Origin of the sequence: Aeromonas bivalvium (genome assembly GCF_046078285.1) — a bacterium.
Classification (GTDB): Bacteria; Pseudomonadota; Gammaproteobacteria; order Enterobacterales; family Aeromonadaceae; genus Aeromonas; species Aeromonas bivalvium.
Map to the genome: position 1 here is coordinate 53,512 of NZ_JBGXBV010000009.1, position 100,784 is coordinate 154,295.

Annotated in this window: 91 protein-coding genes; 47 read left to right on the plus strand and 44 right to left on the minus strand. The window is 63.0% G+C overall.

Annotated features, from left to right (window positions below):
- The first annotated feature begins 1 nt into the window (after position 1).
- Positions 2-1,003, plus strand: a complete 1,002-nt coding sequence (gene add / locus ACEUCR_RS17100) for an adenosine deaminase (RefSeq protein WP_408791562.1) — start codon at positions 2-4, stop codon at positions 1,001-1,003.
- Between the two features lie 78 nt (positions 1,004-1,081).
- Here the strand turns inward: add and hemN are convergent, their stop codons facing one another.
- The 4 genes from hemN to ACEUCR_RS17120 all read right to left on the minus strand — a co-directional run bounded on the left by hemN (position 1,082) and on the right by ACEUCR_RS17120 (position 4,919).
- Positions 1,082-2,455 (minus strand): oxygen-independent coproporphyrinogen III oxidase, encoded by a 1,374-nt coding sequence (gene hemN / locus ACEUCR_RS17105; RefSeq protein WP_111874172.1) that lies wholly within the window; start codon positions 2,453-2,455, stop codon positions 1,082-1,084.
- Between the two features lie 27 nt (positions 2,456-2,482).
- Positions 2,483-2,923: a DUF2489 domain-containing protein gene (locus ACEUCR_RS17110; RefSeq protein WP_041999285.1), complete on the minus strand. Its 441-nt coding sequence runs from the start codon at positions 2,921-2,923 to the stop codon at positions 2,483-2,485.
- Positions 2,924-2,934: 11 nt separating this feature from the next.
- Entirely contained in the window at positions 2,935-3,507 is a 573-nt protein-coding gene (yihI, locus tag ACEUCR_RS17115) for a Der GTPase-activating protein YihI (RefSeq protein WP_408791564.1), read from the minus strand.
- A 794-nt stretch (positions 3,508-4,301) separates the two neighbouring features.
- Entirely contained in the window at positions 4,302-4,919 is a 618-nt protein-coding gene (locus tag ACEUCR_RS17120; protein ID WP_041999116.1) for a c-type cytochrome, read from the minus strand.
- Positions 4,920-5,061: 142 nt separating this feature from the next.
- Here ACEUCR_RS17120 and yihA point away from each other — a divergent pair, with 142 nt between their 5' ends.
- A complete protein-coding gene (yihA, locus tag ACEUCR_RS17125; RefSeq protein WP_041999114.1) occupies positions 5,062-5,712 on the plus strand; it encodes a ribosome biogenesis GTP-binding protein YihA/YsxC in 651 nt (216 codons plus the stop codon).
- Between the two features lie 759 nt (positions 5,713-6,471).
- Here yihA and ACEUCR_RS17130 read toward each other — a convergent pair.
- From ACEUCR_RS17130 to ACEUCR_RS17165, 8 genes are all read right to left on the minus strand, one after another.
- Positions 6,472-6,732: a DUF1488 family protein gene (locus ACEUCR_RS17130; RefSeq protein WP_408791566.1), complete on the minus strand. Its 261-nt coding sequence runs from the start codon at positions 6,730-6,732 to the stop codon at positions 6,472-6,474.
- Entirely contained in the window at positions 6,729-7,550 is an 822-nt protein-coding gene (aroE, locus tag ACEUCR_RS17135) for a shikimate dehydrogenase (protein WP_408791568.1), read from the minus strand. The genes ACEUCR_RS17130 and aroE overlap by 4 nt, the downstream gene beginning before the upstream one ends.
- 103 nt (positions 7,551-7,653) lie before the next feature.
- Complete coding sequence (gene hemF / locus ACEUCR_RS17140) at positions 7,654-8,562, minus strand: oxygen-dependent coproporphyrinogen oxidase (RefSeq protein WP_408791570.1); 909 nt, start codon at positions 8,560-8,562, stop codon at positions 7,654-7,656.
- A gap of 69 nt (positions 8,563-8,631) precedes the next feature.
- The gene (locus tag ACEUCR_RS17145; RefSeq protein ID WP_041999101.1) at positions 8,632-9,192 is read right to left on the minus strand and encodes an L-threonylcarbamoyladenylate synthase; all 561 of its coding nucleotides are present in this window, start codon (positions 9,190-9,192) and stop codon (positions 8,632-8,634) included.
- A gap of 373 nt (positions 9,193-9,565) precedes the next feature.
- Complete coding sequence (locus ACEUCR_RS17150; protein WP_408791573.1) at positions 9,566-10,123, minus strand: DNA topoisomerase family protein; 558 nt, start codon at positions 10,121-10,123, stop codon at positions 9,566-9,568.
- Between the two features lie 54 nt (positions 10,124-10,177).
- Positions 10,178-10,651, minus strand: coding sequence for a DUF494 family protein (locus ACEUCR_RS17155; protein WP_111874166.1), 474 nt, complete (start codon positions 10,649-10,651; stop codon positions 10,178-10,180).
- Positions 10,644-11,792: a DNA-processing protein DprA gene (dprA, locus tag ACEUCR_RS17160; protein ID WP_408791575.1), complete on the minus strand. Its 1,149-nt coding sequence runs from the start codon at positions 11,790-11,792 to the stop codon at positions 10,644-10,646. Before dprA ends, ACEUCR_RS17155 begins: the two co-directional genes overlap by 8 nt.
- Before the next feature lies 1 nt (position 11,793).
- Positions 11,794-12,882, minus strand: a complete 1,089-nt coding sequence (locus tag ACEUCR_RS17165; protein WP_408791577.1) for a LysM peptidoglycan-binding domain-containing protein — start codon at positions 12,880-12,882, stop codon at positions 11,794-11,796.
- 109 nt (positions 12,883-12,991) lie between these two features.
- On the opposite strand from ACEUCR_RS17165, the gene def reads away from it, so the two are divergent.
- From def to ACEUCR_RS17190, 5 genes are all read left to right on the plus strand, one after another.
- Entirely contained in the window at positions 12,992-13,504 is a 513-nt protein-coding gene (gene def / locus ACEUCR_RS17170) for a peptide deformylase (RefSeq protein ID WP_111874163.1), read from the plus strand.
- A 12-nt stretch (positions 13,505-13,516) separates the two neighbouring features.
- A complete protein-coding gene (fmt, locus tag ACEUCR_RS17175) occupies positions 13,517-14,461 on the plus strand; it encodes a methionyl-tRNA formyltransferase (RefSeq protein ID WP_408775776.1) in 945 nt (314 codons plus the stop codon).
- A gap of 60 nt (positions 14,462-14,521) precedes the next feature.
- Complete coding sequence (gene rsmB, locus ACEUCR_RS17180) at positions 14,522-15,820, plus strand: 16S rRNA (cytosine(967)-C(5))-methyltransferase RsmB (protein WP_408791579.1); 1,299 nt, start codon at positions 14,522-14,524, stop codon at positions 15,818-15,820.
- 61 nt (positions 15,821-15,881) lie between these two features.
- Complete coding sequence (gene trkA, locus ACEUCR_RS17185; protein ID WP_041999080.1) at positions 15,882-17,258, plus strand: Trk system potassium transporter TrkA; 1,377 nt, start codon at positions 15,882-15,884, stop codon at positions 17,256-17,258.
- Positions 17,259-17,351: 93 nt separating this feature from the next.
- Entirely contained in the window at positions 17,352-18,794 is a 1,443-nt protein-coding gene (locus tag ACEUCR_RS17190) for a TrkH family potassium uptake protein (RefSeq protein ID WP_041999077.1), read from the plus strand.
- A gap of 67 nt (positions 18,795-18,861) precedes the next feature.
- Here the strand turns inward: ACEUCR_RS17190 and rmuC are convergent, their stop codons facing one another.
- Positions 18,862-20,202 carry a DNA recombination protein RmuC gene (gene rmuC / locus ACEUCR_RS17195; RefSeq protein ID WP_408791581.1) on the minus strand — a complete coding sequence of 447 codons (1,341 nt, stop codon included), beginning with the start codon at positions 20,200-20,202 and terminating at the stop codon, positions 18,862-18,864.
- Positions 20,199-20,414, minus strand: a complete 216-nt coding sequence (locus tag ACEUCR_RS17200) for a hypothetical protein (RefSeq protein ID WP_041999074.1) — start codon at positions 20,412-20,414, stop codon at positions 20,199-20,201. The genes rmuC and ACEUCR_RS17200 overlap by 4 nt, the downstream gene beginning before the upstream one ends.
- 136 nt (positions 20,415-20,550) lie before the next feature.
- Here ACEUCR_RS17200 and ACEUCR_RS17205 point away from each other — a divergent pair, with 136 nt between their 5' ends.
- Positions 20,551-21,063 (plus strand): 4Fe-4S dicluster domain-containing protein, encoded by a 513-nt coding sequence (locus ACEUCR_RS17205; RefSeq protein ID WP_111874159.1) that lies wholly within the window; start codon positions 20,551-20,553, stop codon positions 21,061-21,063.
- Positions 21,064-21,130: 67 nt separating this feature from the next.
- On the opposite strand, the gene ACEUCR_RS17210 is transcribed toward ACEUCR_RS17205, so the two are convergent.
- From ACEUCR_RS17210 to ACEUCR_RS17235, 6 genes are all read right to left on the minus strand, one after another.
- Complete coding sequence (locus tag ACEUCR_RS17210; RefSeq protein WP_041999068.1) at positions 21,131-21,583, minus strand: Rrf2 family transcriptional regulator; 453 nt, start codon at positions 21,581-21,583, stop codon at positions 21,131-21,133.
- Between the two features lie 274 nt (positions 21,584-21,857).
- The gene (locus ACEUCR_RS17215) at positions 21,858-22,697 is read right to left on the minus strand and encodes a PfkB family carbohydrate kinase (protein ID WP_041999065.1); all 840 of its coding nucleotides are present in this window, start codon (positions 22,695-22,697) and stop codon (positions 21,858-21,860) included.
- A 109-nt stretch (positions 22,698-22,806) separates the two neighbouring features.
- On the minus strand, positions 22,807-23,922 hold the full coding sequence (ald, locus tag ACEUCR_RS17220) for an alanine dehydrogenase (RefSeq protein WP_408791583.1): 1,116 nt from the start codon (positions 23,920-23,922) through the stop codon (positions 22,807-22,809).
- A 41-nt stretch (positions 23,923-23,963) separates the two neighbouring features.
- Positions 23,964-24,683 carry a glutamine amidotransferase-related protein gene (locus ACEUCR_RS17225; protein WP_392441856.1) on the minus strand — a complete coding sequence of 240 codons (720 nt, stop codon included), beginning with the start codon at positions 24,681-24,683 and terminating at the stop codon, positions 23,964-23,966.
- A 54-nt stretch (positions 24,684-24,737) separates the two neighbouring features.
- Entirely contained in the window at positions 24,738-26,234 is a 1,497-nt protein-coding gene (locus ACEUCR_RS17230) for a CoA-acylating methylmalonate-semialdehyde dehydrogenase (RefSeq protein WP_408791585.1), read from the minus strand.
- A 97-nt stretch (positions 26,235-26,331) separates the two neighbouring features.
- Entirely contained in the window at positions 26,332-27,663 is a 1,332-nt protein-coding gene (locus ACEUCR_RS17235) for an aspartate aminotransferase family protein (protein WP_408791587.1), read from the minus strand.
- Positions 27,664-27,837: 174 nt separating this feature from the next.
- Between ACEUCR_RS17235 and ACEUCR_RS17240 the strand changes: the two genes are divergently transcribed.
- The 6 genes from ACEUCR_RS17240 to ACEUCR_RS17265 all read left to right on the plus strand — a co-directional run bounded on the left by ACEUCR_RS17240 (position 27,838) and on the right by ACEUCR_RS17265 (position 32,924).
- Positions 27,838-28,380, plus strand: coding sequence for a cupin domain-containing protein (locus ACEUCR_RS17240; RefSeq protein ID WP_041999052.1), 543 nt, complete (start codon positions 27,838-27,840; stop codon positions 28,378-28,380).
- Positions 28,381-28,502: 122 nt separating this feature from the next.
- Positions 28,503-30,002 carry an aldehyde dehydrogenase gene (locus tag ACEUCR_RS17245; RefSeq protein ID WP_041999048.1) on the plus strand — a complete coding sequence of 500 codons (1,500 nt, stop codon included), beginning with the start codon at positions 28,503-28,505 and terminating at the stop codon, positions 30,000-30,002.
- A gap of 121 nt (positions 30,003-30,123) precedes the next feature.
- Complete coding sequence (locus tag ACEUCR_RS17250) at positions 30,124-30,288, plus strand: hypothetical protein (RefSeq protein WP_167335479.1); 165 nt, start codon at positions 30,124-30,126, stop codon at positions 30,286-30,288.
- Positions 30,289-30,420: 132 nt separating this feature from the next.
- Positions 30,421-31,323, plus strand: coding sequence for an EamA family transporter RarD (rarD, locus tag ACEUCR_RS17255; protein ID WP_408791589.1), 903 nt, complete (start codon positions 30,421-30,423; stop codon positions 31,321-31,323).
- Positions 31,324-31,428: 105 nt separating this feature from the next.
- Positions 31,429-32,244: a helix-turn-helix transcriptional regulator gene (locus tag ACEUCR_RS17260; RefSeq protein WP_408791591.1), complete on the plus strand. Its 816-nt coding sequence runs from the start codon at positions 31,429-31,431 to the stop codon at positions 32,242-32,244.
- Positions 32,245-32,294: 50 nt separating this feature from the next.
- Entirely contained in the window at positions 32,295-32,924 is a 630-nt protein-coding gene (locus tag ACEUCR_RS17265) for a LysE family translocator (RefSeq protein ID WP_111874153.1), read from the plus strand.
- 49 nt (positions 32,925-32,973) lie between these two features.
- On the opposite strand, the gene ACEUCR_RS17270 is transcribed toward ACEUCR_RS17265, so the two are convergent.
- Positions 32,974-34,386 carry an aminotransferase-like domain-containing protein gene (locus tag ACEUCR_RS17270; RefSeq protein ID WP_408791594.1) on the minus strand — a complete coding sequence of 471 codons (1,413 nt, stop codon included), beginning with the start codon at positions 34,384-34,386 and terminating at the stop codon, positions 32,974-32,976.
- Positions 34,387-34,542: 156 nt separating this feature from the next.
- Here ACEUCR_RS17270 and ACEUCR_RS17275 point away from each other — a divergent pair, with 156 nt between their 5' ends.
- From ACEUCR_RS17275 to ACEUCR_RS17300, 6 genes are read left to right on the plus strand one after another with little or no spacing between them, the layout of a single operon-like run.
- Positions 34,543-34,806, plus strand: coding sequence for a 2Fe-2S iron-sulfur cluster-binding protein (locus ACEUCR_RS17275; protein ID WP_041999034.1), 264 nt, complete (start codon positions 34,543-34,545; stop codon positions 34,804-34,806).
- 20 nt (positions 34,807-34,826) lie between these two features.
- Positions 34,827-35,582 carry an iron-containing redox enzyme family protein gene (locus ACEUCR_RS17280; RefSeq protein ID WP_041999031.1) on the plus strand — a complete coding sequence of 252 codons (756 nt, stop codon included), beginning with the start codon at positions 34,827-34,829 and terminating at the stop codon, positions 35,580-35,582.
- A gap of 44 nt (positions 35,583-35,626) precedes the next feature.
- Positions 35,627-36,883 carry an ATP-grasp domain-containing protein gene (locus ACEUCR_RS17285; protein WP_408791595.1) on the plus strand — a complete coding sequence of 419 codons (1,257 nt, stop codon included), beginning with the start codon at positions 35,627-35,629 and terminating at the stop codon, positions 36,881-36,883.
- Positions 36,880-38,070, plus strand: a complete 1,191-nt coding sequence (locus ACEUCR_RS17290; protein ID WP_408760745.1) for an ATP-grasp domain-containing protein — start codon at positions 36,880-36,882, stop codon at positions 38,068-38,070. Before ACEUCR_RS17285 ends, ACEUCR_RS17290 begins: the two co-directional genes overlap by 4 nt.
- Positions 38,067-39,320 (plus strand): ATP-grasp domain-containing protein, encoded by a 1,254-nt coding sequence (locus tag ACEUCR_RS17295; protein WP_408791597.1) that lies wholly within the window; start codon positions 38,067-38,069, stop codon positions 39,318-39,320. Before ACEUCR_RS17290 ends, ACEUCR_RS17295 begins: the two co-directional genes overlap by 4 nt.
- A gap of 11 nt (positions 39,321-39,331) precedes the next feature.
- Complete coding sequence (locus tag ACEUCR_RS17300) at positions 39,332-40,573, plus strand: MFS transporter (RefSeq protein ID WP_408791599.1); 1,242 nt, start codon at positions 39,332-39,334, stop codon at positions 40,571-40,573.
- Here the strand turns inward: ACEUCR_RS17300 and ACEUCR_RS17305 are convergent.
- Entirely contained in the window at positions 40,546-41,208 is a 663-nt protein-coding gene (locus ACEUCR_RS17305) for a chromophore lyase CpcT/CpeT (protein ID WP_408791652.1), read from the minus strand. The two genes, ACEUCR_RS17300 and ACEUCR_RS17305, sit on opposite strands and share 28 nt — an antisense overlap.
- 442 nt (positions 41,209-41,650) lie before the next feature.
- On the opposite strand from ACEUCR_RS17305, the gene ACEUCR_RS17310 reads away from it, so the two are divergent.
- The 7 genes from ACEUCR_RS17310 to ACEUCR_RS17340 all read left to right on the plus strand — a co-directional run bounded on the left by ACEUCR_RS17310 (position 41,651) and on the right by ACEUCR_RS17340 (position 48,313).
- Complete coding sequence (locus tag ACEUCR_RS17310) at positions 41,651-42,178, plus strand: winged helix-turn-helix transcriptional regulator (RefSeq protein ID WP_408748061.1); 528 nt, start codon at positions 41,651-41,653, stop codon at positions 42,176-42,178.
- On the plus strand, positions 42,175-43,452 hold the full coding sequence (fabF, locus tag ACEUCR_RS17315; RefSeq protein ID WP_408791601.1) for a beta-ketoacyl-ACP synthase II: 1,278 nt from the start codon (positions 42,175-42,177) through the stop codon (positions 43,450-43,452). Before ACEUCR_RS17310 ends, fabF begins: the two co-directional genes overlap by 4 nt.
- A 248-nt stretch (positions 43,453-43,700) precedes the next feature.
- Entirely contained in the window at positions 43,701-44,486 is a 786-nt protein-coding gene (locus tag ACEUCR_RS17320; RefSeq protein ID WP_408791603.1) for a hypothetical protein, read from the plus strand.
- A 167-nt stretch (positions 44,487-44,653) separates the two neighbouring features.
- On the plus strand, positions 44,654-45,547 hold the full coding sequence (locus tag ACEUCR_RS17325; protein ID WP_408791605.1) for a LysR family transcriptional regulator: 894 nt from the start codon (positions 44,654-44,656) through the stop codon (positions 45,545-45,547).
- A gap of 187 nt (positions 45,548-45,734) precedes the next feature.
- Entirely contained in the window at positions 45,735-46,172 is a 438-nt protein-coding gene (locus ACEUCR_RS17330; RefSeq protein ID WP_408791607.1) for a DUF2846 domain-containing protein, read from the plus strand.
- A gap of 187 nt (positions 46,173-46,359) precedes the next feature.
- Complete coding sequence (locus tag ACEUCR_RS17335) at positions 46,360-47,370, plus strand: DUF262 domain-containing protein (RefSeq protein WP_408791609.1); 1,011 nt, start codon at positions 46,360-46,362, stop codon at positions 47,368-47,370.
- Positions 47,357-48,313 carry a nucleotidyltransferase family protein gene (locus tag ACEUCR_RS17340; protein ID WP_408791611.1) on the plus strand — a complete coding sequence of 319 codons (957 nt, stop codon included), beginning with the start codon at positions 47,357-47,359 and terminating at the stop codon, positions 48,311-48,313. Before ACEUCR_RS17335 ends, ACEUCR_RS17340 begins: the two co-directional genes overlap by 14 nt.
- 3 nt (positions 48,314-48,316) lie before the next feature.
- Here the strand turns inward: ACEUCR_RS17340 and ACEUCR_RS17345 are convergent, their stop codons facing one another.
- Both ACEUCR_RS17345 and uvrD read right to left on the minus strand, forming a co-directional pair.
- Complete coding sequence (locus ACEUCR_RS17345) at positions 48,317-49,597, minus strand: N-6 DNA methylase (RefSeq protein WP_408791613.1); 1,281 nt, start codon at positions 49,595-49,597, stop codon at positions 48,317-48,319.
- A 154-nt stretch (positions 49,598-49,751) separates the two neighbouring features.
- The gene (gene uvrD / locus ACEUCR_RS17350) at positions 49,752-51,926 is read right to left on the minus strand and encodes a DNA helicase II (RefSeq protein WP_408791614.1); all 2,175 of its coding nucleotides are present in this window, start codon (positions 51,924-51,926) and stop codon (positions 49,752-49,754) included.
- Between the two features lie 454 nt (positions 51,927-52,380).
- Between uvrD and ACEUCR_RS17355 the strand changes: the two genes are divergently transcribed.
- The 4 genes from ACEUCR_RS17355 (at position 52,381) to ACEUCR_RS17370 (ending at position 57,277) form a co-directional block, all read left to right on the plus strand.
- Positions 52,381-53,379, plus strand: a complete 999-nt coding sequence (locus tag ACEUCR_RS17355) for a BMP family lipoprotein (RefSeq protein WP_041999007.1) — start codon at positions 52,381-52,383, stop codon at positions 53,377-53,379.
- A gap of 119 nt (positions 53,380-53,498) precedes the next feature.
- Positions 53,499-55,094, plus strand: coding sequence for an ABC transporter ATP-binding protein (locus ACEUCR_RS17360; protein ID WP_111874200.1), 1,596 nt, complete (start codon positions 53,499-53,501; stop codon positions 55,092-55,094).
- Positions 55,091-56,209: an ABC transporter permease gene (locus ACEUCR_RS17365; RefSeq protein ID WP_392441829.1), complete on the plus strand. Its 1,119-nt coding sequence runs from the start codon at positions 55,091-55,093 to the stop codon at positions 56,207-56,209. Before ACEUCR_RS17360 ends, ACEUCR_RS17365 begins: the two co-directional genes overlap by 4 nt.
- Before the next feature lie 102 nt (positions 56,210-56,311).
- Positions 56,312-57,277: an ABC transporter permease gene (locus ACEUCR_RS17370; protein ID WP_111874143.1), complete on the plus strand. Its 966-nt coding sequence runs from the start codon at positions 56,312-56,314 to the stop codon at positions 57,275-57,277.
- A 77-nt stretch (positions 57,278-57,354) separates the two neighbouring features.
- On the opposite strand, the gene ACEUCR_RS17375 is transcribed toward ACEUCR_RS17370, so the two are convergent.
- The gene (locus ACEUCR_RS17375) at positions 57,355-58,536 is read right to left on the minus strand and encodes a M28 family metallopeptidase (protein WP_408791616.1); all 1,182 of its coding nucleotides are present in this window, start codon (positions 58,534-58,536) and stop codon (positions 57,355-57,357) included.
- A 432-nt stretch (positions 58,537-58,968) separates the two neighbouring features.
- Positions 58,969-59,874, minus strand: a complete 906-nt coding sequence (locus tag ACEUCR_RS17380; protein WP_408791618.1) for a LysR substrate-binding domain-containing protein — start codon at positions 59,872-59,874, stop codon at positions 58,969-58,971.
- A 127-nt stretch (positions 59,875-60,001) separates the two neighbouring features.
- On the opposite strand from ACEUCR_RS17380, the gene ACEUCR_RS17385 reads away from it, so the two are divergent.
- The 4 genes from ACEUCR_RS17385 to ACEUCR_RS17400 all read left to right on the plus strand — a co-directional run bounded on the left by ACEUCR_RS17385 (position 60,002) and on the right by ACEUCR_RS17400 (position 64,455).
- Positions 60,002-61,129: an S-(hydroxymethyl)glutathione dehydrogenase/class III alcohol dehydrogenase gene (locus tag ACEUCR_RS17385; RefSeq protein ID WP_041998992.1), complete on the plus strand. Its 1,128-nt coding sequence runs from the start codon at positions 60,002-60,004 to the stop codon at positions 61,127-61,129.
- Between the two features lie 69 nt (positions 61,130-61,198).
- On the plus strand, positions 61,199-62,047 hold the full coding sequence (gene fghA, locus ACEUCR_RS17390) for an S-formylglutathione hydrolase (protein ID WP_041998990.1): 849 nt from the start codon (positions 61,199-61,201) through the stop codon (positions 62,045-62,047).
- A 466-nt stretch (positions 62,048-62,513) separates the two neighbouring features.
- Positions 62,514-63,947 (plus strand): L-lactate permease, encoded by a 1,434-nt coding sequence (locus ACEUCR_RS17395; RefSeq protein WP_408791619.1) that lies wholly within the window; start codon positions 62,514-62,516, stop codon positions 63,945-63,947.
- A 1-nt stretch (position 63,948) separates the two neighbouring features.
- A complete protein-coding gene (locus ACEUCR_RS17400) occupies positions 63,949-64,455 on the plus strand; it encodes a DinB family protein (RefSeq protein WP_408791620.1) in 507 nt (168 codons plus the stop codon).
- Positions 64,456-64,577: 122 nt separating this feature from the next.
- Here the strand turns inward: ACEUCR_RS17400 and ACEUCR_RS17405 are convergent, their stop codons facing one another.
- The 8 genes from ACEUCR_RS17405 to ilvG form a co-directional block, all read right to left on the minus strand.
- On the minus strand, positions 64,578-65,303 hold the full coding sequence (locus tag ACEUCR_RS17405) for a head GIN domain-containing protein (protein WP_408791621.1): 726 nt from the start codon (positions 65,301-65,303) through the stop codon (positions 64,578-64,580).
- A 183-nt stretch (positions 65,304-65,486) separates the two neighbouring features.
- Positions 65,487-66,233 carry an SDR family oxidoreductase gene (locus ACEUCR_RS17410; protein WP_408748080.1) on the minus strand — a complete coding sequence of 249 codons (747 nt, stop codon included), beginning with the start codon at positions 66,231-66,233 and terminating at the stop codon, positions 65,487-65,489.
- A 168-nt stretch (positions 66,234-66,401) separates the two neighbouring features.
- The gene (ompA, locus tag ACEUCR_RS17415) at positions 66,402-67,532 is read right to left on the minus strand and encodes a porin OmpA (RefSeq protein ID WP_408791655.1); all 1,131 of its coding nucleotides are present in this window, start codon (positions 67,530-67,532) and stop codon (positions 66,402-66,404) included.
- Positions 67,533-67,746: 214 nt separating this feature from the next.
- Positions 67,747-69,267, minus strand: coding sequence for a threonine ammonia-lyase, biosynthetic (gene ilvA, locus ACEUCR_RS17420; protein ID WP_041998976.1), 1,521 nt, complete (start codon positions 69,265-69,267; stop codon positions 67,747-67,749).
- A 101-nt stretch (positions 69,268-69,368) separates the two neighbouring features.
- Complete coding sequence (gene ilvD / locus ACEUCR_RS17425; RefSeq protein ID WP_392441812.1) at positions 69,369-71,210, minus strand: dihydroxy-acid dehydratase; 1,842 nt, start codon at positions 71,208-71,210, stop codon at positions 69,369-69,371.
- 247 nt (positions 71,211-71,457) lie between these two features.
- Positions 71,458-72,390, minus strand: coding sequence for a branched-chain amino acid transaminase (locus ACEUCR_RS17430; RefSeq protein WP_408791624.1), 933 nt, complete (start codon positions 72,388-72,390; stop codon positions 71,458-71,460).
- 12 nt (positions 72,391-72,402) lie between these two features.
- Positions 72,403-72,666 (minus strand): acetolactate synthase 2 small subunit, encoded by a 264-nt coding sequence (ilvM, locus tag ACEUCR_RS17435; protein WP_041998968.1) that lies wholly within the window; start codon positions 72,664-72,666, stop codon positions 72,403-72,405.
- Positions 72,663-74,324, minus strand: coding sequence for an acetolactate synthase 2 catalytic subunit (ilvG, locus tag ACEUCR_RS17440; RefSeq protein ID WP_408791626.1), 1,662 nt, complete (start codon positions 74,322-74,324; stop codon positions 72,663-72,665). Before ilvG ends, ilvM begins: the two co-directional genes overlap by 4 nt.
- A 383-nt stretch (positions 74,325-74,707) precedes the next feature.
- Here ilvG and ACEUCR_RS17445 point away from each other — a divergent pair, with 383 nt between their 5' ends.
- The 3 genes from ACEUCR_RS17445 (at position 74,708) to ACEUCR_RS17455 (ending at position 78,199) form a co-directional block, all read left to right on the plus strand.
- A complete protein-coding gene (locus ACEUCR_RS17445) occupies positions 74,708-76,222 on the plus strand; it encodes a YifB family Mg chelatase-like AAA ATPase (protein WP_408791628.1) in 1,515 nt (504 codons plus the stop codon).
- Between the two features lie 120 nt (positions 76,223-76,342).
- Positions 76,343-77,242, plus strand: coding sequence for an acyltransferase (locus ACEUCR_RS17450; protein WP_408791630.1), 900 nt, complete (start codon positions 76,343-76,345; stop codon positions 77,240-77,242).
- Positions 77,243-77,251: 9 nt separating this feature from the next.
- The gene (locus tag ACEUCR_RS17455) at positions 77,252-78,199 is read left to right on the plus strand and encodes an acyltransferase (RefSeq protein ID WP_408791632.1); all 948 of its coding nucleotides are present in this window, start codon (positions 77,252-77,254) and stop codon (positions 78,197-78,199) included.
- On the opposite strand, the gene ACEUCR_RS17460 is transcribed toward ACEUCR_RS17455, so the two are convergent.
- Positions 78,142-78,636, minus strand: coding sequence for a DUF523 domain-containing protein (locus ACEUCR_RS17460; protein ID WP_408791634.1), 495 nt, complete (start codon positions 78,634-78,636; stop codon positions 78,142-78,144). The two genes, ACEUCR_RS17455 and ACEUCR_RS17460, sit on opposite strands and share 58 nt — an antisense overlap.
- Positions 78,637-78,711: 75 nt before the next feature.
- Positions 78,712-79,362, minus strand: coding sequence for an NUDIX hydrolase (locus ACEUCR_RS17465; protein ID WP_041998953.1), 651 nt, complete (start codon positions 79,360-79,362; stop codon positions 78,712-78,714).
- Positions 79,363-79,436: 74 nt separating this feature from the next.
- Here ACEUCR_RS17465 and ACEUCR_RS17470 point away from each other — a divergent pair, with 74 nt between their 5' ends.
- The 5 genes from ACEUCR_RS17470 to phnE all read left to right on the plus strand — a co-directional run bounded on the left by ACEUCR_RS17470 (position 79,437) and on the right by phnE (position 84,644).
- The gene (locus ACEUCR_RS17470) at positions 79,437-80,063 is read left to right on the plus strand and encodes an isochorismatase family protein (protein ID WP_041998951.1); all 627 of its coding nucleotides are present in this window, start codon (positions 79,437-79,439) and stop codon (positions 80,061-80,063) included.
- 101 nt (positions 80,064-80,164) lie between these two features.
- Positions 80,165-81,343: a nicotinate phosphoribosyltransferase gene (pncB, locus tag ACEUCR_RS17475; RefSeq protein ID WP_408791636.1), complete on the plus strand. Its 1,179-nt coding sequence runs from the start codon at positions 80,165-80,167 to the stop codon at positions 81,341-81,343.
- A 126-nt stretch (positions 81,344-81,469) separates the two neighbouring features.
- Positions 81,470-82,315 carry a putative selenate ABC transporter substrate-binding protein gene (locus tag ACEUCR_RS17480; protein WP_041998944.1) on the plus strand — a complete coding sequence of 282 codons (846 nt, stop codon included), beginning with the start codon at positions 81,470-81,472 and terminating at the stop codon, positions 82,313-82,315.
- Complete coding sequence (locus tag ACEUCR_RS17485; protein ID WP_408791638.1) at positions 82,312-83,091, plus strand: phosphonate ABC transporter ATP-binding protein; 780 nt, start codon at positions 82,312-82,314, stop codon at positions 83,089-83,091. The genes ACEUCR_RS17480 and ACEUCR_RS17485 overlap by 4 nt, the downstream gene beginning before the upstream one ends.
- Positions 83,085-84,644, plus strand: coding sequence for a phosphonate ABC transporter, permease protein PhnE (gene phnE, locus ACEUCR_RS17490; protein WP_408791640.1), 1,560 nt, complete (start codon positions 83,085-83,087; stop codon positions 84,642-84,644). Before ACEUCR_RS17485 ends, phnE begins: the two co-directional genes overlap by 7 nt.
- A 93-nt stretch (positions 84,645-84,737) precedes the next feature.
- Here the strand turns inward: phnE and ACEUCR_RS17495 are convergent, their stop codons facing one another.
- The 7 genes from ACEUCR_RS17495 to ACEUCR_RS17525 all read right to left on the minus strand — a co-directional run bounded on the left by ACEUCR_RS17495 (position 84,738) and on the right by ACEUCR_RS17525 (position 92,690).
- Complete coding sequence (locus ACEUCR_RS17495; protein ID WP_408775698.1) at positions 84,738-85,346, minus strand: thiol:disulfide interchange protein DsbA/DsbL; 609 nt, start codon at positions 85,344-85,346, stop codon at positions 84,738-84,740.
- Positions 85,347-85,469: 123 nt separating this feature from the next.
- On the minus strand, positions 85,470-86,459 hold the full coding sequence (locus ACEUCR_RS17500) for a serine/threonine protein kinase (RefSeq protein ID WP_392441769.1): 990 nt from the start codon (positions 86,457-86,459) through the stop codon (positions 85,470-85,472).
- Positions 86,460-86,556: 97 nt separating this feature from the next.
- Positions 86,557-88,008 carry a cytochrome c oxidase accessory protein CcoG gene (gene ccoG, locus ACEUCR_RS17505; RefSeq protein ID WP_111874126.1) on the minus strand — a complete coding sequence of 484 codons (1,452 nt, stop codon included), beginning with the start codon at positions 88,006-88,008 and terminating at the stop codon, positions 86,557-86,559.
- A 196-nt stretch (positions 88,009-88,204) separates the two neighbouring features.
- A complete protein-coding gene (locus ACEUCR_RS17510) occupies positions 88,205-88,468 on the minus strand; it encodes a YihD family protein (protein WP_041998932.1) in 264 nt (87 codons plus the stop codon).
- Between the two features lie 31 nt (positions 88,469-88,499).
- The gene (locus tag ACEUCR_RS17515; RefSeq protein ID WP_041998929.1) at positions 88,500-89,654 is read right to left on the minus strand and encodes a GGDEF domain-containing protein; all 1,155 of its coding nucleotides are present in this window, start codon (positions 89,652-89,654) and stop codon (positions 88,500-88,502) included.
- Positions 89,655-89,779: 125 nt separating this feature from the next.
- Complete coding sequence (cueR, locus tag ACEUCR_RS17520) at positions 89,780-90,169, minus strand: Cu(I)-responsive transcriptional regulator (protein ID WP_041998926.1); 390 nt, start codon at positions 90,167-90,169, stop codon at positions 89,780-89,782.
- A 148-nt stretch (positions 90,170-90,317) separates the two neighbouring features.
- Positions 90,318-92,690: a heavy metal translocating P-type ATPase gene (locus tag ACEUCR_RS17525; protein ID WP_408791643.1), complete on the minus strand. Its 2,373-nt coding sequence runs from the start codon at positions 92,688-92,690 to the stop codon at positions 90,318-90,320.
- 366 nt (positions 92,691-93,056) lie between these two features.
- On the opposite strand from ACEUCR_RS17525, the gene pgi reads away from it, so the two are divergent.
- On the plus strand, positions 93,057-94,706 hold the full coding sequence (gene pgi, locus ACEUCR_RS17530) for a glucose-6-phosphate isomerase (RefSeq protein ID WP_408791645.1): 1,650 nt from the start codon (positions 93,057-93,059) through the stop codon (positions 94,704-94,706).
- 356 nt (positions 94,707-95,062) lie between these two features.
- On the opposite strand, the gene ilvC is transcribed toward pgi, so the two are convergent.
- On the minus strand, positions 95,063-96,544 hold the full coding sequence (gene ilvC / locus ACEUCR_RS17535) for a ketol-acid reductoisomerase (protein WP_408791646.1): 1,482 nt from the start codon (positions 96,542-96,544) through the stop codon (positions 95,063-95,065).
- Between the two features lie 225 nt (positions 96,545-96,769).
- Between ilvC and ilvY the strand changes: the two genes are divergently transcribed.
- The 3 genes from ilvY (at position 96,770) to ACEUCR_RS17550 (ending at position 100,609) form a co-directional block, all read left to right on the plus strand.
- A complete protein-coding gene (gene ilvY, locus ACEUCR_RS17540; protein ID WP_408791648.1) occupies positions 96,770-97,663 on the plus strand; it encodes an HTH-type transcriptional activator IlvY in 894 nt (297 codons plus the stop codon).
- A gap of 101 nt (positions 97,664-97,764) precedes the next feature.
- Positions 97,765-97,956 carry a hypothetical protein gene (locus ACEUCR_RS17545; RefSeq protein WP_041998914.1) on the plus strand — a complete coding sequence of 64 codons (192 nt, stop codon included), beginning with the start codon at positions 97,765-97,767 and terminating at the stop codon, positions 97,954-97,956.
- Positions 97,957-98,032: 76 nt separating this feature from the next.
- Positions 98,033-100,609, plus strand: a complete 2,577-nt coding sequence (locus ACEUCR_RS17550) for a bifunctional acetate--CoA ligase family protein/GNAT family N-acetyltransferase (protein WP_408791650.1) — start codon at positions 98,033-98,035, stop codon at positions 100,607-100,609.
- Positions 100,610-100,784 lie beyond the last annotated feature (175 nt).

Here is a 100,784-nt window from a genome sequence, read left to right on the forward strand (position 1 = left end):
CATGATTGACAGATCCCTCCCCCTGACCGACCTCCATCGTCACCTGGACGGCAACATCCGGGCCCAGACCATCCTCGAGCTCGGCCGTCAGCACAACATAGCCCTGCCCGCGCTCGAGCTGGAGGCGCTGCGCCCCCATGTGCAGATCGTCGAGAAGGAGCCGAGCCTGGTTGCCTTCCTCAAGAAGCTGGACTGGGGCGTGGCCGTGCTGGCGGATTATGACGCCTGCCGCCGGGTCGCCTACGAGAATGCCGAAGACCTGCTGCACGCCGGCATCGACTATGCCGAGCTGCGCTTCAGCCCGGCCTACATGGCGATGGCCCACAAGCTGGATCCCCAAGGGGTGGTGGAGGCGGTGATCGACGGCGTCCAGGCCGGCTGCCGCGACTTCGGCGTCAAGGCCAAGCTCATCGGCATCATGAGCCGCACCTTCGGCACCGAGCAGTGCCGCCGCGAGCTGGAGGCCTGCCTGGCCCACTGCAACCAGCTGGTCGCCATCGATCTCGCCGGTGACGAACTGGGCTTTCCCGGCGAGCTGTTCACCGAGCATTTTCGCCGGGTGCGCGATGCCGGTCTCCATGTCACCGTCCATGCCGGTGAGGCCGCCGGCCCCGAAAGCATGTGGCAGGCCATTCGCGATCTGGGGGCGACTCGCATCGGCCACGGGGTCAAGGCGGTGCAGGATCCGCGCCTGATGGATTATCTGGCCGAGCACGGCATCGGCATCGAGTCCTGCCTCACCTCCAACCTGCAGACCAGCACAGTGGAGAGCCTGCAACGCCACCCGATCCGCCAGTTCCTGGACCATGGCGTGCTCGCCTGCCTCAATACCGACGATCCTGCGGTGGAAGGCATAGAGCTGCGCCACGAATACGAGGTAGCCGCCCCGGCCGCCGGTCTCAGCGCCAGCCAGATACGCAGCGCCCAGGAGAATGGCCTCAAGCTGGCCTTCCTGAGCAAGCAGGAGAAGGCCGAGCTGGCCGCCAGCGCCGTCGCCCGCTAAGAGCCCATCAGGGCGGCCCTGACAGCAATAAAAAAACCGCCGAGGCGGTTTTTTTATTGCGTGCATAAGGGCTCTGGTTCAGATCACCCGGGAGAACTGCTGGGCCCGCGCCGCGTTGCGCAGATAGACATCGAAGCACATGCAGATGTTGCGAATGAGCAGCTGGCCCGTGCCGACCACCGTCAGGCCTGTGTCGGTCAGGCGCACCAGACCATCGTCGACAAAGGTCTGCAACAGCTTGAGATCGTCGGCAAAATACTGGGCGAACACCAGGTCATGGGCCTGCTCGACTGCGGTGAAATCCAGGGAGAAGTCGCAGATGAGGCGTTTTATCACCTCCCGACGGATCAGGTCGTCCCGGTTGAGGGAGCACCCCTTCCACTGGGCATGGCCCAGCGTTTCCACCTGGGCGTAGTAGGCCTTGAGATCCTTCTGATTCTGGGAGTAGGCATCCCCCATCATGCTGATGGAGGAGACCCCCAGCCCCAGCAGGTCGCAATCCCCCTGGGTGGTGTAGCCCTGGAAATTGCGATGCAGGGTGCCGTTGCGCTGGGCGACGGCCAGCTCGTCATCGGGCTTGGCGAAGTGATCCATGCCGATGAACTGGTAGCCCTGGCCGGTGAGGAAGGCGATGGTGTCCTGCAGCATGGCCAGCTTCTCCCGAGGGGCCGGCATATCCGCCTCTTTCAGCTTGTGCTGGGCGGCAAAGCGGCTCGGCAGGTGGGCATAGTTGAAGATGGAGAGCCGGGCCGGATCCGTTTTGAGCACCTCCTCCAGGGTGTGGTGGAAGCTGTCACGGTTCTGGTGCGGCAGGCCGTAGATGAGATCCAGGTTGGTGGATCTGAACCCCAGCTCCCGCGCCCGCTCCAGCATGGCACGAATGAAGTCGTTGTCCTGCTCCCGGTTGACCGCCGCCTGTACCTGCTTGTTGAAGTCCTGCACGCCAAGACTGATCCGGTTGAAACCAAGCTCCCGCAGCACGTCCAGCATGGAGAGTGCGATCTCCCGCGGATCCACCTCTATGCTGATCTCCCCCTCCTCGGCGAAGTGGAAGTGTTGCCGCAGCATGGCCATCAGCCGTCGGGTCTGGGCTTCATCCAGATAGGTGGGTGTGCCGCCCCCCCAGTGCAGCTGCGTCACGGTGCGATTGGCAAACAGGGGGGCCTGGGCGGCAATCTCCCGCTCCAGATAGTCGAGATACTGATCGGCCTTGTGCTGATGGCGCGTGATCACCTTGTTGCAGCCACAGTAGTAGCAGAGCTTGTGGCAGAAGGGGATGTGCACATAGAGCGAGAGATTGCGCTGGGGATACTGGCCGGCGGCGCGGACGAAATCCGGATAACCGAACGCCTCGTTGAATTCCAGCGCGGTGGGATAGGAGGTATAACGGGGGCCGCTGTGGTTGTACTTCTCGATCAGCGCCTGATCCCACACTATCGGTTCGACTCGCACACTTGCTTCCTCATGGGTTGGCCGGGATCACTTGCCCAGCTGAAAATCCTTCAACAGGGCCACATCCTTGAGGATCTGCGCCTCCAGTTCGACCTCGTAGCCGCTGCGCTCCAGATCCATCTTCATGATCTCGTTGCGCTTGAGCGCCTTGCGCGCCTCATGGGTCGGCATCTCCTTCACCTTCTCATACAAGCCGTACAGACCGGGGAACTCCTCGGCAAAGGCGCGCCCCTCCTTGATCTGCAAGGCATTGAGCAGGTTGGTCAGGCGGATGGCCCCTTCCGAGTAGTCGCACTGACCATCGCGCACCGCATGGGCGATGACGCGTACGCTGTCGAGGATGCGCTCGTTGCGTGCCTGGATGGCCTGCTCCTGTTGCTCCGTCTGGCGTCGTACCCTGGCCAGCAGCATGCCGGCATAGACGGCCAGACCGAGCAAGACAAGGCTACCCGCCAGGGTAGCCAGCATCAGGGCGCCGCTCACTTTTTCTTGGGCTCTGCTTGTTGCGGTTGGTAATCCGCCTTGGTGAAGCGATCCCACAGATCCTCTTCGCTCGCGGGAGCCTGCGTCTGCTCGGCATCCTCCGCCAGGAAGGTGGACTCGTCTTCGTCCTCGTCATCTATGATGCCGAGTTCATCCATCAGCTCCTGATAGCGATCGACCCGCTGGTCGACCCAGGCCTGATCGGCGGCGCTCAGGGTCTCGCCCTCATCCAGACGGTCGAGGAAGTCATTGAGACGGTCATCGTTTTCGATGGCGGCCAGCTCCTGCTCCGGGGTCAGCTTGAGGATCTTCTCTCTGGCGACCTGGGCGAGCTGCGGCTTGCTCTGTTTATCGTCAACGATCAGCACCACCGGCTTGCGCGATCCCAGGCGGGGATCCTGTGCCTGCTTGTTGCCCTTGTTGCGCTTGGGCTCGGCGACCTGCTGGCGCGTCCCCGCCTTCAGACCTTTGCGCCGGGCGGCACGCTTGCGCTCACGGCCTTCCTGGGCACTGGCATCTGATTCTTTACGCTTACCCGTGGGTTTGCGACTGGGTTGTTTGGCCGACATGAATGACTCCGGGACATTGCTGGATATAAAAACCGCCACGAGGCGCCATGGCGCCCGGGGGATAAGATGCTGACAATGAATGATCGAGGCGGCACAGGATCCGGCATCATGGCTGCCCCGCAGGGCAACTGAACAGCGCAGGATCGGTACCCTCTGGGCATGTTGCTGGTATTTTGACACAAAATGCCGGCCCGGGTTAATCATCCAATAGAAAAAAGGCAGCCGAAGCTGCCTCTATATGCTGTGCGAGTCCCATCCTTATCGATGCCGCCCTTCCCTGGCGCCTCGCCTCATATCTTTATATGGGTCGTCCTGACCTTAGTGGATCATTCCTGAATATGCGTGTGCTTGCTTGTCTCGACGCGCTACCTCCCTGTGGTACGTCGACCCGATTGCATCCCGCGCCCCTCCCGTCCCAAGAGGTCATCATCCTGATGCTTCACTCCCTTGCCAGGCATCCCAGCCTGTCCCGGCATCCTTGCTCTCGCCCGCTCCCGGGCGAACCCTTGACCCGATCCCGAGTCATTCCCTGGCCGACACTCTATCAAGCTCGGGAGGTGACTCAATCCGATCGCGCTCTCGTGAGGGGGAAATGGTGACAAAAGAAATGAATAACCAATTAATAAATAATAACTTTATTTGATAAGACGTGATTTTTTCAGCCGAGGCCAACGCTCGAAATGGGAAATATCGCACAGGGAGAGGGGCAAAGCGGCAACCCATAAAACAAAGGAGCCCTTAGGCTCCCTGTTTCGCTATGCAGCTTGGCGACGCAAGCGGCCGCCATACCGTCATCAGTGCAATCCGGCCACGTACTTGGACAACACTTCGATATCGTGGTCCGTCAGCTTCTTGGCCACATCACGCATCATGCCATTGGGATCATTGTCGCGGGTCGCAGCCCGGAAACCTTCCAGCTGCGCCTTGATGTAGGCGGGATGCTGACCGGACAGGCTGGGATACTTGGCCTGTTCAACACCCACACCACGGGGACCATGGCAGGCGGCGCACGCAGGCAGGCCCCGGCTCATGTCACCCCCCATGTAGAGCGCCTTGCCTTCGGCAACGACCTCATCGGGCACCGCCACCGGCGTGATCTGCTGGCCGGAGAAATAGGCCGCCAGGTCATCCATGTCCTGATCGGACAAGGGCAGTGCCATGGGTCCCATGATGGGAGAAGCACGCCCCGTGGCGCCAGAAGCGGCAGCCTTCAGTTCCACTAACTGTTTTTTGATATATGATGCGTGCTGACCAGCAAGCTTGGGGTAAATATCAGCAGGACCATTGCCGTCCGGTCCATGACAGGCAGCGCACACCGCCGACTTGGTTTGTCCCGCAGCGGCATCGCCCTTGGCTTGTGCCATCCCCGTTACGCCAACCATCAGAGCAAGAGTAATGACTAGGTTCTTCATGGCGTTCCAACTTCTCGTTATTAGGCTTCCAGATCCCATGCCGCTGAAGGCATGTTAAAATAAACGCGTTTAAGCGACGCCATTTTACACGATTTCACAAAAAAGTAACTCTATAACCCTCTCTCTCCATGGGGAATTTACGTTGGATACACAAACTCTGAATTTCAATAAGGTGCATTTTGTGACCAGCGCACCCGACATCCGTCACCTGCCAAATGATGGGGGTGTCGAGATTGCGTTTGCCGGGCGTTCCAATGCCGGCAAGTCATCAGCCTTGAACACCTTGACCAAACACAAGAACCTGGCCCGCACCAGTAAAACGCCAGGCCGGACCCAGCTGATCAACCTGTTCGAGCTGGAACCGGGCAAGCGTCTGGTCGATCTGCCAGGTTACGGTTATGCCCAGGTTCCACTGGAAATGAAGCTAAAGTGGCAAAAGTCGCTGGCTGAATATCTGCAACGTCGTGAGTCTTTGAAAGGCTTGGTGATCCTGATGGACATCCGTCATCCGCTCAAAGAAACCGACATGAACATGCTGGAGTGGAGTTCCCACCGCGAACTGCCTGTCATGCTGCTGCTGACCAAGGCCGACAAGCTGAGTCCGGGGCCACGCAACAATCAGGTGATCAAGGTTCGCCAGGCGGTAGCCAATCTGGGCCCCCAGATCCAGGTTGAAGCCTTCTCCTCCCTCACTCAGATCGGGGTAGAGAAGTTGGCGCAGACCCTCAGTGGCTGGTACCTCTCTGGTGCGGCGGCCGAAGACGCCATCGATGCCGAATCCGACATCGAATAATCCTGCCACTTTTCAATTGGCGGAGCAGGCTCCGCCAATTGAAACCCCTCCCCAAACCACCTCATCTCCTCGCCCCCCTTCCGAAATCAAACCCCATCCCGCACGGGATAACTGACTGTTTTCAGTAAGCAACCACTTAATTCTCATCAAGAACAAACAAAACCATCAAATGATAACGTTTTCAACCTGGAGCTGTGTCAGCCAGCTAAAAATCGGCGATAAATACCAAACTGTAAGTTAATTACATTTAACGGCCGACATGGGATAAAAATGAGGCCAGTTCCCTGGGTAAGGAACCGGCCCGAAGATACTGTTCAAAATTGGGAAGAAATCCGTCTTGAGAAGAAATGACCACTGGGTTTACTCAAGAAACCCCATCATTTTATCAAAGGATAGCGGTTTTTAAAGTCTTTACTCTAAACTGGATCCATAAAAAAACGCCCCGACGATGACTCATCGGGGCTGCTATTCAGCCACATTCAATTACGTGAAATAAAAGGTCTGAAAGATAGAACATCTTACCTCTGTACCCTACGAGAACAACTGTACATCAAACCAACAAAAAAGTGAAAGTAATTTATGTAACAAAGTTTCACTCAAAGATAATGATATTTTTTCTTTTATTTTCATATAGATAAAAAAATCCCCAGTACGAATACCGGGGGTTATAAAGGTGACTAACTAGCACTTCCTCAACTATCTAGTTAGTCAGCCTGATCTTTGGAAAGTTCCAATCCTCAGCAAAAAAACTTTGCCTGCTTAGAGATAGATGGCACCATCTTCTCCAAACTCTTGTTCTTCAATGAGTTTTTCAACCATCTCCTCGATATCGAACCTCAAGCTATCGAAGGCTCGCAGGATATCGTCTTCCCGCACCAGGGAGAGTCCGGCCAACCGCTCCAGACGGTGGCGACTGATATAGCAAGGGATCAGCCCCCCCATCAACTGAGCCGGGAAGTGAACCCGCTGTTGCTCGGCCTGCCATTCGGCCGAGTCCGGGAACTGGATGCTCTGGTTCATGCCACCCCCAGATTGCGTTTCAATTCGCGCAGCACCTGGGTCGTTCCCGGACGAATGCCGCGCCAGATGGTAAATGCCTCGGCAGCCTGCTGCACCAGCATGCCGAGCCCATCCATGATCTTGCGCGCCCCCTGCGCCCGAGCCCAGGCGTTGAACGGCGTCTCTTCGGCGCCATACATCATGTCGTAGACGGCGATATCACTGTGTATGACCGAAGAGGGTATGGGGGGGAGCGAGCCTTGCAGGCTGGCCGAGGTGGAGTTGATCACCAGGTCGAACGGACCGAGGAGATCCTCGTATCGTACGGCCTCGACGGGACCCAAGGAGGCGAATTCCCGGGCCAGCTGGGCCGCCTTGTCATGGGTGCGGTTGGCAATGACCAGGCGACCCGGCCCCTCGGCCAACAGGGGGGCCAGGGCACCACGGGCCGCGCCTCCAGCACCGAGCAGCAGGATCCGGCACCCCGCCAGGCTGACCCCCTGGGAGGTCAGATCGGCCACCAGGCCGGCACCGTCGGTATTGTCCCCCAGCAGGAGGCCGTCATCGGTCAGCTTGATGGTATTGATCGCCCCCGCCAGCCTGGCACGCGGGCTCAGGCTATCGACCAGCGCAAACGCCTGCTCCTTGAACGGGACAGTGATGTTGCAGCCCTTGCCGCCCTCGGCGAAGAAATTGCGCAGCGCCTCGGCAAAGCCATCGGGTGCGGGCTCCGCCAGGGTATATTCCATCAACTGCTGGGTCTGCCGGGCAAAGAGGGTGTGAATAAAGGGGGATTTACTGTGTCGTACCGGATAACCGAATACCGCATACCTGTCCATCGCAAGGGTCCGTCTGGAGGAGAATGATCCGATTTAACGGTTTTTACCCCGGCGGGACAAGTGCCATTCCCATGAAAAAGGGTCGCCTCGGCGACCCTTGTCATCAGAGCCACTGCCGTGGCTTGAGATAATCCTGATAGAGCAGCGCCTCAGCCGACCCCGGCTCGGCATGCCAGTCGTACTCCCAGCGCGCCAGAGGTGGCATGGACATCAGTATGGATTCTGTCCGACCACCGGTCTGCAGGCCAAACAAGGTGCCCCTGTCGTAGACCAGATTGAACTCGACGTAGCGACCGCGGCGATAAAGCTGGAACTGGCGCTCTCTCTCGCCATAGGGGGTATCCTGGCGGCGGACCAGAATGGGCAGGTATGCCGCGAGATAACCTTCCCCCACAGCCCGCATGAAGGCAAATGACTGCTCGAAGGGCCAACGATTGAGATCATCGAAGAAGAGACCGCCAACCCCGCGGGTTTCGTCCCTGTGCTTCAGATAGAAATAACGGTCGCACCAGGCTTTGAATTCGGGATAGATGTCATCGCCAAACGGCTGGCACAGCTCATGAGCCACGCTGTGCCAGTGCCGCACATCCTGCTCGAACGGGTAGAAAGGGGTCAAATCGAAGCCACCACCAAACCACCAGATGGGATCTTCGCCCTCCTTCTCGGCGATGAAGAAGCGCACATTGGCGTGACTGGTCGGCACATAGGGGTTATGAGGATGGATGACCAGCGAGACCCCCATGGCCTCGAAGCGACGTCCGGCCAGCTCGGGTCTGTGGGCGGTGGCCGAGGCGGGCATGGCATCGCCATAGACATGGGAGAAGTTCACCCCCCCCTGCTCGATCACCTTGCCGGCCCGCATCACCCGGGTTCGACCACCGCCGCCGCCCTCCCGCGTCCAGGCATCCTCGACGAAGCGGCCCAGGCCGTCGGCCCGCTCCAGCCCCTGACAGATGGTGTCTTGCAGTGCCAGCAGGAAGATCTTGACTGCGGCCACATCCGGTTTGCTCATTGCTTCTCCAGCCGGCGGGATCTTGGCGCCCCGCCTCATTATTGTCTTGTCAGGGGTCCTGCCGTCACGTCAGGAGGGACGGATCACGGCGCCGCTGCGAGCGTCTTTTATCTCGGACGGATTGCTGAGCCCGCCCACCTCGCCAACCTGTATATGTGCCAACTGCGCGGCCAAGGCCTGGCCAATCTGGGCGACGCTGCGAGCAGGCTCCTCACCGGTGAGATTGGCACTGGTTGACACCAGCGGCTTGCCAAAGGCACGACACAGTGCCTGCACCTGGGGATGGCCACTGACACGCACCGCCAGGGTATCGAAACGGCCGGTCAACCATGCCGGGGTGCTCGCCCGGGCCGGCATGACCCAGGTGAATGGGCCGGGCCAGCTCGCGTCGACCCTGGCCATCTGCTCGCTGTTCAGTTGGCTCAAGTCGATGTAATGCTCCAACTGGCTCACGTCGGCGGCAATCAGGATCAATCCCTTCTCCACCGGCCGCTGCTTGATGGCGAGCAGGCGCTGCACCGCGGCCTGGTTATCGGGATCACAACCAAGACCAAAGACGGCCTCGGTGGCATAAGCAATGACACCGCCCGCCCGCAGAGCGGCGACGGCTTGTTCAAATTCGTTCGACATACGCATTCTGTATCAGGGCAAACGCGCCAGCTCGAGCTGTCGCGTCTGGCTCACGTCAATGATAGGCCTCAAGGGCGGCAGCATTCGCCATGGCCCCTTCGGCGTTCTTCCCTCGCCGGTGCACATGCACCAGGGTGTGGCAGCACAGAGGATTCTCTTGCCATCACAGCCGCCGATGCCAAGCCGCGAGGCGGTATTCGAAGGCCTGCGTCCTTGCCTGCCTGACCGCCAGGATCTTGCTGCCCGAAATCGACGCTATCACGGAAAGAGCGGCACACATCCCGGCGATACAGGCTTGCGCAATACAAGCCCGTTTTTGCGCCAAAGTTGAGCCAAATGGCGACACCGATTGACCCATCCGGCGGCGGCGCGATTATACCTGCTCGTCTTGGTGGCCGCATTTCTTTTGCGGGCAGCACCATTTCAGCGTCCCCCGGACTCGCTTCTCCACCATGATGCCCCAACCACACTTGGCACAGGGCATGGCCACAGGCTTGTCGTTGACCACATATTTGCAGTGAGGGTAGTCATCGCAGCTATAGAAGCACTTGCCAAAACGGGAGGTTCGGCTGACCAGATGGCCCTTGCCGCAGGCGGGACAGGGTATCTGGGTATCGTCTCTCTCCTGCAGGGAAGCCATGTGCTGACAGGCGGGGTACTGGGTGCAGCCGACGAAGAGTCCGTAGCGCCCTTTCTTGATGGCCAGCGGCTGGCCGCATGACGGACAGACTGAACCCTCCATCACCTTTTCGATGTCGCGGCCGGAGGGCGTCAGCGAGCGGATATAGTCACAGGCAGGATAGCTGGCACAACCGAGGAAGGGGCCATGCTTGCCCTGACGGATCACCAGCTCGGAGCCGCATTGGGGACAAGGCTCTCGCTCGAGCGCATGCTCGTGGGCGGAAAACAGGTGATTGTCGATCTTGGACATGGGCCGCGCCTCGAATTCAGAAGATCCAAATTCTACCAGCGCGGCACCGGGCTGTCAGTGCAGTATGCCGTCCGACTCGTCGAACACCAGCTCTTCCATCTGGTGGTAGGCGTTCTCGCTGCCGGGCACGTTGAACAACACCATCATCACGACCCATTTCAGGTCATCGAGTTCGATGTCGGGCTTGTCGAGTTCGAGCAGCCGCTCGATACAGATTTCGCGGGTCTCGGCGTTGAGAACCTGAGCCTGTTCCAGGAACAGCAGGAAGCCGCGACACTCGGTGCTTAGCCGTGCCAACTCTTGCGGCGCATAGACCCGCATCGAGCCCTGGGCGCTGGCAGTGACATAGACTTCCCGTTCACTGTCATGCAGGTTGGCCAGCCGTTCCAGCCAGTTGAGGGCCTTGTTGATCTCGTCCTGGTCGAAACCGGCACGGGTCAACTCGTCGGTGAGTTCATCTTGCTGGACCGTTACATCGGCATCACTGTGGATGTAGGTCTCGAAAAGGTACATCAATACATCAAACATGATTCGCCCTCCTCGTTCTGACGTATCCACCGGCTACCGCTATCACAGCGCCCGCCAGCTCAAGCTCGACTAACCTGCCCAAAACCACCTCGACAGGGAGCTCGGCCCGCTCGGCAACGGTATCCACGCTCGTGGTCTCATAACCTACGTTATCCAACAAATCGGCATAAGGCAATGCACTATTAGTACCGGTAATGGCTGCCATCTCGTCGACTTCAGCCCCCGAGACGGCCCGGATCTGTGCCCAATTGAGCTCGACCAACACATCGTCTGGCTCCATCACCAACTTGGCCCCTTGCTGGATCAGTCGGTTGCAACCGAGGGCTTGTCCATTCTGGGGAGCCCCCGGCACGGCAAACACCTCGCGCCCCTGCTCCAGCGCATAGCGGGCCGTGATGAGGGAGCCGCTCTGCTCGGCCGCCTCCACCACCAGGGTTCCGAGGGAGAGACCGCTGATGATGCGATTGCGGCGGGGAAAGTGCTCCGCCAACGGCCCCTTGTTCGGAGCCAGCTCTGAGACAATGAGGCCGCCACTGGCCACTATCTGATCGGCAAGACCCTGATGCCGCCTGGGGTAGACGCTATCCAGCCCGGAGCCAAGCACGGCGAGGGTTATTCCCCCGGCGGCAAGCGCCTGCTGATGGCAGATGCCATCGATACCGAGCGCCAGTCCAGAGGTGATGGCCAGTCCGCGCTCGGCCAGTGCTCGGCTGAGGCGAGTGGCATTGTCCCGACCGGCATAACTGGGATGACGGCTGCCCACCATGGCCAGTTGGACAGCGCTCAGTGCATCGAGATCGCCGCGGCAGTAGAGCAGCAGAGGGGCGGCCGGAATTTCACGCAGCAGGGGGGGATATTCGGGGCTGTCGCGGCAGATAAGGCGGTTGTCTGGACGCTCGGCCCACTCCAGCGCCTGCACCACACCGACCTCCGGATGGCGCAATGCCTGAATCTGCGCCCAGCTGAGACCAATTTCATGGAGCTTGCTGTCGTCCCAAAGGAAAAGGGTGTCGATGGCGCTTGGCGCCCCGCTGCCAGAGTCTGACACGGCCGCCAGCAGGCGAGTCGCGGTCACCGGGCCTATCCCGGGGACGGCCTCCAGGGTCAGCCAGGCGGTCAGTCTCTCCTGGGTGGATCCCATCTCAGAAATGACTGACCTTGTAACCCGTGCTGACCATGTCCTGGCTCTGCAAGATCATGCCGTAGCTCAGCTTGTCATAAACCTTGAACAACATGATGCGGGCGATAGACTCATCCGGAAGTGGTGTACGCCCCGCCGAGTGAAATCCCTTGTCATAGAGGGAAGAGAGTTCCCGATAGGAGACCTTGCCATACTTGTCCGTCAGGCGCACCCCGGGCCGCAGCACATCCAGCACATCTCCGGGCGCCATCTGCTCCCTGGCCCCCTTGTTGATCAAGACGATATCGAACTTGCCCCCACCCCGAGCCTTGCTTGGCAGCTCGACCACATAGCCAGGGGTGGTCACGGGCGCCGCACGAGGGACAAACAGGGCTGACAGCATCTCCTGCGCCGGCAGGGGCATCAATCTGTCCCCCTGATAGACCTCGCGCTGGCTGCGGGTGAGGAGAATGCGGCTGCGATCCTTTGGCAGCGACGCCTGGGCGCGGGCCGTGCCCACGAAGATGGCCTCCTGGCCCAGCAGTTCGCGGGTCTGCTTGTCCCGGTAGACTGTGCCCGGCCGATAGATGCCATAATCCTGCCCCGGGATCAGTGCCCCCTGCACATAGAGGGTGGCCCCCTCCAACATGCCGATGTGACCCGCATTTTCACCCAGGATATAGGGCAGGCCCTGGCTCTCCTGTTGCGTCGTGAAGATGTGATCCGTCTGCATGAAGGGACCTATCTCGCTCAGGGGCAGGGTGGGGATCGGATTGGCCTTGCTCTCGTAGTGATTCTTGGGGGAGAGCCGGAGCACCCGCTTGCCCCCCTGCACCATCTTGCCGAGGCGGGGCTCGCCATTGACCCAGCTCAGTTGCAGCACATCCCCCGGGTATATCCAGTGCGGATTGGCGATCTGCGGATTGATGTTCCAGAGCCTGGGCCATAGCCAGGGTTGCTCCAGATACTTGCCGGAGATGTCCCAGAGGGTATCCCCCTTCCGGACCTGATATTGGCTGGGATAGTCGCTCTTGAGGGTCAGCGCCTGGGCCAGCACGCCCTGGCTCGTCAGGGCGAACAGGCAGGCTAACGTCGTTTGCTTCAGATACATAACGCTCCCTGTTATTTTCTGCACGCAAAGTGTTGCTGTTTTTTGTCGGCGTAAATGACTAGAATTACGTCAATATTGACTGCATTGATACGAAGCTAAAGACAAGACTATGGCCATTCTAGATGTATTGCGTTTCCCCGATGAACGTCTGCGCACCGTCGCAGCCCCTGTCGAGACCATTACACCCGAGTTACAACAGATTGTAGATGATATGTTCGACACCATGTATGCGGAGGAAGGCATAGGCCTGGCCGCGACCCAGGTCGACATCCATCAGCGCATCATAGTTATCGACGTCTCGGACGATCGGGAAGATCCCCTGGTGCTGATCAACCCGGAAGTCATTGCCCAATCCGGCAGCACCGGCATCGAAGAGGGCTGCCTCTCTGTCCCCGGCAGCCGTGCCCTGGTGCCCCGCGCCGAGTGGATCAAGATCCGCGCCCTGGATCGCAACGGCCAGCCGTTCGAGCTGGAAGCGGACGATCTGCTGGCCATCTGCATCCAACATGAAATGGATCACCTGGTGGGCAAGCTGTTTGTGGATTACTTGTCCCCGCTCAAGCGCCAGCGCATCCGTCAGAAGCTGGAAAAAATGGCGCGCGAAGACCGTAAAGCCGGTTAAGGACCTGCCCCCTTGAAGAAATTGAAACTGATTTTTGCCGGTACACCCGACTTCGCCGCCCGTCATCTGGCGGCGTTGTTGTCTTCCGGCCATGAGGTTGTCGCCGTCTATACCCAACCCGACAAGCCTGCCGGTCGTGGTCAGAAGCTGAGCGCCAGCCCGGTCAAGGAGCTGGCCCTGGCCCACGACCTGCCCGTCCATCAACCCGCTTCCCTGCGCAATGAAGCGGCCCAGGCCGAGCTCAACGCCCTGGGGGCCGATCTCATGGTGGTGGTCGCCTATGGCCTGATCCTGCCCAAAGCGGTGCTCGACACCCCGCCCCTTGGCTGCATCAACGTCCACGGCTCCCTGCTGCCCCGCTGGCGCGGCGCGGCCCCGATCCAGCGGGCCATCTGGGCAGGCGATGGCGAAACCGGCGTCACCATCATGCAGATGGACGTCGGCCTCGACACGGGCGCCATGATCCGCAAGGCCCATTGCCCCATCGCCGCCGACGAGACCTCCGCCAGCCTGTATGACAAGCTGGCCGAGCTGGGCCCCCAGGCATTGGTCGACACCGTCAACGCCATGGCGGCCGGTGACACCACCGCCGAGCCCCAGGACGATGCCCTGGCCAACTACGCCGAGAAGCTCTCCAAGGAGGAGGCGCGCATCGACTGGTCGATGGACGCAGCCGCCATCGAGCGCTGCGTTCGTGCCTTCAATCCCTGGCCCATCAGCTGGTTCGAGGTCGCGGGACAGACCATCAAGCTGTGGCAGGCGCAAGTCATCGACAGCGACCATGGCCAGAGCGCCGGCACTCTGCTCAAGGCCGACAGGCAAGGGATAGAGGTGGCCACCGGCAAGGGGGTGTTGCGCCTGCTGACCCTGCAACCCCCCGGCAAGAAGGCCATGGCGGCGCTGGACCTGCTCAACTCTCGCCGCGACTGGTTTGTACCCGGCACCCAACTGAATTGAGCTGGATTGAATCGAAACAAGCGGGGCCAGGGCCCCGACTTGCGCATCTAAGGTAAGACTATGAAAACACGTGCACAGGCCGCTCTCGTCATCCAGCAGGTGCTGGATCAGGGGCTCTCCCTTTCCGCCGTTCTGCCTGCTGCCCAGGAGAAGGTGGCGCCTCGCGATCGCCCCCTCCTGCAAGAACTCTGCTATGGCACCCTGCGCTGGATGCCGCGCCTGGACGCCGCCGTGGGCGAGATGATGGACAAGCCGCTCAAGAACAAGAGCCGCATCTTCCACTATCTGATCCTGGTCGGCCTCTACCAGCTCATCTACACCCGCATTCCGGCCCACGCTGCCGTGGCCGAGACCGTCAACGCGGTCAAGCTGCTCAAGGGCAGCTCGCTGCGCGGCCTGATCAACGGGGTGCTGCGCAACTTCCAGCGTAGCGCCGAGGTGATACTGGCCCGCATCGACCGAGTGCCCAGCACCCGTCTCGGTCACCCGGAGTGGCTCACCAAGCGCCTGCGCCAGGCCTATCCCGACGATTGGGAATTCATCATGGAGGCCAACAACCAGCGCCCCCCCATGTGGATCCGCAACAACGGCCAGCGCCAGAGCCGCGAGCAGATGCTGGCCCGCATGGCCGAGGCCGGCATCCATGCCGCCGCCGGTGAAGAAGGGGCTGACTGCATCCTGCTCGAGCGCCCCTGCGACGTGACCAAGCTGCCCGGCTTCGAGACCGGCGACTGCTCGGTGCAGGATGGTGCCGCCCAGCTGGCCGCCCAGCTGCTCGACCCCCAGCCGGGGGAGTGGATACTGGACGCCTGCGCCGCCCCGGGCGGCAAGACGGCGCACCTGCTCGAGCGCCAGCCCGATCTGGCCGGCGTGGTGGCCGTCGATGCCGACCAGCAGCGCCTCACCCGGGTGCAGGAGAACCTGGATCGCATCGGCCTCAAGGCCAGGCTCATCCATGGGGATGCCAGCGCCCCCGAGCAGTGGTGGCCAGAAGGGCAGTTCGATCGCATCCTGCTCGATGCCCCCTGCTCCGCCACTGGCGTCATCCGCCGTCACCCCGACATCAAGTGGCTGCGCCGGGATCAGGACATTCGCGAGCTGGCCGAGTTGCAGGGCCGTATCCTGGCCGCGCTCTGGCCCCGGCTCAAGGCCGGTGGCACCCTGCTCTACGCCACCTGCTCCGTGCTGCCCGAGGAGAACCGCGACCAGGTGCGCGCCTTCCTGGCGGCAACCCCGGACGCCCGCCTGATCCCGCTGCACCCGCAGGATACCCCGGCCTGTCCGGGCCGCCAGTTCCTCCCTGGCGAGGCGAGCATGGATGGCTTCTACTACGCCAAGCTGGTAAAAGTTCAGCCATGACGGGCATCATTGGCCAGGCCGATGGCCTCCTCTTCTCTCTGCATGTGAGCAAGCGTTCCCTATGAAAATCATCATCTTGGGAGCCGGCCAGGTGGGCGGCACCCTGGCCGAGAACCTGGCCGGGGAAAACAACGACATCACCCTGGTCGACACCGACAGCGACCGCCTGCGGGAGTTGCAGGACAAGTTCGATCTGCGGGTGGTCAATGGTCACGGCGCCCACCCCAAGGTGCTGCGCGAAGCGGGGGCCCAGGATGCGGACATGCTGGTGGCCGTCACCAACAGCGACGAAACCAACATGATCGCCTGCCAGATCGCCTACTCCCTGTTCAACACCCCGAACAAGGTGGCGCGCATTCGCTCCCCCGCCTATCTGATGGAGCGGGATCGCCTGTTCCTGCCGGAATCCGTGCCGGTGGATCACCTGATCGCCCCCGAGCAGCTGGTGACCGACTATGTGCGCCGCCTCATCGAGTATCCCGGCGCCCTGCAGGTGGTGGACTTCGCCGGTGGCAAGGTGGGTCTGGTGGCGGTCAAGGCCTACTACGGCGGCCCCCTGGTGGGCAACGCCCTCTCCAGCCTGCGCGAGCACATGCCCAACATCGAGACCCGGGTGGCCGCCATCTTCCGCCAGGGCCGTTCCATCCGCCCCCAGGGCACCACCATCATAGAGGCCGATGACGAGGTGTTCTTCGTCGCCGCCGCCGGTCATATCCGCGCCGTGATGTCGGAACTGCAACGGCTCGAGAGCCCCTATCGCCGCATCATGATCGTCGGCGGCGGCAACATAGGCGCCGGCCTCGCCCGCCAGCTGGAGAAGCGTTACAGCGTCAAGCTGATCGAGCGCAACCAGAAGCGGGCGGAGCAGCTCTCCGAGCTGCTGGAGAACACCATCGTCTTCTGCGGCGATGCCGCGGATCAGGAGCTGCTGGCCGAGGAGCACATCGACCAGATCGACGTCTTCATCTCGGTCACCAACGAGGACGAGGCCAACATCATGTCGGCCCTGCTCGCCAAGAAGATGGGCGCCAAGAAGACCATGGTGCTGATCCAGCGCGGCGCCTACGTGGATCTGGTGCAGGGCGGTTCCATCGATATCGCCATCTCGCCCCAGCAGGCCACCATCTCGGCCCTGTTGACTCATGTGCGCCGGGCCGACATCGCCAACGTCTACAGCCTGCGCCGCGGGGCGGCCGAGGCCATCGAGGCCATCGCCCATGGTGACGAGAACACCTCCAAGGTGGTGGGCAAGACGGTGGGCGAGCTCAAGCTGCCGCCCGGTACCACCATAGGCGCCATCGTTCGCGGTGAAGAGGTACTGATCGCCCACGATCGCACCGAGATCCAGCAAGATGACCACGTGGTCATGTTTCTGGTGGACAAGAAATACATACAGGAAGTGGAACGGCTGTTCCAGCCAAGTCCCTTCTTCCTGTAGCGCCACCATGCGGACTCATCGGACTGACAAGCCAGGGAACGCCGCCAGCAGTGGCATTTCCTGCTTCTCTCATCAACAACCAGGCCGTGCATCATGATCAAGCTGCGTCCCATCGTGTTCACCCTGGGGCTGGTGCTCTCCAAGCTCGCCCTCTTCATGTGGCTGCCCACCCTGCTTGCCCTGCTGACCGGCTCGGAAGGCTTCGTCGAATTTCTGCAATCCGTGGTCATCACCCACCTCGCCGCCTTCTGGTGCCTGCACTATGGCCGCAAGGCGGAATTCCGGCTCGGGGTACGGGAGATGTTCCTGCTCACCACCTCCGTCTGGGGCGTGGCCTGCCTGTTTGGCGCCCTCCCCTTCGTCTTCATCAACCACATCGGCTTCGCCGACGCCTACTTCGAGACCATGTCGGGGGTCACCACCACGGGCTCCACCGTGCTGTCCGGGCTCGACGGCATGGCCCACAGCATACTGCTGTGGCGCTCCATCCTGCAGTGGCTGGGGGGGGTGGGTTTCATCGTGATGGCGGTGGCCGTGCTGCCCTACCTCAACGTGGGGGGGATGAAGCTGTTCCAGACCGAGAGTTCGGATTGGTCCGACAAGAGTGCCCCCCGCGCCAAGACGGTGGCCAAGAACATAGTGCAGGTCTATCTGGTGCTCTCCATGCTCTGCTTCCTCGCCTACTGGGCGAGCGGCATGACCAGCTTTGAGGCGGTCAACCATGCCATGACCACCCTGAGCACCGGGGGCTACTCCACCTCGGATCAGTCCATGTCCCACTTCTCCAATTCCGCCCACTGGATTGGCACCCTCTTCATGTTCCTCGGCGGCCTGCCTTTCCTGCTCTATGTGCAGAGCCTCTCCCGGCGCGACACCAGCCTGCTGCGTGACGCCCAAGTGCGCGGCTTCTTCTGGCTGGTGGTCTGGGTCACCCTCATCATGACGCTCTACCTCTGGCATCGTGGCACCTTCGACTTCATGGATGCCTTGCGCATCAGCAGTTTCAACATCGTCTCCGTGCTCACCACCACGGGCTACGGCCTCGGCGATTTCGGCACCTGGGGCTCCCTCACCAGCCTGCTGTTCATCTTCATCATGCTGCTCGGGGCCTGCTCCGGTTCCACCTCGGGGGGGCTGAAGATCTTCCGGGTCCAGGTGGCCTTCGCCCTGTTCAAGAAACAGATGCGCCAGCTGATGCACCCCTCCGCCGTCTTTCCGCAGAAGTACAACGGCCGCCCGGTCAACGACGCCATCATCCGCTCCATGATCTCCTTCGTGCTGGCCTATTTCGCCATCATACTGCTCATCGCCGCCCTGCTGGCGGTGATAGGGCTGGATCCCCTGAGCGCCATCTCGGGGGCCATCACGGCGGTGGCCAACGTGGGGCCCGGCATGGGCCCCCTGATAGGGCCGAGCAGCAACTTCGCCGCCCTGCCGGACGTCGCCAAGTGGCTGCTCTCCTTCGGCATGTTGCTGGGGCGGCTCGAGATCCTGACGGTGGCGGTGATCTTCTTCCCCTCCTTCTGGAAGCAGTGACGCCAGTCGCAACAACAAGGGCAGCCCGCGGGCTGCCCTTGTTGTCTGTTCATCCCCCGCATCCGCCTCAGTCGCCGGACTCCTCCCGCTCCAGGGCGCGATTGACCAGGGACTCGGGCAGGGTCTTGGTCACCTCCACCCCCAGCTCGCGAAACCGCTCGGCCTGGGCGATCAGGTTGCCGCGGCCGCTGGCCAGGCGCCCCATGGCCTTGTCGTAGCTCTCCTGGGCCTTGTGCAGGCTGCCACCCAGCTGCTGCATCTCCTCCACGAACAGCCGCAGCTTCTCGTAGAGGCGCCCGGCCCGCTCGGCGATCTGCCGTGCGTTCTGGTTCTGGCGCTCGTAGCGCCACAGGTTCTCTATGGTGCGCAGCGCCACCATCAGGTTGGTGGGGCTGACCAGCAATATGTTGTGCTCCAGGCCGAAGCGCACCAGGGAAGGGTCCGCTTCCAGCGCCGCCAGGAAGGCGGGCTCCACCGCCACGAACATCAGCACATAATCCAGGGTGCGCACCCCGGGCAGCTGCTGGTAGTCCTTGCGGCCCAGCTCGCGGATATGGTTGCGCACCGAGGCGACGTGCTCCTTGAGCGCCACCGCCCGCGCCAGCTCGTCATCGCTGTTGTACCAGCGCTCGTAGGCGGTCAGCGACACCTTGGCGTCTATGATGATGTCCTTGCCCTGGGGCAGATGGACGATGACATCGGGCTGATAACGCTTGCCCTTGTCGGTTTCCAGGCTGACCTGGGTCTCGTATTCGTGCCCCTCCCGCAGGCCGCACTCCCCCAGGATGCGGGCCAGCACCACCTCGCCCCAGTTGCCCTGCTGCTTGCTGTCCCCCTTGAGGGCGCGGGTCAGGGCCGCCGCCTCTTCGGTCATGCGGGCATTGAGCTCGGCGAGGCGCTCCAGCTCGAACTTGAGGCTGTGGCGCTGGGCCGTCTCCTGGGCATGGGTCTCTCCCACCTGACGGCGAAACCCCTCCAGCTGCTCCTTGAGCGGGCCGAGCAGATTGTCCAGGCTGTGCTGGTTCAGTTCGCGAAAGTGACCCGAGTTCTGTTCGAATATGCGATTGGCGAGGTTCTCGAACTGCTGGCCGAGGCGCGCTTCCGCCTGCTGCTGCAGTTGTAGCTTCTCGGCGCTGGCGAGACGCTCGCTGCGCAGGGTCGCCTCGGCGTCCTTGAGACGGGCGGTGAGCTTGATGATGAAGTGTTGCTGCTGCTCCAGCTTCTCCTGATCCCGCAGCTGCTGATCCTGCAGCTCGGCGAGGCGCTCCTGCCAGGTCTCGGCCCGCTCCCGGCTCAAGGCCAGCTCCTGGGCCAGGGCCTGGGCCCCCTGTCGCCCCCACAGCCAGCCGAGCCCCACGGCCAGCAACCCGGCGCCGCAGAGCCAGAGCCAGGTCAGCGATGCCATCATCGCCGGCCCCGCTGGCGCAGGAACAGCAGCAGATAGCGATTGATCAGCAGCCAGAGCACCACGTAGAGCAGATAGGACGACAGCACCACCCACTTGTGACCATTGACGCCGGTATCCAGCTCATCGAAACCGATCCCCTTGAATCGGCAATAGCCCCACATCAGCAGGGGGAAGACATAGAGCAGGGAGGCCCGCCACAGAAATAACCACATAGAGTCAGCCCAGCAAAAAAGACCCGCCTAGCTTACACAAGGGGACCTGGCCTTGCGATCCTGCCGTGCGGGTTCCGCTGGCCTGTGCGGCATTATGGCCATAGAATTACCCCCTATTGGGTATCAGGAGGCCAGCATGGCCCATGCACTCTGTCGACGGCTGACGCGGCTCTGGGCCCGCCGTCGGCCCCGGACCATCGACTGCCGCGAGGCCCGCCCCCCCTGGGCCATCGAGGAGTCCCAGTTTCTCGCCCTCTGCCAGCGTTGCGATCGCTGCCGACAGGCCTGCCCACGGGGGCTCATCAAGGGGGCTGGCGGCGCCGAGTACCTGGGCAGCCCGGTGGCCGGCACTCCGGTACTGGATCTCGCCTGTGGCCAGTGCAGCTACTGTGGCAGCTGCGCCAGGGCCTGTCCGAGCGGCGCCCTCGACCTGCGCTACGGCCGTCAGGTGCAGACCCGGGTCAGGATAGAGGCGAGCTGCCAGGCCCGTCAGGGCTTCTACTGCCTGCTGTGCGAGGATGCCTGTCCCCGCCAGGCGATCAAGGCGGCCCCTGACGGGGTCACGGTCAACATGGTCGCCTGCGATGGCTGCGGTGCCTGCGGCCTCGCCTGCGTCTATGGTGCCATCAGCCTGGTACGCCAGCCCTGATCACATCGGGGCCAGATAGCAGAAGGGGCCCGCAGGCCCCTTCTCCACCACGCAGCGGCGGTCCGTCTCAGCCCGCCACCAGCAGCTGATCCTGCTCCAGCCCCAGCAGGTGACAGAGGCGGGTCGGATCGCTCACCACATCGGCCAGGGTGTATTCCCCCAGCACCTCGAGGAAGGCGTTCATCGCCTTGCGCAATATGCCCTGGATGCGGCAGCCACCGGCCAGGCGGCAGTTGTCCGTCTTGCAGTAGGCGGGGCAGAGGATGTTCTCCATGTCCATCACCACATCCCGCAGATTGATGGAGACGGCGGCGCGGCCGAGACGAATGCCGCCATGCTTGCCGCGCACCGTCTCTATGTATCCCTTGATGCCGAGCTGATGCACTATCTTGACCACGTGATTGCGGGAGATGGCGAAGGTGTCGGCCACCTCTGTGATGGTCGACAGCCGATCCACCGGCTGCAAGGCCAGGAAGGTCAGGGTGCGCAGGGCATAGTCGGTAAAACGGGTCAGTTGCATGCTGGTTCTGCCTCTCACTACAGCCGGGGATCGGACAAAGAGACCGGAGGAAGACGGCGGTCGGGACCGGGCTCCCTGAGGTTGAGGCTTCAAGGTTAAGAGCAGCCGCAGCGGGTGTCGATGAAGATGCACATAAATCGACACTTTCTTTGATTGATCGCAAACTTGCCGACTTGTGCCATCGTTTGCCCCGCTTTCAGCAGCAATCGGCGCAAGGAGGCGCGAGGATAAAGGGGAGAGAAACGCCCGGGATCCCGCATCCGGCGACGCAGCCTCAGTGGCCCTGGGCCAGCCAGCTCTTCAAGGCCTGGGAAGGAATCGAGCTCTGGCTGGCGACCGCGAAGGCGCCCCAGTCCACCGCGCATTGCAGCGCATCCGCCATGGCCATGCCCCGGGCCAGGCCATGGATCAGCCCGGCGGCGAAGGCATCCCCGGCGCCGGTGGTATCCACCACGGAGACGGGACGGGCCGCCACCCGGATCCGCTCCTCGCCATGGATGGCCACCGCCCCCTCCTTGCCCTCCGTCAGCACCAGCCACTGCAACTTGTCCCCGGCCAGGGTCAGGGCATGGGCCCAGGGGTCGGTCATCTCCCCCAGATCGGAGCGCGACGCCACCAGCAGGTGGCAGGGCCTGGGATGCTTGCCCCCCTTGGGATATTGGGCCACCACCAGGCACTGCTCCAGCATGGAGGCCATGTACTGGGCCACCGCGCCCCCCGGGTAGTTCACATAGAGACAATCCACCCCGCTCTGGGGCAGCTGGCCCGGCAGATCCGGGCGGCGGGGCTGGCGCAGTATGGTGCGCTCCCCGGTGGCATCCACCAGGATGAGCAGCTCGCCGGTCTCGCCGCCAAACCGCTCCACATGCTGACAATCCAGGCCGTGGCTGCGGGCCTCGGCCAGCAGCCAGTCGCCGGTCTCGTCCAGGCCGATGCGCGAGGCGATGGCGACCCGGTGCCCGGCCCATACCAGCCCTATGCCGGTATTGGCGGCGCCGCCCCCCAGCCGTCGGCCCTGGTCCACGTAGTGCAGGCGGGCCCCGGCCACCAGGGGTTCGGAGAGGGAGAGCACGTGGTCACAGTTGAGATTGGCGAGCAGCAGGATGCGGGACATGGGGAAACCTCCGGGAGAGCGAAGGCTCATTATAAAGAGAAAGGGCCATGACGGCCCTCCCGGGGATGGCGGGGTTTGTGAACCCGCTCAAGCTTTCACCGCGATCGGCTCAGCCCAGTACCGACTCGGCGCTGGCGTGCTCGTAGCCCAGGGCCTGGGCCACCGCCCCCTGGGTCACCTTGCCCTTGAACACGTTCAGGCCTGCCCTCAGGTGCTTGTCCTCCTTGAGTGCCTGGACATAGCCCTTGTCCGCCAGCGCCAGCACGAACGGCAGGGTGGCGTTGGTCAACGCGAAGGTGGAGGTACGCGCCACCCCGCCCGGCATGTTGGCCACGCAGTAGTGGATGATGCCATCCACCACATAGGTGGGATCCTCATGGGTGGTGGGATGGGAGGTCTCGAAGCAGCCCCCCTGATCGATGGCCACGTCCACCAGCACAGAGCCCTTGCGCATCAGCCCCAGCATGGGACGGGTCAGCAGCTTGGGCGCCGCCGCCCCCGGGATCAGCACGGCGCCGATCACCAGATCCGCCTGGGCGAGGCAGGCCTCGATATTGACCTGGGTCGAGTAGAGGGTCTTGAGGGCCGGGCCGAACAGGCCATCGAGCTCCCGCAGCCGCGGCAGGGACTTGTCGAGCAGGGTGACATCGGCCCCCAGACCCAGGGCCATGCGCGCCGCGTTGATCCCCACCACACCCCCACCCAGCACCACGACCCGGGCGGGCGCCACGCCGGGCACGCCGCCGAGCAGGGTGCCGTTGCCCCCCTGGGCCTTCTCCAGACTGTGGGCCCCGGCCTGGATCGCCATCCGCCCCGCCACCTCGGACATGGGGGCCAGCAGCGGCAGGCCGCCACGCTCGTCGGTCACCGTCTCGTAGGCGATGGCCACGGCGCCCGAATGGACCAGCAGCTGGGTCTGCACCGGATCCGGTGCCAGGTGCAGGTAGGTGAACAGCAGCTGATCCGGGCGCAGCAGCTCGCACTCCTCCGGCTGCGGCTCCTTCACCTTCACTATCATCTCGGCCCGGGCGAAGATCTCCGCCGCACTGGCCACCAGCTCGGCCCCCGCCCCCTGGTACTCGGCATCGGACAGGCCGATCGCCTCGCCCCCCTGCCGCTGCACCAGCACCTGGTGGCCCCGGGCCGTCAGCTCCTGCACCCCGGCGGGGGTCATGCCGATGCGGTATTCGTGGTTTTTGATTTCCTTGGGTACGCCAATGATCATCTCGATGCTCCTGCGTTCGTCCTTGTCCCCCGCCGGCGCCGCTATGGCCGAGCCGGCAGCATGCCTAAAAATCGCAACAACCAGCCCAGCATGATGGTGGAGTCCACCTCCTGCTCCAGGGAGGCGAGGAAGGCCTGATAGCGTTCCGGCGCCAGACTCTGCTGCCGTTTCTCGATCAGCGCCCTGTCGTAGTCCACCGAAAATTCGGGGTGACCCTGGATGGCGACTATGTGTTCCCCCTGGCCGAACATGAAGTTAGGACAGAAATCATTGCCCGCCAGGCGACGCCCGCCAGAGGGCAGGCGCATCACCTGATCCTGGTGGCTGGCGAGAATGCGGATCCGATCCAGCCCCGGCTGCATCCAGGGCTCGCTCGCCAGCATGGCATTGCTGGCCACCCCCAGTCCCCAGCCCTTGTCGGACTTGCCCACCTCGCCCCCCAGGGCCTGGGCGATCAGCTGATGGCCGAAGCAGACGCCCGCCAGCTTGACCCTGGCCTCATCTGCCCGGCGCACCCACTCCCGCAGCGCCACCACCCAGGGGGTATCGCCATAGGCGTCGTGGCGCGAGCCGGTGATGAGCCAGCCATCGCACTCATCCAGATCGGTCGGCAGCTCGCCATCCAGGGCCGACCAGACCCGAAACTCCAGGTGGGGCGCCAGGGCCCTGAATCCCTCGATAAACATCCCGGAATAGACCCGGCCAAACTGCTGCTCGAACTCGGGGTCCAACCGATCACAATCGAGAATTCCCAGTCGCATCCTTCACTCCTTTGCGTCACATCTCAGGGGGCCGACCGAAATCGGCCCTGGGCCCTATTTCATGGTCGGCATGGCGAATTCGGCGCCGGCGCGCAGGCTCTGGGGCCAGCGGGCGGTCACCGTCTTCATCTTGGTGTAGAAGCGTACCCCATCCGGCCCGTGCATGTTGAGCGGCCCGAAGAGGGATCGCTTCCAGCCACCAAAGCTGTGAAACGCCATGGGCACCGGGATGGGGACGTTCACCCCTACCATACCGACCTGCACCCGGGTGGTGAAGTCCCGCGCCGTGTCTCCATCGCAGGTGAAGATGGCGGTGCCGTTGCCGTACTCGTGTTCGTTGATGAGGCGCAGCGCCGTCTCGTAGTCCGGCGCCCGCACGATGGCGAGCACGGGGCCGAAGATCTCCTCCCGGTAGATGCGCATCTCGGGGCCGACCCGATCGAACAGGCTGCCGCCGATGAAGTAGCCCTCGCCGTGGCTCAAGCCCCGGCCATCCACCACCAGCTCGGCCCCCTCGGCCACCCCCTGATCCACATAGCCGCGCACCCTGGCCAGGTGCTCCCGGCTGATGAGGGGCCCCATCTCGCTTTCCGGGCTCTGGCCAAGGCCGGGCCCGACCCGCAGCCCCTCAACGAGGGGTGCCAGCCTGGCCACCAGAGCATCTGCGGTCTCGTCCCCCACCACCAGGGCCACCGAGATCGCCATGCAGCGCTCACCGGCCGCACCGTAGGCCGCCCCCATCAGGGCGGAGACCGCCTGGTCAAGATCCGCATCCGGCATCACCAGCATGTGATTCTTGGCGCCGCCCAGGGCCTGCACCCGCTTGCCGTGGGCCGAGGCGGTGGTATAGATGTATTCGGCGATGAGAGTGGAGCCGACGAACGACACTGCGGCCACCCTGGGGTCAGTGAGCAGCACGTCCACCACCTCCTTGTCGCCGTTGATGACGTTGAGTACCCCGTCCGGCAGTCCGGCCTGCTTGAGCAGCTCGGCCATGCGCAGGGAGAGAGACGGATCCTTCTCGGAGGGCTTGAGGATGAAGCTGTTGCCGCAGGCCAGGGCCACAGGGAACATCCACAGCGGCACCATGGCCGGGAAGTTGAACGGCGTGATGCCGGCGCACACCCCCACCGGCTGCATCATGGAATAGCTGTCCACCCCCCGGCCGACGTTGAGGGAGTGCTCCCCCTTGAGCAGATGGGGAATGCCGCAGGCGAACTCCACCACCTCCAGCCCCCGGGTCAGCTCCCCCTGGGCATCGGAGAACACCTTGCCGTGTTCCCGGCTGATGAGGCGGGCCAGTTCGTCCCTGTGCTGCTCCATCAGTTCCTTGAAGCGAAACAGCACCCGGGCCCGCACCAGGGGCGGGGTCTGGGACCAGTCGGCGAAGGCGCGCTCGGCGCAGGCTATCGCCTCGGCACACTCATCGGCGGTACTGAGGACGACCGAGCCCTGCGGCTGTCCGGTGGCCGGATCGAAGATGGCACCGAAACGCTCGCTGCGGCTCTCCCTCGTCTCACCGTCGATAAAGTTGTCAATCCTGTAACTCATAAATCCTCCGTGATGGGTCATTCGTCCTCCCTCTGCCGCGCCGAAAGAGGCATGGGGGGTGACACCCTCGGCGGGCGTCACCCCGAGTAATTAGGGGTCAATCCTGGGCCTGCAGGGCGTCCTGCAGCAGGGTGAAGAGATCGTCGATCTCGCTGCGCTCTATGATGAGGGGGGGCGACAGGGCGATGATGTCGCCGGTCACCCGGATAAGCGCTCCCTTCTCGAAGCAGCGCACGAACACCTCATAGGCCCGCTTTCCCGGCGCGTCCGCCATGGATTCCAGCTCTATGCCCGCCACCAGGCCGTAGTTGCGCACGTCCTTCACGTGCTTGCAGCCCTTCAACGAATGGGCCGCCTCCTCCCAGTAGCCCGCCAGCTCGGCCGCCCGGGTCAGCAGGTTTTCATTGCGGTAGATCTCGAGGGTGGCCAGGCCGGCGGCCGCCGCCACCGGATGACCCGAGTAGGTGTAGCCGTGGAACAGCTCGATGGCCCCCTTGCCCGCCGCCATCATGTCGTCATGGATATGGTCTTGCACCAGCACGGCCCCCATGGGGATGGCGCCATTGGTGAGCCCCTTGGCACAGGTGATCATGTCGGGGATGACATCGAACTCCTGGGCGGCGAAGGGGGAGCCGAGGCGACCGAAGCCGGTGATCACCTCGTCGAAGATGAGCAGGATGCCGTGTTTGGTGCAGATCTCCCGCAGCCGCTTGAGGTAGCCCTTGGGGGGCATGATGACGCCGGTGCTGCCAGCGATGGGTTCGACGATGACGGCCGCTATGTTGCTGGCGTCATGGAGGAAGACGATCTTCTCCAGCTCGTCGGCCAGGGTCACGTCTTCGTCGGGCAGGCCTCTGGTGAAGGCATTCCTGGCGATATCGAGGGTGTGGGGCAGGTGATCCACCCCGCCGAGCAGGGAGCCGAACCACTTGCGGTTGCCGGGAATGCCGCCAACAGAGATGCCGCCGAATCCCACCCCATGGTAGCCGCGCTCGCGGCCGATGAGCCGGGTGCGGGTGCCCTGACCGCGGGCCCGCTGCCAGGCCAGGGCGATCTTGAGCGCCGTGTCCACGGACTCCGACCCGGAGTTGGTATAGAAGACGTGGCCGAAGCCCTTGGGGGCTATCTCCACCAGCTGGTTGGCCAGCTCGAACGGCAGAGGGTGACCCATCTGGAACGTGGGGGCAAAGTCGAGGTGGGCGATCTGCTGGGAGACCGCCTCGGCAATTTCCCGCCGGCCATGGCCCGCGTTGCAACACCAGAGGCCGGCGGTGCCATCCAGTATCTTGCGGCCATCCTCTGCGCGATAATACATGCCCTCGGCAGACTTGAGGATCCGTGGCGCCGCCTTGAACTGCTGGTTGGCGGTGAAGGGCATCCAGAAGGCGGACATGTCCGCCGGCGTATTGATGTCACTGACAACTTTCATGGTCACCTCATCCTTAAGGTGTTTAGCTACTCAGGGTGATCGCCTATTAAATTAAACACCTGTATCCATAAAAAAGGGCGCTATGCTGCCCAGTGATGGTGTCACCCCGACCAGGGTGGTATAAGATATTTAACACAAATTCAATAATAGTAAACACTCGAGGAGAACAGAAGGATGGATATAGGTCAACGCCTCAAGGCGGTCCGCACCAAGGCGGCTCTGTCCCAGCGCGAACTCGCCAAGCGCTCGGGGGTGACCAACGGCTTTATCTCCCAGATAGAAAAAAATCAGGTCAGTCCCTCGGTCGCCTCCCTGCGCAAGGTGCTGGAAGGCATTCCCATGTCCCTGGCCAGCTTCTTCACCGACGAGACGGCCCTCGACTCCGAGGTGGTCTTTCGCGCCGCCGACATGCCGGATCTCGGCAGCCACCCCATCAGCTACCGCCTGGTGGGCCACAGCCGCGCCAACCGCGCCATCGGCATGTTGCAGGAGAGACTGCCCCCCGGCGCCGACACCGGCGACGACATGCTGAGTCACGATGGCGAAGAGTGCGGCATCGTCATCCAGGGCCGGGTCGAGGTGACCATAGGCGAGCAGATCCACCTGCTCGGCGCCGGCGATGGCTACTACTTCGACAGCCGCACCCCGCACCGCTTTCGCAACGTCGACGAGCAGGAGTGCGTGCTGATCTCCGCCAACACACCGGCCACCTTCTGACCCGGGCCAGCGGCGATCCTGGCCAGCGCCTGTTTAAGAAGTTGTTACAAGCCGGATTTACAGGCGGCGAAATGTTTAGCATATTGATACGCGGATGACCTTTGCACGTTCAAGGAGCGAACATGAGTGATATGAACCTGGCCCAGTGGCAATACCGACAGGCCCAGCTGACCCTCCCCACCCAGGCGTTCATCGACGGCAGCTACCGGGATGCGGTCCATGGTGCCACCTTCGAGTGCATCAATCCGGCCAATGGCCAGCTGCTGGCCAATGTCGCCGCCTGTGATGCCGCCGATGCCGAACTGGCGGTCAAGGCAGCCCGCGCCGCCTTCAACGACAGGCGCTGGGCGGGACAATCCCCCAAGGAGCGCAAGCTGGTGTTGCAGCGCTTCGCCGAGCTGATGCGGCTCCACCGGGTCGAGCTGGCCCTGCTGGAGTCCCTGGACATGGGCAAGCCCATCTCGGACGCCATGGGTTACGATGCCCCCGCCGCCGCCAACTGCATCGCCTGGAACGGCGAGGCCATCGACAAGCTCTATGACGAGGTGGCCCCGGTCGAAGAGGGGGCCCTGGCCCTGGTGACCCGGGAACCGCTCGGGGTGGTGGCCGCCATCGTCCCCTGGAACTTTCCCCTGGTGATGGCGTGCTGGAAGCTGGGACCGGCGCTCGCCACCGGCAACTCCGTCATCCTCAAGCCGTCGGAAAAATCCCCCCTCACCGCCCTGCGCATCGCCGGCATTGCGAAAGAGGCGGGCATTCCGGACGGCGTCTTCAACGTGCTGCCGGGCTTTGGCCATACCGTGGGCGAGGCGCTCGCCATGCACATGGATGTGGACTGCATCACCTTCACCGGCTCCACCCGGGTCGGCAAGCATCTGGTGGAGTGCTCAGGCAAGTCGAACCTGAAACGCGCCTTCATGGAGTGCGGCGGCAAGAGCCCCAACATCATACTGGCGGATGCGCCGGATCTGGACGCTGCCGCCAAGAGTGCGGCCGCCGCCATCTTCTACAACCAGGGGGAAGTGTGCACCGCCGCCTCCCGGTTGCTGGTGCAAAACAGCATCAAGAGCGACTTCATCGAGCGGCTGCTGGTCCATGCCAGGGAGTGGGTCGCGGCGGATCCCCAGGATCCCGCCACCCGCATCGGAGCCATGGTGGATGGCATCCAGATGGAGCAGGTTCTGCGCTACATAGAGATAGGCAAACAGGAGGGAGCCAGGCTGCTGCTCGGCGGCGAGCGCACCCGGGAGGAGAGCGGCGGCTTCTACATAGCCCCCACCATCTTCGATGAGGTGACCCCCCAGATGCGCCTCTTCCGCGAGGAGATCTTCGGCCCCGTGCTCGCCATCACCGGCTTCGACACCCTCGAGGAGGCCATTGCCCTTGGCAACGATACCGACTACGGTCTGGCAGCCGCCATCTGGACGGCGGATCTGAACAAGGCGATCAAGGGCTCCCGCGCCCTGCGTGCCGGTACCGTATTCGTCAACAACTGGGACGGCGGCGACATGACGATGCCCTTTGGCGGCTTCAAGCAGTCGGGCAACGGCCGCGACAAGTCCCTGCACGCCCTGGAGAAATACACAGAGCTCAAGAGCACCTGGATACAGCTCGAGTCCTGATCCTGGCGCCGGGGTGAACATGGGAGGGGGGCTTGCCCCCCTTTCTCGTTTTTCCCCTTCCCTCACCCGAGTCGATTGATATAATCATCAGCTACACAAACCCTTCAATATCAAGATAAAAATGCTTTTTCTCGTGGGAAGCGTGCTGCTGCTGGTGATAGGGCTGCCACTGCTGTTTTTCCTGCTGGGTCAGGGGGAGGCCTATGTCACCTGGGGCCCCTGGATTTCGGCCATAGTGCTTATGCTGTGGGTGTTGCTGGATATCGGCAAGATCCGCCGGGGGTGAGGCGAAGCGCCGGATCCCCGGCCATAAGTTGCATGTTAATCACTATTTAATCGCTTCTTTCCCGTCGCCGGGATGGCTACACTGCGGGTTTGGCGATGTCAGTCACATCCGCCGTCCAGCGAAGGTCATCCAATGCCACAACAGATCCAGCGCCAGGGCATCCTCTATGCCCTGTGCGCCTATACCCTCTGGGGCATAGCCCCCGTCTACTTCAAGCTGATCGCCGAGGTGCCCGCCGCCGAGATCCTCACCCACCGCATCATCTGGTCCTGTGCCCTGCTGGTGATCCTGGTGCTGCTGGGTCGCCAGTGGTCCAAGGTGCGCGCCGTGCTGCGCCAACCCAGGGTCTTGATGACCCTGGCCCTGACCTCTACCGTGGTGGGGGGCAACTGGCTGCTGTTCATCTGGGCCATCAACAATGGCCACATGCTGGATGCGAGCCTGGGCTACTACATCAATCCCCTGTTCAACGTGCTGCTCGGCATGGTGTTTCTCGGGGAGAAGCTGCGTCGCCTGCAGTGGTGGGCCGTGGGCCTCGCCTTCATCGGCGTGGCGGTGCAACTGGTAGCGTTCGGCTCCCTGCCCTGGATCGCCCTGGTGCTGGCCAGCTCCTTCGCCTTCTATGGCCTGATCCGCAAGAAACTGGCCCTGGATGCACTCACCGGTCTGCTGCTGGAGACCCTGATCCTGCTGCCCCCGGCGGCCATCTATCTGTGGGGCATCGCCGACAGCCCCACCAGCCATATGGCGGACAACAGCCTCTACCTCAACCTGATGCTGATTGCCGCCGGCGCCGTCACCACGGCCCCCCTGCTCTGCTACACCGCCGCCGCGACCCGGCTCAAGTTCTCCACCCTGGGGTTCTTCCAGTACATAGGGCCCAGCCTGATGTTCATCCTGGCGGTCACCCTGTATGGCGAGGCGCTGCGCACCGACAAGCTCATCACCTTCGCTTGCATCTGGAGCGCCCTGGTGCTGTTCAGCCTGGACGGCCTGCGCAGCAGCCGGCGCCCGTCCCAGCCCGCGCCCCGATAAATCCGCAGACACACCCGGCATTGGCCGGGTGTGTCCTGTCTGGCCTCGACCCGGGATCGCAATAATCTACAAGCGTCCTGCCTTCATCTGGGGTATTGATAGGGGATGAAACCCATAGCCCCCATTCACTACTGGCACTCCCCCCACCTGCCGGGAGTGGAGCTGTCCCACTCCCATCACAGGGAGTTCAGCTATGGCCGTCACGTCCACCTGGATTATCACGTCGGCCTGGTGCAGCGCGGTGGCCAGAAGTTCATCCACAAGGGCAACAGCCACGCCCTGGTGCGCGGCGAACTCTCCACCGTCAATCCCGACGAGATGCACGACGGCCTGAGCCTGCTGCCGGAGGGGTACGAGGTGCGGGTCTTCTCCATCGATCCGGCCACCCTGGCCAACTGGCTGCCCGGTGGCGAACACTTCTTTGACCGCGCCCTGCAGCGGCGCCCGGATCTCTACGCCGGTTTCGCCCGCCTGCACATGTACCTGGAAGATCCCCTGGCCGACGGCCTGCTGGCCCAGAGCACCCTGCTGACCCTGCTCGGGGATCTGCTGCACCTGGCTCCCTGCGAGCACAGGCTGTCGGATCCCCAGCTCAGGTTCCTGCGCGAGCATCTGCTGGACCGACTCGACCAGCCCCACAGCCTGGAGGATCTCGCCGCCCTGTTCGGGCTGGATCGCTTCGCCTTCCTGCGTCAGTTCAAGAAAAAAAGCGGCATGACCCCCTACGCCTGGCTCAAGCGGCTGCGGCTCGAGCGCAGCAAGGCCCTGCTCGCCCGGGGCATGGCGGTGAGCGAGGTGGCGCTGACGGTAGGCTTCTTCGATCAGAGCCATTTCCACCACGGCTTTCGCCAGGCCTTCGGCATCACGCCGGCGCAATACCGCCAGCAGATGCAATCTTTTACAAGCCGCGGCCATCCCTGAGCTGGCAAGCTCTTCTCCTCATCGCCGGCACAGTAAAGGAAAGCAGCCACATGCAGAGCCTGTTCATCACCCTGGGACTCCTCCACCTCATCGCCCTGGCAAGCCCGGGGCCCGATTTTGCGCTGATCCTGCGCACCAGCCTGCACAGGCCCACCGCCCTGGGCGCCGCCATCGGCATCGCCCTCGCCATCCTGTTGCACGCCACTTTCAGCCTGACCGGCATCAGCCTGCTGATCGCCAGCCACCCCTGGTTGTTCACCCTGGTGCGGCTGGTCGGGGCCCTCTATCTGGGCTGGCTTGGCTGGGGTGCCCTCAGGGCCGCCTGGCAGGGTGGCGAGGCCGACCGCCTGCAGGCAGGGGGCGAACGGGGCGGACTGGCCCTCGGCATTCGGCGCGGACTCGCCACCAATTTGCTCAATCCCAAGGCGCTGTTGTTCTTCGTCGGCCTGCTGGCGGCCATGGTCACCCCCCAGGTGGGCAGCCTGACCCGGGGCCTGTTGATCCTGGAGCTGTTCCTGCTCTCCCTGGCCTGGTTCGGCCTGCTCGCCTGGTGCCTCTCCACCCCGCGAGCCCAGCGCCTGCTCGGCCGGGTGCAGCGACCCCTCAATCTGGTCACCGGCCTGCTGTTCGGCGCCGTCAGCCTCTCCATCCTGGGCGGCATGGCCGAGCAGCTCATTTAACGCGGGCAACGGCGCTGCGCCCCCCTCAGGGGCCAGGCCCCTTTAGGGGCTAAGTCTCCCCTCGCCCGGCCTCGCGCAGCAGCCGACCCAGTCGCGCCATCAGCTCGGGGTGATCGGTGTGGGCGAGGTTGAGTCGCATGTGACGCTGCCCCTCCTCGCTCCGGGTGAAGAGGGATCCCGGCGCCAGGGCGATGCCTTCGGCCAGGGCCGACTGGGCCAGGGTCTCGCTGTTGACCCCGTCCGGCAGCCGCACCCAGCGAAACAGGCCCCCCTGGCCATCGAACTCCAGCCGACAGCCCAGTCCCGCCAGCCAGTCGTCGACACGCCCCCCCGCATCGCACAGCCGCTGGCGGATCCGTCGCAGCTGCCGATCGTAGTGGCCATCTCGCAGCAACCCGGTCAGCATCCGCTCCCCTATCTCCATGGTCACCCCGCCGCACACCTGCTTCAGGCCGGCGAGGCTGGCGGCCAGGGCCGGGCTGGCCGCGACGAAACCCAGTCTGAGGTTGGCGCTGAGCAGCTTGGAGAACCCCGACACATAGGTCACCCGATCCCAGCCCCCCAGGCTGGCCAGCCTGGGCACCTCCCCGAGCAGATCCCCATAGAGGTCATCCTCGATCAGATGGCAATCCCAGCGGGACAGCAATGCCAGCAGGCTGAACGCCTGGGCAGGCGAGAGCGACTGGCCGGTGGGATTGTGCAGCAGGCCGGAGGTGAGATAGAGCCGCGGCTTCTCCTCCCTGAGCCAGCGCTCCAGCAGGGTCAGATCGGGGCCATTCGGGGTGCGGGGCAGGGAGAGCACCCGGGCGCCATGCAGGCTCAGGACGCCGTGGAAGTTGAAGTAGCAGGGGTCATCCACCAGCACGGTATCCCCGGGGCGCAACAGCAGGCGCAGCAGCAGATCCAGCGCCTGCATGGTATTGGCCGTGGTCACCAGCTGGCCCGGGGTCAGCGCCATGCCGAGCACCGCCAGGCGGTCCCTCAGGGTCTCGCGCAGGGGGCGATAGCCGGCGGCATCGCCATACTCGGCCAGCCTGAGGTTGGGCTGCCGACTCACCTGGCGCAGGGCCTGACGCAGGTTGTCACCATCGAGCCAATCGGCGGGCAAGAAGCCGCAGCCGGGACGGCTCGCCCCCTGTTCGCCGATCAGGGCGCGCCGGGAGACGCTCAGAAAATCCTGGGGCAGCAGCTGTCCCAGGCTGTCGCCATCCGGCACCGGGCCACGGCGGGAGACGAAGTAGCCACGCCCCTGGCTGGCATGGACCAGCTGCTGGCCCTTGAGCCGGTCAAGGGCGTCCACCACGGTGAACTTGCTCACCCCGAACTGGCGCGTCAGGGCATGGATGGAGGGGAGCCGCGTCCCCATGGGCAGCACGCCCTCCCGGATCAACTGGCCGAGGTGGTCCGTGATTTGAACCACCTTGGGCTCCCCTGGCCTGAATGCCAACGCTGGGATCATCATGGCTGCCTCCTTGCGCAACTTTACCGGCCACTTTACCGGCAAAGTAATGCCAAATGAATACCGTCCTTCACTGCCCCCCCATAGAGGGCGAGATTAGAGTTGCCCCAGCAAATGAGGCCCGTCCACGGCCTAGCCCCTATCTGCCGGAACTCAACTATGCCAAGCATCACCTTCCTGGAAAGCGGCGTCGTCATCGACTCACCCGACCCGATCCGCCTGCTCGACATGGACGACCACATCCGGTTCGCATGTCGCGCCGGCAATTGCGGCACCTGCACCATCAATGTCGTCGAGGGGCAGGACCAGCTCTCTGCCCTGACACCCAGGGAGCAGCGGCTGTTCGCGCTGACAAAACAGACCGATACCAACCTGCGCCTGGCTTGCCAATGCAAGGTGCTGGGCGACGTCATTCTTCGCTAACTCAACCTGAGGACTCTCAAATGGACTTGAAAAATCGCATCACGGACCGCGCCATCGTTCGTCGCAAACCCCTGCTCTCCCTTCAGGAGAGCGCCAGGGTAAAGCGGGAGCTGGACGCATTTCTCGACACCAAGATTGACGAGTGGAACCGCACCGTTCCCTTCGCCCGCCACCTGGAGGGGTCCGAGGTCAACCTGCCCTACTATCGCCAGACCCTCATGGAGCATGCCTGGCGTATCCGCCTGATGCGCAGCGCCCAGTGCAACAACCTGCACAAGATCAGCCGCATCAATGCCGAGGCCGCCCAGCGCTATGCCGCCTATCAGGATGAAGAGATGCTGCACGACACCCTGTTCATTCAGGATGCGGAGCGGATCGGCGTCAGCCAGGAAGAGATCTATCGCACCGAGCCCAGCTTCTACACCCGGCTGCTGGCGGGCTACCTCTATTTCGTGGCCGAACACGAGAAGCCCCTCGGCGTGGTCTGCTACAGCTATCTGGTCGAGTACACCACCCAGAAGATCACCCCCAAGCAGATTGCCGCCATGGCCGACTCCCTGGGCAAAGACAAGATTGCCGGTCAGGCCGCCCATCTGAACACCGATCTGGTGGAGGATCACACCCAGGAGATGTGGGACATCCTGCATCTGCTCATCGAGAGCGAGCAGGACATCGTCGACATCAAGCGCTACTTCAGCGAAATCCAGGAGCTGCTCAAGCTGTTCTTCGTGGAGCTGTACGAGAAGCATGGCCAGGCCACAGGGCAAGCCGCATAAGCACGGAGCGGGGCCTGTCCATCAGGCCCCCAAGGAGTGACCCCATGAATTCACGCACAGGTGTCCTGATCCTGTCCCACCAGCTGCTCTCCATGGTCGCCCCGCTGCAACAGCAGCTGGCGGCCCGAGGGCTCGAGTGTTATGTCCTCTCTTCCCGCCCATCCCGCGCGCTCACCCCTCCCTGGCAGGATAGGGTCAGCCAGATCGAGATCACCGATGGCCATGCACTGACCATGCAGGACATAGCGGCCTGCCTGGCGCGCCTGCCCGACGAGGTCACCCTGGTCGCCTGTATCTCGGTATGGGATGGCTATCGCGAGCTCATGGCACAGACCAATGGCCTGCTCGGCGCCACCGACCTCGACGTGAGCTGCGTGACCCGATTGCGGGACAAGCTCACCATGCGACGCTGGCTGCACGGAGACGGACTCTCCCGGGTGCAGGCCCAGCCGCTTACCGACGCCTTGTGGCAAGGGATCACGGATCCCAGTGCCTTCTTCATCAAGCCCAGAACCGGGCTCGCCTCATTCGGCGCATTTCGGGCGGACAAGCTGGATCAACCTGACCAGCTCGACACGCTGTGGCGACAGGCCTGCGCCGATCAGGCCTATGCCGGTGTCTTTGAGGGGGAACCGGAATTCATCATCGAAGACCTGATCCAGGGCACCGAGTATTGCTTCGAGGTCATAGTGACGAAGGGAGAGGCGCAGGTACTGGCCGTCCATGAAAAGATAGACATGCACCAGCAGGGCTTTACCGTGCTGGAGAACGCCTGCGTCTGCCCCCCGGTCTCGGTACAAGCCGAGCAACTGGCGCAGGGCAAGACCTTCGTCACCCGTTGCCTGGCGAGCCTGGAAGTCACCACGGGCTTGTTCCATATCGAGGCCAAGTTTGCCGAACGGCAAGGGTGGGAGATGGTCGAGATCAACCCGCGCATCGGCGGTGCCTACATACTGGAGAGCACCCGGCATCACGCCGGGGTGGATCTGCTCTCCCTCTGGCTCGACAGCCTGTTGTCACGGCCGCTTCAGCCGGTGCAACCCTCGAACCGGCGCAGCTTCTTTCGTGTCTTCTTCGGTCAGAGTGGCCGCACCCTGGCGCGCATCCAGCCCCGGAACGGCGCCGAGGTCCCCCTGCTCGATCAGCGCCTGTTTGTGCAGGAGGGTGATCGCCTGCCACAGATAGAGCGGGAGATCTTCATCGGCCAGGCCCTCTGGGACATCTCGGCGCTGCCGCACCACAACTTCTCCGACTTCGCCGCCAGCACGGCGCACCACTTCCAGGTGGAGTATCACCCATGAACATCGTCATCCTGCACCGCCTGCCCTATGGCAAGATCCGCTACGACCAGGTGATAGACCAGGGCACGCACCGGATCGATTACCTCTGCCTGCCCGGCGGCCAGGCAGACCTTCCCCCCGGGAGCCACCACCATGAGGTCGCCAGCTTCGAGGCCGAGGAGCTGGCCCGCCAGTGCGCCCCTCTGCTGCGCGCCGCCGACCGGCTGATCGCCCGCTCAGAGTACGAGCTGCTGGCGGCGGCCCTGCTGCGCGAGCGTTTCGCCATCCCAGGAGATCGCCCGGCGGCCATATTGCCCCTGCGCGACAAGTGGGCCATGCGCCTGCGCTGTCGCGCCGCCGGCATCCCCCAGCCCGACTTCTGGTCCCTTGAGGCCTTTGCCCGCCTGCCGGACGGCCCCGGCTGTTTCGTGCTCAAACCCAGGCTGGAAGCCTCCAGCACCGGGATAGTGATGGGGGACAGGCAGAAGCTGCTCGGTGCCATCGGGCAGCTGACCCGCCCGGACGACTATTTCGTCGAGGCCTTCATCCCGGGCAGCATCTGTCATCTGGACGGCTTCCTGCGCGATGGCGAGGTCGTGCAATCCATCACCAGCCGCTATGTGGGCAACTGCCTCGACTACGCCGGGGGCGCCCCCCTGGGCTCGGTCCAGATAGCCCCCCAGCCGCAGATGGAAACGCTGCTGCGCCAGACCCTGGCCGCCCTGGGGCAGGCGCAGGGCTGCTTCCACTTCGAGCTGATCCAGGATGAGGCGGGCCGGGTCCATTTCCTCGAGACCGCCTGCCGGGTCGGCGGGGCCGGGGTCGCCGATACCTTCGCCCTGAGGACGGGGCTCAACCTCTATCACATCGACCTGCAATACCAGCTCCACGGGGAGATCTCCCAGCAGGCGGCCCCCCTGACCGACACCCACTACGGCTGGTTCGTCTACCCGGCCCACCACAGGGGCGAGACCCAGCGCATCCACTTCGACCACGGCCGCTGGGGCGCCCTGCTGCACAGCTGGCATCAGGCAACACCTGTGGCGGCACGCCCCGGCAGCATCAGCTACGCCACCGGCGCCACCCCCTTGTCCGGCATAGTGCAGGGCCCGGCACAGACCCTGCCTCTCGCCCTCGGCGCCCTGCTGGAGCAGACCCGAGTGGAATACATTTCGACCCCGCCCGCGCGGATGGAGGTATCAGCATGACCCCCTGTTTCGTCATCGTCGGTTACAACAATGTGCGCATCTATGATGTCGCCAAGCTCCGCCAGCTGGCCCACGGCCGATTCGACTGCCAGCTGGTGCTGGTGGTGGAGCGGGCCAGCCTGCAAGACTGGCAGGCTGCCGACCTGGTGATCCAGGCGGAGCTCGGCCAGAGCCCCGCCCTGGCGCGGGTGTGCGAGACCCTGGCCGACGCGGCCATGTCACCGGTCGGCATACTCCCCTTCTCCGATCGGGGGGTACCGCTCGGTGCCATGCTGGCCCAGCACTACCGGCTGCCCGGCGCCCGGCCAGAGGCGGCCCTGGCGGGCCTGGACAAGGGGCGTTTTCGGGCCATGGAGGCCGAAGTACCCGCCCCGGATCACTATCTGCCCCTGACGGCCCGGGCCATCGACAGCCTGGCCTCCCTGGTCGCCACCCGGGAGGCATTTGGCGGCACCGGCTTCATCAAGCCGGTGGCCGAGGGCAACAGCCGGGGCTGCATGGCCGTCCATGAAGACACCGACTGCGCCGCCGTCTGGGAGGAGCTGGCCCCCTATCACGCCAGCGGCATCATGATGGAGCCCCTCATCGAGGGGGCCCGGGAATTCAGCTGGGACTATGTGGCCGGTTGCCGCTGGCTGACCGAGAAACACACCACCCAGGGGGAGTACCGCGCCGAGTACCAGCAGATAGTGCCCGCCCGGCTCACCCCGGAGCAGACCCGCTGGCTCAATCAGGCCGGGGGATTCATGCGCCGACTGCTGGCCGAGGAGTGGGGGGCCTATCACAACGAGCTCTTCCTGCGCGAGCAGGGGGCCAGCGCGGTGGAAAGCAACATGCGACCGGCGGGGATGCACATCTGGGATCTCGCCGCCCTCAGCTTCGAGGCGTTCGATCCCTGGCAACGCTGGCTGCACTGGGCCCGCACGGGGCAGACCCACACCGCCCTCCCCCGTCAGCTGGGCTATAGCGGGATCCGCATGTTGCGCCCGCGCCAGAGCGGCACCCTGAGCCGCCAGGCCGATATCCCGCGCCTCGCCCTGTCTCTGGGCATCACCCTGCATCAGGGCGGCTACAGCAAGGCAGTGGGGGAGCGCGTCAGCGCCAGGGTGACCGACAATGGCGGCTTCATGGGCCAGATAGTGTTGCACCATGCCGACTACCCGACCCTGCTGGCCTGGCTCGACACCCTGGCCGACGCCATCGAGGCCGACACCGAGATCGCCTGCGACCAGCCGGTCGTCCACTGTTGAGGAGTTCGTCTATGCAGGGAATGCGCTTCTCCGTCTTTCTGGGCTCCCGCATGCTGTCCGGGCTCGGCGATCAGATCCTCCAGTTTGCCGTGCCCCTGCTGGTCTATCGCAGCACGGGGAGCGTCGCCCTCTCCGGGCTGGCCTTCTTCATCGAGTGGCTGCCCCGCCTCATCTCCCTGCCCCTGGCCGGCGTGTTTGCCGACCGGGTCGGCGGACGGCGCGTCTACATACTGGCCGACGGTCTGAGGGCGGCGGCCTGCGTCGTCACCGCCCTCATCATGACCCTGTGGCCCGGCAGCGGCATGGCCCCCATCATGGTGATGATGGCGCTGTGCGCCTTCTGCTATGCCCAGGCCTTCATCGCCCTCGAGACGACCCTTCCCCAGCTGGTGCCTCCCGCCGACATGGCCAAGGCCCAGAGCTGGTTGCAGGTCACCAACAACGGGGCCAGCGTGCTCGGCCCCGCCCTGGCCGCCGCCTTGCTCATCTGGCTGCCGGCCACCCAGCTGCTGTGGGGATGCGCCCTGGGCTTCGCCCTGAGCGCCACCGGAGTATTGGGGCTGACCCGAGGCGCCGCGCCCGCCGCCAACCCCCAGGATCGACGCCGGGCCCTGCTGCCCGAGCTGAGGGTCGGGCTCGGCGCCCTGCTGGCCCAGCCCATATTGCTGCGCCTGGTCGGGCTCGCCATGCTGGTCAACCTGATCGTCGGCCTGGCGCTCGCCACCGCCGCCCCCATGACGCTCGGCTTGTTTGGCCAGAGCGATCAGACCCTGGCCAGCGTCCAGCTCACCATGGGGTGCATCTCCATCGGCGCCTTCCTGCTGATGCCCTGGCTGCTGCGCCGGGTCGCCGTCTACTGGATAGGGCAGCTCGCCTTCCTGCTGATCCTGGCCGGGGGCCTCATCATGGCCATGGCCCCGAGTTTCGGTTGGTATCTGCTGGGATGCGGCCTCAGCTACGGCCTGTGCGGTCTGTTCAATGTCTTCATTCGCACCGAGCGCCTGCACTGGATAGCGGAACAACAGCGGGGAAGGGTGATCAGCCTGATGGTGCTGCTCAATCAGCTCAGCCTGCCCCTGGCCGGGCTCATCATCGCACTGCTGGGAGACAGGGTGGCGGTGCAGGAGATTTTCCTGATGGCGAGCCTGGTGTGCGCCCTGGGCTACCTGCTGCTCTATCGCGCCCTGGCGAGCGCCGCCCGCACCCGGGCCCTGCCCGAGCCGGCTCAGCCGGTGGCAGGCAGCCGCAGGTAGAGATAACCCTCCCCCGGGCTGCCCCAGCGTGGGTGGCCCTCCTCGTCGTAGGCCCTGTCCAGCAAGCGGATCCTGTCCTTGCCTATCCAGACGTACTGCACCAGGGTGGCGGCGCCGCCAAAATCGGTCGGGCAAAGGCCGATGTCGCTGCGGCCCTGATAGTCGCCGGAAGGTTGGCGATGCAGCCAGATGTCACAGCCGCCGCGCAGGGAGAGCTGGGAAGGGGTCAGGCCCGCGAGCAGGGCGGGATCCCGCCAGGCACCGGCAAAGTCGCTGGCCCTGGGCATGGTCAGCTCGCTCATCAGGATGCGCCCCTGCGGCCCGGCACTGAAACGATAGATGCGTTGGCGAAAGGGTCGCTCGGGGCGCCCGGCCAGGCTTTGCTCGGCATAGACCCAGCGCACCCCGGCCCCGCCCGGCCAGATCTCTGTCAGCCTCAGGGTGGCATTGGCAAAGCGCGGGTCATAACCGGCCTGCTCGGCGTTGCTGAACTCGCCACGAAACCAGGAGAGCAGCGGCTCCATATTCACCAGGCTAGCCGTTGAGGCGCCCGGGAGCGCCACAAAGGGGGTGGGCACCGCCCATGCCAGAGCGGAGCAGAGCAGCATGAGCAGGGCCGCCATCGCCGTGCCCATCGAATCCATCCGAATCATCTTCATGGCGGCGATTATATGAGCTATCGCTCGTAAAAACAGCAAGCCAGATCAAACCCTTAAAGATCCCGGCCTGGCCGCTTCCCCCTCGGCCGCCTCTCTGACAGCCAGGCTGACAGGGCCCGATTTATCCCAAGGCAGGGAGCCGCCAGGGGCCGCCATGGGTCGCCATGGTGGCGGCCCCCGCTGTCATCTTCCCCCGGCTCCCGGAACCTTCTCTTCTGCAGCATCATCCTGGGACACCCACGTTTTGATATCGAGAGCCAGCCTCTCTACGCCTCCCTCAAAAGATGGGTGTCCCAACTTTTAGCTTTCCCCCCCGATCACCAAGATGCCGAATACCCTCGCCCGCCACGAGTCACTTGCATAATGGAAGTAAGGGCCGTATGGTTACTTCCATTATGCAAGTAACCTGATAGCCCATATGCGCAAGAAGAGTCTGAGTGAACAGCAGTGCCCCATCGCCCGCAGCCTGGATCACGTCGGTGAATGGTGGAGTCTGCTGATTATCCGCGATGCCATGCATGGCCTGTCGCGCTTCGATGAATTTCAAAAGAGCCTTGGCATCTCCCCCAACATACTGACCCGACGCCTGACCGCCCTGGTCGAGGGGGGCCTGATGGAGAAGCGGCTCTACTCCGAGCGCCCCCCTCGCTATCAATATGCGCTCACCCCCCGCGGCCAGGATCTCAGCACCGTGCTGATCGCGCTGCTCACCTGGGGCAACAACCACCTGGCGCCCGAGGGGGCCAGCATCCAGCTGAGGGATGCCCAGACGGGCGAGCTGGTCGAGCCCATGCTGGTGGACAGGCGCACCGGCCAGGAGATTTCACCCTCGCGCCACACACTGGTGCCGGGACCGGCCGCCAGCGACGGCATGAAGCAGCGTCTGTGCCATGCCAATGGCGTGATGAGCGGCGATAACCCTTCGAAACAGGAATCAGAGTCATGAACGCACATCGTATCGTGGTGACAGGAATGGGAGCGGTGACCCCGCTTGGATATGGGGTGGAAACCGTGTGGCAGCGACTGCTGGCGGGCCAGTCCGGCTTGCGCCGCCTGCCGGAGGCCTTCACCGAAGGGCTCGCCGCCAAGGTGGGCGCCATGGTGCCGACCCTGGCCGAGGATCCCCTGGCCGGGTTTGACCCCGATGCCGTGGTGTCGACCAAGGAGCAGAAGAAGATGGATCGCTTCATCCTGTTTGCCATTGCCGCGGCCAAGGAGGCCCTGCTGCAAGCCAACTGGGCCCCCGCGACGGCTGCGGAACAGGAGCGCACCGCCACCATCATCGCCTCGGGCATCGGCGGCTTCCCCGCCATCGTCGATGCGGTGCGCACCACGGATGAGCGGGGCCCGCGCCGCTTGTCTCCCTTCACCATCCCCTCCTTCCTGGTCAACATGGCAGCGGGCCATGTCTCCATCAACTTCGGCTTCAAAGGGCCGCTCGGAGCACCGGTCACGGCCTGCGCCGCCGGGGTGCAGGCCATTGGCGATGCCGCCCGCCTCATTCGCTGCGGTGAGGCCGACATCGCCATCTGTGGCGGGGCCGAGGCCACCATAGACCGCGTCAGCCTGGGCGGGTTTGCCGCGGCTCGCGCCCTCTCGTCCGCCTTTGCCGATGACCCCGAAGCGGCCTCCCGCCCCTTCGATGTCGACCGCGACGGGTTCGTGATGGGCGAAGGGGCCGGGATCCTGGTCATTGAATCCCTGGAACACGCCCTGGCCCGGGGCGCCACCCCCATAGTGGAACTGGTGGGATATGGCACCAGCGCCGATGCCTATCACCTCACCGCCGGCCCGGAGGATGGAGACGGCGCTCGCCGCGCCATGATGGCGGCCCTGGCTCAGGCCGGCATCCAGGCAGCGGACGTTCAGCACCTCAATGCCCATGCCACCTCGACCCCGGTGGGAGACAGGGGGGAGCTGGCCGCCATCAAACGCGTATTTGGCGACAACCACCAGATAGCGGTGACCTCCACCAAGTCCGCCACCGGCCATCTGCTGGGGGCCGCCGGGGGGATAGAGGCCATCTTCACCGCCCTGGCCATTCGCGACCAGAGAGTGCCCGCCACCCGCAACCTGCAGCAAGCCGACCCCCTCGCCGACGGCGTGGACATAGTGCGGGGCGCGGCCCGTGACATGGGGATCGAGCACGCCATCTCCAATGGCTTTGGTTTTGGCGGCGTGAATGCCAGCGTGCTGTTCAAGCGCTGGCAGGGGGCCTGATCTCGCCGGCGAGTGACGACCGAAGGGGCGGCAGTTCATCCTGGGACACCCACATTTTGATATCGAGAGCCAGCCTCGCTACGCCTCCCTCAAAAAGATGGGTGTCCCAGACTTGCGCTCACAGAGCGGGCATTCCCGCTTCCCCTGCCATTTATTACCAACAGTGAATTTTGATATCAGCTAAGTACCATTTCAGTGAACACTCCAGCGCCCTAGACTGCTCCTCGAACCTTAACGAGGAATCTCAGATGAAATTCACCAACATCGCTCTCCTGGCCGGCGCCATCGCCTCGGCAATCTCCCTCAACACCTTCGCCGGTGATATCGTCTCGGTGCAGTTCAGCGATGGCCGCCCCGCCGTCACCGGGGTCGAGGCGGTCAACAAAGCGCTCAACCCCATCGGCGTCAACGTGGTCACCGTCGATATCCCCGACGCCGCCAGGCCGCTGCTCGAAGCCTCCCACCGCCGCGCCTTGACCAAGGCGGAGCACGGCGCCCTGATTGCGGCCTTCAACCTGAGTCAGGGGGAGCTGCTGGAGCAAGCCAGGCTCGCAGGGCGCGAACCCGCGGTGCAAGGGGGGGGCGTTGCCACCGAAGAAACCGGCGTCGGCCCCTACCCCAAGGTCTATGACCTGATGGCGCTGGACGAGCGCACCCGCAGCGCCGTGCTCGGCAAATATGGCCGCATGCACGTCAACTCCGCAGAAGACGGCACCGACATCGACGAGGTGATGACGGTAGTCAGCGGCGGCCCCTTCCGCTGGGGCTTTGCCCTGAAAGACGGCAGCATAGCCCGCTTCCAGATAGACAAGGTGGGCCTTGAGGACAAGGCCGTGCGCGTCAGCTATCACGGCCTCGGCATGCACGCCGGGCTGATGGACGCCAGACAGGGGCTGCTGGTGGCCTTCGCCCATGGCCCCGAGGCGTTCACCATGCGCTACCAGGCCGACGTGCCCCACGCCCAGCTGCTCGGCACCAACCCCTGGGCCGATGTCGGCATCACCCTGCCCCCCGCCCCCGGCAAGGTGCAATAAGCCTCCTCCATGGATCGGGCGGTCGGGCAGCAGCCCGGCCGCCTCGTCATGCCCCGCGTTGCCATGACAGGCCGTTGCCGATGACCTCCCTTGCGATACACACTATGGTGAATAAACTGCGCAATGATGGCACCATCATTTACCAGTAGTGAATTAACGGGGGCAGGATGAACAAGATCACGGCGTTGAACGTCTTTCGCCGGGTGGTGGAGATGGGCAGCTTCAGGGCGGCGGCGGACAACCTTCACCTCTCGCAGGCGGCGGTCAGCAAGAACATCAACGAGCTGGAAGCCTATCTCGGCATTGCGCTGATCAACCGCACCACAAGGCGACTGAGCGTCACCGAATCGGGCATGGCCTATTACGGCCAGATATGCGCCGTGCTGGACAGCCTGGACGCCGCCGACCAGTCCATCATGGCCGCCTCCTTCACCCCCAGGGGCAGACTGAAGATAGGCATGCCCATGTCCTACGGACTGATCCGGCTCAACCCCCTCGTCTGCGAGTTCCAGCGCCGCTATCCAGACATCAGCATCGAAGTGAACCTGAGCGACGCCTACATGGATCTGGTGGATCAGGGGCTGGATGTGGTGATCCGGGGGGCTGGCACCCTGGATGACTCCACCCTGCGCGCCAAACCCCTGTGCCAGGTGCAGCGGGTGCTCTGCGCCGCCCCCGATTACCTCGAGGAGGCGGGCCGGCCCGCCCACCCGGCGGATCTCAAGGCGCACAACTGCCTGCGCTACAGTCTCTCCTCCTCCCCCGGCAAATGGTTCTTCAGCCGGGCGGCGGAGAGTGTGGCGGTGGAATTGAAGCCCGCCAGCTTCTGCGCCAACAACGGCATCGCCCTGAAACAGGCGGCGGTGCAGGGGCTCGGGGTGATCCTGGTGCCGGAAGAGTTCGTGTCGAGCGAACTGGCGGACGGCACCCTGGTCAAACTGCTCCCCGACTGGCAACCCGACCCCCACGCCCTGTTCGCCGTCTACCCCTTCCACAAGGAGCAGTCCCCCAAGGTGCGGCTCTTTATCGAATTTCTCGTCAAGGCGTTTCAGCCGCGGTGAGCCAGACAGGCGGGAGCTTGGGGTTTGTGCCTCCGTGCGAAACGCCGTTAACCTGCGGATCTGCCCCATGCCGGTTAATTGTCGGAATATTGAATCCCGTCACACCGGCGGTGGTTTGAGTAGTTGCCCGGTAACAAAGCCTCATGCGAACCTTTAAACCCCGTTAACCCACTCAAACCAAACCACTATGTTCAGGCAAATATTGATGAGTGCTGCCCTGCTGTCGGCGGCGCTGCTTTCCGGTTGTGCTTCCGTACCCATGGCCGATGCTGCCGCTGACGCGCAGGCCAAGCAGTTTGTGGCGCCCAAGGATGCGGCCAACCTCTATATCTATCGCAATGAGACCTTCGGCACAGCGGTGAAAATGCCGGTGCTGGTGGATGGTATGGCGGTCGGCGATACCGTGGCCCACAGCTATATCCTCAAACAGGTGACGCCGGGCAGCCACACCATCACCTCCAAGTCAGAGAACGACGCCACCCTTACCCTCAGCACCGAGGCGGGTAAAAACTACTACGTCTGGCAGGAGGTCAAGATGGGCCTGCTGATGGCTCGCTCCAAGCTGAGTCAGGTCAGTGAAGAGGAGGGCAAACAAGGGGTGATGGAGAGCAAGTTGGTCAGATAAGTAGCTGGTCATCAAGGATTAGAGGGTGAGTGTTGCTCATTCAAAAATGACAGTTCATATTGTGCGAACAATGTTTTTACAATTACGCTGTCTGCGATAGAATATAAAAATATTTTCTGTTGAATTGTGAAAAATATTGGGGGTAAGGATGGAAAGGCGGTTAACAACTCAGGACGTATCTTGGTTCTTGGATTTGCATAGAAATAAACAACTTAACTTAAACCCTCCATATCAGAGACGTTCTGTTTGGACTCGCAAAGATAAGTTGTTTTTTCTTGATACTGTATTTAAAGGATATCCATGCCCTGCAATATTTTTACACAAGGAGATAGATGGTAATACAGGAAAGACAACATATCATGTTGTGGACGGAAAGCAGAGATTAGAAACAATAATTAGCTTTGCTGAAAATAAAATATCAATGCCGAAAGAATATACAGATACTGATTTGAGGGGGAGAAAGTTTAAGGATATATCACCAGAACACAAAAAAGCATTTTGGAATTTTGTAATAGGTGTAGATCAGCTTGATATTATAGAAGAAACTATCGTAGATGAAGTTTTTGATAGGCTGAATCGGAACTCTAGAAAGTTAGAAAAACAAGAATTACGGCATGCCAAGTATGATGGGTGGTTTATTAATTTTGCTGAGCAGGAATCAGAGAATACTGATTGGCAAAAATTAGGTATTGTTACCACTGCCAGATCTAAAAGAATGAAAGATGTTCAGTTTATATCTGAGCTTATGATATCTACTATTTATAATAAATGTCATGGTTTTAGCCAAGACTTCCTTGATGATGTGTATGCTATGTATGATACACCTGAAGAGGACAGCCCTGATTTTGTTATTGGTGATTTTGTTAATTGCTTTGAAAGTACAAAGCAATTTATTATGAAGTGCGAGGAAAATAATTCTTGTGTTACATCTCACGCAAGAAACTTCATGCATTTTTATACATTATGGGGAGTGGCTCGGGAGTTTTGCAAAACTGCAAGTTCGGTTGATTTTTCAAATAAATACAATGAGTTCATGCAGTCTTATAAAGGCTTGGTAGATAAGGGAATTGATGATACCCAGTGTGATAGCGTTCACTTAGCTACTTATGCTAGGAATGCTATAGGTGCAAACACGGAAGCGCCTCAGAGGCAAGCTCGTCATGATGCTCTTAGGGATTGGATGAATGAAAATATCTAATTCTATTAGTCTTATTTACAATGAGAGGCATGCTAAATATGCCTCTTTAAAGAAAGAAGTAGATAATGCTTTCAATATTATAAAACATAATAGATGGCATTATGAGAGTAGACTAAAAGAGCTTGTCACTTTTGCTCTAAAAGCTGAAACTGGCCGTTTCTCAAAAATTTCAGAATTAGAGGACTTTCTTGGTTGTTGTCTAGTCGTAGAGAACTCAACGACTCTCAGTATTGCAGAGAAGCTAATATATGCTCACTTTAATATAATTGAGCGCCGTCCAAGAACGAAAAACTTCACACACAAAGACCCAAGCTCATTCATTTTTGATGACATTAGACTATACGCAAAACTAAAAAAAGAAGATTATTTACCAGATAGAGAATTTGATGATTGCATATTTGAAATTCAACTTAAAACTTTTTTGCAACATGCCTGGGCAATTGCAACTCATGATTTGGTATATAAGGGTGATTGCTATAACTGGGCTAATAATAGAATTGCCTATCAAGTTAAGGCATCACTAGAGCATGCTGAACTATCTATATTTTCAGCACAAGAGATGGCTAAAAGAATAGATATAAGTGATAACCCTGAGTATAAAAAAATCAATAAAATACTTAAGATTATAGGTAAACATTGGAATCATGATTCCTTACCTAAAGACACTGTTAGGCTAGCTAAGAATATTTTTAACATACTACAAGTGGCTAATATTAGTCTCGATGAATTACGCCAAGTTTGCGAAAGTTCAGATTTGATTGGTAGTCAGCCGTTATTAAGCTTGTCTCCATATCAAGCCATCTGCATCTCATGTATGATCTATCATACAGAAAAAATGCATAATATTGCAGATAAAAAAATATTCTTATCTACAGAGGCATTGGAACATATACCAATAGATATATATGAAATATTTAAAGAGAAAATACTAACACCACAATAGCTATCATGAGATTGGTATTTCTTTCACTACACCAACAGTTAAATGTCTACATCTAATAACATCATTTATGTAGGCATTTACACGTTCACTTTTTAATTTTGTCAAAAGCCAATGACAATCCTCCAATAGGCCGCTTTTGGGTTTTAATATAATAAGATGATTTTCTACCGCTACATTGGAAGAAGGGCATGCAACTAATGTAGCAATTACACGCTCTTTGTCTGAAGGACTTGATGTTCTTCGAATGACAATAAATGGAGTTTCAATTAATCTACCATTAAACTTTCTATACTCCGTAAAATTATCTATTGTTGACCATGGCGGTGAGTTTTTAGAATGAATATATGGCGCATGAATGCCTTCCAGAGGGTCTCTATAGGCAACCAAAGGGCCGACTCTAACATCGAAGTGGTCGGATACGATAGTGTCTTTATCTGATGACACTCTTTCATTCCACTTTATTTCTTTATTATTCTCATATAGTTCTCCATATAGTAAAAAGACATCGACATCTGTTTTTGCATTAAATCTGCCTAATGTCTTTACATTCGCATTTACCGATTGAGATATGAATTTCCGCCAATGGCTATACCTAGAGCCAGACCTTAATACATCGGGTAATATCGCTGATATCTTAGTCCCTTTTGGAGCGTGCAGCAGTACATGCTCAAGAACAATTCCAGCTGCATTTACACGCCCCTGCTTCCAAATTCCAGTTTTGGGAGATTCCCAGATTGAAAAGGGGGGGTTCATAACAATATGTGACACATTATTGAGTGCGCTGTCATCAAGCGACATTACATCTCTAACATATATGTTATTAAGGTGGCCCATAGCCTCTTCTAGACTGCAGTCTTTAATTGCACCCCGATTTAGCGCTTCAAATATAATTCTTAGTTTTGCAGCATCAATAAAAGATTCGTATAGATCGAAGCCATATAATCTTTTCCCCCATTGTTCCAATGTTTGTGAAAGCCTTGGATAGACGCTAAACAATGAGGTGCTTGCTATTAATAAATTACCGGCACCACAGGTTGGGTCTAGGATAACGCTAGACTGATCATTATTGGATAGGCCGGCATTTATTATGCTGAGTTCAGCTAGATTTCTTCCTGTAAAGAAACTACCAGCTTCTCTCATCTCATCAATAGATAATAGTGTTCTCAGGATAGAATCAATAGAGTCTAAATCAACGAGGCCTGTAGTGATTTTTTTATGATTACCATCATCTAGGGACTCGTATATTTCCCTCAATGTATTGTTATGTTTAGCAAGTTTTTCCATTAAAAATGCGTCTGCAAAAAATTTTATCCATTATAACACAAGCTGATTCTATAGATAGATATGAATACTTTCAGGCTCAGCATAGAGGCCTGAAAGTATGTTCTTATGTGAAATAGTTTTAGAAGTAATTAATAATAAATAAAAAGACTTTCAATCAAGATATTACTTCCAATCTGGCATACGCCGTTACCAGCCACTTGGCGCCGACGTCGTCGAACTGGATCTGCACCCGGCTCTGCTGGCCCACACCTTCGAAGTTGAGCACTATGCCTTCCCCGAATTTCGGATGGAGCACCCGCTGGCCTAGCTTGATGCCGCTGGCGTCGAAGCTCTGCTGCACCTCGTTCTGGCTGAAGCGGCCGTACTGGGTGGGTCTGCTCACCTGGGTGCGCAGCCGGATCTCTTCCAGGCACTCGGCGGGCATCTCGCGGATAAAGCGGCTCGGCTTGTGGAACATCTCGCGGCCGTAGATGCGGCGGCTCTCGGCATAACAGATGTAGAGCTTCTCCATGGCGCGGGTCATGCCGACGTAACACAGGCGCCTTTCCTCTTCCAGCCGGCCCGACTCCTCGGTGGATTGCTGGCTGGGGAACATGCCCTCCTCCACCCCCACCAGCAGCACCAGGGGATATTCCAGCCCCTTGGCGCTGTGCAATGTCATCAGCTGCACCGCATCGGCGTATTCGTCCGCCTGATTCTCGCCGGATTCCAGCGCCGCATGGGCGAGGAAGGCGGAGAGATCGCTCATGTCTTCCAGCTCGTCAGGGCGCTGGTATTGGCGGCAGGCGGTGACCAGTTCGTCCAGGTTCTCTACCCGCGCCTGGGATTTCTCGCCTTTCTCCGCCAGATACATGGCCTTGAGGCCGGAGTGCTGGATGGCGATATCCGCCTGCTGGTGTAGCGGCAGCATGCCGACCTGCTCCTCCAGGGCATCGATAAGATCCACGAAGCCGCGTACCGCATTGCCAGCGCGGCCGGTCAGCACCTTGTCATTGAGCAAGGCTTTGGCCGACTGCCACAGGTTGAGCCCCTGATCCCGGGCGTTGCCGCGCAGAATTTCGAGGGTGCGATCGCCTATGCCACGGGTCGGGGTGTTGACCACCCGCTCGAAGCTGGCGTCGTCGCCACGGTTGTTGATGAGACGCAGGTAGGCCATGGCGTCTTTAATCTCTTGCCGCTCGAAGAAGCGCAGGCCGCCGTAGATGCGGTACGGCATGGCGTCCTGCATCAGCGCCTCTTCCAGCACCCGGGACTGGGCGTTGGAGCGGTAGAGGATGGCGCAGTCGGCGAGCAAGCCACCTTTCTCTTTCCAATCCTTGAGGCGGCCCACCACGAAGCGGGCCTCGTCCACCTCGTTGAAGGCGGCGTACAGGGAAATCGGCTCCCCCTCGGCCCCCTCGGTCCACAGCTCCTTGCCGAGCCGCTCCGAGTTGTTGGCGATGACGCTGTTGGCGGCTTTGAGGATATTGGCGGTGGAGCGGTAGTTCTGCTCCAGGCGAATGGTCTGCGCCCCCTCATAGTCGGTCAGGAAGCGCTGGATGTTCTCTATCTTGGCGCCGCGCCAGCCGTAGATGGACTGGTCATCGTCGCCGACGATCATCACCCGGCCTGTGTCGCCAGCCAGCATCCGCAGCCAGGCGTACTGGATGCCGTTGGTGTCCTGGAACTCGTCCACCAGGATATTCTGGAAGCGATCCCGGTAGTGCTCGAGGATGTGGGGCTTGTTCAGCCACAGCTCGTGGGCGCGCAGCAACAGCTCGGCAAAATCCACCAGACCGGAGCGATCGCAGGTCTCCTGATAGGTCTTGTAGATCTGCTGATAGGTGCGGGTGACGGGGTCGCCGTAGAGATCGATGTCGCCGGGGCGCAGCCCCTCATCCTTCTTGCCGTTGATGTAGCCCATCACGGCGCGGGGGGCCCAGTGCTTCTCGTCCAGATTGAGCGCCTTGAGCACCCGGCGAATGAGGCGGTACTGATCGTCGGAGTCGAGGATCTGGAAATCCTGGGGCAGGCCCGCATCCAGATGGTGGGCCCGCAGCAATCGGTGGGCGATGCCGTGGAAGGTGCCTATCCACATGCCGCGCACGCCGTCCCCTATCACCTTCTCGACCCGGCCGCGCATCTCGGCCGCCGCCTTGTTGGTAAAGGTCACGGCGATGATGGAGAAGGGTGAGCAACGCTCCACCTGCATCAGCCAGGCGATACGGTGCACCAGCACCCGGGTCTTGCCCGAGCCGGCGCCCGCCAGCACCAGCAGATTGCTGCGAGGGGCCGCCACCGCGTCTCTTTGCTTGTCATTGAGCCCGTCGAGCAGGGTTGAAACGTCCATCACCACTCCTGTTTATTTATACAGGCGGGGATTATACGGCCTGAGCGGCCGCAGACCAAATCCCGGTGCATCACCACCTCCTCACTGCACCGACCCGGTATCGAACCCGAGGGCGGCGCCTCTCCCAAGCCGGGCCAGTGCCACTGGCCATGGGGCCATGAAGGCTCCTATCGATACCTACTTGTGCCCCAATAGAGGAAAACGCTTGCGCACAACCTCATGATTCGTAATGAAAATGTCATTTGAGGCCGTAAAAATTCAGCACAAAAAACCATAAAGTTGACTATAAACAACCACTTATAAATTCATTCGCTTATGTATCAAACCGTTAGCGCAAACGTTTTTCTGCAATACCCGCCTTGACCCCCGACCTCACTCACATACAGTTAGCCTGCGTGCACGCTTGCCTGCGCCAGCAGGTTACGGACCCTCAATAACAATCAAGGACAAGATCGTGACTAAGCTACTCAAACTGGCCAGTGTGGCCGCCTTCACCCTGACCGCTCTCTCGGCCCAGGCCGCTTCCCAGCCCGCCGTCATCTATGACACCGCAGGCAAGTTCGACAAGTCATTCAACGAGGCCGTGTTCCGCAACGGCGTCGAAGTCTACAACAAGGACAAGGGGGTCAAGGTCAAGGAGTTCGAACCCCAGAACGAGGCCCAGCGCGAACAGGGACTGCGCCGTCTGGCCAGCCGGGGCAACGGCCCCATCGTCGCGGTCGGCTTCAACATGGGCTCGGCGGTAGAGAAGGTCGCCACCGAGTTCCCCGCGGTGCAGTTCACCATCATCGACATGGTGGTCGACAAGCCGAACGTGCAATCCATCGTCTTCAAGGAGCATGAGGGCTCCTTCCTGGTGGGCGCCCTGGCGGCCATGGCGTCCAAGAGCGGCAAGGTCGGCTTCGTGGGCGGCATGGATATCCCGCTGATCCGCAAGTTCCAGTGCGGCTATGAGCAGGGTGCCAAGTACGTCAATCCCAAGATGGAAGTGTTCCAGAACATGACCGGCTCCACCCCGGCGGCCTTCGCCGACCCGGCCAAGGGCGCGGAGCTCGCCAAGTCCCAGTTCGCCAAGGGGGCCGATGTGGTCTATGCCGCCGCCGGTGGCACGGGTATCGGCGTCTATCAGGCCGCCAAGGACGAGGGCAAGCTGGCCATCGGGGTGGATTCCAACCAGAACCATCTGCAGCCGGGCACCATGCTCACCTCCATGGTCAAGTCCGTGGGACTGGCCGCCTACAAGAGCTGGGATGACGCCGCCAAGGGCAGCTGGCAGCCGGGCATCCAGTCCCTGGGTCTGGCGGAAGGCGGTGTTGACTGGGCGCTGGACAAGGACAACGAGGCGCTGATCACCCCGGAGATGAAGGCCAAGGCGGACGCCATCAAGGCCGACATCATCGCCGGCAAGGTCAAGGTGCATGACTACATGAGCGACGGCACCTGCAACTACTGACAGCCCATTGGCTACCAGACACACCGGCCCGCTCGCGGGCCGGTTTTCGGTCTCACTCCCTCTGAACGGGCCTGCCTGATCAGGGGGAGAGACGCGTCATGACCAGCAAGGACTGCATCATGGACCAGACGGATCGCTACGCCATCGAATTGCGCGGTATCGACAAGCGGTTTGGCGAGGTATACGCCAACAAGCAGATCGACCTCCAGGTTCACAAAGGCAGCATTCATGGCATCGTCGGCGAGAATGGCGCCGGCAAATCGACCCTGATGAGCATCATCTACGGTTTCTACCACGCCGATCGCGGTGACATGTTCATCGACGGCCACCCCTTCAAACCCCATGGCTCCCAGGATGCGATTGCCGCAGGGGTGGGCATGGTGCACCAGCACTTCATGCTGGTGAACAACTTCACGGTTTTGGAAAACGTCATTCTTGGCGCCGAGCACGGCTGGCACCTGGGCAAGAGTCTGGCGGCGGCCGAAAAGCTGCTGGGCGAGCTGGCCCGGGACTATGGCCTCGAGGTGCCGCTGCACGAGAAAGTCGAGCACCTGCCGGTGGGCCTGCAGCAGCGGGTCGAGATCCTCAAGGCGCTCTATCGCGGCGCCCGCATCCTGATCCTGGACGAGCCCACCGGGGTGCTGACCCCGCAGGAGGCGGATCACCTGTTCGAGGTGCTGAAAAAACTGCGGGATCAGGGCACTACCATCATGCTCATCACCCACAAGCTGCGGGAGATCCTGGCCATCACGGACCGGGTTTCCATCATGCGTCGGGGGGAGATGGTGGCCCATGTCGCCACCAGGGACACCGACAAGGAGCAGCTGGCCGAGCTGATGGTGGGCCGCAAGGTGCGCCTCAAGGTCGACAAGGGCCCGGCCCGGCCGGGGGCCCCCAGGTTGCAGGTGGATGGCCTCGGCTACCGGGATCCGGACGGCGTGCCACGGCTCAAGTCCGTCAGCTTCGCGGTGCGGGCCGGGGAAGTGGTCGGGGTGGCCGGGGTCTCTGGCAACGGCCAGTCCGAGCTGCTCAGCCTGCTCGGCGGCATCCTCAAGCCCAGCGAAGGGGGTTTCACCCTCCATGGCAGGGGGAGCGTCCACCGCATCGATGGCCAGCATCCGGCCAGCCCGGAGCAGGTGCGCGACTACGGCCTGGGCCATGTGCCGGAAGACAGGCACAAGATGGGGCTCATCAACCGCTTCGACGCCCAGGAGGCCTTCATCCTCGGTTATCACCGCCGCCCCCAATACAACAAGGGCTGGTTGCAGGACAAGGGGGCCATCCGCCGGGACTGCCAGGCCAAGATGGACAAGTGGGACGTGCGCCCGCCAAGCCCGGACCACAAGACCGCGAACTTCTCCGGCGGCAACCAGCAGAAACTGGTGATCGCCCGGGAAGTGGAACAGGACCCGGACGTGCTGCTCATCGGCCAGCCGACCCGCGGCGTGGACATAGGTGCCATCGAATTTATTCACCAGCAGATCATCGCCATGCGGGATCAGGGCAAGGCGGTGCTGCTGGTGTCGGTGGAGCTGGACGAGATCATGAGCCTGTCGGACCGGATCCTGGTGATCAGCGACGGCCGTATCGTCGGCGAGCTGGACGGCGCCAGTGCGGATGAACGCACCATAGGCCTGATGATGGCGAATATCGTTCCCGACGAGGTGGCGGCCACAACGCCCTCCCACGGGGCAGGCAAGGAGAGCCAACCATGAGTCAACAACGCGTACCGGCCTGGGTCTCGGTCGGCGTCCTCTCGGCCATGAACATAGGGCTGGCCTTCCTGGTCTCCGCCATCCTGTTCTATTACCTGGACATCAGCCCCATAGAGGCAGCCGAGATCATGTGGTACGGCGCCTTCGGCACCGGCGAAGGGATAGGCTTTACCCTCTACTACGCCACCGGTTTCATCTTCACCGGTCTGGCGGTGGCGGTGGCCTTCCACGCCGGCCTGTTCAACATAGGCGGTGAGGGGCAGGCCTATATCGGCGGCCTGGGTGTGGGGCTGGTCTGTCTGCTGCTCGGGGACGTGCTGCCGTTCGCCCTGCTGCTGCCGCTCGCCATCATAGCCGGCGGCCTGTTCGGCGCGGCCTGGGCCTTCATCCCGGCCTGGCTGCAGGCCAAGCGGGGCAGCCACATCGTCATCACCACCATCATGTTCAACTTCATCGCCGCCTCCCTGATGGCCTATCTGCTGGTGGACGTGTTCAAGCCGCCCGGATCCATGGCCACCGAAAGCAAGGTGTTCGCCGTGGCTAGCTGGCTGCCGAAGATGAGCGAGCTGGCGGCCGCTGTCGGCATGACGATGCCAAACAGCCCGCTCAATATCAGCTTCTTCTGGGCGCTCGTCTGCGCGCTGCTGGTATGGGTCTTCATCTGGCACACCCGCTGGGGCTACCAGGTGCGCGCCGTCGGAGCCAGCGCCTCGGCCTCCGCCTATGCGGGCATCTCCTACCCGGGAGTGGTGATCCTGGCCATGGTGATCTCCGGCATGCTGGCGGGCTTCTTCGCCCTCAACGTGCTGCAAGGGGAGCTGCACCAGATCAAGCTCAACTTCGTGGAAGGGTTCGGCTTCACCGGCATCGCCGTGGCCCTGATGGGGCGCAACCACCCGGTCGGCGTCATCATCGCCAGTCTGCTGTTCGGCTTCCTCTACCAGGGGGGCGCCGAGCTCAGCTTCGAGTTCGGGGTGGATCGCAACATCGTCGTGGTGCTGCAGGGGCTGGTGATCCTGTTCTGCGGCGCCCTGGAACACATGCTGCGCCCGCGCATCGAGCAGGCCTATCTGGCCATCGCCCGACGTCCCACCGTTCAGGTCAAAGGAGTCTGACCATGTTTGAAACCCTGATCCTGATGCTGGATGCCACCATACCCACAGCGCCCGTCGCCATGGATGACAGCAATGTTTTGCGCGTCGAAGGGAGTCCACACCATGTTTGAAATGCTGATCCTGATGCTGGACGCCACCATTCGCACCGCGCCACCGCTGATCCTGGCGGCCATGGCCGGCATGTTTTGCGAACGCTCCGGGGTGGTCAACATCGCCCTGGAGGGCAAGCTGCTGGCCGCCGCCTTCGCCAGCGGTGCGGCGGCCGCCGTCTCAGGCTCCGCCTGGATTGGCCTGGGGGCCGGGGCCGGGATCGCCATCCTGTTTGCCCTGCTGCACGGCTTCGCCACCATCACCCACAGGGGCGATCAGGTGGTGAGCGGCATGGCCATCAACATACTGGCGGCGGGTCTGACCGTCACCCTGGGCCGCTACTGGTTCGATCAGGGGGGGCAGACCCCGGCGCTGTCCGGCGCCGCCCGCTTCGCCCCCATCGATCTGCCCTTCGCCCGGGAGCTCTATGACGTGCCCGTGCTCGGTCAGCTCTACAGCGAGCTGCTGAGCGGTCACTCCCTGCTGGAGTACCTGGCGTTCGCCGCCGTGCCGCTGGCCTGGTGGGTGCTGTTTCGCACCCGCTTCGGCCTGCGGCTGCGGGCGGTGGGCGAGGCCCCGGCCGCGGTGGACACCGCCGGTATCTCAGTGGTGCGCATGCGTTACACGGCGCTCATCATCGGCGGCCTCTTGGCGGGAATAGGGGGCACCTATCTGGCGGTGGCCCAGACTGCCCAGTTCATCCCCAACATGAGCGCGGGCAAGGGCTTCATGGCGCTGGCGGCCCTGGTGTTCGGCAAGTGGCGCCCCTGGAGCGCCATGGCGGCCTGCCTGCTGTTCGGCTTCCTCGACGCGGTCGCCATCCGCTTGCAGGGGGTCAGCATAGGGGACTTCCCCATCCCGGTGCAGGCCATAGAGGCGCTGCCCTATGTGCTGACCGTGTTCCTGCTGGCGGGCTTCATCGGCCGGGCCGTGGCCCCCAGGGCCCTCGGTACCCCCTACGTCAAGGAGCGGGAGTAGCGCTTCGCCCATACCAGAAATGCAAGAAGGCCCACGGATGTGGGCCTTTTTTTGCGTGCTTCATCGCCCCTGGCGCCTCAGTGTATCTTGCCCATCTCGATGGCGAAGCTGGTGGCCAGCTGGGCGAACTTGAGGGCGTGGGCGGCCGAGGGATCCGAGTTGTGCAAGGTGTCCCGGGCTGTGTGGATGTTGGGGTTGTAGTCGTTGAAACGCGACTCGAACGGCATGGCGGCCGGGTAGCCCTGATTGTGCCAGGAGGCGTGATCCGAGCAGCCGTAACCACAGCTGTCGTAGCCGTAGCGGATCTGGGGCAGATAGACATCGAGCAGCTGGGCCAGATAGCCGGTCAGCCCCTGGTCCGTGTAGTCGGTCATGAAGACGATGTCTTCCGCCGATCCCTGGTAGTTGGTCATGTCCAGCTGCAGCGCCGCCAGCACCCTGGTATTGGCCGCCTTGTAGCGGGTGGCGATGTCCTTGGAGCCGCGCAGCCCCGCCTCTTCCGCCGCATAGCCGATGAATTGCAGGGTGCGTTCCGGCTGATGCCCCTGCTCGGCGAGGACCCGCAGCACCTCGGTCAGGGTGGCGATGCCGGAGGCATCGTCGTCGGCGCCCGGCGCCAGGGTGCGGCTGTTGGGGGCGGCGCCCGCGGTGGAGTCGAGGTGACCGCCGAGTACCACCACCTCGTCCGGGTAGCGGCTGCCCTTGAGGGTCAGCACCACGGATTGCTGCGGATAGCCGCTGTGCTTGACCCGGCTGACGCTGGCCCAGGGCAGGGTGGCGCTCAGGGTCTGCCACTGGCTGGCCACCCAGTCGGCCGACTGCACCCCTGTGGTGGTGGTGTAGTAGCGGTTGCGCCAGCTCGAGAGCTTGCTGATGGTGCCGACTATCTTGCCCTGATCCAGATGGGGCAGCAGCCGATTGACACTGGCCCCCTGGGTCAGCGGCGGAGCGCTGAACAGGTTCTGGCTGATGGGCTGGGCCATGCTCTGCAGGGCATCGGCCAGGCTGCTGTGCACCACGTAACCGCCGCAGCGCTGATGACCTTCGTGCATCAGATGGGAGAGAGTGCCGAGTTCGTCTGCCTCGACCTGGGCCAGCTGGATCGGGGCGCCGCTGGCGCTGAACAGGGGGGCCAGCCTGGCCTTGACCTGCTTGAGTTCGACGCCGCTGTCGGCACCGACCGTGATCCAGACGGGTTCGGCAGCCTGTGCGGCGAGGGGCAACAGGGGGAGCAAGAGGGCGGTCAACAAGGGTTTCATATCGGATCCTTCCAGATAGAGTGGTGGGCAGATGCGCCAAATGGGAGTCATAAGACGACCAGCCCAGTCTAGCCAAGGGGGAGGCGTGCGGGTTTGCCCATCCAGTGCGCCCATCCCCCCATCCGGTAGGCGCCGCTGCAGGATCTGCTGTCTATTGCGCCGGGACGAGGGAAGCGGTCGGAGCTTTGTGCTGGTGAGGGAGTGCCACACAGGGTGCCCACCAGGCAGGAGGATGACAGCCCAGGCTGGGGGGCTGACAAAGGGAGTCAAACTGTGCCACGTCGGCACGGATAGTCGCGAAGGCAAGGTAAATCATGGGAAGAGAAACACAGGGGCTGAAAGGCTGGGGTATCCATGATGGCGGCCCTCACCGTGATGAGCAGCTTCAGGATTAGCCTTCCAACACGCAATGGAGACAGCGCCTGTTGAGAGTCAGCCGATGGGGGGCATCAGGGAGGGCTGGCCCGGCGCCCCGAGCCGATCGGCCAGATAGTCCACCAGCAGCCGCACCTTGGGGGAGAGGTGGCGGTTTTGCGGGTAGAGGGCCCAGATCCCCTCCTCGGGCGCCCGCAGCTCCGGCAGCAGCTCGATGAGGCGACCGGCGGCAAGATGATCGCCGACGTAGTAATCGGGCAACTGCACTATGCCTATCCCCTTGAGGGCCGCATCCATCAGGGCGTGACCGCTGTTGCACCTGAGCAGGCCGCGCACCCGCACGCTGTAGGGGCGGCCATCCAGGGTGAAGTGCCACTCGTCACCGTTGCCGAGCAGGCAGGCGTGGCGGGAGAGCTCGGAGAGGCTGTTGGGCATGCCGCGGCGCGCCGTGTAGTCCGGCGAGGCGCACACATAGGGCACCCGCCCCGCCAGGCGCCGCGCCACCAGGCTGGAATCCTTGAGGTGGCCGAGGCGGATCGCCAGATCGTAACCGTCATGCACCAGATCCAGCAGCTGGTTGGTGAGGTTGAGGGTCACCTCCAGGGCCGGATAGCGCACCATGAAGTCGTTCACCAGGGGGGCGATGCGGCTCTCGCCGTAGGAGACGGGGGCCGTGATGCGCAGCAGTCCCTGGGGCTGGGCCTGATGGCGGCCCAGGGCCAGTTCGGCCTCGTAGAGGTTGTCCAGCAGCTGGCGGCAGTGGCGATAGTAGATCTCGCCGAGTTCGGTGAGGCGCACCTGGCGGGTGGTGCGCAGCAGCAGCTTGGCCTGCAACCTGTCTTCCAGTTGTGCCACCTGGCGGCTGACCTGGGCCACCGAGACCCCGAGCTGGCGCGCCGCCGGGGTAAAGCCCCCCTGCTCCGCCACGCTGACAAACTCACATATCCCTTCCCAGCCGAACATTATTACCTATGAGTAAAAGTGATTTGATATTTAACCCCATTATCACCAAATGAACGAGAAACTACACTCAAGCAGATTCAAATTATGCTTTTTCATTTCCAGCCAACCATCACAAGAGGATCCGTTCATGGCACAGGTTCAAAGCATCAAGTGCAAGGCCGCCATCGCCTGGGGACCGGGCCAGCCCCTCTCCATCGAAGAGGTGGAGGTCATGGCACCCCAGGCCGGTGAGGTGCGGGTGCGCATCGTCGCCACCGGCGTCTGCCACACCGATGCCTTCACCCTCTCGGGTGAAGATCCGGAAGGGGTCTTCCCCTGCATCCTGGGCCACGAGGGGGGCGGCATCGTCGAGTCCGTCGGCGAGGGCGTCACCAGCGTCAAGGTGGGGGATCACGTGATCCCGCTCTACACCCCGGAGTGCGGCGAGTGCAAGTTCTGCAAGTCCGGCAAGACCAACCTGTGCCAGAAGATCCGCACCACCCAGGGCAAGGGACTGATGCCGGACGGCACCACCCGCTTCTCGAAAGACGGCCAGCCCATCTATCACTACATGGGCACCTCCACCTTCAGCGAATACACTGTGTTGCCGGAGATCTCCATCGCCAAGGTGGACCCGGCCGCCCCGCTGGAAGAGGTCTGCCTGCTCGGCTGCGGCGTCACCACCGGCATCGGCGCCGTGATGAATACCGCCAAGGTGAAGGAGGGTGAGAGCGTCGCCATCTTCGGGCTGGGGGGTATCGGCCTCTCCGCGGTGATCGGCGCGCGCCTGGCCAAGGCCGGTCGCATCATCGCCATCGACATCAACGAGAGCAAGTTCGAGCTGGCCCGCAAGCTGGGTGCCACCGACTGCATCAACCCGAACGATTACGACAAGCCCATCCAGGAGGTGATCGTCGAGATGACCGACGGCGGCGTCGACTTCTCGTTCGAGTGCATCGGCAACGTCAAGGTGATGCGCGCGGCGCTCGAATGCTGCCACAAGGGCTGGGGTGAATCTGTCATCATAGGGGTGGCCGGTGCCGGTCAGGAGATCAGCACCCGTCCGTTCCAGCTGGTCACAGGCCGGGTCTGGCGCGGCAGCGCCTTCGGTGGCGTGCGCGGTCGCAGCGAGCTGCCGAGCTATGTGCAGCGCTACATGCAGGGTGAGTTCAAACTGGACGATTTCATCACCCACACCATGGGGCTCGAGCAGATCAACGAGGCATTCGATCTGATGCACGAAGGCAAGAGCATCCGTACCGTCATCCACTACTGAGTCAGGCAGGGCGGGCAGCTCCCGCCCTCTCTCTATTCATCCCAGGCGCCCATGGCGCAGGAGGATCCGATGTCGTTAGATATCATCGCCAGCAACAAGAGCTTCGACGGCTGGCACAAGCAATATCGCCATGAGTCGGCGCTGCTTGGCTGCGAGATGCGTTTCGCCGTCTACTTGCCGCCCCAGGCGCTGACCGGCCAGAAGGTGCCCGTGCTCTACTGGCTGTCGGGCCTCACCTGCACCGACGAGAACTTCATGCAAAAGGCCGGTGCCCAGCGCATCGCCGCCGAACTGGGCATCGCCCTGGTGGCGCCGGACACCAGCCCCAGGGGCGAGCAGGTGCCGGATGATGCCGCCTATGACCTCGGCAAGGGCGCGGGCTTTTACGTCAACGCCACCCAGTCACCCTGGCGGGCGCACTACCAGATGTATGACTATGTCACCCGGGAGCTGCCCGACCTTATCGAGACTCACTTCCCCATCTCGAGTCGCCGCGCCATCAGCGGTCACTCCATGGGCGGTCACGGGGCCCTCATCGCCGCCCTGCGCGAACCCGGCCGCTACCGCTCTGTGTCGGCCTTCAGCCCCATCAGCCACCCGAGCCGCAGCCCCTGGGGCCAGAAGGCGCTGGGCGCCTATCTCGGCAACAATCCCCTGCTGTGGCAGGAGTGGGACACCTGCCAGCTGCTGCGCCACCACGACTGCCAGCCCTTGCCGACCCGGGTCGACGTCGGTCTGGACGACCCCTTCCTCGCCGAACAGCTCGGCATAGAGACGCTGGCGGAGATCGCCGAAGCCAAGGGCTGGCCCCTGGCGCTCCATCGTCACGCCGGCTACGACCACAGCTATTTCTTCGTGGCGAGCTTCATCGAGGCGCACCTGCGCTTTCACGCCGAGCACCTGCTCGAGCTCCCCTGACAGCCCCCCATACCGAGGCACCGAGGGCAGCCCAGCTGCCCTCCCTTCCCGGATCGCCCACCGCCCCTTGCCCGAGTCACGCTCGATTGACGGCTGATCACTCCTCTCCTGCGCCACATGGCCCACTTGCCCCCTATCTGCCCCGGCCTCCCGCCCCCTTTTCTCGCCACCCTCGCAGATATTTTTCCTGACATTAAATGTTGCCAGCCCGTACCGGCGCAGCAGATATGGTTCGCCCCTCCCCCAGCCGCCCCCCCTACTGCATCGCCGCCAGAACCCCAAGCTGGGCGCCGACGGATGACGCCAGCGGAGCCGATCCACCAGCACTAACTTTTATTAATCCGATTAAAAACAAATATTTATGCTAACCAGGCACAGACTGGACCGCCTTGAATCTCATCTGCCACCGTGCTAGAAAATCGCCAAGACTCTTTCGCCACCCTTACCCCCATTGCGAGATCCCGTCATGATCGCCCTCATCCAACTCTCACCCATACTGCTGGTGATCTCCCTCATCATGGGGCTGAAACGTCCCCCGGTGCAGGCGGCCCTGATGGGCTCCCTGCTGGCCCTGGCCCTCTGGTTCGGCGGCCTGGCGGATCCCTTCCTCCCCGCCACCCTGGTGCGGGTGCTGCAAGACAGCACTGTGCTCTTCCTGAGCACGGCCTGCGTGATAGCCCCTGGCCTGCTGTTCGTCATCTATCTGGAGCGCATCCGGGCCAATCAGGCCCTGGAGGGCTGGGTGAGCGGGCTCGGCTGGCGGGGAGCCGCCCTCGCGGTCTTCGTCGTGCTGGGGCTGGCTCCCCTGCTCGAGTCCATGACCGGCTTCGGGGTGTCGTTCATCGCCACGGTTCCCCTGCTGCTGGCCCTGCTGGATCGCCAGGTGGCGCTGCGCATCGCCCTCACCGGCATGTGCATCATGCCCTGGGGCACTCTGGGGCTGGCCACCGTCATAGGGGCGGCCCTGGCGGGCCTGCCCGCAGAGACGCTCGGCGCCTGGGCCGCCTGGACCAGCGCCCCTGTCTTCATGCTGGCCATCAGTCTGGCCCTCTGGCTGATGGGGCAGAGGCACCCCCTGGTCTATCTGGCAGGCTGCGCCATGGCCGGGCTCTTCATCCTGTTGCTGCACTTCATCAGCCGCACGGCGGGATCCGAGATAGCGGGAGTCGGCGCCGGTGGTGCCATCCTGCTGGCCGGACTGGCCTGGGCCCGCTTCAAGGAGCAGGCCCGGCTCCAGTTCCCCCGCCAGGCCTGGCCCTACCTCGCCCTGCTGGCGGCCATCTTGCTGCTCAAGGGGCTCAACGCCCTGTTTGGCATCGCCGATCTCCTGGTTGTCCAGGGCAACCAGGTGAGCTGGAAGCCCCTCGCCTCCCCCGGTCTGGCGCTGCTCTGCGTCAGCCTGCTGCTGATCGCCCGTGAGGGGAGCCAGCAGCTGGGGCAGGCCTGGTTCAATCGGGCCAAGCGTCCCCTGCTCACCATCCTCTTCTTCCTCTTCATGTCCCAGCTGCTGGTCAAGGCCGGCTTCCTGACCAGCATCAACCAGGGCCTGAGCGAGCTCAGCGCCAGCCTGCTGAGCCCTCTGATCGCCCTGTTCGGCGCCCTGTCTGGCTACATCACGGGCTCCAACGTCGGCGGCAACGCCATCGTCATGCCCTCCATCGCCCACCTGCCCCTCGCACCCTCGCTGCTGCCCATCATGGCGGCCGTCCAGAACAGTGCCGCCGGTCATGCCGCCCTGGGCTCCCTGCCCATGGTCGCCCTGCTGATCGGCCTGGCCAAGGGGAGCCATGAGGAGGAGCAGAGCCTGATCCGCTTCGCCTTCTGGCTGGTACTCGCCAATACCCTGCTGGTGGCGGCGGTCGGTACCCTGCTGGCCAACGCCATCACCACCGGAGGCTGACATGCCCATCTTCACCACACTGCTGGCCATGCCTGATCGATTCGAGCAGCTGCTCGACCAGGTGCCTGACGATTACCTGAACTGGGAGCCGGCCAACTGGGCCGGCATCCCCTCCGAGCGCTTCAGTGCCCTGGGCCACCTCTGTCACCTGCTGGACATAGAGACGCAAGGCTATCAGGTGCGCTTCTTGCGCACCCTGGAGGAGACGCTGCCCGAGCTGGCGTCCCTCGATGGCTACCAGCTGGCCCAGGACAATGACTATCCCCATCAGGATCCCGCCGTGCAGCTGGCCCGCTTTCGCGCCGCCCGCACTCACACTGTCACCTGGCTCCAGGGGCTGCCCTCCTCGGCCTGGGGGCGACGGGCCCATTATGGCAACTATGGGGAGGTCACCCTGGATGGCCTGGCGCGCCTGCTGGTCAGTCACGACCACCAGCATCTCGCCGGCATGCAGTGGTTGCTGATGCGGCTCAACGCCGACAAGGCGCTGAACCTTCCCCTCGCCTGAGCCACCCTGCAGGCAGGGGTGGGGGACTATGCTGGCAGGGCTCGCCCTCCCCCGATGAGCAGGCACGACAAAAGAAACGGGCCCGTCGGGGCCCGTGTCGTCTTCTGCAAGATGGCGCAGGGTCAGCCCCCCTGGCGCACCAGTTGTCCCGACCCCGCGATCTCGCTCTCTATCTCGGGATCCCCCCAGTAGTCGATGTTGCCGGAGCCCGCTATGGTGGCCGTCAGCCTCTGCGCCGCGCGCACCGCCACATCGCCGCTGCCGGCGATCTTGATCTCGACCTCCCTGGCCTGCAGATCCCCGGCGGCTATGCCCCCCGAGCCTGCGATGTTGAAGGTGAGGCTGTCGGCATGACCCTGCCCCAGGGCAAGATCCCCCGAGCCGGCGATGTTGCCCTCCAGACTCCTGACCTCCAGCCGATCGGTGCGTATGCCCCCCGACCCCGCCAATGAGAGGGTCAGCTCATCCCCCTCGAAGGCGCCCACCTCGGCCCGGCTGCTCCCCGCCAGGGCCAGCTCGCGCAGGCTGGGCAGAGTGATTGTGACCTTGAGTCCCTCGTCGGTGCTGAGCCGGTACCCCTCCTTGACCTCTATCTCCAGCTTGCGGCCACTCTCGCTGAAGGTCAGGTAGGGCAAGAGATTCTCCTGACCCTCCACCCGGATCCCGCGCTCAGATCCGTGCACCAGCCTGATATCCGCCGGCACCACGGCCAGTATCCTGTCGACCCTGTCCCCGAGGGGCAACTGCGCCACGACGGTCGCTCCCTGACCCCGAATCACCTCATCGTCCTGCCAGCTGCACCCCGCCAACCCCAATGCCAGCACCATGACCACCATCATCTGTTTCATCTCGCTCATCCTTGTTGCGGGCAGCCCCCATGGGCCTCCCCCTTGACGCTGGATCAATGGCAATCCCTGTGCCAAAACGTAATGGCATGATTCATATAAAAAAACTCTTCATCCACCCAGAGTCTGCGGCAGAAAAAGAGTCATTTAGACCACAAGTTGGTCAGTTTGACCAAGGGGGCTGCCTCAGCGGCCCCCCGCCAGATCGATGAAGGCACCGGTGACATAGGAGGCCTCGTCGCTGAGCAGCCAGCGGATGGCGGCGGCGACCTCGACCGGCTCACCACCGCGTCCCAGGGGGAGCTGGGGGGCGAGGCGGGCCACCCTGTCTGGCTCGCCGCCATCCCCGTGCATCCGGGTATGGATAAAGCCGGGGCGCACCCCATTGACCCGGATCCCCTCCCCCGCCACCTCCAGGGCCAGGCCCCGGGTCAGGGTGTCGATGGCCCCCTTGCTGGCGGCATAATCCACGTATTCATGGGGCGACCCCAGCCGGGCCGCCGCCGAGGAGACATTGACGATGGCCCCGCCCCGGCCGCCATGACGGCGGGACATGCGTCTGACCGCCTCCCGGCAGCAGAGCAGCTGGCTGGTGACATTGGTGGTCAGCAGGCGGTTGATGCGGGCGGCGTCGAGATCTTCGACCCGGCACTGGGGCAGCAGGATGCCCGCATTGTTGACCAGGGCGTCGAGGGGGCCGAGACGCGCATCCAGGGTCTCAAACAGCCGCACCACAGCCGCCTCGTCCGCCACATCGGCCTGCACCGTGATCACTTCGGCCCCCTGCGCCCTCAAGGTTTCGGCCAGGGCCTCGGCGCTGGCCGCTTCCCGCAGATAGTTGAGGCAGAGCCGATACCCCTGCTGCGCCAGCAACCGGGCGGTGGCGGCCCCTATGCCGCGACTCGCCCCCGTGATCAGTGCTACCTTGCCCATGCTGGACTCCTTGTCGTCAACTCATTGATCCTGCTTGCCATACTGCCATGGCGCATCGCCATTGCCCCAAGGCAGACCCAGGCCTGCGCCCTGCTGCGGGTGTTTCGACTCGCCGGCGACGGGCAACGGCCCGGGCGAGTCAGCGTCACCTGCGGGGTTGGGCCGGCGTTATGGCTGAGATGGCTCCCCCACCCCGTCCAGCTGGATATCGACCCGCCGATCCGGGGCCAGACAGGGGATCAGTTCCCGCTTGCTGCCGCCGTTGCAGCGGTTGCCGGTGACCGGCTCCTGCTCGCCACGCCCCGTCACCTCCACCTTGTCCGCCGGCCAGCCCCGGGCGATCAGCCCATCGGCCACGGCCCGGGCCCGCAGCTCCGACAGGCGCTGGTTGTAATCATCGGCGCCCAGCCGATCCGTGTGCCCCACCACGGTCGCCACCCCATCCCTGGGATTGGCCGCCACTATCTGCTGAAACAGGCTATCCAGCGCCTGATTGGCCTCCGGCCTGAGGTTCGCTTCGTTGAAGGCGAACAGCAGATCCGAGCTCAGGGAGAATCGCTGGCGGATGATGACGGTGGCGGGGGGCACGGGGGCGGGTGCCGGGCTGATCTCGGCCTGCACGTCCTCCCCCTGGCCGAAGCGGTAGACGATGGCGAGGGCGAGCAGGCCGTTGTCCAGCTCTATGCCGGACTCGTCCAGGGAGCTGTTGCCGAGGGGGGTGGTGTATTGATACTCGAGACGCAGGGCCCAGCTGGGGTTGAGGGCATATTCGCCGCCGAGGGCGCCGACAAAGGCCGCACCATGGTACTTGTTGCCATTGGCCGAGTCGCGAAACTGGCTGCTGTCCACTGTGATCTCTGCGCTCACGTCGCTCTCGGTCCAGCCATAGGCGCCGCCGAGACGGCCATAGAGATCCAGGCTGGGAGTGACGGGGTAACCGATACGCATGCTGGCCTGGACGAGCTGGGCCCTGGCCTCGCCGGTCAGGCCGGCGCTGAGGCCATCTTGGCGCTGGCGACCACTGAGGCGATAACTGCCCAGATGGTCGTAGCCAAGCTCGAAGCCGAGGTTGGGGTTGAGCTGATAGCCGACGAACAGACCCAGACCGAGGGCGTCCTCCTGTTCATCGGCGCCCACCAGCTCGAACGCCCGCGCTATCCCGGGCTCGAAATCGGCCCCGAAATAGTGGGACCAGCCCGCCTTGCCCCCCAGATACCAGCTGTTGTCCAGGCCCTGGGCCTGGGCCAGCCCGCTCATACCGGTGGCGCCCATCAGGAGCGCCAGCAGGGATCTTGTCATGTTCATGCCTCTTCCTTGAGTCTGTGATGGCGAACCTCGGCCCATGGTGCCCGCTCGCAGGGAGCCGCGCAGGGCCGGGCACTCCAGCCTATCCCATCCTGACTCGGTCTCAAACGATCCGGTGGGTCAGAGTGTGAGCCCGTCGGCACACGCCGGGCTCGCCCCCATGAGAGAGGGGGGCCAGCGCCCCCCTCTTCACTCAGCCAATCCCTGTTCAGTTCGCCAGGAACAGGCGATAGGCGGGATCCTCGCTCACCTCCTTCCAGTCATACCCCAGCTCGTAGAGGTAGTCGTGGAAGGCGGCCACGTCCTCGTCCGGCAGCTCGAAGGCGCACAGCACCCGGCCATAGTCGGCGCCGTGGTTGCGGTAGTGGAACAGGCTGATGTTCCAGCGGCAACCCAGGGTCTCGAGAAAGCGCATCAAGGCCCCCGGCTGCTCCGGAAACTTGAAGCTGTAGAGGCGTTCACCGAGGGGCCGGGCCGGGCGGCCGCCAATCATGTAGCGCACGTGATTCTTGGCCAGCTCGCTCTCTGTCATGTTGACCACGGGGTAGCCGTTGCCGCCGAGCTGATCGATGATCTGGCCCAGCTCCTCGTCACCGCCAGTGAGGCGCACCGAGACGAACAGGGAGGCCTGGGCCGCATCCGCGTAGCGGTAGTTGAACTCGGTCACCATGCGGGGCCCAAGCTGGCGACAAAAATCGAGGAAGGCCCCCTTGCGCTCGGGGATGGTCACCGCCAGCATGCCCTCGCGCTTCTCGCCGATCTCGCAGCGCTCCGACACGTAGCGCAGGCTGTGGAAGTTGACGTTGGCGCCGGACAATATGGCCGCCATCCGCCCGCCCTTGACCTGCTCCCGCTCGCTGTAGGCCTTGAGACCCGCCAGGGACAAGGCCCCCGACGGCTCGGCGATGGCGCGGCAGTCGTCGAAGATGTCTTTGAGCGCCGCGCAGATCTGGTCGTTGGAGACGGTCACCACCTCGTCCAGATACTGGTTGCACAGGCGAAAGGTCTCCTCGCCGATGCGCCTGACCGCCACCCCGTCCGCAAACAGGGAGACTCTATCCAGATTGACCGGCTCGCCCGCCTCCATGGCGGCCTTGAGGCAGGCGGAGCCCTCGGCTTCCACCCCGATCACCTTCACATCCGGCAGCAGCTGCTTGATGTAGACCGCCACCCCGGCGGCCAGGCCGCCGCCGCCCACGGGCACGAAGACGTGGGTCAGGTGGGTGTCCTGCTCCAGCAGCTCCTTGCCTATGGTGCCCTGGCCCGCGATCACCTCGACGTCGTCGAACGGCGGTATCAGGGTATAGCCCTCGGTTTCTGCCAGGCGGCGACTCTCGCCGTAGGCCTCGTCGAAACTGTTGCCAAACAGCAGCACGTTGCCACCCAGGCGGCGCACCGCATCTATCTTGATGTCCGGCGTGGTCTTGGGCATCACTATGATGGCCTTGATGCCGAGCTTGGCCGCCGACAGGGCAACCCCCTGGGCATGGTTGCCGGCCGAGGCCGCCACCACGCCGTGGGATTTCTGCTCGGCGCTCAGGGTGGCGATCTTGTGATAGGCCCCCCGCAGCTTGAAGGAGTGCACCGGCTGCAGGTCTTCCCGCTTGAGGGAGACCTGGTTGCCGAGCCGCTCGGAGAGTTTTTTCAGGGTTTGCAGCGGTGTCACCCGCGCCGCCTCATAGACGGGAGAGAGCAACACCTTGCGTAGATAATCCGCCGCAGAGACCATGGCTTACTCCTCCGGCTTGCTTGAATCGCGCACCGCACCCTTGTCGGCACAGACAGAGGCGAGCGGCACTTTGCATGAATGATCTGTCGTCGCGTTCATCATCACTCCTCCAGCTTGCTTAAATCGCGCACCGCGCCCTTGTCGGCGCTGGTGGCGAGCATGGCGTAGGCACGCAGGGCGTAGGAGACCTGACGCTGACGATTGAGCGGCTTCCAGCCACGGGCCGAGGCGGCGGCGCGGCGAGCGGCCAGCACGCTGTCCGCTACTTCCAGCACCATGCTGCGGGCCGGGATGTCGATGTTGATCATGTCCCCATCCTCCACCAGCCCTATGGTGCCGCCGGAGGCCGCCTCCGGGGAGACGTGGCCGATGGAGAGGCCCGAGGTGCCGCCGGAGAAGCGACCGTCCGTGATGAGGGCGCAGGCCTTGCCGAGGCCCATGGATTTCAGATAGGTGGTGGGATAGAGCATCTCCTGCATGCCGGGCCCCCCTTTCGGCCCTTCGTAGCGGATCACCACGACTTCACCCGCTTTCACTGTGCCGTCCAGGATGCCGGCGACCGCCGTGTCCTGGCTCTCGAATACCCGGGCCGGGCCACGGAAGGTGAGGTTCTCGTCATCCACCCCGGCGGTCTTGACGATGGCGCCATCGAGGGCCAGGTTGCCGGAGAGCACGGCCAGGCCCCCCTCCAGGCTGTAGGCGTTGTCCAGGGAGCGGATGCAGCCTTCGGCCCGGTCCAGATCCAGCTCGGGCCAGCGGCAGCTCTGGCTGAAGGCCTTGGTGGTGCGAATGCCGGCCGGACCGGCGCGGTAGAAATCGTGCACCGCCTTGTCGTCGCAGCGGCTGACATCGTACTGCGCCAGCAGCTCAACCAGGGTGGTGCCGAGCACGTTGCGGGCATCCCCGTGCACCAGGCCCGCTTTTTCCAGCTGCCCCAGGATGGCGACCACGCCGCCGGCGCGGTGCACGTCTTCCATATGGTACTTCTGGGTGGAGGGCGCCACCTTGCAGAGCTGCGGCACCTTGCGCGACATGCGGTCGATGTCGGCCATGGTGAAGTCCACCCCGGCCTCCTGGGCCGCCGCCAGCAGGTGCAGCACGGTGTTGGTGGAACCGCCCATGGCGATGTCCAGCGCCATGGCGTTCTCGAACGCCGCCTTGGTGGCGATGTTGCGCGGCAGGGCGCTCTCGTCATCCTGCTGGTAGTAGCGGTTGGCCAGGGCAACGATGCGCTGACCGGCCAGCTTGAACAGCTGTTCCCGATCGGCGTGGGTCGCCAGCATGGAGCCGTTGCCCGGCTGGGAGAGACCCAGCGCCTCGGTCAGGCAGTTCATGGAGTTGGCGGTGAACATGCCGGAGCAGGAGCCGCAGGTGGGGCAGGCGCTGCGCTCTATCTGATCGCTCTGGGCGTCCGAGACCTTGGGGTCGGCACCCTGGATCATGGCGTCCACCAGATCCAGCTTGATGATCTGATCGGAGAGCTTGGTCTTGCCCGCCTCCATGGGGCCGCCGGAGACGAAGATCACCGGTATGTTGATGCGCAGGGCGGCCATCAGCATCCCCGGGGTGATCTTGTCGCAGTTGGAGATGCAGACCATGGCATCGGCGCAGTGGGCGTTGACCATGTACTCCACCGAGTCGGCGATCAGCTCCCGGGACGGCAGGGAATAGAGCATGCCGCCGTGACCCATGGCGATGCCGTCATCCACGGCGATGGTGTTGAACTCCTTGGCAACGCCACCGGCCGCCTCTATCTCCCGGGCCACCAGCTGGCCGAGATCCTTGAGGTGAACGTGACCGGGCACGAACTGGGTAAAGGAGTTGACCACGGCAATGATGGGCTTGCCGAAATCCTGATCTGTCATGCCGGTGGCACGCCAGAGGGCGCGGGCCCCGGCCATGTTACGTCCGTGGGTGGTGGTGGCGGATCTCAACTTCGGCATTGTCTCTACTCCCTGAATACATGAGCCCTGCTGGGCAAATTAATGATGCGAAACCGTCAATTCGAATCGGTTGTGGCAAGGGGGGTGCCCTTGCCATAGCCGACTCGGCACTTGCTCTCTCTTCTGGCCTGGCGAGCTGCGGGCGACAACGCCGCCCGCGCTATCCATCAATCGTTGACCGGGGTCAGCCAGCCCCACTTGTCCTCGGTCGCGCCGTTGCATGGGGGCAAATGCTGCCCCCGCTGATTCAATCGTTAACTGGGGTCAACCAGTTCCATTTGTCTTCGGTCTTGCCGTTGAACAGGCCGAAGAAGGCGTTCTGCAACTGCTCGGTCACGGGGCCCCGGCTGCCTGCGCCCACCTGCATCCGATCCACCGAGCGCACCGGGGTCACCTCGGCGGCCGTGCCGGTCATGAAGATCTCGTCCGCGACGTACAGAGCCTCACGGGGCAGTGCCTGCTCGCGCACCTCGTAACCGAGATCGCGGGCGAGGGTCATGATGGTGTCGCGGGTGATGCCGGGCAGGATGGCGGCGGTGGCGGGCGGGGTGAACAGCACGCCGTTCTTCACCAGGAAGAGGTTCTCCCCCGCCCCTTCGCTCAGGTAGCCGTTCACATCCAGCGCCAGCCCCTCGGCGAAGCCGTTGCGCTTGGCCTCGCGACTGATCAGCTGGGAAGAGAGGTAGTTGCCGCCCGCCTTGGCGCCTGTGGGTATGGTGTTGGGGGCGAGCCGGTTCCAGGAGGTGACGCACACATCCACCCCGTTTTTCAGCCCCTCTTCGCCGAGATAGGCGCCCCAGGGCAGGGCCGCAACGATCAGATCCGCCTTGGCATCCAGCGGCGGGTGCAGCCCCAGCCCCACGTTGCCGACAAAGGCCAGCGGGCGCAGATAGCCGCTTTTGAGGCCGTTCTCGCGCACCACGGCGCGGCAGGCATCGTTGACCTCGGCCTCGCTGTAGGGCACGTCCATCCAGTAGATCCTGGCGGAATCGAACAGGCGGCGAGTGTGCTCCTGCAGGCGGAAGATGCAGGTCCCCCTGGGGGTGTCGTAGGCGCGCACCCCCTCGAACACCGAGGAGCCGTAGTGCAGGGCGTGGCTCATGACGTGCACCTGGGCATCCTGCCAGGGCACCAGTTTGCCGTTGAACCAGATGTATTGCGGATGTGAAGGCTGTGACATTGGCTTTGCTCCTTAAGCGCTGATCCGGGGTTGCTGTTCCAGTGCATCGACCCGGGAGACATCCACCAGCTTGACCAGCTGGCTCCACAACTGCTGGATGGGACGCACCGACTCGACAGTAACCGTGATCCGCAGCTGTTGGCAATCCTGCTCCATATGCAGGGCATTGAGAGCGAAGCCGCGGTGGCGCACCACCCGCAACACCCGCTCCATCACTTCGGGTCTGGACTGGGCGTGGATCCGCAGGGTGTGCTGATGCTGACTGTGCTGGTTCATGGGCGTTGCTCCATCATCTTGTGGTTGGCGACTCCCGGCGGAACCAGGGGCCAGACATTTTCTTCCTCTGAAATGGCCACATGCAGCAGGTAGGCACCTTCGCTCGCCAGCAGGCGATCCAGTGCCGGACCTATCTCTTCCTTGCATGTGATGGTCTCGCCAGGGATGCCGAACGCGGCAGCCAGGGCGACGAAATCCGGGTTGTCGGACAGGATGGTCTCGCTGTAGCGGCCGTCGAAGAACAGCTCCTGCCACTGGCGCACCATGCCGAGGCGCTGGTTGTCCAGCAGCACCATCTTCACCTTGAGCCGGGCGCGGCGTATGGTGCCGAGCTCCTGCACGTTCATCATGAAAGAGCCGTCGCCGCTCACCAGCACCACTTCGTCCTCGGGGCGCGACATCTTGGCGCCGATGGCGGCGGGCAGGCCGAAGCCCATGGTACCGAGACCGGCGCTGGAGAGGTGGTTGCGCGGGCTGGTGAAGCGCATGTGCTGGGCCACCCACATCTGGTGCTGACCCACATCGCAGGCCACCACGCTGGTCTCGGGCAGCCGTGCCGAGAGCTGCTTGAGCAGGGCCGGGGCATAGATGGCCTGACCCGGGTGGTCGTAGCGGAAGGCATATTCGCGAGCCATGGCGGCGCAGTGGGCGCGCCAGGGGTCGATGGCCAGCGCCATGGCCAGGGCGGGCAACACCCGCTTGAGATCAGTGGTGATGCCCACATCGGCGGCGCGGCGCTTGCCGAACTCGGCGGCGTCCACGTCCAGGTGGATCACCCTGGCCTCGGGGGCGAACTCCTCCAGCTTGCCGGTCACCCGATCATCGAAACGGGCGCCCACCACCACCAGCAGATCGCACTGCTGCACCGCATAGTTGGCGGCCTTGGTGCCGTGCATGCCGAGCATGCCCAGATAGACGGGGCTGTCGGGATCCAGCGCCCCTATCCCCTTGAGGGTGGTGACCACCGGCATGCCGGTGGCAGCGGCAAAGTCCCGCAGCGGCTCTTCCGCATTGGCCATGCCCACACCACCGCCGACATAGAGCACCGGGCGATCGGCACCGGCCAGCAGGGTACGGGCCTTTTCTATTTCATGTGAGCCAAGCTCGGCCGGATTGAGGGGTTCGATCTCCTCCACCGCACACAGCGGGCTCTGGGTCGGCACGGTGGCGAGCTGCACATCCTTGGGAAAGTCGATGAGAACAGGACCCGGACGACCCTCGCTGGCGATGGCGAAGGCTTCCGCCAGCACCCGACCCAGATCGGCGGGATCCGTCACCATGAAGGAGTGCTTGGTGCAGGAGAGGGACATGCCGAGTACGTCGACCTCCTGAAACGCATCCGTGCCGACGGCGGCGCAAGGCACCTGACCGCTGATGGCGACCAGGGGCACGGAATCGAGCAGCGCCTCCGCCAGGCCGGTCACCAGGTTGGTGGCCCCAGGGCCCGAGGTGGCGATGCAGACCCCCACCTGGCCGGAGGCGCGGGCATAACCCACGGCGGCCATGGCGGCACCCTGCTCGTGACGGCAGAGCTGATGGGCCAGGCCACCGTCATACAGGGCGTCGTAGACCGGCATGATGGCCCCGCCCGGGTAACCAAACACCTGGGTCACACCCTGTTTCTTGAGAGCCTGTACCAAAAACTGCGCGCCGTTCATGTGGAAATCCTGTCCTTTGGTCGAAAAAAAACCCCCGGGCCGTGAGGCTCGGGGGTCGCTTGTTTCGTTCTGTCCGGTGGTGGGTCTATCCCTTGTTCCGTGCAGCTAAACGAGCCCCGAGCGGTGAGATAATAATCACCACTAGGACCACAATAATGCTGACGAAACGGGAGGCCATGTTCATAGTTACAACCGGAAATCCTGTGAAATTGGGGCGGTTTGCACCGCGAATGGCTATTAGAACTAGCATGATGGTTTTTATCAGGCAAGCATTTATTACATTACAAGCCACTAATTTTAACTATGTCAGCCGAATAGGGCTGGCATAAAAAACTGACAAATTGCAGTTAGTCAGAACATAACTCAACTCAAGGATGGGGTTTATGTCATTAGCTGTGGTTTATAGCCGTGCCAGCCTGGGGATCCAGGCACCGCAAGTCACGGTGGAGGTACACCTCTCCAACGGCCTGCCCGCCTTCAACATGGTGGGCCTGCCGGAAACCTCGGTGAAGGAGTCACGAGACAGGGTGCGCAGCGCCCTGCTCAACGGCAACTTCGAGTTCCCCTCCAAGCGCATCACCGTCAATCTCGCTCCCGCCGATCTGCCCAAGGAGGGAGGGCGTTTCGATCTGGCCATCGCCATCGGCATTCTCGCCGCATCCAAGCAGATACCGGCAACATACCTGCTGGATCATGAATTTTTGGGCGAGCTGGCCCTGACCGGCGAGATCCGCCCCATCCAGGGCGTGCTGCCCGCGGTGCTCGCCTGCCGCGATGTCGGCCGCACCCTGCTGGTGCCCAGTGCCAACGGCGCCGAAGCCGCCCTCATCCAGGATGCCGAGGTGCGCTGTGCCCACCAGCTGCTGGCGGTGACCGCCTGGCTGGCGGGCCAGTACGAGCTGCCCCTGCCCCTCTCCCAGCCGGATAGCGAGGAACGTCTGGTGGCCGATCTGCAGGATGTGATCGGCCAGTCCCAGGCCAAGCGGGCGCTGGAGATCGCCGCCGCCGGCAGCCACAACCTGCTGTTCATCGGCCCGCCCGGCACCGGCAAGAGCATGCTGGCCAGTCGCCTGCCCGGCATCTTGCCACCGCTGAGCGAACAGGAGGCGCAGCAGACCGCCGCCATCCACTCCATCGGCGGCCTCACCCCCCGCGCCGGTCACTGGCATCACAGGCCCTATCGCACGCCTCACCACAGCGCCTCTGCGGTGGCTCTGGTGGGCGGCGGCAGCCATCCGAGACCAGGGGAGATCTCCCTGGCCCACAACGGCGTGCTGTTTCTCGACGAGTTGCCTGAATTCGAACGCAAGGTGCTCGACGCCTTGCGCGAGCCGCTGGAGACAGGCCACATCACCATCAGCCGGGCAGCCCGCCAGGTGGATTTCCCCGCCCGCTTCCAGCTCATCGGCGCCATGAATCCCAGCCCCTGCGGCCATTTCGGTGACGGCATGAGCCGGGCCAGCCCGGATCAGATACTGCGTTATCTTGGCAGGCTCTCCGGCCCCTTCCTCGACCGATTCGACCTGACGGTGGAGGTGCCGCTACTGCCCAAGGGCAGCCTGACCGGCAAGGCGCAGCGAGGGGAGTCGAGCGCTCAGATCCGCGAACGGGTCCTGGCCGCCCGTGGACGCATGCTGAGCCGCAATGGCAAGCTCAACAACCTGCTCGATAGCCGAGAGATCGAGGAGGTTTGCAGATTATCGCCGCAGGATGCCGAGTTTCTCGAGACGGCAATCCAGCGGCTGGGTCTCAGCATCCGGGCCTGGCACCGCATCCTGCGGGTGTCCCGTACCCTGGCCGATCTGGCGGGCAAGGCGGACATAGAAAAGGGGCACCTGGTCGAGGCCCTGGGCTATCGCGCCATGGACAGGCTCCTCAGCCGGCTGCGCAGCGGTTGAACCTGTCGAGGTGCCAGCCCAAGGCTCGCTCCCCCTTGGTCTTGGCCCGACTCGGCTGCTAACATGGGCACACATCTGACCACTTAATCACACCCTAGTCGGCAAGACGGACGCGACCCCATGCAAAACAAGCTGATAGAGCGACTGCGCGGCAGCCTCTCGACCCTGCTCTATTTCATCAATACCCTGTTCTGGTTCATCCCCGTGCTGTTGCTGGCCCTGCTCAAGCTGATGGTTCCGCTCACCCCCTGGCGCAGGAGATGCACCGCCTTGCTCGATGGCTGCGCCGGTCACTGGATCCGGTTCAACAACCTGGTTCAGCAGAGCCTCAGCCAAACCCGATTCGAGGTTACAGGGCTGGACAAGGCCAGCCTGCAGCAATGGTATATGGTGATCGCCAACCACCAGTCCTGGGTCGACATCCTGGTGCTGCAGCGGGTGTTCAATGGGCAGATCCCCTTCCTGAAATTTTTCCTGAAAAAAGAGCTGATCTGGGTGCCCTTTCTCGGACTGGCCTGGTGGGCGCTGGACTTCCCCTTCATGCGGCGATATTCGAGAAAATTGCTGGAAAAAAAGCCGCATCTGAGAGGAAAAGACATAGAAACAACCCGGCAGGCCTGTGCCAAGTTCCGCCACATTCCGGTGAGTGTGATGAACTTCGTCGAGGGCACCCGCTTCACCGCCCACAAGCATGACAAACAGGGTGCCCCCTATCGCCACCTGCTGCACCCCAGGGCCGGCGGCATCGCCTTCACCCTGGCGGCCATGGGCGGCAAGTTGCACCAGCTGGTCGACGTGACCATAGGCTATCCGGGGGGGATCCCGAGTTTCTGGGACTTCATGTGCGGGCGGGTTGAGACCATTCGGGTCAGGGTACGCTTCCTGCCCATAGAGCCTCATCTGGTGGGGGACTACTTCAATGACCCCGAGTTCCAGCAGGGGTTTCAGCAGTGGCTGAACGGGATCTGGCGCGAGAAGGATCAGACCCTGACCCAGCTGCTGGCGGACAAGACGCGGTAAACGACGCCCATGCTAAGCCTGCTCCCCGGCCCCCTGGTGCTGCTCATCAGCGCCGGCCTGACCATCCTTTTCACCGCCTTGTGCGCCAGCCTGATCCTGCTGGTGTCGCTGGCCAAACTGCTGCTGCCCATCCCGGCCTTTGGCCGCGCCTGCAGCCGCCTTAACAACCGCTTAATGAGGCTGTGGCTGGGTTGCAACGCCCTGGTGATCCGCCTCACCACCCGCATCGACTGGCAGCTCGAGGATGAGACCCGGCTGCGCAAGGATGGCTGGTATCTCATCATCAGCAACCACATGAGCTGGGCCGACATAGTGGTGCTGGGACACCTGTTTCGCGACCGATTGCCGGTGCCCAAGTTCTTCATGAAGCACGAGCTCATCTACATACCGCTGCTGGGGCTCGCCTGCTGGGGGCTCGACATGCCCTTCATGCGCCGTTACTCACGGGAATTCTTGCTGAAGAACCCGCACCTGCGCGGCAAGGATATCGAGACCACCCGCAATGCCTGCGAGCAATTTCGCCACATCCCCACCACCGTCATCAACTTCGTGGAGGGGACCCGCTTCACCGAGGCGAAGCGCGACGCTTCCCGCTCGCGCTTTCGCCACCTGATGCCACCCAAGGCGGCAGGTCTGGCCTTCACGCTGGCAGCCATGGGCGATCAGTTCGACAGCCTGATCAACGTCACCATCAACTATCCCGACAACCAGGAGACGCCGTTCAAGGATGTTCTGATGGGGCGCATGAAGCGCATTCAGGTGCGCATCGAGGAGTGGCCGGTGGATGAGGCACTGGTGGGGGACTACTTCAACGACAAGCAGTTCAAGCGCGGTTTTCAGGCCTGGCTGAACCAGCGCTGGCAGGAGAAGGACGACGTGCTGGAAGAGTGGCAGCGAGCTCAGGAGCCCGCTGCTGTGGCCGCCAAAGCGAGCGCCGATGCCAGCTCGGGCAACTGATCCTCGCTGAACACCTGAATATCGTGACGGCGCAGCAGGGCCGTGGTCTTGCCCTCCCCTACCATGGAGACGCCCTCGAAGCGGCCGTTGTAGATGCGGCCGCTGCCGCAGGAGGGGCTCCCCTCCTTGAGCAGGGCGAAGCGGATCCCCTCGCGCCGGCAGAGCGCCAGGGCCAGCTCGGCGCCATGGTCGAACTCCGGGGTGACATCGAGCCCGGTCACTGTGATCACCCGCTCCCCCTGCCGCTCGGCGGGCGGGCGCGGCGTGGGCAGGCCCCCAGCCACCTCGGGGCAGAAGGCCAGGGCCCGCCCCTCGGCCCCGAGCGCCTGCAGCCAGTCGCTGACGATCCCCTTGCTCTGGCCGTCATAGCGCACCGGTTGTCCCAGCAGGCAGGCGCTGACCAGCACCCTGGTCTGAGTGGGTCTTGCTTCCTTCATGATTCGACCTCCAGTCGGTTGATGACGCCCCATGGTCCCGGCACCTTTCTCCATCACGGTGCGCCTTGTGCGGCCTCAGGCCTCGGCGCCATGCATCAGCTGATCGAACAGGATGCAGGGCGGGGCATCGAGCCGATAGAGGCTGGCAGGCCTCTGCTTGCCGGTGCGCTTGCGGCCCGTGTCGGCCAGGATATTGGCGCGATGGATCCGCTTGCGAAAGGCCGCCGTGTTCATGGGTGTCTGCAAGATGATCTCGTAGGCCCGTTGCAGTTCGGACAGGGTGAACTCGGCGCCGAGCAGCTGCACCGGCAGCGTGCTGTAGCGGCTCTTTATCTTGAGCCGCTCCAGCCCTTTGCCGATGAGGCGAGCATGGTCGAAGGCCAGGCTCAGGCCCTCCAGGGCGGTGAGGGGATGCCACCGGCCCCGGCTCGGCACCGTATCGGGCCCCACCAGGCACAGATAGACCAGAGTGGTGGACCAGCCGCGAGGATCCCGCTCCTGATCCCCCAGGGTGCAGACCTGCTCGCTGTAGCAGACCCCCAGCCCCCACTCCGCCAGCAACCGCTGCAGGGCATCGTCCAGATCCCGGTCACGACCTTCATCGATGCGTCGGGCCGGCAGTTGCCAGCAACGAGCAAAGGGCTGGCGTTGGCGCGGCTCGAGGAGCAGCTCGAGCCGCTCCTCGTTCAAACGCAGCACCACCATGTCCAGACTCATGCTTGGCATCTCGATCGTCTCGCTCGCCTTCCATTAATGTTTGGTAGATAATATCACATAGATAATATGTGCAGGAGTCAATCATGGGAATCATCGCCAGCCTGGATATAGACGCGCAGAAGGGATTCACCCCCCTCTGCCCGCAGGAGCTGCCCGTGCCCGGCGGGGATGAGATAGTCGCCGCCCTCAATGCCCAGGCCGCTCTGGCCAGCGTGCGAGTCGGCAGCAAGGATGCCCACTCGGCGAACGCCATCTGGACCACAAGCCCGCCCTTCACTCCCCTGCCCCATGCCAATGCGGATCTGAGCTGGCCCAGCCACTGCGTGCCCGGCACCCCGGGCTTCGAGCTGCTCGACGGCCTGCCCGCCCCCATCGATTACGACTTCTTCGTCTGGAAGGGGATAGAGCCAGACCTGCACCCTTATGGCGCCTGCTACCACGATCTGGCCGGGCGACGCAGCACCGGCCTCATCGAGTTTCTCCGCAGCCGCGGCGTCACCACTGTACTGGCCGGCGGCCTGGCCACCGACTACTGCGTCAAGACCAGCGTGCTGCAACTGCGTCAGGCCGGTTTTCGGGTCATAGTGCATCTGGCCGCCTGCCGCGGCATAGCCCCGGATACAGTTGCCAGTGCTCACACCCAGATGATCGAAGCCGGGGCCGAGCTGGCCCAGACCCTGATCGATGTACAACGCCTGCTGGATGCCTGATATGCCGCCCATTCTCAGCCACCAACCCGACGCCGGCGCCTGCACGTTACACATGCAGCAGGGGAGCACCATCGTGCTCACCAGTCTGCGAGGAGCCTGATATGCCTCCAATCCTCACCAGCCTGCTCGACACCGACGCCTACAAGCTGCATATGCAGCAGGCCGTCTATCACCGCTATCCCGATGCCGAGGTGGTGGCCGAGTTTCACAGCCGCAACGAGGAAGATCTGCTGCCCATGATGGGCCAGATCGAGGAACAGCTGCGCCTGGCCGGCTCTCTGCGTCTGAGCAGGGCGGAGGCCGACTTCCTGGCCGAGCGTCCCTTCTTTGGCGCCGACTATCTCGATCACCTGCGCCGCAAACCGCTGGACGCCTCCCTGCTCAAGGTGTTCGAGCAGGATGGCCGCATCAATGTCCGGGTCGAGGGGCCCTGGCAGGACGTGATCCTGTGGGAGATCCCCGTGCTCGCCACCATCAGCGAGATGCGCAACCGCTTCCGCTATCCCCAGTTCGGGGTGACCCAGGCGCTGGCGCGGCTGGACCAGAAGATCGACAAACTGGAGCGGGACCTGAGCCCGGCGGAGATGGACGAGTTCCACCTCATCGACTTCGGGACCCGCCGCCGCTTCTCCCACGCCGTCCAGGATGCCGTGGTGGGTCGTCTCCAGCAGCGCCTGCCCTGTTTTCGCGGCACCAGCAACTATCAGCTGGCCCAGAAGTACCAGCTGCCCGCGGTCGGCACCCAGGCCCACGAATGGTTCCAGGCCCACCAGCAGCTCGGCTTCCCCCTGGCCCTGAGCCAGCGCGCCGCCCTCACCAGCTGGCTGGACGAGTTCAGCAGCCACCTCGGCATCGCCCTGACCGACTGCATCACCATGGATGCCTTCCTCCATGACTTCGACTTCGATCTGGCCAGCCGCTACCAGGGCCTGCGCCACGACTCCGGCGATCCCGTGGTGTGGGGGGAGAAGGCCATCAGCCACTATCAGCGGCTCGGCATCGACCCCACCGGCAAGACGCTGGTCTTCTCCGACGGCCTCAACCTCGACAAGGCGGTGGCGCTGTTTCGCCACTTCCGCGGCCGCATCAACACCAGCTTCGGCATCGGCACCCAGCTCACTTGCGACCTGCCCGGGGTGACCCCCATGAACATCGTGTTCAAACTGATGGAGTGCAACGGTGGCCCGGTCGCCAAGATCTCCGACAGTCCGGGCAAGACACTGTGCCGGGATGCCGAGTTCGTGCGCCACCTCAAACGGGCCTTCCACCTCTCCCGCTGAGCACGGAGCGCCCCCACGATGGGCCGCACTGGCGTCCGCGACCCGGGATGAATACCATATGTCGATACCAGGCCCGCCCCGGCGCGGGCCTTTTTGCTACCCGCCCCCCCATGAAAGGAAAACCCTATGCTGAAGAAATGGATGCTTCCCCTCACCGCCCTCTTTGTCAGCCTGAGTTCCAGCGCCGCCGAGCCGCTGCGGGTCTCCGCCATTCCCGATGAGGCGCCCACCGAGCTGCAACGCAAGTTTGCTCCCCTGGGGGACTACCTGGCCGAGCAGACCGGGCGCGACGTGGTGTTCGTCCCGGTCAACGACTACGCCGCCGTGGTCGAGGCCCTGGCCGCCGGCAAGATAGACATGGCATGGCTGGGTGGCTTCACCTATGTCCAGGCCCATCGCCGCGCCGACAAGGTGGTGCCCCTGGTGCAGCGGGCGGAAGATGCCCAGTTCACCTCCAAGTTCATCGCCAACGCCGACAGCGGCATCGAGACCCTCGCCGATCTGAAGGGCAAGGACTTCGCGTTCGGCTCCCCCTCCTCCACCTCGGGTCACCTGATGCCGCGCCACTTCCTGGCCGAGCAGGGCATCAAGCCCGAGCAGGATTTCGCCCACGTCGCCTTCTCCGGCGCCCATGACGCCACCGTCGCCTGGGTCGCCTCCGGCAAGGTGCCCGCCGGTGCCCTCAACGCGTCGGTCTGGGACAAGCTGCTGGAAGAGGGCAAGGTCGATACCAGCAAGGTGAAGGTGATCTGGACCACGCCGACCTATTTTGACTACAACTGGACGGTGCGCGGCGACCTGGACCCGGCGCTGCAAGCCAGGCTCAAGCAGGCCTTCCTGGCTCTGGACCCCAGCGTCCCGGCCCAGGCCGAGATCCTCAAGCTGCAACGGGCCAGTCGCTTCATCGAGACCCAGCCCGAGAACTATCAGGGCATCGAAGCCGCCGCCGTCCAGGCTGGTTTGCTGAAGTGATTGCCGTCGACCTGCACCAGGCCAGCCTGCGGTTCGGTGAGCTGCCCGTGCTGGCAGAGATCAGTCTGCAGGTCCGCGCCGGTGAGCGGGTCGCCGTGATAGGGCCGAGCGGGGCGGGCAAGACCAGCCTGCTGCGCCTGCTCGCCACCGAACTCAGGGCCGACAGTCCGGGGGCCCTGCGGCTGTGGCAGCAGGATCCCTGGCTGCTCTCGAGCCGGCAGCGGCAGCGGCTGCGCAGCCGCATCGGCATGATCTGGCAAGCGCCGCCCCTGCCGGATTCCCAGCGCGTCATCACGGCCGTGCTGGCGGGTCGGCTCGGCCAGTGGTCCCTGCCCAAGGCCCTGCTCTCCCTGCTGCGCCCCCGGGATCCTGCGGGAGCCCGCGCCGAACTGGCACGATTGTCCCTGGCCGACAAACTGTACCAGCCCTGCGGGGCCCTCTCCGGTGGCCAGCGCCAGCGTGTCGGCATCGCCCGTGTGCTCTATCAGGACCCGGACCTGATGCTGGCCGATGAACCTGTCTCGGCCCTGGATCCCGTGCTGGCCGAGGCCAGCATACTCACCCTGCAGCAGCAAGCGGCCGCACGCGGCAGTACGCTGATCACCAATCTTCATGCGGTGGATCTGGCTCTGCGCCACTTCCCGCGCATCATAGGCCTGCGTCAGGGCCGCATCCTGTTCGACTGCGCCGCCGAGGCGGTCACCTCCGCCATGCTCGCCGAGCTCTATGGCAACGAGTCGCCCGGCAGCCTCGCAGAGCAGATGCCGCCGTGCTAGCGCTCCCCCTTGCTCTGCGCCGGCCCCTACGCCACCCCTGGCCCTGGCTCTTGCTGCTGGCTCTCTACGGTCTCTGGCAGGATGCCGCCAGCTGGCGCGCCCTGCTCGACCCCGCCAGCTGGCGGCAGATGGGCAACTTCGCTGCCCATAGCTGGCCACCGCGCCTGGATCAGGACTTTCTCGCCCTGACCCTGAGAGCCAGTCTGGAGAGCCTGGCGGTCGCCACCCTGGGATTGTTCGGGGCTCTGCTGCTCGGGGTGCCCTTCGCCCTGCTGGGCTCCCGCGCCCTCTCCCTGTCGCGGATCGGCGCCCTGCCTGCTCCGCTGCGCAACGGTCTGCGCGCCCTGTGTCGACTGGTCGCCATCCTGCTGCGCAGCCTGCCCGAGCTCATCTGGGCGCTGCTGTTCGTGCGCCTGTCCGGGCTCGGCCCCATGGCCGCCATCCTGGCCATCTCGGTCAGCTACGGCGGCATGCTGGCCAAGGTCTACAACGAGATCATGGAGAGCGGGGCCCTGCAACCGGCCCGGGCCCTGCTGCTCGGCGGGGCCGGCCGGCTGCAGGCCCTCTGTTACGGCGTGCTGCCCGCGGTGCGCCAGGAGCTGCTCTCCTATACGGTCTACCGCTGGGAATGCGCCCTGCGCGCCTCCGTCATCATGGGCTTCGTCGGCGCCGGCGGCCTGGGTCAGCAGCTCGAACTCTCCCTGCGCATGTTTGCCGGTGGCGAGGTGGCGACCCTGCTGCTGGCCTTCGTGGTCCTGGTGGTGCTGGCCGATGGCCTGAGCGCCTGGCTGCGCCGCAGCCGCGCCCCGGGCCTGCTGCTCTGCGCCCTGTTGCTGCTCGCCAGCCTGGGGGCCTTCACCCTGCTCGACTGGCGCAGCCTGAGCCTCTCCCTCGGTGGCATGGGGCGCTTCCTGGCGGAATTCCTGCAGCCTGACTGGTCTGCTCCCTTCCTCAAGCTGGTGGCCGCAGGCCTGGTCGATACCCTGCAGATGGCGCTGCTGAGCACCCTGCTCAGCGCCCTGTTGGCCATGCCGCTGGCGGTACTGGCCCGCCAGATCTGGCCGCTGCGTCTGCTGTTCAACCTGCTGCGCTCCGTGCCGGAGCTGATTTTTGCCAGCCTGCTGGTGATCGCCGTGGGATTGGGCCCGGTCGCCGGTGTGCTGGCGCTGACCCTGCACACCACGGGCGTCTTGGCCCGCCTCTTTGTCGAGACCCTGGAGAATGCGGACCAGGCGCCGCGCCGCGCCCTGCAACTGGCAGGAGCAGGACGCCTGGCCAGCTTCTGGTATGGTCTGCTCCCCATGGTGTGGCAACAGTGGCTGGCCTATGGCCTCTATCGTGGCGAGATGAACCTGCGCGCCGCCACCATTCTCGGGGTGGTCGGCGCCGGTGGTCTGGGGCAGCAGCTCTATGTCTCCCTCAGCCTGTTTCGTTACGATCAGGCCGCCACGCTGATCCTCGCCATCCTGCTGCTGGTCTGGCTGGCGGAGGAGCTCAGCCGCCGCACCCGGCTGCCCAGCGTCTCGCGCCCGCAACGGGACTGTCAGGTCTGAGCGCTGGCACTGTCCCTCTCGAACCAGCCTGTTCGAGACCATAAAAAAACGCCCGCCGGTTTGCACCGGCGGGCGTTTTGTCAGGGGCGTCTATCAGTCTTTCTTGGCGAGCAGGAACTTCACCAGCTGATTGAACTGCTCCTGGGAGGTGATGGATTCAATCTTCACCATGTACTTGCCGTTGACCAGGAAGGCCGGGACGCCGCGCACATTGTAGGTCTCTGTGTTGCGGTCGAACTGGGCGACCATGCCGGAGACGGCGAAGCTGTCCACGGCACCGGTGAACTCTTCGGCCGGTACACCGTTGTCGGCGAAAATTTTCTCCACATCGTTGCGGCTCTGGGGGACCTGACGCTTGACGTGGATGGCATCAAAGATGGCTGGGGTCAGCTTGTCTTCAGCCTTGAGCAGGTTGGCAACCGCATAGGCGCGCTGCAGCTCCGGGCCCATCTCGCGACCCAGGAAAGCGACCGGGTTCTTCTTCAGGGTCACCCCTTCCGGCAGGCTCTTCTGCAGATCATCAACGATCGGCTCGAATTTGTAGCAGTGAGGGCAGAAGTAGGAGAAGAACTCCATGACCTCGGGCTGGGCACTGCCGGTCTGTTTGACTACGTCATAGTTGACGCCTTCCTTGAACTCAGGGGCGGCGTGGACCATGGGCATCATCAGCATGGCAGCAAGAAAGCACAGTATTTTTTTCATGATGTTTCCTGTTAAGGGGAAGCAGTGAGGCACGCCCGGAGAACCGAAGCAGTCCAAGCCTATTGTGTCCCCCTGTCGGCGTCAATGGCAAAGGCGGGCGCGTTCAGGCCCGCGGGGCGGGCGTCACCAGCCCGGCATCAGTGCCAGGGGCGGGGCGTGCAGGGCCGCCAGCTGATCATGGAGGCTGGCGATCTGGCTGCGCCAGTAATGTTCGGTATTGAACCAGGGGAAGTGGCGGGGGAAGGCGGGATCCTCCCAGCGCCTGGCCAGCCAGCCCATGTAGTGCACCATGCGCATGGCGCGCAGCGGTTCGATGAGCGCCAGTTCGCGATGGTCGAACGTCATGAACTCCTCGTAGCCCGCCAGCAGGGTGTCGAGCTGGATCAGCTGCTCGCTGCGCTCCCCCGAGAGCAGCATCCAGAGATCCTGGATGGCGGGGCCGGTGCGGCTGTCATCCAGATCCACGAACAGGGGGCCGTCACGCCAGAGGATGTTGCCCGGGTGGCAGTCGCCGTGCAGGGCTATCTGGGCCACGTCGAGGCGCAGGGCATCGGTGACGTGCTTGGTCAACTCATCGAGCAGGCCGAAGAACTCCCGGGCCAGACCGCTCGGCAGCCACTCCCCCGCCGCCAGCAGCGCCCGGGGTTCGTGGAGCATGCTCTCCACATCGAGCCGGACCCTGTGCTGGAACGGACGGGCGGCCCCGATGCGATGGATGCGGCCGAGGTAGCGTCCCACCCACTCCAGCTGATCCAGATTGTCGACCTCGAACTGGCGCCCCCCCACGCTGTGCCAGATGGCGAAGGGGTAACCCTGATGCTCGAGCAGGGTCTCGCCGGCGAAGGCGATGGGCGCCGCCACCGGGATCTCCGCCTCGCTGAGGGCGGCGGCGAAGCCGTGCTCCTCCAGGATCTGGGCCCGGCTCCAGCGGCCAGGGCGATAGAACTTCACCACATAGCGGCGGCGATCCTCGTCCTGAAACTGATAGACCCGGTTCTCGTAGCTGTTGAGTTCGATGAGGCCGGAGTCGACACGCAGGCCGCTGAGATCCAGCGCATCCAGGATGAGATCGGGATTGAGGTCGGAATAGTTGAAACGCATGAAATCCACCATGAACAAGGGGCGCCGATGCGCCCCATTCTATCACTCCCCCGGCAAATGACTGGCAAAACTGGCCCGCCATTTGCCCAACGCCCGGCGCCTCCCGGGATCAGAGCCGGCTGATGAACTTGCTGGCCTGACGCAACTCGGCCTTGCCATCCTCCGCCGGCGCATCGGTGCGCCTGAGCACGAACTGGATGTCCAGAGTCGGCCGTTTCAGGTTGTAGGGATCCACGGCCAGGCTGATGGGCAGGGTGTAGATCTCGCCCGCCTTCAGGGTCACTTCCCGCGGGCCGAACCACTGGTGCTCGGGCAGCCCTTCCACGTCCAGCTGGAATCCCTGGTCATGGAGGGTCTTGTTGAGGATCTTGAGGGTGTAGGTGTTCTCTATCAGCCCCTCGCTGTTCTCGCGAAACAGCTGGTTGCGGTCACGGATGATGTCCAGCCCCATGGGCATGATAGACATGGCGTTGTAGACGAACACCCCCAGCATGATCACCATCACCAGGCCATAGCCAATCAGCTTGGGACGCGCCACATGGGTGCTGTCGTGTTCCAGCTTGTGTTCCGTGGTGTAGCTGATCAGCCCCTTCTCATAGCCCATCCGCTCCATGGTGTTGTCGCAGGCATCGACGCAGGCGCCGCAGTTGATGCACTCGTACTGCAGGCCATCGCGGATGTCGATGCCGGTCGGGCAGACCTGCACGCAGAGATCGCAGTCGATGCAGTCCCCCAGCCCCAATGCCTTGGGGTCCGCCTTGCGGGCACGGGGGCCCCTGCTCTCACCTCGCTTGGCGTCATAGCCGACGATGAAGGTGTCCTTGTCGAACATGGCGGACTGGAAGCGGGAATAGGGGCACATGTGAATGCACATGATGGCGCGCATCCAGCCGGCGTTGCCATAGGTGCAGGCGGCGAAGAAGATGACCCAGAAGCTGACCCAGCCCGAGGTGGCGGCGCTGAAGAACTGGGGCACCAGCCGGGTGGCATCCTGGAAATAGGCCACGAAGGTGAGACCCGTACCCAGGGAGAGCAGGATCCAGGCCAGGTGCTTGGCACCCTTGCGCAGCAGCTTGTCGGCGCTCCAGGGGGCCGCATCCAGCTTGCGGCGCTTGTTGGCCGAGCCTTCGAACTTCTCCTCGAACCAGATGAACATGAAGGTCCACACCGTCTGCGGACAGAGGTAGCCACACCAGACCCGACCGAGGAAAGTGGTCACGAAGAAGAGGGCGAAGGCGGCGATCATGAACACCCAGGCCAGCAGGGTGAGATCCTGAGGCCAGATGGTGGCGCCGAAAATATGAAACTGCTGATGTTCGAGATCGAACAGTATGGCCTGGCGGCCATCGTAACGAAGCCAGGGCAAGGCGACGAACAGCACCATGAAGAACCAGCCCATCAGCTTGCGCAGCCGCTGCCAGCGCCCGGTCTGGGCCCTCACATAGATGCGATTGCCCGGATTGAACCTGTCATCGCCGGACTTGAAGGCATTCGGGTTGAAGGTCCCGGTCACGCCCTTGTCGGTGACATCCTTGATGTCGATCTTCTCCTGCTCGGCCATTGCTACCCATCACTCCGTCAGTTGTTATGGCGCGGATTATATCTTAAACAGCCTGATAACAGTGTGGGTTTAATGTGTCGAATATTGGAGCGCGCTCGCAATTCACGGCAACAAAAAAGGCACATCGCCGGTTGACGACCTGCCTTTTTCAAAGATTCCATTGAAGCCTTTTCGTGCGATCAGCCCGGAGTCGGGATCACTTGATGCCGCGCGCCTTGAGCAGGGCTTCCTTGAAATCGGGCACATGATCCTTGGCCAGCCCCGGGATCATGGCCTGCTTGTCGGATTCACGCATCTTGAGGTGATAGATCAGCATGTCATCGGTCAGCTCGGACAGCGGCCCCTCGAAGCCGGCCTCCTCGGCCAGCTTGGCCACAAACTGCACCAGGGTGAGATCCTGCTCCTTGATCCAGGCAGGTTGCAGCAGCTCGAGCAGCTCTTCGATACGATGACATTGCATAGACGACCTCTTTAAATCTGTCAGGGGTGAATCAAGCCACCTTTCCCATCAAGGCGACTTCGATCCGATCCCGCCCATTATGCTTGGCCTGATAGAGGGCCGCATCCGCTTTCTGCACTAAATCCGCAATAGTGGCATGGTTATCCGGTACCAGGGTCGCCACCCCGAAACTGCAGCTCACCCGGCCAGAGACCAGGGACTTCTGATGGGGAATATGGATCTGCTTGAGGGCGTCGCGCACCTGCTCGGCCACCTGCAAGGCCCCCTGCATGCTGGTGCAAGGCAGCAGCAGGGCGAACTCCTCGCCCCCGTAACGGGCCGCCAGATCGTCTTCGCGCCGCGGCACCCTGGCGAGCAGAGCCGCCACCTGCTGCAGGCACTCGTCACCGGATTGATGGCCATAGTGATCGTTGAACTGCTTGAAGTAATCCACGTCCACCAGCACCAGGGAGAGGGGAGCCTGGGCCCGGTGGCAACGGCGCCATGCCTTGGCCAGACAGTGATCCAGATGGGCACGGTTGGCGATCCCGGTCAGACCGTCCCGACGGGAGGCGAGTTTGAGGTGCTCGGAGACCTGCTTGAGCTCGGCCACCAGATTGGCATTGGAGAAGCTGTGGTACAGGGACGCGGCCTGATCCCGGCGCAGGCGACGCAGCAGGGTCGGCAGGAAGATAAACAGGTAACCGGTCAGCATGCAGGCGACGATCCGCTCCTGCTCATTGCCCTGGCCCAGCTCGAACAAGATGGTGAGCCCCAGGGGCAAGACGGCGCCATAGAAGGCGCGCCGACTGCCGAACAACATGATGGCGCTGCCGGTCAGGATCAGGCTGGCCAGCATCATCATGGCGGCGCGATAGGCGTCGGGCAGCGCCCCCATGTAGAGCAGTACCCCGAGGGACCAGATGATGGAGGTGATGGTGACCCCGACGAACAGCTCGATCTCGAGCTGGGCCAGGGCCGTGCTGTCCAGCCTGGCACGACGCCAGCGCAGGTGCCAGGCCCGGGCGCAGAGCGACAGCAGCACCAGACCGAGCCAGCTCCACGCCTCGAGGGCGGGCAGGTAGTCGTGGAACAGCATGGACCACGCCAGAGCCAACAGTGCCAGACAGGGCAGACTGAACGAGGCATGGGTATAAAGCTGGACCATGATGGCCTGCCTGACCTGTCGTGTCACACTCTGGCTCAAGGGGGGGAACTCCGTTTGCAATAGCCGCCTAGTCTATCCCAGCCCCCGGCGGCCAACAACAAATGGCCACTTATTAACCACTCCATCAGCCAGGAGCGGGCCAAAGGACGACGAGCGACCCCGACTCAGCCCCGCTCCAGCTCGTCGAGAATGGGGCACTCTGGCCTGTCATCACCGTGGCAGCAGGTCACCAGCCCCTCCAGGCTGCTCAGCATGGTTTGCAAACCCTGGATGCGGGCCTTCAGGTCGACGATCTTCTCCTGGGCCAGCTTCTTCACCTGGGCGCTGCTTCTGTGCTTGTCACGGTACAGGGCCAGCAGCTCCTGGCACTCCTCCAGGTTGAAGCCCGTCTCCCGCGCCCGCTTGACGAAATGCAGCTCGCGCACCGTCTCCTCCCCATAGCTGCGATAGCCGTTATCGCTGCGAAGGGGCGCCGTGATGAGGCCTATGCTTTCGTAGTAACGAATGGTCTTGGCACTGAGGCCGGTGGCCTGGGCGGCCTTGCTGATGTTCATCTATGACTCCTGATATCGGGCCCGCTGCCGGGCCTGAACTAGCTACCGAACAATGAGTGATGCAGGGCGCCCGCCATGGCCTGCCGCTGCCGTTTTCTGTCTGTGACTGTCGAGGGGGCGAGGGTCCTCGTGCTGGCTCCCCGCCCCTTCATCCCTGCCCGGCCTTGGGACGCCAGCGCTTGAGCAGCAGGGAGTTGCCGAGCACGGTGACGCTGCTCAGGGCCATGGCGGCCCCCGCCAGCTCGGGGCTGAGGTAGCCCAGTGCCGCGAGGGGAATGCCTGTCACGTTGAAGGCGAAGGCCCAGAACAGATTCTGACGTATGGTGCGCCAGGTCGCCGCCGAGATGTCGATGGCATCGGCCACCAGCCGGGGATCTGCTCTCATCAGCGTGATGGCCGCCGTCTCCATGGCCACATCCGATCCGGACCCCATGGCGATGCCGACATCGGCCGCCGCCAGGGCGGGGGCATCGTTGACCCCGTCACCGACCATGGCGACCCGCCCCTGCACCTGCTCGCGCAGCGCCTCGACCCGGCCGACCTTGCCGTCAGGCAAGACGGAATCGAATGATCCTGTCAGCCCCAGTTCGCCGGCGATCCGGGCCACGGGGCCAGGGGCATCGCCGCTCACCAGCCAGCTGTCGATGCCGCGCGCCCGCAGGTTCGCCACCGCCTGACGGCTCTCGGGACGCAGCTTGTCCGCCAGGGCGGCCACCCCGGCCAGTCGGCCCTCGATGGCAACCCAGACCCGGGTCGCCCCATCCGTCTCCTCAACCGGGTCGACCACCAACCCCAGGCTCGCCATCAGGGCCGGATTGCCGATGGCGACCCTGTTCCCCTCGACCTCCCCCACTATGCCGCTGCCGACCCGCACCTCGACCCCTTGCGGTTCGGGCAGAGAGGCCTGTGCCTGGCTGGCGGTCATGGCGCGGGCCAGGGGATGCTCGCTCGCCTGTTGCAGCGCCGCAGCAAGACGCAGGGAGGCGGCGTCACCGCTCCAGCTCTGCAACACCGGCTTGCCCTCGGTCAGGGTGCCCGTCTTGTCGAAGATGACCGCCTTGATGTCATGGGCTTTTTGCAAGGTATCCACGTCCTTGATCAGGATGCCGTGGCGCGCCGCCACCCCGGTGCCCGTCACTATGGCCGCCGGGGTCGCCAGACCGAGGGCGCAGGGACAGGCGATGACCAGCACGGCCACCGCCGCCAGCAGGGCATGGCCGAAGTCCCCGGCCCAGGCCCACCACAGCAGCAGGGTGAGCAGGGCGACGGCCATCACCAGGGGCACGAACACGGCGGAGACCCTGTCCACCAGCTGCTGCAGCGGCGCCTTGCCCATCTGGGCACGCTCGACCAGGGCGATGATCTTGTTGAGGCTGGAATCCTCCCCCACGGTCGTCGCCGTGATGGTCAGTACCCCGGAACCATTGATGGCCCCCCCCAGCACGGGCTCGCCGACTCCCCGCGGCACCGGCATGCTCTCGCCGGTGAGGATGGATTCATCCAGCTCGCTGCTGCCCTGGCTGATGGTGCCGTCCACCGGCACCCGCTCCCCGGCCAATACCCGGATGAGATCGCCACGCAGCACCTCGTCCACCGCCACACTGGCCCAGTCTCCCCCCCGTTTTACCGTGGCTCGCTCGGGGCGCAATGCCATCAGCTCGCGAATGGCCGACTGGGTACTGCGCCGGGCGCGGGCCTCCAGCAGCTTGCCGAGGGAGATGAGAGTGATGATGAGGGCGCTCGCCTCGAAATAGAGGTGACCCGAGGCCTGCGCCCCCAGACTGAGCCAGAGATAGAGGCTGTAGAAATAGGCGGCGCTGGTGCCGGTGGCGACCAGCACATCCATGTTGGCGGCCCTGTTCTTCAGGGCCAGCCAGGCCCCGCGGTAGAAGCGCCCGCCGATCCAGAACTGCACCGGTGTGGCCAGCGCCCACTCGGCCCAGGCTGGCAGATGCCAGCTCAGCAGGCCGGCCATGGTCATCATGCCCGCCAGCAGGGGCAGGGTGAGCAAGGAGGCGATCAGCACCTGATGCAAGGCGCGTCGCGCCTCCTGCCGCTCCTGTTGTTCCCTGGCCTGCAACTGCTGCTGACGGGCGGAGACGCTGCCGCGCACCTGTTCGGCGCCAAAACCCAGTGCGACAATCTGGTCGCGCACCACGGCAGGGCTCAGGGGACCGGGCAGCAAGGTGATCAGCGCCCGCTCGGTGGCGAAGTTGACCTCGGCCGACAGGGCGCCCGGCAGGGCAGCAAGGGCCCGCTCGATGCGACCGGCGCAGGCGGCGCAGCTCATGCCGCTCACCTGAAACTCGACTCGCTCGCCCACCACCTCATAGCCTTGCTGGCGAATGTGCGCCACCACCTCGGGCAGGGAGGCCTCATCCTGCAGGGTGACGGCGGCCTGCTCCAGGGCGAAATTGACGCTGGCCTCGACGCCGTCGATACGATTGAGGGCCGCCCCGATGCGACTCGCGCAGTTGGCACAGCTCATACCCTGAATGGGCAGTTGGATGGTGGTGGTCATGGCACGTCTCCCGTGATGCGACTCATGCACCAACATTAACCTTTACTGTAAGGGTAAGCTCAAGCGTCAATCGCCACATAAAAGATGGCGACGCAGGAGGAGGCTGAGGGCGCAGGCCATGGCGGAACCACCATGAACTCGCACCTTCGCCAACCCGCCTGGGGAATAAAAGATGAGCAGGCTCAATGCCGCTGTCATGGGGCTGGCTCATAATGCGAGGGTTTTGAATGTACACTGGGTGCGGCCAGGACGAGACACTCTGTTACATGAGTCCACTCACCGGCTCGGTATACTAACCACAATAATAAGGTTTGGCGGGAGCCTTGCCTGCAAGGTTCAAATACAACTTGGAATCTCAGGAAGTCTATGAAAAACATCAATCCAACCCGGACCCAGGCCTGGCAGGCGCTGGAAACTCACTTCGCAGCCAACAAAGAGATGCGTCTCAAGGATCTGTTCGCACAGGATCCCCAGCGTTTTGACAAGTTCTCTCTCACCTTCGGTGGCGACATTCTGGTCGACTACTCCAAGAACCTGATCACCGAAGAGACTCTCAAGCTGCTCATTGATCTGGCCAAAGAGACGGATCTGCGCAGCGCCATCGACGCCATGTTCAACGGCGACAAGATCAACATGACCGAGGGGCGCGCCGTCCTGCACACAGCCCTGCGCAACCGCTCCGACCGTCCCATCGAGGTTGACGGCAAGGACGTGATGCCGGAAGTGAACGCCGTACTGGCCAAGATGAAGGGCTTCTGCGAGAAGGTCATCGGTGGCGAGTGGAAGGGCTACACCGGCAAGGCGATCCAGCACGTGGTCAACATCGGCATCGGCGGCTCCGATCTGGGCCCGGTGATGATCACCGAGGCCCTGCGCCCCTACAAGAACCACCTGCAGATGCATTTTGTCTCCAACGTCGACGGCACCCACATCGCCGAGACGCTCAAGAAGATTGATGCGGAAACCACCCTGTTCCTGGTGGCCTCCAAGACCTTCACTACCCAGGAGACCATGACCAACGCCCTGACCGCCCGCGACTGGTTCCTGAGCCACGCCGGTGACAAGGCCCACGTTGCCAAGCACTTTGCCGCCCTCTCCACCAACGGCAAGGCCGTGGCCGAGTTCGGCATCGATACCGACAACATGTTCGAGTTCTGGGACTGGGTCGGCGGTCGTTACTCCTCCTGGTCCGCCATCGGCATGCCCATCGCCCTCTCCCTCGGTTTCGAACACTTCGAGGCCCTGCTGCAAGGCGCCTTCGAGATGGACATGCACTTCGCAACCAAGTCCTATGAGCAGAACGTGCCCGTGCTGCTGGCGCTGATTGGCCTGTGGTACAACAACTTCCATGGTGCCGAGTCCGAAGCCATCCTGCCCTACGATCAGTACATGCACCGCTTCCCTGCCTACTTCCAGCAGGGCAACATGGAGTCCAACGGCAAGTACGTAGACCGCGACGGCAATCCGGTCGACTACCAGACCGGCCCCATCATCTGGGGTGAGCCGGGCACCAACGGCCAGCACGCCTTCTATCAGCTGATCCACCAGGGCACCAAACTGATCCCCTGCGACTTCCTGGCGCCGGCCATCAGTCACAACCCCATCGGTGACCACCATCCGAAACTGCTGGCCAACTTCTTCGCCCAGACCGAGGCCCTGGCCTTCGGCAAGAGCAAGGAAGCGGTAGAGGCCGAGTTCCTGGCCGCCGGCAAGACGCTGGAGCAGGTCAAGGATCTGGTGCCGTTCAAGGTGTTCGAAGGCAACCGCCCGACCAACAGCATACTGTTCAAGAGCCTGACCCCGAAGACGCTGGGTGCCCTGATCGCCATGTACGAGCACAAGATCTTCGTACAGGGCGCAATCTGGAACATCTTCTCCTTCGACCAATGGGGCGTGGAACTGGGCAAGCAGCTCGCCAACAAGATACTGCCGGAGCTGGGCAGCAATGACGCCGTCACCAGCCACGACAGCTCCACCAACGGTCTGATCAACACCTGGAAATCCTGGAAAGCCTGAGTTTTCCTGCCTTTCTGAATGCAAAAGCCCCGCTCGATGAGCGGGGCTTTTTTATAGGCTTCAAGCTGTCTGCTTGCATCATCCAGACGACTGGCCAGGTGTCTAAGCCAGCCAGTAACGGGGATCGTCATCCCCGCCCCCTTCTGATGGCCCGCAGCTAAGGTTTAGCCGCCGACGGCGATGCGCTTCATGTCCTTCATATAGCCACGCAAGGTCTGGCCAATCTTCTCGCACCTGGCGTGGTTACGGGTCATGCCAGATTAGCCGCCGACGGCGATGCGCTTCATGTCCTTCATATAGCCACGCAGGGTCTGGCCGATCTTCTCGCACCTGGCATGGTTGCGGGCCATGCCAGATTAGCCGCCAACAGCGATGCGCTTCATGTCCTTCATGTAGCCACGCAGGGTCTGACCAATCTTCTCGATCGGGTGGTTACGGGTCGCTTCGTTGGCAGCCAGCAGGGCCAGGTTGTCCACCGCCTTGCTCTCGGCACGGGCACTGCCCAGGTCCCCTGCTTGCAGGGTCGGCATGAAGTGCTCGCGCAGCAGCGGCACGGCGGCGTTGGCGAACAGGTAGTTGCCGTACTCCGCGGTATCTGAGATGACCACGTTCATCTCGTACAGACGCTTGCGGGCGACTGTGTTGGCGATCAGCGGCAGCTCGTGCAGAGACTCGTAGTAGGCGGACTCTTCATAGATGCCGGAGGCCACCATGGTCTCGAACGCCAGCTCGACACCCGCCTTGACCATGGCCACCATGACCACGCCATTGTCGAAGTACTCCTGCTCGGCGATCTTGCCGGCATAGGCAGGGGCATTCTCGAAGGCGGACTTGCCGGTCTCTTCGCGCCAGCCGAACAGCTTGGCATCGTCTTCGGCCCAGTCAGCCATCATGCCGCGGGAGAACTCGCCGGCGATGATGTCATCCATGTGCTTCTCGAACAGCGGACGCATCAGGGTGCGCAGCTGCTCGGAGAGCTCGAAGGCACGCAGCTTGGCCGGGTTGGAGAGACGGTCCATCATCAGGCTGATGCCGCCCTGCTTCAGGGCCTCGGTGATGGTCTCCCAGCCGAACTGGATCAGCTTGCCGGCGTAGGCCGGGTCAGTGCCCTCGGCAACCAGCTTGTCGTAGCAGAGCAGGGAACCGGCCTGCAGCATGCCGCACAGAATGGTCTGCTCGCCCATCAGATCGGATTTCACTTCCGCGACGAAGGAGGACTCCAGCACGCCGGCACGGTCGCCGCCGGTGGCGGAGGCCCACGCCTTGGCGATGGCCATGCCTTCACCCTTGGGATCGTTTTCCGGGTGAACGGCGATCAGGGTCGGCACACCGAAGCCGCGCTTGTACTCTTCACGCACCTCGGTACCCGGGCACTTGGGCGCCACCATGACGACTGTGATGTCGGAACGGATCTGCTGACCCTCTTCCACCACGTTGAAGCCGTGGGAGTAACCCAGGGCAGCCCCCTGCTTCATCAACGGCATCACTGTCTTCACCACGTCGGAGTGCTGCTTGTCCGGAGTCAGGTTCAGCACCAGATCGGCGGTCGGGATCAGATCTTCATAGGTGCCGACCACGAAGCCGTTGTCGGTGGCCTTCTGCCAGGAGGCGCGCTTCTCGGTGATGGCGGCCTGGCGCAGTGCATAGGAGATGTCCAGCCCGGAGTCACGCATGTTCAGGCCTTGGTTCAGACCCTGGGCGCCACAGCCCACAATCACCACCTTCTTGCCCTTCAGCACCTCGCAGCCATCGGCGAATTCCGCTCGCTGCATGAAACGACACTTGCCCAGCTGGGCCAACTGCTGACGCAGGTTCAGGGTGTTGAAATAGTTCGCCATGGTGATTGCTCCGTTCGATTGATTCCGTGCCGCTATGGGCGTTGACCAAACCACTATAGCGCGGGACAGATATTGCTTGAACTGATATATTCGAAACAGTACGTTGCAGTAATTGAAATGTTATTCTTCGCAATCTCAGACCGCCTCCCTGCCCGGAGCATGACTTCCGACACGCAGCCAGGGCGGATATATGCGGCCCATGGGCCGTTTTGCAGGATTTCAACGATGGACCTTCGCAATCTCGAGCTGTTTCTCCACCTCGCCGACTCCCTTCATTTTGGCAAGAGCGCCGACGCCATGGCGGTCAGCCCCTCTACCTTGAGCCGCGCCATCCAGCGCCTGGAGCAGGAGACCGGCTGCGTATTGTTCGAGCGGGACAACCGCAGCGTGCGTCTCACCCCGGCCGGGGAGAAGCTGCGGGAATTCGGTGGCAATCTGTTGCAGGAATGGCGCCAGCTCAAGCAGGCTCTCAAACGCAGCGACGAACCCTTGCAGGGGCGGCTGCGGGTGTTCTGCTCTGTCACCGCCAGCTACTTCCTGCTGCCCGATGTGCTGGAGCGCTTTCGCCGCCGCTACCCTCAGCTGGAAATCAAGCTGGAGACCGGCGATCCGGCCCTGGCGGTGGAGAAGATCCTCGGCGAGGAGGTGGACATCGCCATCGCCGCCCGCCCCGATGCCCTGCCAGCCAAGCTGGAATTCGCCAGCCTGCAGCAGGTGCCCCTGGTGTTTATTGCCCCCCGCACGGCGCCACAACTGAGCCAGTGGTTTCGCCAGGGCGAACCGGACTGGGAGCGGCTGCCCCTCATCCTCTCGGAGCAGGGACTGGCCCGTAAACGCTGCGATCAGTGGTTTCGCAACAAGGGCATAGCCCCCAACATCTATGCCGAGGTGGCGGGCAATGAAGGCATAGTCGCCATGGTGGCCCTCGGCTGCGGTGTCGGCTTGGTGCCCGCCGCCGTCATCGACCACAGCCCCATGGGGGAAAAGGTGCGTATCGTCGAACCCAAACCGGCCCTCAAACCCTTCGATGTCGGTATGGGGGTACTCAAGAAGCGCCTGGAAGAGCCGCTGGTCAAGGCATTCTGGGACACGGCCAAGAGCCAGCACAATTACGGCTAGCGGTGCTGCCGCCATCTTGATGACAGATCTGACAGCTAGCGCCACCGACTCCTTTGACTACACTAGGCTCCCTCAACCCATGCCAGAGCAAGGAGTCGCCCATGAAAGATCATCTCGTCGAAATCAGGAGCCCTGTGCTGTTTGAGGAGTATCTGCAAAGCATGGGCCTGCCCAGGGCAAGCCTGGAACAGGAGCAGGAGATCTATCTGCAGGATCGCCATCTGGCGGCGGTGCGCCGCATCCAGGGGGAACTGAGGTTCTATCTGGTCGCCGCCGAGCTCGGCAAGCGCTGATGGCGCATCTGGTCACAGAAGCCGCAGCCGAGACAGGGTAGACTCAGGCTCTGTGCCCAGCAACGGATGCCTGCCCATGAAACCCAGTGGCCTGGATCGGCTCTTCAAACCCCAGTCAATCGCCGTGATCGGCGCCTCGAGCAACCCCCAGAAGGCGGGCCATGTGCTGATCCGCCACCTGCTGGCGGGCCAGTTCCAGGGGCCCATACTGCCGGTCAGTACCGACAGTCAGGCCATCGCCGGTGTACTGGCCTACCCGGATGTCGCCAGCCTGCCGCTGGCCCCGGATCTGGCCATCATCTGTACCCGGCGCGAGCGGGTACTGCCTCTGGTAGAGGCCCTGGGCCAGCGCGGCACCGGCGCCGTCATCATGCTGGCCGGGGAGTTCAGCGATGAGGAGCGCCTCGAGCTGCAGCGACTGCGCCACCAGTACGGCATTCGCCTGCTCGGCCCCAACAGCATGGGCCTGCTGTTGCCGGGGCAGGGCATCAACGCCAGTTTCTCCCCCATCGCGGCCAAACCGGGTCAGGTGGCTTTTCTCTCCCAATCGGCGGCCGTGAGTACCACCATCCTGGATTGGGCCAAGCAGCACGAGGTGGGGTTTTCCGCCTTCGTCTCCCTCGGTGATCACTGTGACATCGACTTCGGCCAGCTGCTGGATCAGCTCTCCCGCGACAGCGTGACCCGCGCCATCCTGCTCTATATGGACAAGCTGCACGATGCCAGGCACTTTCTCTCGGCTGCGCGCGCCGCCTCGCGCAACAAACCCATCCTGGTGCTCAAGAGCGGTCGCCATGATCCGGTCAACGGCCTCGACAACGTCTATGACGCGGCCATTCGCCGGGCCGGCATGCTGCGGGTACGCGATACCCATGAGCTGTTCGCCGCCGTGGAGACCCTCAGCCACTCCCTGACCCTCAAGGGGGAGCGTCTCGCCATCATCTCCAATGGCCGCGGCCTGGCCAACATGGCGGCGGACGTGCTGCAAGAGCGGGGCGGCAAGCTGGCGGGCCGTCCCCAGGATATAGGCAGCGATGCCGATATCCAGGGTTACTGCCGCGCCCTCGACACCGTGCTGCAAGGGGACGAGGCCGATGCCATCCTGCTGATCCATGCCCCTTCCCTCACGGCGCGAGGGGTGGAGCTGGCCCGCAGCCTGATCGATTACCTCAAGCAACATCCCAGGGCCAGACGCTTCAACCTGCTCACCAACTGGGCGGGGGAGTTCTCGGCCCAGGAGGGACGCCGCCTGTTCAACGAGGCGGGCATTCCCACCTACCGCACCCCGGAGAGTGCGGTCAACGCCTTCATGCACATGGTGGAATACCGCCGCAACCAGAAACAGCTGATGGAAACGCCGGCCTCCCTGCAGGGGGACAAGGTGGACCTCGCCCTTTGCAAGAAGCTGATCCAGCAGGCATTGGAGCGCAAGCAGCTCAGGCTGGATACCCATCTGGTGCAGCCACTCCTCCAGGCAAGCGGCCTCGCCACCCTGCCGACCTGGATCGTCACGGACGCCATAGAGGCGACCCTGACCGCAGAGCAGATAGGTTACCCGGTGGCGGTCAAGCTGAGATCCCCCGACATAATCCACAAGTCTTCGGTACACGGGGTCATGTTGAACCTGCGAACTTCGACCGAGGTGGCCCAGGCCGCCGATGCCATCCTGGACAGGGTGCGCCAGCATGATCCCGGCGCCCGCATCGAAGGTCTGCTGGTGCAGCGCATGGCCAGACGCAGCGGCGGTCTTGAACTGAGGATCCGCATCCAGCAGGATCCCGTGTTCGGTCCCGTGATCCTTCTGGGGGAATCCGGCGCCGACCCTCAGGAGATGGTGGCCGCCCTGCCTCCGCTCAACCAGGCACTGGCCCGCTACCAGATCATCGAAGCCCTCAAGAGCCGCAAGATCCGCCAACAGGCCGGTCCGGCGCCACTGGATATTCCGGCGCTGGCCCAGGTGCTGTGCCAGCTCTCCGAGTTGCTGCTCGCCTTCCCGGAAATCCGCGAGCTGGATCTGCATCCTCTGCAGGCCTGCGGCAACGAGATGGTGGTACTCGATGCTGGTCTGATCCTGGCCCAGCCCGAGCCTGAAGCAGGAGTGACCCTGGCCATACGACCCTATCCCACCGAGCTGGAAGAGGGGGCCTGGTTGAAAGACCACAGTCATGTGCTGCTGCGCCCGATCCGGCCGGAAGATGAACCGGCCCACAAGCAGTTCGTGCTCAAGGTCTCCGATGAAGACAGATACAAGCGCTTCTTTGCCGACGTGGGGGAACTGGGCCACGAGGAGCTGGCCCGCATGACCCAGATCGATTACGACCGGGAGATGGCCTTCGTCGCGGTCGGCCAGGACGGCGCCTGCAACCAGCAGATCCTGGGGGTGGTGCGAGCCATTTCGACCCCGGACAAACGGGATGCCGAGTTTGCCATCCTGGTGCGATCGGATCAGAAAGGGCTGGGGTTGGGCACCCTGCTGATGGAGAAGATAGTGCGCTACGCCAGGGAAGCGCAGATAGGCCAGCTCTCAGGCATGACCATGCCCAGCAATCGCGGCATGATCAATCTGGCCAAGCGCCTCGGCTTCAAGATCGATATCCAGCTGGAAGATGGGGTGGTCAATATGGAATTGCCCTGTACAGAACTGGGGCTGTGACACAGGAGAAATAGAAGACTTGGCCACTTCTCGCTTGAAAGTGGCTGATTTCAGGCAATAAAAAACCCCGCTCATCGAGCGGGGTTTCTTGTATTGGGTGCCTGGCAGTGTCCTACTCTCGCATGGCGAATGCCACACTACCATCGGCGCTACCGCGTTTCACTTCTGAGTTCGG

What these genes read in the sequence shown, in the direction of transcription:
- ACEUCR_RS17145 (WP_041999101.1), bottom strand. Translation starts at nt 9,192, where the DNA reads ATGTCGAACGAATTTGAACAAGCCGTCGCCGCTCTGCGGGCGGGCGGT.
- ACEUCR_RS17130 (WP_408791566.1), bottom strand. Translation starts at nt 6,732, where the DNA reads ATGAACCAGAGCATCCAGTTCCCGGACTCGGCCGAATGGCAGGCCGAG.
- ACEUCR_RS17410 (WP_408748080.1), bottom strand. Translation starts at nt 66,233, where the DNA reads ATGGGCAAGGTAGCACTGATCACGGGGGCGAGTCGCGGCATAGGGGCC.
- ilvD (WP_392441812.1), bottom strand. Translation starts at nt 71,210, where the DNA reads ATGCCGAAGTTGAGATCCGCCACCACCACCCACGGACGTAACATGGCC.
- ACEUCR_RS17190 (WP_041999077.1), top strand. Translation starts at nt 17,352, where the DNA reads ATGATCAAGCTGCGTCCCATCGTGTTCACCCTGGGGCTGGTGCTCTCC.
- ompA (WP_408791655.1), bottom strand. Translation starts at nt 67,532, where the DNA reads ATGACAAGATCCCTGCTGGCGCTCCTGATGGGCGCCACCGGTATGAGC.
- ACEUCR_RS17275 (WP_041999034.1), top strand. Translation starts at nt 34,543, where the DNA reads ATGCCAAGCATCACCTTCCTGGAAAGCGGCGTCGTCATCGACTCACCC.
- ACEUCR_RS17445 (WP_408791628.1), top strand. Translation starts at nt 74,708, where the DNA reads ATGTCATTAGCTGTGGTTTATAGCCGTGCCAGCCTGGGGATCCAGGCA.
- ACEUCR_RS17405 (WP_408791621.1), bottom strand. Translation starts at nt 65,303, where the DNA reads ATGAAACAGATGATGGTGGTCATGGTGCTGGCATTGGGGTTGGCGGGG.
- ACEUCR_RS17305 (WP_408791652.1), bottom strand. Translation starts at nt 41,208, where the DNA reads ATGGGCACGGCGATGGCGGCCCTGCTCATGCTGCTCTGCTCCGCTCTG.
- ACEUCR_RS17550 (WP_408791650.1), top strand. Translation starts at nt 98,033, where the DNA reads ATGAAACCCAGTGGCCTGGATCGGCTCTTCAAACCCCAGTCAATCGCC.
- ACEUCR_RS17225 (WP_392441856.1), bottom strand. Translation starts at nt 24,683, where the DNA reads ATGCGACTGGGAATTCTCGATTGTGATCGGTTGGACCCCGAGTTCGAG.
- pncB (WP_408791636.1), top strand. Translation starts at nt 80,165, where the DNA reads ATGCCTCCAATCCTCACCAGCCTGCTCGACACCGACGCCTACAAGCTG.
- ilvG (WP_408791626.1), bottom strand. Translation starts at nt 74,324, where the DNA reads ATGAACGGCGCGCAGTTTTTGGTACAGGCTCTCAAGAAACAGGGTGTG.
- ACEUCR_RS17430 (WP_408791624.1), bottom strand. Translation starts at nt 72,390, where the DNA reads ATGTCACAGCCTTCACATCCGCAATACATCTGGTTCAACGGCAAACTG.
- ACEUCR_RS17270 (WP_408791594.1), bottom strand. Translation starts at nt 34,386, where the DNA reads ATGATGATCCCAGCGTTGGCATTCAGGCCAGGGGAGCCCAAGGTGGTT.
- ACEUCR_RS17510 (WP_041998932.1), bottom strand. Translation starts at nt 88,468, where the DNA reads ATGCAATGTCATCGTATCGAAGAGCTGCTCGAGCTGCTGCAACCTGCC.
- rsmB (WP_408791579.1), top strand. Translation starts at nt 14,522, where the DNA reads ATGAAAACACGTGCACAGGCCGCTCTCGTCATCCAGCAGGTGCTGGAT.
- ACEUCR_RS17500 (WP_392441769.1), bottom strand. Translation starts at nt 86,459, where the DNA reads ATGGTGGATTTCATGCGTTTCAACTATTCCGACCTCAATCCCGATCTC.
- ACEUCR_RS17205 (WP_111874159.1), top strand. Translation starts at nt 20,551, where the DNA reads ATGGCCCATGCACTCTGTCGACGGCTGACGCGGCTCTGGGCCCGCCGT.
- ACEUCR_RS17455 (WP_408791632.1), top strand. Translation starts at nt 77,252, where the DNA reads ATGCTAAGCCTGCTCCCCGGCCCCCTGGTGCTGCTCATCAGCGCCGGC.
- ACEUCR_RS17300 (WP_408791599.1), top strand. Translation starts at nt 39,332, where the DNA reads ATGCAGGGAATGCGCTTCTCCGTCTTTCTGGGCTCCCGCATGCTGTCC.
- ACEUCR_RS17465 (WP_041998953.1), bottom strand. Translation starts at nt 79,362, where the DNA reads ATGCCAAGCATGAGTCTGGACATGGTGGTGCTGCGTTTGAACGAGGAG.
- ccoG (WP_111874126.1), bottom strand. Translation starts at nt 88,008, where the DNA reads ATGGCCGAGCAGGAGAAGATCGACATCAAGGATGTCACCGACAAGGGC.
- ACEUCR_RS17155 (WP_111874166.1), bottom strand. Translation starts at nt 10,651, where the DNA reads ATGTTTGATGTATTGATGTACCTTTTCGAGACCTACATCCACAGTGAT.
- ACEUCR_RS17110 (WP_041999285.1), bottom strand. Translation starts at nt 2,923, where the DNA reads ATGCTGGCTACCCTGGCGGGTAGCCTTGTCTTGCTCGGTCTGGCCGTC.
- ACEUCR_RS17200 (WP_041999074.1), bottom strand. Translation starts at nt 20,414, where the DNA reads ATGTGGTTATTTCTGTGGCGGGCCTCCCTGCTCTATGTCTTCCCCCTG.
- ilvY (WP_408791648.1), top strand. Translation starts at nt 96,770, where the DNA reads ATGGACCTTCGCAATCTCGAGCTGTTTCTCCACCTCGCCGACTCCCTT.
- ilvC (WP_408791646.1), bottom strand. Translation starts at nt 96,544, where the DNA reads ATGGCGAACTATTTCAACACCCTGAACCTGCGTCAGCAGTTGGCCCAG.
- fabF (WP_408791601.1), top strand. Translation starts at nt 42,175, where the DNA reads ATGAACGCACATCGTATCGTGGTGACAGGAATGGGAGCGGTGACCCCG.
- rarD (WP_408791589.1), top strand. Translation starts at nt 30,421, where the DNA reads ATGCCACAACAGATCCAGCGCCAGGGCATCCTCTATGCCCTGTGCGCC.
- ACEUCR_RS17400 (WP_408791620.1), top strand. Translation starts at nt 63,949, where the DNA reads ATGCCCATCTTCACCACACTGCTGGCCATGCCTGATCGATTCGAGCAG.
- ACEUCR_RS17365 (WP_392441829.1), top strand. Translation starts at nt 55,091, where the DNA reads ATGAGTCAACAACGCGTACCGGCCTGGGTCTCGGTCGGCGTCCTCTCG.
- ilvA (WP_041998976.1), bottom strand. Translation starts at nt 69,267, where the DNA reads ATGGTCTCTGCGGCGGATTATCTACGCAAGGTGTTGCTCTCTCCCGTC.
- ACEUCR_RS17495 (WP_408775698.1), bottom strand. Translation starts at nt 85,346, where the DNA reads ATGAAAAAAATACTGTGCTTTCTTGCTGCCATGCTGATGATGCCCATG.
- ACEUCR_RS17395 (WP_408791619.1), top strand. Translation starts at nt 62,514, where the DNA reads ATGATCGCCCTCATCCAACTCTCACCCATACTGCTGGTGATCTCCCTC.
- dprA (WP_408791575.1), bottom strand. Translation starts at nt 11,792, where the DNA reads ATGGGATCCACCCAGGAGAGACTGACCGCCTGGCTGACCCTGGAGGCC.
- ACEUCR_RS17380 (WP_408791618.1), bottom strand. Translation starts at nt 59,874, where the DNA reads ATGTTCGGCTGGGAAGGGATATGTGAGTTTGTCAGCGTGGCGGAGCAG.
- pgi (WP_408791645.1), top strand. Translation starts at nt 93,057, where the DNA reads ATGAAAAACATCAATCCAACCCGGACCCAGGCCTGGCAGGCGCTGGAA.
- ACEUCR_RS17480 (WP_041998944.1), top strand. Translation starts at nt 81,470, where the DNA reads ATGCTGAAGAAATGGATGCTTCCCCTCACCGCCCTCTTTGTCAGCCTG.
- ACEUCR_RS17545 (WP_041998914.1), top strand. Translation starts at nt 97,765, where the DNA reads ATGAAAGATCATCTCGTCGAAATCAGGAGCCCTGTGCTGTTTGAGGAG.
- aroE (WP_408791568.1), bottom strand. Translation starts at nt 7,550, where the DNA reads ATGGACAGGTATGCGGTATTCGGTTATCCGGTACGACACAGTAAATCC.
- ACEUCR_RS17370 (WP_111874143.1), top strand. Translation starts at nt 56,312, where the DNA reads ATGTTTGAAATGCTGATCCTGATGCTGGACGCCACCATTCGCACCGCG.
- ACEUCR_RS17240 (WP_041999052.1), top strand. Translation starts at nt 27,838, where the DNA reads ATGGATATAGGTCAACGCCTCAAGGCGGTCCGCACCAAGGCGGCTCTG.
- ACEUCR_RS17235 (WP_408791587.1), bottom strand. Translation starts at nt 27,663, where the DNA reads ATGAAAGTTGTCAGTGACATCAATACGCCGGCGGACATGTCCGCCTTC.
- ACEUCR_RS17450 (WP_408791630.1), top strand. Translation starts at nt 76,343, where the DNA reads ATGCAAAACAAGCTGATAGAGCGACTGCGCGGCAGCCTCTCGACCCTG.
- ACEUCR_RS17245 (WP_041999048.1), top strand. Translation starts at nt 28,503, where the DNA reads ATGAGTGATATGAACCTGGCCCAGTGGCAATACCGACAGGCCCAGCTG.
- ACEUCR_RS17285 (WP_408791595.1), top strand. Translation starts at nt 35,627, where the DNA reads ATGAATTCACGCACAGGTGTCCTGATCCTGTCCCACCAGCTGCTCTCC.
- ACEUCR_RS17375 (WP_408791616.1), bottom strand. Translation starts at nt 58,536, where the DNA reads ATGAAACCCTTGTTGACCGCCCTCTTGCTCCCCCTGTTGCCCCTCGCC.
- ACEUCR_RS17165 (WP_408791577.1), bottom strand. Translation starts at nt 12,882, where the DNA reads ATGTATCTGAAGCAAACGACGTTAGCCTGCCTGTTCGCCCTGACGAGC.
- ACEUCR_RS17310 (WP_408748061.1), top strand. Translation starts at nt 41,651, where the DNA reads ATGCGCAAGAAGAGTCTGAGTGAACAGCAGTGCCCCATCGCCCGCAGC.
- ACEUCR_RS17265 (WP_111874153.1), top strand. Translation starts at nt 32,295, where the DNA reads ATGCAGAGCCTGTTCATCACCCTGGGACTCCTCCACCTCATCGCCCTG.
- ACEUCR_RS17210 (WP_041999068.1), bottom strand. Translation starts at nt 21,583, where the DNA reads ATGCAACTGACCCGTTTTACCGACTATGCCCTGCGCACCCTGACCTTC.
- def (WP_111874163.1), top strand. Translation starts at nt 12,992, where the DNA reads ATGGCCATTCTAGATGTATTGCGTTTCCCCGATGAACGTCTGCGCACC.
- ACEUCR_RS17340 (WP_408791611.1), top strand. Translation starts at nt 47,357, where the DNA reads ATGAAAATATCTAATTCTATTAGTCTTATTTACAATGAGAGGCATGCT.
- ACEUCR_RS17325 (WP_408791605.1), top strand. Translation starts at nt 44,654, where the DNA reads ATGAACAAGATCACGGCGTTGAACGTCTTTCGCCGGGTGGTGGAGATG.
- ilvM (WP_041998968.1), bottom strand. Translation starts at nt 72,666, where the DNA reads ATGAACCAGCACAGTCAGCATCAGCACACCCTGCGGATCCACGCCCAG.
- rmuC (WP_408791581.1), bottom strand. Translation starts at nt 20,202, where the DNA reads ATGATGGCATCGCTGACCTGGCTCTGGCTCTGCGGCGCCGGGTTGCTG.
- add (WP_408791562.1), top strand. Translation starts at nt 2, where the DNA reads ATGATTGACAGATCCCTCCCCCTGACCGACCTCCATCGTCACCTGGAC.
- trkA (WP_041999080.1), top strand. Translation starts at nt 15,882, where the DNA reads ATGAAAATCATCATCTTGGGAGCCGGCCAGGTGGGCGGCACCCTGGCC.
- ACEUCR_RS17215 (WP_041999065.1), bottom strand. Translation starts at nt 22,697, where the DNA reads ATGTCCCGCATCCTGCTGCTCGCCAATCTCAACTGTGACCACGTGCTC.
- fghA (WP_041998990.1), top strand. Translation starts at nt 61,199, where the DNA reads ATGTCGTTAGATATCATCGCCAGCAACAAGAGCTTCGACGGCTGGCAC.
- ACEUCR_RS17460 (WP_408791634.1), bottom strand. Translation starts at nt 78,636, where the DNA reads ATGAAGGAAGCAAGACCCACTCAGACCAGGGTGCTGGTCAGCGCCTGC.
- ACEUCR_RS17295 (WP_408791597.1), top strand. Translation starts at nt 38,067, where the DNA reads ATGACCCCCTGTTTCGTCATCGTCGGTTACAACAATGTGCGCATCTAT.
- uvrD (WP_408791614.1), bottom strand. Translation starts at nt 51,926, where the DNA reads ATGGACGTTTCAACCCTGCTCGACGGGCTCAATGACAAGCAAAGAGAC.
- cueR (WP_041998926.1), bottom strand. Translation starts at nt 90,169, where the DNA reads ATGAACATCAGCAAGGCCGCCCAGGCCACCGGCCTCAGTGCCAAGACC.
- yihI (WP_408791564.1), bottom strand. Translation starts at nt 3,507, where the DNA reads ATGTCGGCCAAACAACCCAGTCGCAAACCCACGGGTAAGCGTAAAGAA.
- ACEUCR_RS17230 (WP_408791585.1), bottom strand. Translation starts at nt 26,234, where the DNA reads ATGAGTTACAGGATTGACAACTTTATCGACGGTGAGACGAGGGAGAGC.
- ACEUCR_RS17330 (WP_408791607.1), top strand. Translation starts at nt 45,735, where the DNA reads ATGTTCAGGCAAATATTGATGAGTGCTGCCCTGCTGTCGGCGGCGCTG.
- ald (WP_408791583.1), bottom strand. Translation starts at nt 23,922, where the DNA reads ATGATCATTGGCGTACCCAAGGAAATCAAAAACCACGAATACCGCATC.
- ACEUCR_RS17290 (WP_408760745.1), top strand. Translation starts at nt 36,880, where the DNA reads ATGAACATCGTCATCCTGCACCGCCTGCCCTATGGCAAGATCCGCTAC.
- ACEUCR_RS17345 (WP_408791613.1), bottom strand. Translation starts at nt 49,597, where the DNA reads ATGGAAAAACTTGCTAAACATAACAATACATTGAGGGAAATATACGAG.
- ACEUCR_RS17280 (WP_041999031.1), top strand. Translation starts at nt 34,827, where the DNA reads ATGGACTTGAAAAATCGCATCACGGACCGCGCCATCGTTCGTCGCAAA.
- ACEUCR_RS17120 (WP_041999116.1), bottom strand. Translation starts at nt 4,919, where the DNA reads ATGAAGAACCTAGTCATTACTCTTGCTCTGATGGTTGGCGTAACGGGG.
- ACEUCR_RS17360 (WP_111874200.1), top strand. Translation starts at nt 53,499, where the DNA reads ATGGACCAGACGGATCGCTACGCCATCGAATTGCGCGGTATCGACAAG.
- ACEUCR_RS17525 (WP_408791643.1), bottom strand. Translation starts at nt 92,690, where the DNA reads ATGACCACCACCATCCAACTGCCCATTCAGGGTATGAGCTGTGCCAAC.
- ACEUCR_RS17150 (WP_408791573.1), bottom strand. Translation starts at nt 10,123, where the DNA reads ATGTCCAAGATCGACAATCACCTGTTTTCCGCCCACGAGCATGCGCTC.
- ACEUCR_RS17385 (WP_041998992.1), top strand. Translation starts at nt 60,002, where the DNA reads ATGGCACAGGTTCAAAGCATCAAGTGCAAGGCCGCCATCGCCTGGGGA.
- ACEUCR_RS17470 (WP_041998951.1), top strand. Translation starts at nt 79,437, where the DNA reads ATGGGAATCATCGCCAGCCTGGATATAGACGCGCAGAAGGGATTCACC.
- ACEUCR_RS17250 (WP_167335479.1), top strand. Translation starts at nt 30,124, where the DNA reads ATGCTTTTTCTCGTGGGAAGCGTGCTGCTGCTGGTGATAGGGCTGCCA.
- ACEUCR_RS17320 (WP_408791603.1), top strand. Translation starts at nt 43,701, where the DNA reads ATGAAATTCACCAACATCGCTCTCCTGGCCGGCGCCATCGCCTCGGCA.
- hemF (WP_408791570.1), bottom strand. Translation starts at nt 8,562, where the DNA reads ATGAGCAAACCGGATGTGGCCGCAGTCAAGATCTTCCTGCTGGCACTG.
- ACEUCR_RS17260 (WP_408791591.1), top strand. Translation starts at nt 31,429, where the DNA reads ATGAAACCCATAGCCCCCATTCACTACTGGCACTCCCCCCACCTGCCG.